This window comes from Ralstonia sp. 22086, assembly GCF_052045975.1.
GTDB classification, from domain to species: Bacteria; Pseudomonadota; Gammaproteobacteria; order Burkholderiales; family Burkholderiaceae; genus Ralstonia; species Ralstonia wenshanensis.
Map to the genome: position 1 here is coordinate 574,198 of NZ_JBQEPZ010000002.1, position 113,269 is coordinate 687,466.

Below are 113,269 nucleotides of genomic sequence, written 5' to 3' on the forward strand. Positions count from 1 at the left end.
CGGATAGAAGCCGAAGGCGCCGGCAGAGCTGAACGCACCGTCGCCGCCGGGCTGGTCCTCGATCCAGTAGTTGAGCGCGTAATGCCACGGCAGTGCGGCCGGGGTGCTGACAGCGGTTGAGCACGTGCCCGGCTCGGTGCAAACGGCATGCTGGCCGAGCATCTTGCCGAGCTGGTATTCGCCGCGAATGAGACGACGCAAGAACTGGCCATAAGCCGCCGGTGTGGCGATCATTCCGCCGGCCGGTTCAGGTGCGAGGTAGCGAATGCCGAGTGGCTGGCCGGAATCGCGCGGGCCCGGCGCATTGGCAAGCTGGCGGTCGAGGTCGTTGTTGAGCGCCTCGGCGTCGGCACGGCCCAGACCGAGATCCATCAGCAGCTTCTGATCATGGCCGCCGTTGTAGCTGAAGCGGCCAACGTGCCCAGGCGTGAAGGTCGCGTTACGGCCGCGCGCAAAGCAGCTTTGCACGGTGTCGTTGCGATTGCACAGCAGAGGATTGAGCCCGTCGTAGCCCGAGCGCATGGTGAGCGCATCGATTTCGGCAGGTGTGGGCTTACCTTGCGCACGCTCCACCACGTAGGCACCAAACACCCATTTGGATGCCGATGCCAGCCGCACCGTCTTGTTGGGCCCGATCCGCTGGCCCCGCTGACCGTGCATCAGTTCGCCATGGGCGTCACCGATTTCCCAGTAGTAATCGCCCAAGCGCTGACAACTGCCGGCATTCGCGAGTGTGGATTCCACGGCGGCACGGCGCGTTGCCAGGCTCGGTGCACCCGCGTGCGCCGCGGCCGTTGCCACCAACGCTGCCCATGCCACCAAAGCGGCGCTCACCCCTCGTCCGAACCCTGCGAACGCCCTGTTGTCGTCGGCGCGTCTTACCTGCGTCATGTCGGTGTCCTGCTCGTTTTCTGATGCCTAGCCAGCCCGGCGGCACTGTACCGCAGCGCGCGTGGCATTTCGTTGTTTGACGCAGAGGTGCCTGTTGCTGTGCAGTCTTGCAACATGTCCTCCGCGAACGCGCATGACTGTATCGGCGGCACCTTGCAGGCAGGTTGCGGGCATCCCATCGGTATGCGTTTCAAACGTAAGCGTTTGCGCGCCGATTAATCGTCTCGGCAGGTGATGAATATCACTTCATATTCGGACCCCCAATATGTCCTAAACCTCCCGTTTATGAGCCAAATGGACGATAAGAATCATGCCAAGGGCCGCTAGCGGTCTGCAAAGAGTGTCCTAGAATGCAACCGAAGAATAGTAGATTTAAATAAAAGTAAATACGCGGCAGCGGCGAGCTTTCGGGAGCGGGCCATGGGAACAATCAAACGGGGAACAGCGAGCTTGAGTGCTCGCCTGGGGTGGGAACGTCACCCTGCTAATTGGCAGGTGATCCCTACGCGTCGGCGCCTTTTTCAAACACGCCTTCCGGCGACGCGCGCCTCCACCGTTTTGCTTTGGGTTCTGGCCATCTCGATTACCGTCGGTGTCGGGCTGATGCACCAATTGTGGTAACCAAAAAAACATAAAGGAATTTTGTACGGGGAAGGTCGCAGCGCGAGAGCGAACCCGCAGTCAACCACCGAATTGACAGACCGTATAACGGCACCGAGGGATAGTCCGACCCGCTTCACTGGGTCAATCGCATCCGGACGGATTCAACGTCTGGAGCATCGTCATCCCTCCATTCGGAAACCACGCTCCCGCATGTGATCACTGCGCCGCGAAAGCGGCATGTGGGGCACGCCACTCAACCGGCGGGCCTGATCAATGGGGGGAGCATCATGAACATTTCATTCACCGGCAAGACCTTCAGGTCCGTAGGCGACCTGTTCTTCCAAGCCATCGTCGACGGCAAGGTCGTGAGCTGTTTCGTCACGTCCGAAGCGCTCTCGCTCTGCGATTGCGCGCATCAGAAAATCACGGCCGAAGAGGTCTATCGCAATTACCGCGATTGGATCGAACTGGCTGCGTCGGACTTGATCCGCGCCGGCTCGCTCGCACCGGTCATCGTGCGCGGCCGCGACCTGGCCGCTTCTCGTGCCTCGCTGCCGCACGGTGGCGTGCCGGCCTACGATCTGGATCGCGCGCGTCAACTGCGCCTGGTCCCGCGCTCGTCGCGCTGATAGCGCTGCGCAGCGGAACGTGCGGTCGGGGGGCCGCACGTTCCTAGAGCGCCAAAGCTCAACACGCCATCAATCGGCCGGGAAATCCTCTTCCCAATATTCCTGCAGGTTGCGTACGCCCGCAGCGCTTTCGCTGCGCGTGGCTTCACGCATGCGCAATTCGACGCGCCGGATTTTGCCCGAGATGGTTTTGGGCAGATCGGCAAATTCGATGCGGCGCACTCGCTTGTACGAAGCCAATCGGCTACGGCAAAAGCCGAGGATGTCGCGCGCCAGTTCCGGCCCGGCTTCGTGCCCCGCGCGCAGCACCAGGAAAGCTTTTGGCACGGCCAGACGGAGCGGGTCGGGGCTCGGCACAACGGCGGCTTCGGCGATGGCCGGGTGCTCGATCAGCACGCTCTCCAGCTCGAATGGGCTGACACGGTAATCCGATGCCTTGAACACGTCATCGGCGCGGCCGACGTATGTCAGGTAGCCGCTGTCATCGCGCGCCGCAATGTCGGAGGTGTGATACACGCCGCCGCGCATCGCTTCGGCGGTTTTGTCGACATTGCCGGCGTAGCCTTCCATCAGGCCGGTCGGCCGTGAATTCAATTCGATGCAGATCTCGCCCTCTTCCGCCTCGTGGCCGTCGGGATCGCGCAACGTGATGCGGTAGCCCGGCAACGGCCGCCCCATCGAGCCCGCCTTGACAGGCTGCCCCGGGCTGTTGCCGATCTGACAGGTGGTTTCGGTCTGGCCGTAGCCATCGCGGATGGTGATGCCCCACGCGGCGCGCACCCGTTCGATCACCTCCGGGTTGAGCGGCTCGCCGGCGCCTACGAGTTCGCGCAGCGCGGGCTTCCACGCCGCCAGGTCTTCCTGGATCAGCATGCGCCACACCGTGGGGGGTGCGCACAGCGTCGTCACCTTGGCGCGGCACAGCACATCGAGCGCCGCCTTGGGCTCGAAGCGCGCGTAGTTGTAGATGAAGACGGTGGCGCCGGCATTCCACGGCGCGAAGAAGCAGCTCCACGCGTGCTTGGCCCAGCCCGGCGAGCTGATGTTCCAGTGCACATCACCGGGGCGCAGGCCGATCCAGTACAGCGTCGACAGATGCCCCACCGGATAGCTCGCATGCGTATGCATCACGAGTTTGGGTTTGGACGTGGTGCCGGACGTGAAATACAGCAACAACGGATCGCTGGCCTGCGTCGGTGCGTCGGGCTTGAATTCAGCGGAGGCATCGTAGGCGTCTTCAAAACGGTGCCAGCCGGCCGGCGCCTTGTCCGTACCGACCGCGATGCGTGTGAATGTGCCTGAGACCGCGTCCAGCTTGGCGCAATCTGCCCCGCCGACCACCACGTGGCTCACCTCACCCATGGCAATGCGTTCGCGCAGGTCTTCTGCCGTGAGCAGCGTCGTGGCCGGGATGATCACCGCGCCAATCTTGATGCTGGCGAGCATCACATCCCACAGCCCCGGCACGTTGCCGAGCATGAGCAGGATGCGATCACCGCGCTGCACGCCCAGCGCCCGGAAATGGTTGGCCACGCGCGCCGAGCGCTCCGCCATCTGTGCGAACGACAGCCGCGTCTCGTTTCCCTGATCGTCGACCACCCACAGGGCGATGGCGTCGTTACCGCGCGCCATGGCGTCGAAATAATCCAGCGCCCAGTTGAAACGATCCAACTCGGGCCACGCAAAATCGCGCACGGCGGTGTCGTAATCCTCACGGTGCGCGAGCAGAAAGTCGCGGCACCGCAGGAAAGCGTCCAGCGATGTCATGCCTGTCTCCTTGGGTTCGGAGCGCGGCGTTATGCACGCTCCAACTGCACGCGCCTCGTCCGGGCGCTACGGAAACGCACCTGCAACCAACATCGCCACTTATAGGAGGAATTCCTCCGCCAGACCAGCCCGGACTCTCCCGAGCCATGCGCTCATTGCGAGCGCGGCGGAAAACGCAGCGAGCGGCCGCTGCCCAGGCTCAGCCACGCCCAGGCCGTCGCGGCAACCACGGCACCCAGCACGACGATCCACTGAGCGCTGACCAGCATCAGCTCGATCGTGCCGGCCATGTCGGGCAGTATCTGCGGCCAGGCTGGCGCAAGCCAACCGTCGGCGTCGAACCATGCGCCGCGTCCGGCGCCCGTGGCCAGTTCCACCGCCAACAGCGCCGCATTGATGGCCGCGAATGCCATGCCGCTGTGTGCCAGCAGGCGGCTGAACACCGGCAGTTCATACAGGGGCTTCATATATTGGATGTGCCGTGTGAGCGACCACGCGCACACGATGAGCAACGCTACGCTGATGGCGGCCATAGGCGCCGGAGTGCGCAGGCACACGCCCAGCGCGATCCACGCCAGCGCATTGATCTCGTGGCGCCGATAGATGCGCAGTGCACGCGCCGCGTGCAGCAGGCCGATCGGCGGAACACCTGGGGGAACACCGGCAGACGCCATGATGTGCTCCATGAGCGGAAGGTTGGTGCGGCGCCGCACGTCTGTAGCTGGGCAGCCCGCAACTGCTTGCAGTGTACCGACCGGTTTTCACCGGCGCGAGTTCAAACAACATCCCTCCGCCAAATGACGGACGCCCAACGCACTCAGGCCTCGCGCAAATGCTCGATCAACTGGCGTGCGAAGACAGGCAGATCATCGAAATGGCGCACGCAGATGCGCAGCAGGCGCGTCGCCCAGGCGTCGGTCAGGCGCACACGGCGGATGCCCATGGAGCGCTGCAGCCGGATCGCCGCATGCTCGGGAATGACGCCCACGCCCACGTTGCGTTCCACCATGCGGCAGACGGCGTCGAAGCTGCGCAGCCGCACGCGGTATTTGAGCCGGTGACCGGCACGTGCAGCGTGCCCGGCCAGATAGGCCTGCAATGCGTTGTCGCCCGTCAGGCCGACAAAATCCTCCTGCAAGGTTTCGACGAAGGCCAGTTCGCGGCGCTCGGCCAGCGGGTGGTCGCGCGCGGTCACCAGCACAAGGCGGTCGTGGCGGAACGGAAAGGTCTCCAGCCCGGACAAGTCCACCGCGTCGTTGACGATGCCGATGTCGGCGCGCCCCTGCGCAATCGCTTCGACAATCTCGTGGCTGACCAGCTCTTCCAGATCGACATCGACTTCAGGGTGTGCGGCCAGAAACGCGCTGAGCGTTTCCGGCAAGAACTCGGTCATGGCCGCCGTGTTGGAAAGCAGCCGCACGTAACCCTTGAGACCGCGCGCGTATTCGCCCAGCTCGCCGCGCATGCGATCCATCTGTTGCAGGACGACGCGGGCGTGGTGGACGAGCGTGCGGCCGGCTGCGGTCGTTTCCACACCGCGCCGCTTGCGCGTGAGCAGCGGGACGCCGAGCGTGTCTTCCATCCCGCGGATGCGCGCGCTCGCCGACGCCAATGTCAGGTGCGCACGCTCGGCCCCCGCCGTGATGCTGCCGGCTTCGGCGGTATGGAGGAAGAGTCGGAGGTCGGTCAGGTCAAAGCGCACGATGCATCTCAAAATTGTCGCCAGCCTCAGTCTTGCGCTGAGGCTAGGTCAATGTATCGCACATTGCGGCGGGGTCGCCAGTGTCCGAAACTGAGGCACCTAAAAACAGAACATCCCAGACATCGCCCCCAATGGAATCCACCACGCTGCTGCTTTTTGGCGCGGGCCTGCTCGCCGGCATGATGAATGCACTGGCGGGCGGCGGCTCGTTTGTCACGCTGCCCGCGCTCATGTTCGCGGGTGTGCCATCGGTGTTTGCCAATGCGTCGAGCACGGTGGCGCTGCTGCCCGGCGCGGCCACATCGGCGTGGGCGTATCGCGCGGACTATCGCGGGTTCGGGCAGGTCTCGATGCGGGCCATGGTCGCGATCAGCCTTGTCGGCGGACTGCTCGGCGCGCTGCTGCTGATGAATACGTCGTCCCGCGCGTTCGACTTCATCGTGCCGTGGCTGCTGCTGATCGGCTCGCTCGCATTTACCTTCGGCAAACAGGCCGGTGTGTGGCTGCGCCAGCGCATGCAGATCGGGCGCACGACATTGCTGGTCGCGCAAGGTGCGTTGGCTATCTATGGCGGCTATTTTGGCGGCGCGGTGGGGATCATGATGATGGCGGTCTGGGCACTGTTCGGCCACGACGACATCAAAGCATTGAACGCCTCGCGCACGCTGCTGGTGGGCGCGACCAACCTCGTCGCCGTAGCCTGTTTTGCACTTGCCAGGATGGTGTGGTGGCCACAGACGCTGGTCATGCTGGTAGCAGCCGCGCTGGGCGGTTATCTGGGCGCGCATGTCGGCAAGCGCTTGCCGGTGCCGGTTGTGCGGGCGTTGATTTCCACCTTCGGTTTTTCGATGACGGCGCTGCTGTTCTGGCGCGCCTGGTCGCACGTTTGAGCATGAGGAGAACCGCCATGTCCCACATGCAACCTCATCCCGCACACCGCACGGCCGCGCCACGCGCCTATCGCGATCCGCTGGCCCACCGCGCGACGCGCGGTGCCTGGCACGCCCACATTGCTGAAACCGCCTCTGCCGAGCCGGAAATGGCGGGGGCGCAAGCGGTGTTTTATATCGCGCGTGGTGTTGCGGTCTTGCTGGCCGCCCTATCGGTGGGCCTGGGAGCCGCATCCAACGACGCAGAGCAACCTTCCACGGCATACCCCTCTTCTTCGCAGGCGACAGCGCGCTGACGGCGCGTTATCATCCGCCCCCCGCTGCATAGGCCCGTTCAATACCAATCCAGTATCGAGCGGGCAAAGAAAAAGCCCGCGGGCCGGGGGGCGGGCGGGCTTAACATCTTCAGCCTTTGACGACGAAAGATGGTCGGGTGTGCTTTGTGAACGAGCAATGCGCCGGAATTCACAAAGCGAGGCCATTATAAAAAGTGCGCGCCCCCCGCCATACCCCAACAACGAGGGGGGTCCGTGTCATTTCTGATTAATCCCTGAGCGCCGTGTCCAGCGCCTGTGGTGTCAGCAACCCGCTCGATGCGTGGCGCTTGCCGTCAGGACGCAGGATGATCGTGCGCGGCATCTCGCCCTGCCAGCCGGGATCAAGCGCGGCGCGCAGGCGCTCCGGCATGTCTTCGGCATTGGCGTATTGCGGCACACGTGCAATGCCGATCTTTCCGTCGCGGGCCAGCGGTGCCAGCGCACGGTTCAGCATCTCGGCCTGGTCGGGACCGTCCATCGACACCATCACCACATCCACATCTTGCTTGGCGGTGCGCCGCCATTGCGCGATCCGGGCGATGTTCTCGCGGCAGTAGCCGCACTCCAATGACCAGATTTCGACGATGAGCGGGCGCGCATGCGGCGTCTGCAGCAGTGCCGGCACATCGCGGGCATGCAACGGTTGGAACTGCAACGCACCTGCGGCTTGGGCGGCGGAGGTGGTGGTGAAAGCGGCGGCGGATAATGCCACGCCCACCGCAAACGATTTCCATCGAATCTTCATTCTGATGCCTCCAACGATGGATTGGACGGAGTGACATTGCCGATATCGATCAGCCGATAGCCCTCGGCCTGCGTGCGCCACGACAGGTAGACATGGCCATCGCGCGCCAGCAGTTGCGGGTGATCGCTTCCGCCATCGGTGTTTGCCGCGCTGGCCGGCGCTGTCCAGTGCGCGCCGCCATCTGTGGATTTGCGCAGCAGGATCTGCATGCGGTCGTCGGCAAACTGCTTCCAGACCAGCCACAGCGCGCCGTCCGCGGGGAGCAATGCGGGGTGCGATGCCTGCGCGCCGGCTCGTGGCGAACCGGCAAAACCCCAACCCTCGCCGATCGGTTTGCCGTCGGCCGAAAGCCGGCTGTAGAACAGCCCCGGCTTGTCGTGCAGTACGGAAAACCACGCCGTGTGCCGCACGCCATCGGCCGTCACGGCCAACGCGGGACCATGGTGCGGACACGCATCGACGCGCCACTCCGAGAACGTTGCCCGCGTGACGGCAAGCGGCGTGTTATCGATCGGTAATGTCGCCAATGCGTGGTCACGAATCTGCCCGGCAAACACGTTGCGCCACAGCGCGAGCATGTGGCCGTCGGCATCGGGCGCCAGCGCAATGCGGCAGCATTCGCAGGTCTGGTCGATGATCTTGCGCTCGGGCGCGAAGGTGGCGCCACGGTCGGTCGACACGGTGTAATACACTGCCGCGCCGTCGTACGGCTGTTTGGCTGCCTGCGCGCGCAGCAGGTCACGCTTGTCGATCCACGTGACGAAGATGCGGCCGGCGCCATCGACCGCAATCGAATCGAAGCGGTGCGTAATCGGCTGGCGGTCGTGGTGGACGGTGATCGGCGCGCTCCACGTCTTGCCGCCGTCAAGCGAGCGCGAAAAACGCACGAAACCCGTGTACGGCGCATCGAGCGGGCGCGACCAACTCACATAGAGCGCACCGTCCGGGCTGACGATGATTTTCGGACGGTTCTCGCCGTCGGTATAGATCGGCTCGGGTTGCGGGTTCACGCGCTGCGGCGTGGACAGCGTCTTGCCGAGATCGTTGGACGAGGCGACCACCACATGCGGCCCTTCCGCCCACGTCACCCACAAGCGCCCTGCCTTGTCGAACGCCGCCGACGTGGCGAGCTGCGGTTTGGCGGCAGCCTTGCCTGCCATGGCGCCGTGATCATGACCTTCGTGCGCGAGCGCCAGCGTTGCCGCAAAAGCCAGCAGCGCACCGGCCAGGAATCGAGGAATCGACTGCATTACAGACGCCATTTCAGTTGTCCATAGAAGGTGCGCGACGGATACGGGTGATACACGAAATACCGCCGGTCGGTCAGGTTGTCGACGCCCAGCGCCAGCGTGACGTGCTTGTCGATGCGGTAGCTGGCCTTGAGATCCACGGTGAAGAAGCTGCTGGTGCCACCGTAGACGTTCGGCAGCACATCGGTGTTGTCGAGCGTGCCGTATTGGCGGCCGGAGTACCGCACGCCCGCGCCGACTGTCCAGTCAGGCGTGGCATGCCAGCTCGCAAAGAGATTGGCGCGCACGCGCGGCATGCGCGGCCAGGTCTTGTCGACGTAGGTCGGGTTCGCGGCGTCGGCCAGCGTCTTTGATTGCGTGAAGGCGACGTTGGCTTCAACGTCGACCCCGCGCACGCCCGCTTCCTGCAGAACATCCTGCCCTGAATACGCCAGTTCGATGCCGCGCGTGCGCACGCGGTCCACGTTCTGCACGTTCGTCACGTTGGGCGTGACGGTGATGTTGGTCTGCGTGTAGATGCTGTCGCGCACGTCGCTCTGGAACAGGCTGGTACGCAGCACGCCGTAGGCCACAGCCTGCTCGACGGTGAAGTCGAAATCATTGGCGCGTTCAGGCTTGAGATTCGGGTCGTTGTTGACGATCGTGTTGCCGCTGATCGTGCCCTGGAACAGCTCCGCCACCGTCGGAAAGCGCACCGCACGGCCGTACGACAAGCGCAGCAGCGTGTCTTGCGTCGCCTGCCATTGAATAGCTGCCTTGGGCGAAAAAGCGTCTTCGGTACGGCTGGCGTAGCCCAACGTGCTCGTGCCGTTGCCCAGTTGGCCGTTGTAGGCGCGCCAGCTTTCATAGCGCAGGCCCAGCGTGGCGAGCCAGCGCGGCGCAAACGCCCACGCGTCCTGCAGGAAGACGGCCTGCGTTTGCGTGTCGCCCTGGTAGCTGGATTTGAGCGTGGACAGCGTTTCCGTTGACCAGTTGGTCGCGTTGAAGGTCTGGTTACGCAGGTGGTATTGGTCGTAGTGGTAACCGGTCGCGAAGGTATGACCGGACACCGTGGGCGACGTCGCCTTGATGTCGAAGTTGGACCAGCCCGTGCCGTCGCCGTAGAACACCGTGCCGGGTCCATTGCCGGCCGCTGTGTTCGACGCGCGCAGAATGTCGCGCGAAACGTTGTAGGCCGATGCGTTGGTGTCGATCTTCCAGCCACCGATCTTGCCCTTCACGCCCAGGCCGTAGAGCCAGTTTTCCTGGTCGCCGTTTTGTGGGGCGAAGGTGTTCGGAGCAATTGTGTACGGCGTGCCGTTGATCAGCACATTGCCGCCCGTGACGACGTTGCCCGCGGCATCGCGCAGGAAGCTGAGCGCCTGATCGTTGAAATGGTTTTCCCAATGGCCCAGCGTGAGCGATGCTTCCAGGCTGTCGCTGAACACGTAGCCGAATCGCAGGGTCTCTTGCAGCTGCTGCGTGCGCTCGAGCATCTGCGGCCCGAGAATCATGCGGGGCTGGCCGTTGGGGCCAAGATCCTGCCGCGCACCCGTGACCGGCACGGGCGTGCCGCCCGCAGTGAACCTCGAGTTGGGCGTGGCGTATTGCATCGGCTGGCTGTCGTTCTCCAGCCGGTCGACCGACAGCGCATACCAGAACTTGCCGATGCGGTCGCCCAGCGAGGCGCTCTCGTGGTTGCCGGTGACGTTGCGCGAGAAGCCATATGCATCGTTGTAGTGCTGGCTCATCACCTGCGTCTGCGCGGCGGCCTCGAATTTTTCGGGCCGGCGCAACGTCATCGCGATGGTCGTGCCCATCGAGTTACCTGGCAGCAGCGCCGAGAACGGCCCATACAAGATATCGACGCGCGCCAGGTCATCCGGACCGACCATCGACCAGCGCGGCGGGTAGCTGTAACTGGAGCCCAGCAGGTTCGAGAGCAGGATGCCGTCGGCATACAGCAGGCCCCGTGCGCTTTGAATCTCGTTGAAATCGCGGCCGGCGAAGATGGAGTTGCGATCGCCAATGAAGCGGCGGCGCACCATCACGTTGGGCTGGTATTTGACGGCGTCTTCGGAGGTGACGACGTTGCGGTCGGCCAGTTGATCGGCTGTGACGCTCTGCACGACCGCAGGCGTATTGCGAGCGAACGGCGCGGGGTTGGCGTTGGCCCGCACCACGGTGGGCGCGAGCTCCTGCATGACAGGCACGGGCGCAGATGCCGCGTCCTCGGCGGCAAAAGCAGACAGCGGTACCGCTGCGCCCAGCGCGAGCGCAGCACGGCACACCAGCGTGCGCTTGGGGGCGGCGGCCCCGGCGCGCTTGTGGAATGACATCGGAAGGTCTCCGGATTGCGATGGCGTCGGCCCAGGCAGGGCCGAACGCAAAGGCGCCACGGAGCTACGTCCGCAGGCGCGTCAGATCGACAACGACGCAGACACAGGAGGCGCGCGCGACTCGGCCACGCGCAGCGCACTGCGCGCGTAGACGGGCGCCGGGGTGGCCGGCTGCCGCACGCGATAGACGAAATGGGCGGAAGGAACATCGAGCGCCGGCAACGAGGCCAGCGCCAGCCCGGCAGCAAACCCCGGGCAATACAGACAGTGCGCCACGCTGTGGTGGGCGGCCGAATCGTCGGCGGAGCCATCGCCTTGCACGTCGATGGCGACCTGCACGGTGCTGCCATGCGGTGCCGTTGCGCTGCACAACTCGACGGCCAGCGTGCCCGTGGCTGCCGCTCGTGCGGAAGCGAGCACCGGCGACAGTACGTTCAGTACGATCGCAAGCCAGACGAGGAAGAGCCAGCGGCGATGGAGCATGGATGGACAACGTCAGAATGTGGCGAGTATAGCGCTGCACACGGTTCCCCGAATTGCCTGCGGCACAGTGCCGCGCATAGGCAAAATCGGCGGAAATCGACGGGCGCTTGGATTGGAATTAGCCTTAATTATTGGATCAACTATAATTTATACCGACTCTCATAATCAGGTCTAAAACAGGGCTTTCCATGGATTCCGACACTGATACCAGCCGCTTCAACTTCCACCGCCAGGACCTTGCCAACACGCTGTGCGACAGCCTGGAAGGCAAGGGCTTGGCCGATGCGCGCTCCGGCCTGTTCCTGGCGGCGCCCCGGCGCACCGGCAAAAGCACGTTCCTGCGCGAAGACTTGGTCCCGGAGGTCGAGCGCCGCAAGTGGATCGCCATCTACGTGGACTTATGGGCCGACCGCGCCCGCGACCCCGGATTGCTGATCGCCGACGCCATCAAATCGAAGCTGGCCCAGTTCGACGGGCCGATCGCCAAGCTCGCCAAGCAGGCCGGCATGGAGAAGGTCGACGTGTTACGCACCTTCACGTTCAACCTCGGCAAGATCGGGCTGCCGCCGGGCATCACCCTGGCCGATGCGCTGGATGTGCTTTACAAAGCAGTGCAGCGGCCCGTCGTGCTGATCATCGACGAGGCGCAGCACGCGCTGTCCACCGAGGCCGGCACCAACGCCATGTTCGCGCTCAAGGCCGCGCGGGACCAGATGAACCAGGGGGTGGAAGAACCGCGCCTCTTCCTCGTCTTTACGGGGTCGAACCGCGACAAGCTTGCCAACCTGCTGCTCAATCGCACACAGCCGTTCTTCGGCTCGCGCGTGACCAACTTCCCGCTGCTGGGCCGGCCGTATGTGTCGGCGTACACGGCGTGGGTCAACCAGCACCTGGCGCCGAACAATCAGTTCAAGGAAGACGACATGTTTGCCGCCTTCCAGTTGGTCGGCCACCGGCCGGAGATGCTCAAAGGCATCGTCAGCGAGATCGCCCTGGAGCTGGGCGAAGCCGCCAGCCTGGGCGAGCTGCTCAAGCGCGGCGCGCAGGGGTTTCGCGACCGCATCTGGGGCGAGATCGAGAGCGATTACAGCGCGCTGACCGAAATCCAGCGCGCCGTGCTCGCGGTGCTGATCGAGCGCGGGCAAAGCTACTCGCCGTTTTCGGAAGACTCGATGAAGGCGTATGCGGCCAAGCTCGGCCACAGCGAGTTTTCCACCGCCACGGTGCAAGCCGCGCTGGACGCGCTGCGCGACAAGAACCTGATCTGGAAGGAGTCACGCGGCGCCTACGCGCTGGAAGATGAAAGCCTGGCGCTGTGGTTTCGTGAGACGCGGGGCGCGCATGCCGTGCCGCCGCGGTTGAGCAAGTAGCGCCGCTGATCGTCACGCGGGACGCAATGGCCCGCGCCCGCTAAACTGCACAGACGACCACAACAATATTTCGGGGAGCAGCCAAATGGCACGCAATCGCACCACGTGGCGCGCGCTGGCGGCCGCGTTTTTTCTGCTGACGGGCGTCGGCGCCGCTATCGCGCAAGATGCAACGCCAGCACAGGCACAGGCCCCGGCCACGCACTGTCCGCCCCCGGCCTCCAGCTTCATCCCCAAGGACGGTTGGGCCGCCGCCGCGCAACGCGCGACCGACCACGGCCTGCTCTGGCGTATCGAAAAGAACGGTCACACCTCGTGGCTCTACGGGACGATCCACGTTGCGCGGGCCGACTGGATGCTGCCCGGCCCCGCCGTGCGCAGCGCGCTTCAGCAGGTGGACAGCATCGCGCTCGAACTCGACCTGCTCGACAAGGGCACCGACCGCAAACCGCTCGTCGCACACAACACCGCCGAAGATCGCCGCCTCATGGCGGGCCGGCGCGGTGAACGCTTCAACAAGCTGCTCTCCGCGGCGTGCCTGCCCGACACGGCGCTCACACAGATCCGCAAGTTTCAGCCGACCATGCAACTGGCCTCGCTGGCGGTGCTGGGAGTGCGCACGGACGGGCTCTATCCGGATTTCGGTATCGACCTGTTTCTGACGACTTACGCCAAGAGCGTGCATTTGCCCATCGTGCCGCTCGAAACGCTGGCGCAGCAGGTGCGCGTGCTCAACGAGATCGTGCCGAAGAACGAGGTCGCTCAGCAATTCGATACCGTGCTCGACGCGATTGAATCGGGCGAGGCGCGCACGCAGACGCTCACGCTCGCCAATGCCTGGGCCGACAGCGACATCAGTACGCTGGAGCGCTACCCCCAGTGGTGCGATTGCCTGAAAACGGCGTCGGACAAACGCGCCTTCCAGCGTCTGGTGACGAACCGCAACCGCGCCATGGCCGAAAACATTGCGCGCGTGCATAACAGCGGCCAGCGCGTGTTTGGCGCCGTGGGCGCGTTGCACATGATCGGGCCCAAGGGGATTCCGGCGCTGCTGGCGGCGCGCGGCTACAAGGTCACGCCGGTGTTACCGGCGCCTGCACCGCGTTAGACCATCAGCGCTTTTCCGGCGGCGTGGCGCCGACAGCCGCCGCCAATTCGGCATGCGCGGCCAAGTCTGCGCGACGATGCTTGACCGTCGTGCTGGCCGGGTGCTTGCCCAGGAAGTTGCCGTTCTTCCAATCCTTCGACGGGCGGATCGGCCGTGCCGTAAATCCGCCCCCGCAGTTCGGACAGACATTGCCGAACACGCCGTCTGCACACGTCGCGCAGAACGTGCATTCGAATGAACAGATGCGCGCAGGGGTCGCATCGGGCGGCAGCGCCGTGTTGCAGTGTTCGCAGGTCGGGCGGAGTTCGAGCATTGCGTCGTCGGTGTGGTGGGTTCAGTCCAATGCAGCCAGGATCTGCTGCGCGCAGGCTTCGTCGGTCACAAGGCCGGTCAGCCAGCCGCCTCGCAAGGCCGCCCCGATCGCGCCCGCCTTGGCCATACCGCCAGCAATGGCGATAACGGGGCGAGAGGGCATCGGCCTGAGCGGCAAGCTCGTGATGCGGGTCTGCAGCGGCACCTCCAGCAAACGGCCCTGGGCATCGATCGGCCTGCCGATCAACTCGCCGGCCGCGCCATGGGCGAGCAGATCATCCGCATCCTTCGCGCTGATGAAGCCATCGACCTGCAATGCGCAACCGGGCCCGATCGTGCCGACCCCAATGAACGTGACATCCGCCTGCGCTGCCAGATCGGCCACCACGCCGTAGAGCCGGTGCTGGCACCACTGCCGCGTGTCTTCGGCGCTGTCGGCAACGAGCGGCGCGGGCAGCAGGTAGTAGCGGCTGCGGGTTTTCTCCGCGGCGGCGAGTGCAACGTCGTAGCGGTTGGACGAGCCGTCCGCTGCAATCGCCCCGACCATCGAGACAATGCGGTGCTGCGGCCGGTCAAGGTCCGGCAGTTGGTCGATCGCGGCGCGCAGCGTGCGGCCCGAGCCGACGTTCACCACGCGCGGCGCATCGGCCAGCAGGTGGCGCTCCATGACTTCCGCGGCGGCCACGGCAATCATGCGTTGGGCAGCGTCTGCATCGTCGGCACTGGCCGGCACCACATGGCAGGTCTCCAGCCGGAAACGGCTGCGCAGGCTCTCCGCCAACTCCAGACACGCTGACACCGGATGCGTCACACGCACCTTCACCAGCCCGTGCTCCACCGCATAGGCGATCAGCCGCTGGGCGATCTGGCGCGACACGCCCAGCTGCTCGGCGATGTCGTGTTGCGTGTGGTTGCCCACGTAGTAAAGCCACGCTGCACGCGCAGCCTGGTCTCGTTTTTCCTGCTGCTTGGACACGCAGCGCCTCCTCTAGAACCTCGGCGATATGGGATGCATCGTAGCGTGCTTTTGCTCTTTCAACGAGCATTTGCTTGACAAGCGCAACATCGCATCCGATTATTTGCTCACAACACGGACAATTGCTCAAACCCCGAAGCAAGTCCAGGCGGTGCGCCCGCATCGCCACATTCCAAGAAAGGAGACGACTGCATGTTCCGCACGCTGCTGCGCGGGATGGCCCGCCCATCCCGGCTACTCAAGCTGACCGCCCTCGCTGCCCTCCCGGCTTTCACCGCCATTTCCGCGCATGCCGCGCCCACGACGCTCACGATCGCCACGATCAACAACCCCGACATGATCGTGCTGCAGAAACTGTCGAGCCAGTTCGAGCAGGCGCACCCCGATATCAAACTGCGCTGGGTCACGCTGGAAGAAGGCGTGCTGCGCCAGCGCGTGACCACCGACATCGCCACCGGCAGCGGCCAGTTCGACCTGATGACCATCGGCGGCTATGAAGCCCCGCTGTGGGCCAAGAAAGGCTGGCTCACACCGCTGGACATGCCCGCCAGCTATGACGCGGCCGACCTGCTGCCGACGGTGCGCGATGGCCTCTCGCAGGGCGGCAAGCTGTTCGCCGTGCCGTTCTATGCCGAAAGCTCGATGACGTACTACCGGCGCGATCTGTTCAACGCGGCGGGCCTGAAGATGCCCGAGCAGCCGACGTATGACGACATCGCCAAGTTCGCCGCCAAGCTGCACGACCCGGCCAAGGGGGTGTACGGCATCTGCCTGCGCGGCCGGGCAGGCTGGGGCGAAAACATGGCGCTGGTATCCACCATGGTCAATACGTTCGGCGGCCGCTGGTTCGACGAGAAATGGCAGCCGACCATCGACACGCCGCAATGGAAACAGGCGGTCAACACGTATGTCGACCTGCTGAAGAAATACGGCCCGCCGGGGGCAAGCAGCAACGGCTTCAACGAAAACCTGGTGCTGTTCTCGGGCGGCAAGTGCGGCATGTGGATCGACGCCACGGTCGCGGCCGGCATGGTCAGCAGCGCGAAGGATTCCAAGGTGGCCGACAAGGTGGGCTTTGCGAATGCGCCCATCGCCAGCACACCGAAGGGCTCGCACTGGCTGTGGATCTGGGCGCTCGCGGTGCCGAAGTCGTCGAAATCGCCGGAGGCTGCCAAGACATTTGCGGCGTGGGCGACATCGAAGGAGTACATCCGCGCCGTGGCCAAGGCGCAGGGCTGGGGCGAGGTGCCGCCGGGCACGCGCGCATCGACGTATGACGACCCGGCCTACCAGAAGGCTGCGCCGTTCTCGAGCTTCGTGCGCCACGCCATCGAGACTGCCAACCCGAACGATCCGTCTGCGCAGAAGGTGCCGTACACCGGCGTGCAGTTCGTGACGATTCCGGAGTTCCAGTCGCTGGGCACGGTGGTTGGCCAGGCGATTGCCGGCGCGCTCACAGGCAAGACGACTGTGGACGACGCGCTCCGTGTTTCGCAATCGCAGGCACAGCGGGCAATGCGCCAAGGCGGCTATCTGAAGTGATGCAGCCGCTGCTGCGCCAGGAGGTGTCATGGAACATGTATTGGAGTCGCGGGTGAACGGCATGGGTGGTACGCCGTCACCGGCCCAGCCACAGCGCGCGCGGCGCTGGCTGCCCACGCTGCTGGTGTCGCCATCGGTGCTGGTGCTGCTGTTGTGGATGACGGTGCCGCTGGCGATGACGCTGTATTTCTCCGTCAGCCGCTACAACCTGCTCAACCCGGATCAGACCGGCCTGGCGGGGCTCGACAACTACCGCTTCCTGGTCGAAGACCCCGCCTTCTGGCCGGCCATCGGCAACACGCTGGTGCTGATCGGCTCGGTGCTGCTGATCAGCGTCGTGGCGGGCACGCTGCTGGCCGTGCTGTTCGACCAGCCGTTTGCGGGGCGCGGTGTGGCGCGCATTCTGGTCATCAGCCCGTTCTTTGTCATGCCGACGGTGGCGGCGCTCATCTGGAAAAACATGATGCTGCACCCCGTGTACGGCCTGGCAGCCTGGGTGGCGCGCCTGTTCGGTGCCGAGCCGGTGGATTGGCTCGCGACGCAGCCGATGCTCTCCGTGATCATCATCGTGGCGTGGCAGTGGACGCCGTTTGCCTTCCTGATCCTGCTGACGGCGCTGCAATCGCTCGACCCCGAGCAGAAGGAAGCCGCGCAGCTCGACGGCGCGAGCCCCGTGCGCATCTTCTGGCACATCGTGCTGCCGCACCTGAAGCGCGCGATTGCCGTGGTGGTGATGATCGAAACCATCTTCCTGCTCTCGATCTTTGCGGAGATACACACCACCACCGCCGGCGGCCCCGGCACAGCCACGACCAACCTCGCCTACTTCGTCTACAGCCTCGGCCTACAGCAGTTCGATATCGGCATTGCGTCGGCCGGCGGCATCGTGGCGGTGGTGCTGGCAAACGTGGTGGCGTTCTTCCTCGTTCGCATGCTGGCTCGCAACCTGAAGGGAGTGCACGAGCAATGAGCACCCTCACCGCAACCTGGCGCACGCGGCTGGCCGGAGTGCTGGCGTGGGCGATTGCCCTGGCGCTGTTCTTCCCCATCGCCTGGGCAACGCTGACCGCCTTCAAGACCGAGCAGGACGCCTATACGCCCACGCTCTTGTTCACGCCCACGCTCGACAGCTTCCGCGAGGTGCTGGAGCGCGCGCATTACCCGAGCTTTCTCGGCAACTCGCTGGCGGTGTCGATCATCTCTACGCTGCTGGCGCTGGCGATTGCCATCCCGGCGGGCTATGCGATGGCGTTCTTCCCGAACAAGCGCACGCAGCAGGTGCTGCTGTGGATGCTGTCGACCAAGATGATGCCCGCCGTGGGCGTGCTGCTACCGGTGTACCTGCTCGCCAAGACGGCGGGGCTGCTGGACTCCATCACGGCGCTCGTCATCGTCTACACGCTCGCCAACCTGCCGATTGCCGTGTGGATGGTCTTTACCTACTGCAACGACGTGCCGCGCGAGATTCTGGAGGCCGCGCGCATGGACGGCGCCAACCTTTGGCAGGAACTCGTCTACGTGTTGCTGCCGACGATGCTGCCGGGCCTGGCCTCCACCGCGCTGCTCCTGCTGATCCTGTCGTGGAACGAAGCCTTCTGGAGCCTGAACCTGACCAGCATCGATGCGGCGCCGCTCACCGTCTTCATTGCGTCGTACTCCAACCCGGAGGGGCTGTTCTGGGCGAAGTTGTCGGCGGCGTCGGTCCTGGCGATTGCGCCGATCCTCGTGTTGGGTTGGCTGGCACAACGGCAACTGGTGCGCGGCCTGACGTTCGGGGCCGTGAAATGACGCCACATGCCAACGAATATGCCAACGAGCGCGCCCCCGCCTACCTCATCTGCGATTGCGACGGCGTGCTGATCGACAGCGAGTCGGTGGCGCTGCGCGCGCTGATCCGCACGCTCGGTCCGCACGTGCCGCATCTATCATCCGCCGCGCTGGAAGAGATGCTCGAACCGCGCCTGGGCATGAACACGATGGCGCTCCTGAGCGAGTTGCAGAGCAGCATCGGCTTTCATCTGTCCGACACACAACTGGCCAGCGTGCTGGCCGACGTCGAACACGACTGCGCCACGCAATCGCAGCCCGTGCCCGGCATTGCCAACGTGCTCGCCACGTTGCCGCAGCCCAAGGCGGTCGCCAGCAACAGCAGCCGCCCGCGCATTGAAGTAAGCCTGCGCAGAGCAGGCCTGCTCGACGTGTTTGGCCCGCACATTTATAGCGCCTACGAAACACCGCGGCCCAAGCCGGCACCGGATGTGTATCTCGCCGCCTGCGCGGGCCTGGGCGCCAGCCCCGCGCAATGCTTGGTGATTGAAGACAGCGACACCGGCGTGCGTGCCGCCCGAGCCGCCGGCCTGACCGTATTTGGCTTTGCCGGCGTGGCGCATATGCCGGCAGTCGCCACACAGCGCCTGCTGGCTGCCGGCGCACGCCACGTTTTTACCGACATGCGGGCACTGGCCGATGCGCTGACGTCGACGCTCGCCACGCCCGCCTGATCCGCACACAGAACACGCCCAAGGAGACCTCGCCATGGCCAGCCTGACCCTGCGCAATCTGCAGAAGCGTTACGAGCAGAACACCGTCCTGCACGACATCAACCTCGACATTGCCGATGGCGAATTCGTCGTCTTCGTCGGCCCTTCGGGCTGCGGCAAGTCGACATTGCTGCGCACGATTGCAGGCTTGGAGGGCATCGATGGCGGCGACCTGTTGATCGGCGACACGCGCGTGAACGACGTGGTGCCCGCCAAGCGCGGCATTGCGATGGTGTTCCAGTCGTACGCGCTGTATCCGCACATGAGCGTGTACGACAACATGGCCTTCGGTCTGAAGCTCTCGGGCATGAAGCGCGAGGCCATCGACGCCGCCGTACGCCGCGCCGCCGAAGTCTTGCACATTGATGCGCTGCTCGATCGCAAACCGCGCCAGCTCTCCGGCGGCCAGCGCCAGCGCGTGGCCATCGGCCGCGCCATCACCCGCGAGCCGAAGGTCTTCCTGTTTGACGAGCCGCTCTCCAACCTCGATGCCGCGCTGCGCGTGAAGATGCGCCTCGAGTTTGCCCGCCTGCACGACGCATTGAAGACCACCATGATCTACGTCACGCACGATCAGGTGGAAGCCATGACGCTGGCCGACAAGATCGTCGTGCTGCGTGACGGACGCGTCGAGCAGGTGGGCTCGCCGCACACGCTGTATCACCACCCGGCCAGTCAGTTTGTGGCCGGCTTCATCGGCTCGCCCAAGATGAACTTTCTGCGTGGCGTCGTCGAGCATGCCGATGCGTCGGGCGTGACCGTGGCACTCGCGGGCGGCCAACAGCGCGTGGCCGTATCGCCGGGTGAAGTGCGTGCGGGGGATGCCGTCACGCTCGGCATCCGCCCGGAGCATCTGCATCTGGACGCGGCCGGCGCGCTACGGGGTGCTGTCACGCATATCGAGTCCCTGGGCGACGTGGCCTATCTGCATGCCGATTGCGAAGCCGCACCGGATGGCCTTGTGCTGCGCGTGCCGGAATCTACCAAGCTCGCGCACGGCAGCGCCATCACGTTGGCTGCCGATGCCACGCACTGCCATCTGTTCGACGCCGAAGGCTGCGCGCTGCCGCGCCTGCAAGCGCAACTGGCCGCCTGAGCCTCATACCCCAACGTTGCACACGATCATGCCTTCTCCCACCTCCTCCACCTGGCTGCACCTGGGTGCCGGCTCTTTCCACCGCGCGCACCAGGCGTGGTATCTGCATCGCCTTCGCGAGACCGGCGACACATCGTGGCGCCTGGCGCTTGCCAATATCCGCGACGATGCCGGCACGCTGCTGCATGACCTTGCCGCCCAGCACGGCGCTTACACGCTGGAGACGGTCGACACCGCCGGCCATCGCCAGTACACGCGCATCCAATCGGTCGATGCGGTCGTGCCTTGGGATGCCGAACTGGCGGCACTGTGCGAGATCGGCGCAGCGCCTGATACGCGCGTGATCTCCTTTACCGTGACGGAAGGCGGCTACTACCTCGACCAGCAGCACCAGCTCGACGCGACGCAGCCGGACATTGCTGCTGACCTGCGCGGCAGTGCCGGCACGCTCTACGGTGCACTGGCCCGTCTGCTGCCCCTGCGTTTGCAGCGTGGCGGCGCTCCGCTCACGCTGCTCAATTGCGACAACCTGCGCCACAATGGCGAGCGTTTCCGAGACGGCCTGCGCCAGTTCCTCACGCTGCGGGGCGAGCCCGGCGACAGCGACCTCATCGCTTGGCTCGACGCACACGCCAGCACGCCCAACACGATGGTCGACCGCATCACACCACGCCCCACCGACGCCTTGCGCCAACGCGTGGCCGCACAAACCGGCTGGCCAGACCGCTGCCCCGTGATGGCCGAGACCTTTGCGCAATGGGTGGTGGAAGACGACTTCCGTGCCGGACGGCCCGCGCTCGAACGCGTGGGCGTGGAGTTCGTCGCCTCGGTGCTGCCCTACGAGGAAGCGAAGATCCGCGTGCTCAACGCCAGCCATAGCTGCATCGCCTGGGCCGGCACGCTGCTGGGGCTGCACACCATCGATGAAAGCGTGGCCGTGCCGTCCATCCACCGCATGGCGAGCGACTACGTGACCGACGACGTCATCCCGTGCCTCACGGCCCATCAGCCCAGCCCCATCGACCTGGCCGCCTACCGCGACACGGTGCTCGACCGTTTCGCTAATCCGCACATTCTTGACACCAACCAGCGCGTGGCGGCAGACGGCTTTTCTAAAATTCCCGGGTTCATCACACCCACGCTGGCGGAATGCTTTGCGCGCGGGCATGTGCCCCTTGCCACGGCGATGCTGCCGGCGCTGTTCTTCGTCTTCCTGGAGCGCTGGCACGCGGGCACGCTGCCGTATGCCTACCAGGATGGCCAGTTCGATCCGGTTGCCGCGCACGCCATGCTTGAGGCCGATGACCCGGTTGCCGTGTACTGCCGGAACACCGCGCTGTGGGGCAGCCTCGCGGGCACGGAAGCACTCACCGGCCTTGTTCGCGACGCCATCGAGCGTGTGCGGGCGTGGCTGGCAGTCGAGCAAACCGCCACTGCCGGCTAGTCCAACAAACACATCGGCGGATTCGCGCGACAATCCACGGTTCAAGCAACCGGACCCGGCGGCCTCATGTACCTCGGCATCGATCTCGGAACCTCGGAAGTCAAAGTGCTGTTGCTGAACGCGGCGGGCACCATCGTCGGCACGGCGGGCGAGCCGCTCACCGTATCGCGACTGCATCCGGGCTGGGCCGAGCAAACGCCGGAAGACTGGTGGCAGGCCACCTGTGCCGCCATCGGCAAACTGCGTGATGCGGCGCCAGAAGCCTTTGCCGCCACACGCGCCATCGGCCTGTCGGGCCAGATGCACGGCGCGGTGCTTCTCGACGCGCGCAACCGCGTGTTGCGCCCCGCCATGCTGTGGAACGACACGCGCAGCACCGCCGAATGCCTGGAACTCACCCGCCGCGTGCCAGACCTGCACGCTGTTGCCGGCAATCTGGCGATGCCGGGTTTCACCGCGCCGAAGCTGCTGTGGAGCGCACACCATGAACCTGATGTGTTCAGCGCCATCGATTGCGTGCTGCTGCCCAAGGACTACCTGCGCCTGCGCCTGACGGGCGAGCGGGCATCCGATCCATCGGATGCGGGCGGCACCCTGTGGCTGGATGTTGCGCGGCGCACGTGGTCTGACGAACTGCTCGCCGCGACGGGCTTGTCACGCAGCCAGATGCCGCGCCTGGTGGAAGGCAGCGCGCCCAGTGGCATGCTGCTGCCCGAGGTGGCCGAGGCATGGGGCCTGGCACGTGGCGTCGTGGTTGCCGGCGGCGGTGGCGACGGCGCGGCCAGCGCTGTGGGCATGGGCGCGACCCAGCCGGGCGATGGCTTTTTGTCACTCGGCACATCAGGCGTGATCTTTGTCGTCAATGACCGCTTCCGCCCGAATCCGGCCCAAGCTGTGCACGCGTTCTGCCATGCGCTGCCGGGACGCTGGCACCAGATGAGCGTGATGCTGTCTGCCGCAAGCTGCCTGCGCTGGTTCTGCCGGCTGACGAGCGTGCCCGAAGCCACGCTGCTGCCCGAAATTGCCGCGCTGGCCGAATCCGAACGCCAGTCAGCGCCGTTCTTCCTCCCCTACCTCAGCGGCGAGCGTACGCCGCACAACGATGCGTTTGCGCAAGGGCATTTCCACAACCTCACGCATGCCAGCGACCGCGCCGCGCTTGGTTACGCCGTGCTCGAAGGCGTCGCCTTCGGCATGGCAGATGGCCTGGACGCCTTGCGCGCAGCCGGCACGCAGGTGGCCTCGCTCTCGTTTGTGGGCGGCGGCTCGCGCAGTCCGTTCTGGGCGCAGTTGCTGGCCGACACGCTCAACACCGAACTGACGACGCACGTCGGCAGCGAAGCAGGCGGTGCGCTCGGTGCCGCGCGCCTGGGCTGGATGGCCGACGGGGGCATCGAAACGGCCGTCTGCGCCAAGCCACCCGTGCAAGCCACATATCGGCCCGACGCCGCACGCCACGCGCGCCTTGCCGAACGGCTGTCGACATTCCGTGCGCTGTATCGGCGCGCCTCGCCGCTGCCAGTCGCGCCTTCTGCCCAAACCTCCGATCTCCCCTTGCCTGCATGACCGACGCCCTGCCCTTGCCCCGCCTCGTCGTCTTTGGCGAAGCGCTGACCGATTTCCTGCATCAAGGCAACGGCCAATGGCTCGCCCGGCCAGGCGGCGCATGCTGGAACGTGGCGCGCGTGGCGGCGCGTCTGGGTGTGCCCACGGGTTACGCGGGCGCCATCAGCAACGACGTGTTCGGCGACGCGCTCTTCGCCGATTCCCAGGCCGCCGGGCTCGATCTGCGCTATCTGCAGCGCGTGGATCGCTCGCCGTTGCTGGCGATGGTCACGTCGACCCAGCCGCCGCACTATTTCTTCGTGGGCGACGATAGCGCCGATCTGCATTTCGATGCGCAAGCCCTGCCCGCCGGCTGGCAAACCGCCGTGGAGATCGCCCACTTCGGCTGCATCAGCCTCGCGCGCGAGCCGCTGGGCAGCCGCCTCGTGGCGCTGGCCGAGACGCTGGCCGCGCAAGGCACCCGCATCACCTTCGACCCGAACTGGCGCACGGCCATGGACGCACCGCACTACGCGCCGCTGCTGCTGCGCATGGCCGCCATCGCATCGGTCATCAAGGTGTCGGATGAAGACTTGCACCGCCTGTTCCCCGGGGATGCCGATCCGCTCACAACGCTGCGCACCCTCGCGCCGCAAGCCGACATCCTGCTCACGCTCGGTGCAGAGGGCATGGAATGGCTGGCCGCCGCGCACGGCGGGCAAGACGATGCCCGCATCTCGCAACCGGCCTTTGCCGTGCCGGTGGCGGACACCGTCGGCTGCGGCGATGCCGCCATGGGCAGCTGGCTGGTGAGCCTGCTGCAGTGGCCCGATGCGCCCGTGCAGGCGCATTTGCGCCAAGCCGCAGCGGCAGCGGCCCTCACCGCCACGCGCGCAGGCGCGTATGCGGGCACGCAAGCCGAAATCGATGCACTGCTGCAGGCGCACGCCGCAGCGCGGCCCCACATGCCACAATCTGCGCCGTCTGCGTCTTGATTGCTCCGGGGCCCGCTTTGGAACTGCTTCGCATTGCCGTGCTGTTTGCCGTCACCGCCGTGGCGGAAATCGTCGGTTGCTATCTGCCGTGGCTCGTGCTGCGGCAGGGCAAGCCGGTCTGGCTCTTGCTGCCCGCGGCCGCCTCACTGGCGCTGTTTGCGTGGTTGCTGACGCTGCACCCGACCGCAGCCGGCCGCACCTATGCCGCATACGGCGGCATGTATATCGCCGTGGCGCTGGTGTGGCTGCGCCTGGTCGACGGCGTCGCGCTCACCCGCTGGGACATCGGCGGTGCGGCCATTGCGCTGACGGGCATGGCGGTGATCGCCCTGCAACCGCAGGCCAACTGAGCGAATTGCGCAGATATTTAGGATTTCCTGAGCGAAACGGAACCCTAAGCCACCGCCAGGATCGGAGGGGGGATCATGGCTGCGGCCATCGCGCTGCGCCGGTCGCTTACTCGTCCAACCGTTCTGTTCTGGAGGCCACGATGCCTGCCAATACCCTCAAACGCCTTATCGTGGCCGCCACCCTGATGTCGGCAGCAATGACCGCCTCGGCCCTCACCACGTCAACCTTCACGTTCACCGATCAGGACCTGCAAGGGATGCTCGCGCACAGCCAGCCTCCTCAGCCGATCCAGCCGGCCCAACCTGCCGAATCGGCATCTATGGACGGGCTCCGCGTCGGCCTGAGCGATCCGGGCACGCAGCTCGTGCTGCCCTGGTTCGTGGCGGATCTGGTGGAGGCCTTCAACCGGCGTGCCTCAACGCAAGACTTTGCGAAGACGCTGCGGGACGGGATCTGATCGGCCCTCCCATTCACCGCCCTCACTTTCCGGAAGCAGGTATCACAGTGCTGTATATTCATACAGTTATTTTTTGTGACGCCCTGCCGTGCTTGCCGCCTCCCCTACCCCAGACACCGCCAATGCCCCGGCCAGCCCCGGTTACCTGGCCCAACTGAACGACCAGCAGCGCCAGGCGGTCGAGTTCGGTATTTCCGGGGCGGACGCAGCGGAAACCGGCCCGCTGCTCGTGTTGGCCGGTGCTGGGTCCGGCAAAACGCACACCCTGGGCTGGCGCGTGGCGCACCTGGTGGCCAACGGCGCCGATCCGCAACGCATCCTGCTGCTGACGTTTTCCCGCCGGGCGGCGAGCGAACTGTCCAACCGTGCCGGCCACCTGCTCGCGCGGGCGATGCAGGGCGAGCGATCGAACAACGCGCTCAATTCCGCGGGCACGTCGTACAAAACGACGCTGCCCTGGGCCGGCACCTTTCACGGCATCGGCGCGCGCCTGCTGCGTGAATACGCCGAGCGCGTCGGCCTCGCGCCCGATTTCACCATCCACGACCGCAGCGATTCCGCCGATTTGCTCAACGTCGTGCGCCATGAGCTGAACCTGTCGACCAAGGAGCGCCGCTTCCCGCTCAAGCAGACGTGCATCGCCATCTACTCGCGCGCCATCAACGCCGAGAGCCCGCTGAACGCCGTGCTCAAGCACCACTTTCCGTGGTGCGCGATGTGGGAGACGCAATTGCGCACGCTGTTCGATGCGTATGTCGAAGCCAAGCAGGCGCAGCACGTGCTCGACTACGACGACCTGCTGCTCTACTGGCACGCGATGGTGTCCGACGCGGAACTGGCCGCCGAAATTGGCGCGCGCTTCGACCACATCCTCGTCGACGAATACCAGGACACGAACCGGCTGCAGTCGTCCATCCTGCGCGCAATGCGCCCGGACGGCCGCGGCGTGACCGTGGTGGGCGACGACGCGCAGTCGATCTACGCATTTCGCGCGGCAACGGTGCGCAATATCCTCGATTTCCCGCGCCACTTTTCGCGGCCGGCGCACACGGTGCTGCTGGAGCGCAATTACCGTTCGACGCAGCCGATTCTGGATGCTTCCAACGGCGTGATGCGCTTTGCCACGGAGCGTTTTGCCAAGACGTTGTGGACGGACCGCGCATCGACGCATCGTCCGCGTTTGATTTCGGTGCGCGATGAAGCCGAGCAGGCGCGCTGCGTGGCCGAGCAGGTGCTGCATCACCGGGAAGGCGGGCTGACGCTGAAATCGCAGGCGGTGCTGTTTCGCACCGCAAGTCACAGCGCGCCGCTGGAGATTGAACTCACGCGCCGCAACATCCCGTTCGTGAAATACGGCGGCCTCAAGTTTCTGGAGGCTGCCCATGTGAAGGATGTGCTCTCGGTGCTGCGCTGGGCCGAAAACCCGCGCAACCGCATCGCCGGGTTTCGCGTGATTCAGCTGCTGCCCGGCGCTGGCCCTGCCACGGCAGCACGCGTGCTCGACGCCATGGCGGAAGCGGTGGACCCGGTTGCCGCGCTGCTCGCGTACGAGCCCCCGGCACGCCTGGTCGGCGACTGGTCTGCGCTGATGGCACTCATGCATACCTTGCGCACGCCCAAAGACAGCCTGGAATGGGCCGGTGAACTCGAAGCCGTCGGCGCCTGGTACTCACCTCACATGGAGCGCCTGCACGACGATGCGGCCGTGCGCCAGGGCGATCTGGACCAGCTTGCCCGCATGGCGGCCACGTACGCTACGCGCGAGCGCTTCCTGACCGAGATGACGCTCGACCCGCCCGAGCTGACCAGCGATGAATCGGGCGACCCGTACCGCGATGAGGACTACCTGATCCTCTCGACCATTCATTCGTCGAAAGGCCAGGAGTGGAAGGCGGTGTATGTGCTGAACGCCGTAGACGGCTGCATGCCGGCCGATCTGGGCGCCGGTTCGCATGAAGAACTGGAAGAAGAACGCCGGCTGCTCTACGTGGCGATGACCCGGGCGCGCGAGCACCTCGACATCCTGGTGCCCCAGCGCTTCTACGTCACGCAGCAAACACCCAACGGCGATCGGCACATCTACGCGTCGCGCACGCGGTTCATTCCGCCTGCGCTGCTACCGCTGTTCGAAGCATGCGCATGGCCGACACCCGAGCCCGGTGCGGACCCCGCAGCCGAAGCACGTGCCGCAGCCAAGGTAGACCTGAGCCAGAAGATGCGCGGCTACTGGAAAAAGTAGTCAGTGCGGCAGCCGAAGCACGCCGTCAATGCACTTCCATCTCGGGCCGCTTGACGACGTGCGTTGACTCAAAGCGCGAGAGCTGCGCGAAGATCCACGCGGCCGCACACGTCATGACACCCACGCAGACAAACGTCTTGTGGAATGCAGCCAGCGTGTCGCGCCCCTCCGGCCCGGCGGTGAAGTCGGTAAAGCCCGTCAGCAACGCGCCCGCTGCGGCCACGCCCAGACTCATCGACAACATCATCACCATCGAGAGCATGCTGTTGCCCGCGCTGGCCAGCGGGCCGCTCAGGTCTTTGAGCGTGAGCGTGTTCATGGCCGTGAACTGCATCGAGTTGAAGGTGCCGAAAACCCCCAATTGCACGATCCGCAGCCACACCGGCACGTTGGGCGTCATCACGGCAAAGCTAGCCATCATCAGGCCGACCATGACCGTGTTGACAGAGAGCATGCGCCGATAGCCGTAGTGCTTGATGGCCCAGGTGCCCAACGGCTTGGCGGCCATGCCTGCAGCGGCCACCGGCACCATCATCAGCCCTGCCTGCAGCGGCGTGTAGCCCAGGCTCACCTGCAGCAGCAGCGGAATGAGGAACGGCATCCCGCCGCTGCCGATGCGCGCAAACAGGTTGCCAAGCACACCAATGGAAAAGCTCGGAATGCCGAACAGCGTGCGCGGAAACAGCGGCCCGGGCACGCGCCCCGCGTGCAGCCAGTACGCTGTGAGCGCCGCCAGACCGAAGACCAGCAGCACCAGCACCGTCGCGTGCTGAAAGCCCAGTTCCGACAGCCCATCGAGCGAGAACGACACCGCCGCCATGCCGAAGGCCAGCATCAGATAGCCGGACCAGTCGAAGCGGTTGTCGTCTTCTGCGTGCACGTCGGGCATCACCTTGAGCGTGACCAGCGCGCCAACCACGCCCACGGGAATGTTGATCAGGAAGATCCAGTGCCATGACACCGCCTCCACCAGCCAGCCGCCCAAGGTCGGGCCGATCAGCGGGCCGATCAGCCCCGGAATGGTGACGAAGCTCATGGCGGGCAGAAACTGCTCGCGCGGAACCACGCGCAGCACCGTCAGCCGCCCCACGGGCATCAGCAGCGCGCCTCCCACACCTTGCACCACGCGCGAGGCAATCAACATGTCCAGACTGCGGGATTCCGCGCAGAGCAACGAACCAATGGTGAACAGGAAGATGGCAGCGAAGAACATCTTTCGCGTGCCGAAGCGATCGGCCAACCAGCCTGAGGCCGGCATCAGCATGGCGGTCGTCAACGTGTAGGCGATGATGACCGACTGCATCTTCAGCGGGCTTTCAGACAGGCTGCGCGCCATGGCCGGCAGTGCGGTGTTGACGATGGTCGAATCCAGCGTCTGCATGAACAGACCCATCGCCACCAGCCAGAGCAGCGGTTTCAGCGATTTGTCGACGGAGGCGGAGGGCGTGGTGGGCATGTGGCGGAGGGTCAGAACAGGCAGGGTGTGCGACGCAGCCGTCATTGTGGCGTGCCTCGCCCCAGCCCGCAAACGCTGTACCCGGCCAGGCTGACGTATCCGCCCTACCGCCAACAAGGGCACTGGGCTCTGCCTATACTGGAGCGTTCTTCCCAGTCACCTCGTGCCCGCCCTTCTGCCATGACCACCCGTACTGAACGCGACACCTTTGGCCCCATTGAAGTCCCTGCCGACCACCTGTGGGGTGCACAAACACAACGCTCGCTGCAGAACTTCGACATTGCCGGCGACCGCATGCCCCGCGAGTTGATCGACGCACTCGCCCGCATCAAACGTGCCAGCGCCATCGTCAACCAGCGTCTTGGGCTGTTGTCCGCGGACAAGGCCAACGCCATCGTGGGTGCCGCCGACGAAGTCATCGCGGGCAAGCATCCGAATGAATTTCCGCTGGTGGTCTGGCAGACAGGCTCTGGCACGCAGACCAACATGAACATGAACGAGGTGCTTGCCAACCGCGCCAGCGAACTGCTTGGCGGCGAGCGTGGCGAAGCGCGCCTCGTGCATCCGAACGATGACGTGAACCGCAGCCAGTCGTCCAACGACGTGTTCCCCACGGCGATGCACGTGGCGGCCGTGACGGCCATCACCCAACACTTGCTGCCCTCGCTGCGCACGCTGCGCGAAACGCTCGCCAAGAAAGCCGCGGACTTCAGCGACATCATCAAGATCGGCCGCACGCATCTGCAGGACGCAACGCCGCTCACGCTGGGCCAGGAGTTCTCCGGCTACGTCGCGCAGTTGCAGCACAACGAGACGCACCTGAACGCCGCCCTGCCGCACCTGTGCGAACTGGCACTGGGCGGCACGGCCGTCGGCACAGGCCTGAACGCCCCGGCCGGCTACGCCGAGCAGGTGGCCGCAGAACTGGCGCAACTGACCGGCCTGCCCTTCATCACCTCGCCGAACAAGTTCGAGACCATGGCATCTGCCGATGGCCTCGTGCATGCGCACGGCGCGCTGAAAACGCTGGCGGCCAGCCTCACCAAGATCGCCAACGACATCCGCTGGCTGGCCAGCGGCCCGCGTAGCGGCCTGGGCGAAATCTCCATCCCCGAAAACGAGCCGGGCTCGTCCATCATGCCCGGCAAGGTCAACCCCACGCAAAGCGAAGCCGTGACGATGCTGTGCGCACAGGTCTTCGGCAACGATGTCGCTGTGAACGTGGGTGGCGCGTCGGGCAACTTCGAGCTGAACGTATTCCGCCCGATGATCGCCTACAACTTCCTGCACAGCGTGCGCCTGCTGGCCGACGGCATGCGCAGCTTCAACGACCATTGCGCCGTGGGGATCGAACCGAACCGCGACCGTATCGACGAGTTGGTGCAGCGCTCTCTGATGCTGGTGACGGCGCTCAACCCGCATATCGGCTACGACAAGTCGGCGCAGATCGCCAAGAAGGCCCACAAGGAAGGCACGAGCCTGCGCGAAGCCGCACTGGCGCTGGGCTATGTCACGCCCGAGCAATTTGATGCGTGGGTGCGGCCGGAGAACATGGTCGGCCGCTAAAGTGATGTGTCGCAGGCCCGCGGCTTGCTAAGCTTGGTCTATCCCTCTTCCATTGCCCGTTTCAAGCGCGCCGGCCAGACCGGCGCCTCTTGCGCATGAAACCCGCCCCGATTCCGGATAACGAAGCACAACGTCTGGCCTCCCTCCAGGACATGCTATTGCTGTCCACGCCAGACGAGGAACTGTTCGATCGCGTGACCCGCACCACCAAGCGCGTGTTCGAAGCCCCCATCGTGCTCGTGTCGCTCATCGACGCCCAGCGCCAATGGTTCAAATCGTGCATCGGGCTGAACGTGCGTGAGACCTCGCGGGACATCTCGTTCTGCGGACATGCCGTGGCCGAAGACCAGATGCTGGTCATTCCCGACACCATGGCCGACCCCCGCTTTGCCGATAACCCGCTCGTCACCGGCGCGCCGCACATCCGCTTCTACGCTGGGCGCCCCGTGAGGAACCTCGCGGGCTACGCCGTGGGCACGCTCTGCGTGATCGATCAGAAGCCACGGGCGTTCGACCAGGCCGAGCAAGAACTGCTCAACGACCTGGCGAGTTGGGTGGAATCGGGATTTCGCGAACGCGAACTGAGCGAAACGCAGCGGTCCATCCTGACCGAGCTGCAGGTGGCGCGCCATGAGAGCCTGACCGACCCGATGCTGAGCATCTGGAACCGGCGCGCTGCGATGGAACTGCTCACGCGCGAATGCGGCCACGCGATGCTGCATGGACGCCCGCTTTCGCTGCTGGTGGTTGACGTCGACCACTTCAAGCGCGTGAACGACACCTACGGCCACCCCGTGGGCGATACGGTATTGGTTGAGATCGCTCGCACGCTGCGTGTGAATTCGCGCCCCATCGATGCGGTAGGCCGCTACGGCGGCGAGGAATTTCTGGTGGTGCTGCCCGACACGAACGTCCCCCAGGCCACCAGCATTGCGGAGCGCTTACGCAGCGCGGTGGAGTCCTTGGAGATTTGCACGCCCGAGGCCGACATCCGGTGCACGATCAGCCTGGGCTTGGCGAGTTGTGAGCCAGGGCAGAACCTGTGCACGCCCACCGACCTCATCATGCGCGCCGATGCCGCGCTGCTGGCTGCCAAACGGCTGGGGCGCAATCGCGTGATATTCGACGGCCAGCCGGTGTAGGTCAGTCTGGCGCTGGCACACCGCCGCGGCGGGCGACGCGCACGTCAACACGTTCGGGCGCCAACGCACGTTCGAACACCGCGCGCGCGGCATGCGTCGTGCCAGTGCCGCACATGAACGCGTCGATGGCGGCAAAGCCGTGTTCTGGCCAGGTATGAATGGAAAGGTGCGATTCAGCAAGCAGCAACACGCCGGTCACGCCGCCCTGCTCGCCCGCGGGCAGCCCTGTGCGCACCGAATCGAATCGATGCAGATACGCATGCAGGATGGTGGCGCCCAGCGCGCCAGCAGCATCACGGAGCGCGCTTTCCAATGCAACCGCATCGCGCAGCAGCGCAGGCGCCACGCCGTACAGATCGAGCAGGAGATGCTCGCCCACGGCGGCGGATGCTTCATCCACAGGCAGCGCTGCGTCAGTGCGCGTCACTTGTGGCCCCCGCTGAAGCCGCCGCCATAACCGCTGCCGCCCGATGAGCCACCCCAGTAAGACGAGCCACCCGTGCTGCTGCCGTACGACGGCGTGCGCGGCGCGGCAAAGCCGGCCTTCCAGTCCATATAGGTCGCGCCAATCACCACGGCCACGGCGTAGAGAACGAACCAGTTCTTCATTCACCGCCCCCGATCTTGGCAACCAGCCACGCGGGCACCAGCAACAGAAGCGCCGCAAAGAACGTGATACCAAACACCGAGCCCGGCGCCATGAAGAACGGTACGAGGTTCAGCAAACCGAGCAGCACGCAGGCGACCACCGCCACCGTCATGTAGCTCGACGACGAAGACTTGGTCGGCTCGGCCACGACCTTGCCGAACCACGCCTTGATCTGCGCGGCGCTCACCGGCGTGCTCTTGGACCACGTCAGCTCATGCGCGTCGCTCTCTGCAGCCAGGCTTTCCTCGCCGGCCGTGTATTCGATAACGCGCGTCTGGTCACCCGTTTTAACGCGCCAGTTGAAGGCCCCGGCAGCGTACGTCACGCGTGAGGTGTAGTCCTCGTCGCGGGCGTAGGCCTTGCCGTCGAGCACCGCGGTGCGGCCGTCCTTCTGGGTGGGCCAGCGGTCGAGCACACTCGCGCGGAACCAGCCGTCGTCAGTTTCGACCATCCAGCTGAAACCACGCTTGGGCGTGTACAGCAGGTATTCGAACCATTCGCCACCGCCATCGACCACCGCGCGGCGCATCACGCCGATCACCTGCCACTGCAGGCCGTCGATAAGCGCCTTGTCGCCCAGCTCCAGTGTGGTGACGACCTGCGGCACCGACCGCGCACGCGCAATGATGTCGCTGCGCGGCGTGGCGGCATCGATGGCCGCGCCACAGCCGGGGCACAGCACGTGGCCCGTCACACCGGGGCTGAATGGAATCGACGTGCCGCACTGCGGGCAGTCGAGATTCGTGAGCTTGCGCGGGACGCGGCCGGCGGTTTCCTTGATTTCGGCGTCGGTGCGCAGAAGCTGGCACTTGAGCACGTCGAGCGTGGTGGCCTCGCCCACGTAGAGCGTGGGGGCCGTGCCGTCGGAGTAATCCAGCGTGATGAAGGCGTCTTCGCGGCGGCCATCGGCCACGCGCGCGTGCCAGCCTTCGCCCACGCGGAACGGCAACTCGCCCTGACCGCCTGTGCAATCGGCCTCGCGCACGTCGGACAACACGAACTGCTTGCCATCTGCGTCGTACAGCTGCCCCGGGCGCAGCGCCTCGAACGCGACCGCATTGGCGGGCGTGCCGCGCGCGAACGTCATCGTGACCTGCCCGGACGCTTCTGCGAGCCAGCCATCGGTGCCGTCGTCAAACAACACGTACCACTCGTTCCAGAAGCCCGCGTCGTAGCGCAACTGGATACGGCCAACAACTGTGAACGCCTTGCTCTTGTAGCGCCCGGTGGTGCCGATCTGCACGCGTGCGTAGTCCTCCAGCACGGCAGACATCTTGCCGATGTCGGAAAGCGTTTCGCCGTCGCGCAGCAGCGTGCTTTTGCAGAAGCTGCACACCGCCATCACGGCAGCGGCAGACTTCAGTTCCACCGGCGCGCCACACGCCGGGCAGTTGGCATGAAACATGGTCAGGTCGTTCGATTGCGCGAAAAATTGCGCAGAAAAAACGGGCGGCTTGCGGTGCCGCCCGGTCATCCGATCAGCGGGGCCGAAGCTCAGCCTCCGGTCAGCGCCTTGAGCACGGCAGCCTTGCCGGCGTCAAAGTCAGCTTGCGTGATGAGGCCCTTGTCGAGCAGTTCCTTGAGTTTGGCCAGGCGTGCGGTAGGGTCGTCCGCTGCGGGTGCAGCCGGTGCAGCCGCGGCAGGTTGCGCTGCTGGAGCAGCCGCCCCGCCAGCGTTACCCTGCACCGCCGTGCGCAGGCTGTCGGCCATCGCCTGGCCCATCGCCAAGCCTGCTGCCAGGCCGGCACCCGTACCTGCGATGCCGCCCTCGTTGCGTGCGGCCAGCGGCAGCGATTCGGCCGTCTGGTATTGCGTGAAGCGCTGCATGTCGCCGGTCATGTCCATGCTGATGCGGCGGTCCAGCGCAGCCTGCAGTTCGTCGGGCAGCGTGACGCTGGACACCTGGAAGCTGTCGAGCGCCAAGCCGTACTGCGTGAACTGCGGCAGCAGCGCCTCGCGCACCTTGTTCGACATCAGCATCTGGTTGGCGGCCAGGTCGAGGAACGGCACGCCGGATTCGCCAAACGCCGTGGCCATCGCACCCATGATGACGGGGGCGAGTTGCGCTTCGACTTCATCCACGGTGTAGATGTCGCGCGTGCCGCTCACCTGCTGGTAGAACAGCTTCGGATCGGCCACGTGGTAGGCGTACACGCCAAAGGCGCGCAGGCGGACCATGCCGAAATCCTTGTCGCGCACCGTCACCGGCTGCGGCGTGCCCCAGCGGCGGCCAAGCTGCTGGCGCGTGCTGAAGTAGTAGACGTCGGACTTGAAGGGGGACTCGAACAGCTTGTCCCAGTTCTTCAGGTACGTGAGAACGGGCAGCGTCTGCGTGGTCAGCTTGAAGGTGCCGGCGCCAAACACGTCAGCGATCTGCCCTTCGTTGACGAACATCGCCATCTGCGAGTCGCGCACGACTAGGGTGCCGCCGTTCTGGATTTCCATGTCCTGCATCGGGTAGCGCCAGGCGAGCACGCCGTCTTCGCTTTCCGTCCATTGCAGGATGTCGATGAACTGCTTCTTGATGAAACTGGACAGGCTCACAGCAAACTCCTTCGCGATGATTCGCGGCTCAGGAAGAATCAGGACAGGGTCAGGACAGGCACGCCGCGTTGATCACGCCAACGGCCAGCGCGCTCACGCCAAACAGCATACCGGCGGCAATATTGTTGTGCTCGATCTGCAAGCGGTAGTCCGGCATCAGCCGCGTGAGCACCAGGAAGACGATCAGTTGCACCACCGACGCCATCACCGCCCAGAACAGGAAGGGCACCAGGCCATCGGCGTGCGTGATGCTCGACGCGATGGTGAGCACGAAGCCGAGCAGCGCACCGGCCAGCGACAGCGCCGCTGCGATATTGCCTTCGCGGATCAGCTTGACCTCGTCATACGGCGTCAGGCGCAGGTAGATGAAGAAGAAGCCGGAGAACACCACGGCGCCGGCCAGCAGGTGCGAGGCGTAGGCGATCACGGAAGCGGTCATGTCGGGCATGGGAAGGCCGTGCAGTACATAGGTGGCGCCACTATAGCGGCTGATGCGCCGCTTGCGTACCCCCCGATGCTGCCGTGCACCAGCCTGCTCGCGGGCAGGGAAAAAAGGCGGCACAATCGCGCTCGCCTCCGCATCCACCGTTTGTTAACGCCCCTTCATTTTTCACCTTCGCAGCATGTCGACGCCGCAGCCTGACGCCACATACGAACCCACGCAGCCTGCGGGCCGCGGCAATGCCTTGCTGGTCCTCGCCGTCTTCGTGGTGGCCTCATGCGGGCTGGCGTACGAATTGATTGCCGGGGCACTGGCTTCGTACCTGCTGGGTGATTCCATCCTGCAGTTCTCTTCCATCATCGGCGCCTATCTGTTTGCCATGGGCATCGGCTCGTGGCTCTCGCGCTACGTGGCCGATGACGCGCTGCTCGCCCGCTTTGTCGATCTGGAATTGCTGGTCGGGCTGTTTGGCGGCGTGTCTGCGGCGGCGCTGTTTGCGCTGTTTGCGCTGGAGTCGGCGCCGTTCCGGCTGGTGCTGTATGCGCTGGTCACGGTGATCGGCGTGCTGGTCGGCATGGAGATCCCGCTGGTGATGCGCATGCTGCATCGGCGGCAGGCCAAGTTCTCCGATCTCGTCAGCCGCGTGCTGACGTTCGATTACCTCGGCGCGCTGGCCGTGTCGCTGCTGTTTCCGCTGGTGCTGGCGCCGCGCCTGGGGCTGGTGCGCACCGGCTTCCTGTTCGGCCTGTTCAATACGGCGATTGCGGTCTGGACGCTCTGGCATTTCCGTGCCGAGCTGGCGCTCTCGGCCCGCATGCGCACGGCGATGGCGTGGCGCGCCGGCGCAGTGGCAGCGGCATTGCTCGCGGGCTTTGGCGCGTCGGACAAGCTCACGCACTGGTCTGAACGTGCGCTCTTTGGCGATGAGATCATCCATGCGATTTCCTCGCCGTATCAACGGCTGGTGGTGACACGCTGGAAGGATGACCTGCGCCTGTACATCAACGGCAACCTGCAGTTTTCGTCGCGCGACGAATACCGCTATCACGAGGCGCTCGTGCTTCCTGCGCTGGAATCCGTGCGCGGTGCGCGGCGCGTGCTGGTGCTGGGCGGCGGCGACGGCCTCGCGCTGCGGCAGATCCTGAAGTACCCGCAAATCGAGCACGTCACGCTGGTTGACCTGGACCCGCGCATGACGAACCTGTTCTCGCACGCCGAGGCGCTCGTCGCGCTCAATCAGCATGCGTTCAGCGACCCGCGCGTGACGGTGGTCAACGCTGATGCCGCGCAATGGATGCAGACCGCTACCGACATGTTCGACGTGGCCATCGTGGATTTTCCGGACCCATCCAACTTCAGCATCGGCAAGCTGTATTCGGTGCCGTTCTATCGGCTGCTGTCGCGCCATGTGGCGGATACGGGCCTGGTCGTCATCCAAGCGACGTCTCCGTATTTCGCGCCGCGTTCGTACTGGTGTGTGGATGCGACCCTGAAGGAAGCCGGTTACCGCACGTGGCCGTACCACGCGCTGGTGCCGTCCTTTGGTGAATGGGGTTTCATCCTGGCCGCGCCGGGCCGCGCGGACTTCAAGCCGCCTACGTCGTACCGCGTGCCGACGCGCTTCCTGGATGCCGACACCACGCACCAGATGTTCAGCTTCGCGCCCGACATGCCGCGCCCGCAGGTGGAGCCCAACCGGCTGAACAACCAATCGCTGGTGCGGTATTTCGAAGAAGACTGGCACGGCGTGCTGCGCTGATGACCGGCACATCATGAACAGCAGACGCAGCTTTCTGGTGGGTGCAGCAGCGGCCGGCGTGGCCGTGGCGGGCGCGGCTTCGTGGGCCGGCTTTCGGGCCTTTACGGAAATCACGCCCAACGTGCGCAAGCCCGGCCAGGCGGCCGGCCATCATCTGCGCGATCTGCGCGCGTTGCCTGCACCATCGGAAACGCGCCGCGTGGGCGTGGCCATCTGCGGCAGCGGCATCGGCGGATTGAGCTGCGCTTGGCGGCTGGCAAAAGGCGGCCGGCGCGACGTGGTGGTCGTGGAAGGCCCCGAGCGCTATGGCAATGCCGCTGGCGGCGCCTTCGGCGCGCAACGCTTCCCGACGGGTGCGCATTACCTGCCGCTGCCGTCGATGGAATCGACGCACGTGCGCGAGATGCTGGCCGACTTTGGCGTGATCGAACGCGACCCGTTTTCGCTGCGTCCGACGTACGACGAACGCGTGCTCGTACACGCGCCCGATGAACGCCTGTGGCTCGGCAATCGCTGGCAAGACGGCTTCGTGCCGCACGAGGGCATCACGCCCGACGAGCGCGCCGAGCACACACGGTTCTTTGCCCAAATCGACAGCCTGCGCCAAACCAAGGGCGCCGACGGCCGCCGTATCTTTGCCGTGCCGACAGCGCTTTCGTCCGCAGACCCGGCATGGCGCGCGCTCGATGCACTGACCTTTCGCGACTGGCTGCACCGCGAGGGCTACCGCGCCGCCACGCTGCACTGGTATGCCGACTACTGCTGCCGCGACGATTACGGCGCCACAGCAAATCACGTCTCAGCATGGGCCGGCATTGCGTACTTCGCCAGCCGCGGCGGCATGGCGAGCAATGCCGAGCAGGGCACCGTGCTGACGTGGCCTGAGGGGCTGGACTGGATGGCGGAGCGGCTGTTCGAAGCCGCCGGACTGAATGAGCCAGGCCGCTTGCTACCTGGCAGCGCCGCGCGCATCGGCAGGACGAACGAAGCCGGCGCACGCGTCTTCGCCGATGTGCTGCAGGCAGACGGTCGCGTTGTGCGCCTGCTGGCCGATCACGTGGTCAGCGCAATGCCATTGCACGTTGCCAAGCACATCGTCGAGGGCTTTGATGTGCCCGCCGCCGAGTTGCCCGAAGCCGCGCCGTGGCTGCTTGCCAACCTGCTTATCGACGGCTTTCCGCCCGAACACGACGACACACCACTGGCATGGGACAACGTGGTCTATCGCGGCACCGGCCTGGGCTACGTGGTGGCCAATCACCAGGACATTCGCGTCGGGCCGCCTGCGCAGAGCTTGTTCACGGCCTACGTGGCGCTGTCGGACATGACGCCCAAGGCCGCGCGTGAATGGCTGCTGAAGGCATCGCCGCAAGCGCTGCTCGATCGCGCGCTGGCCGATCTGGATAGGGTGTACGGCATCCGCCTGCGCACGCAGATCCGCCGGGCAGACCTGACACTGCGCGGCCACGCGATGGCGATTCCCACACCGGGCTTTCTCTCGCGGCCAAACATTGCGCGCCTGCGTGAGAGCGCCGGGCCGATCCACTACGCGCATGCGGACCTGTCCGGCTATTCCGTGTTTGAAGAAGCCGCGTGGTGGGGGGATCGCGCGGCGCGGCGCATTCTGGCCGGCTGATTTCCTGGCGCCGCCGCAGGACGTTCAGCGCAACCGCTCAACCTCGGCCATCAGATCCCACGCGGCCGGATCGATATCGCTGCGCTCAAGGGCCAGCGACACGTATGCGCCGATCATGTCGACAAACCCGCGCGCAAACGCGGGCGGATACCCGCTGCCCGTGTACTGCATCAGTTGCTGCCGCAACAGGCGCGGCCGATGCTGCCCGAACTCGCGCACGTAGGCCTGCGTTCGGCAGAGGAAGGTTCGCGCTTCCAGCGCACCGTCAAGGTAGACGCGGCGTTTGCTGAGTGTCATGAGCGGCCCCCGGATCGCAACGGAACGGGACACAGCCAAGGTGGAGAAGGAAAAGACGCGGGGCGACGCCCGCTGAATACAACAGCCATGGAGCCTCCTACGGATTGCAAAAGGCCCGACGTTTCGCTGCGAACGAGGGTGGCGGGCCCGACGACAGGGTTCGCAGACCGGCCCGTAGGACGCCGGCAGACCTTTCGGTCTCCCTGCCCGGCCCGCCAAAGTACATGCGTGCGCGAGCGCGGACGTGAAAAAGCCGCACAAGGCGGCCGTCCGGCCATACGGGAAAAGATAGGCTGCGAAACCCAGCTGCCGTTGGTGCGGCAGCGCCGTGAATTATAGCGGCGGCAACAGCGCAGCCCACATGCAAAATTGCAGCATTTCGTGATCGCGCCGTACCGCCAATCCCGCCGTTCTGTGTGCGCTTACCCCTGACGAGACCAGAGCGTACGGCCGAAGAACGTCAGCGCGCGGTCCCACGCATGTTCGGCCCACACCGGGTCGTACTGCGTGATGGCGATGCGGTTCTCGCCTACGGCCGTTTCATTGGCGAACGCGTGGTGCGCGAGATAGCGGTGGAAGTCCACATCGACGCCGGCATCGACGAGCTTCTTTTCCAGTGCATCAACGCCCTCGATCTTGAAGGCGTTGTCTTGCGTGCCCCAGTGACCCTGCACCGGCACCTTGATCTTCGAGGCGTCGATGTATTCCAGCGGGGGGTAGCCGTACCAGACCACGCCGGCATCCGCTTCCGGCACGTTACACAGCGTCAGCAGTGTCAGCGCACCGCCCATGCAGTAGCCCGTCACGCCCACGCGGTCGCAGGTCTGCTTGAGGTATTGCACTGCACCGCGCACGTCCTGCGTGGCCGCGTCGCCAAAATTCAGGTTGGTCATCAGATGGTGGGCTTCCTCCTCCTCGACCGTCATCTTGCCGCGATAGAGATCGGGCACCAGGGCCACGTAGCCCGCGCGCGCGAGGCGGTCCGCCACGCCGCGAATCTGGTCGTTCAAGCCCCACCACTCCTGGATGACGACGATGCCCGGGGCGCCTTCCGCCTTGGCCGGCTTGGCCAGATAGCCCTGGACGTCCTGCCCGTCTGGGCGCTTGAACGAGATCATGGATCCTTGCGATGCAGTCATGCGATGGCTCCTCTGCCTGGAACGAAAACGCACAGGATAGTCCTGCCAGATGAAATTTGCAGGCGGTGCCTCAGCGGCAATGGGCTGCGTGCGCCTCTGCCCTGCCGATACCCCTCCCTCAGGGTGCCGATACGCGGCGCAAAGTCTCTATCATGGCGGCACGTTCACATCCGGATTGCCACCCATGATCAAAACCCTCGGCCTCATCGCCTACCTGCTCGTATTGCTGATCCACGTCTATATCGTTGTGCTGGAAATGGTGCTCTGGAAAACGCGCGGACCCAAGGTCTTTCGCATGACGCCCGAGAAAGCCGCCGAGACTGCGGCCATGGCATCCAACCAGGGCCTGTACAACGGTTTCCTGGTGGCAGCGCTGGTGATTGGGTTGGTGGCGCCAGACCCGACCGTCAACGCATCTTTCGCGCTGTTCGGGCTGATTTGCGTGGCGGTGGCCGGCATCTGGGGCGCCATCACCGTCAACAAGCGGATTCTTTTCGTCCAGACGGTGCCGGCTGTGGCGGCGTTGGTGCTGGGGTGGTTCGCCTGAAGGCGTTGGGCGTTGGGCGCTGAAGCGACGGCGGCAATGCTTGTCTGCCTCGCCGCTGCGCACTAGCTTGAAGGGAGTCAGGAGCGCGTCAGACGATGCGCTCTCGCCAACCAGGATCTCGCACATGCCGCCCGCAGACTGCCGAACGCTCCGAATGCTGGGCCGGGCGCTACTGCTGGCAACCCTGCTGTGGGGCCCTCCCGTCTCCGCTCAAGTGAGGAACGCCATGACGCTCACCTTGACCTCGCCGGCCTTTGCCGCTGGCGGCGAAATCCCCAGCCGCCTGACATGTGAAGGCGCGGATACATCGCCGCCGCTTGCGTGGACCGGCGCTCCGGCCGGCACACGCAGTCTGGCATTGATCATCGATGACCCCGACGCGCCCGACCCCGCCGCACCAAAGATGACGTGGGTCCACTGGGTGCTCTACAACATCCCGCCCGCCACCACTTCACTGGCGGAAGACGCGTCGCGCAAGGGACTGCCTCCCGGCACACGCCCCGGCAACAACGACTGGAAACGCACCGCATACGGCGGTCCCTGCCCGCCCGTCGGGCGCCATCGTTACTACCACAAGCTCTACGCGCTGAACGTGGAACTGCCCGAGCTTGGCGCACCTACCAAGGCCGAGCTGGAGCGGGCCATGCGTGGCCACGTGCTGGCTGAAGCCGAACTTGTCGGCACTTATCAGAAGCACAATCGCTGAGCCGATACGTCAGAAGGTGAGGCTGATTGGCTCTCAGGGCTTGGCAACCGCGCCCTTGTGGAACAACGCATACGGCACGCCACGCTCCGGGTGTGCCGTTGTCTCGTTGATGAAGCGTTCGACATCGGGCACGTCACGCAGGGCGGTCATGAACGGCGCCAGCGCATAACCCGGCGCCACGCAGCCCTGCACCAGCATCCACCGCTCCCATATCGTCACCCACAGCGTGGTGTTCTGCTTCCATCCGGGCACATGGATGGACATCCATTGCAGGCGCCGCTTTGCAGTCTCGGCAATCTCATCGTCATAGGCGAAGGAGTTGAACTGGCGGCAGCGGCCTTCCAGCCAACAATGGTTGCCGTGCTCGATTCGGTGGTGAGAATCACGCTTCCACTCGGCTTCGGTGATGCGCGGGCCGGCCGGCTCAGGGCAGTTGGCCACGCCCGACGAAATCTGGAAGAACGGGTCGTGACCCCGGTTCTGCAGATCGTCTTCAGCGTGGGTGGCCGGCGCAGCCAGCAGCAGCGCCAGGACAAGACAGCGTGCGGAAATCATCACGGTGGCCTCCTCGCCCGCATGGGGCGTCGGCTTGAGCAATGCTGCGAAGGATAGGCGCAAAGCGGCGGACCATCCAGGCGCCCCGGACGACTCCCCAACTTATCTGGACTGCACGTGTGCCGCGAGCATCGAGGCAAACACAGCATGCAGCTCGGTCTTGCCGAAACGCTGCTCGGATACGCCCTTCTCTACGTCGATCTGCCCAGCGTTGACCGCGTCGTACAGTTCGGTGATGAGCTGTACATGGTTCGGGCTCAGACCGGCGCGTTGCAGCATCGGCGCCCAAGCGGTGCGCGGCAGTGCATCGGCAACAATCTCGCGGCCTACGACGGCGCCAAACGCGCGTGCCACGTCGACCAGGCTCACGCGGCGCGGGCCTTCCACGCTGACGACGCGCAGCGTCTTGCCCGATGGCCCTTCGAGCAGCAGCTCGGCGGCCAGCGCGCCCACGTCTTGCGTGGCGACCGTCGCAAATGCGCGATCCAATGGTTGATGCAGGCTGGGCAGCCGCCCCGTCGCCAGCATGACGGGCAGCATCGCCGCCCAGTTCTGCGCGTGCTCTGCTGAACGCAGCAGCGTCAGATGGGTCGCCAGCGGCTTGAGCCGCTCCTCCAGCAGATGAAACAACCGCGTCAGGCCAGTGCCCCGGTCCAGTTCAGCGCCGTAGTCCGACAGGGCCAGGACAGCCGGGGGCGGGTTGGCGCGCAGCGCATCGGAGGCCACGTCGACCATGCGCTCCATGGTCGACGCTGGGTCCGCATCACGCACTGGCACCGGACACAGCATCTGCACGGCCGTGGCGCCCTTGATGGCCGATGCGACCGAGGCCGGATCTGTCAGGTCGGCAATCGCAATGTCGCAGCCGAGCTTGGCCAGCACCTCGCCTTGCCGGGCATGGCGCACCACCGCGCGCACGGGCCGACCCGCGTTGCGTAGCGCCCTGGCGGTGACGCCGCCGACTTTGCCCGACGCCCCAAAGATGACAAACATGTTCGCGCTCCTCTCAAGTGGGAGGCACGAGCTTAGGGCGGCCCTGCAAACCCGACTTGCAGGAACAGAGGAATCTGGCAGATTTGGAGGATTGCTACACGGCCAGCGTGTCCACCGAAGCGGCCGCAGCCTTGCCCGCGCGAACGACATCACGCGGGCCCACACCAAGCAGCCGCTGCATCCACTGCGTCATATGGCTCTGGTGCGCGAAGCCAACCTCGAGCGCGATCTGCGACGCGCTGCGCCTGCCATCGAGCAGCAGCGCCTTCGCGCGCTCCACGCGGCGCTGCACGACATAGCGATGCACCGGCACGCCCAGCGTTGCACGAAACAGCACGTTGAAATGCGGCACGCTCAAGCCGGCCTGCGCCGCCAGATCGGCCAGCGTCAGGCGCTGGTGCAGATGGGCTTCGATGTAGTCGATCAGGCGAGCAGCCACGCGGGGTGCCAGCATGCTAGTCCGGTGAGTGCCCCCTGCGGCCGCCTCCCGACTGCTGCTCAACAGACGGACGACCAACGCCGTGCACAGGCTTTCCGCATACAGCGCATCGGATGTGTCCTCCGCCTCCAGCTCGGCCCCCAGCGCCGCGGCAAGATGGCGCACGCGCGCATCGCGCCATTGCAGACGGGGCGTGATGTCTGCCGGTGCACGCACCTGTTCGCCGATGCTGCGCACAAACGTATCGGTGATGGCGATGCGCAGAATCCGGCAGTCGGCATCGTCCGTCCACATGCCAGGCAGGCCAGCCGGAATCACGTTCGCATCGCCGGGCGCCTGGATGCCCGAATAACGGCGGCCGTCGCATACGCAGTTCGCCCGCACAGGCGCGCCGACATGCACGGTGACGCGGTGTTGCGCCATGGCGGGCACCCGGTACGTGCCGGGGCGGATGCCGAGCAGTGTGGCGGCAAAGCCGGCCCAGCCGAGCCCCTCGCTGGAGCGCAGGCTGATGGGGGCGTCAAGCAGGACGGCGGGGATGGCGGCGTTCATGGCGGGCGCAGGTTGTCTTCGCTTCGACATTCTGCGCCAACGCCGTTGCATCGGCTGGCGATAACTCGCCAGCCACCGCATACCTCGGCCCGGTTGGGAAATCAGGCGCGCGCCGGATACTGCGCCAGCACCTTGTCGCGAATCGACGGTTTGATGTTCGCCAGCGACATGTTGCCGTTGTAGTGCGCCACCACGCGCGGGTTCATCACGCGAAACCACAGCGGCGGCACATAGGCAATCAGGATCATCGCGGCATAACCGGCGGGCAGTTGCGGCGAATGCTCGAAATGCCGCAGCGCCTGGAATGAGCGCGTCGGGTTGGCGTGGTGATCGGCATGCCGCTGCAGTTGATACAGGAACAGGTTCGTCACCACGTGGTTGCTGTTCCATGAATGCTGCGGCGTGCATCGCTCGTAGCGGCCGCTGGGCAATTGCTGGCGGCACAGGCCGTAGTGCTCCAGGTAGTTCACCACCTCCAGCAACGACGCACCGTAGATGGCCTGGATGATCAGGAACGGCACCGCCTTGAGCCCAACAAACGCGATGCACACACCCCACAGCACCACCGTCATCGCCCAGGCGTTGAGCACATCGTTGCGCCATGACCAGACCGAGTGGCCCTGCTGCTCCAGCCGACGCTTCTCCAATGCCCACGCCGATTTGACGCTGCCCACCACCGTGCGCGGCAGAAACTCCCAGAACGACTCGCCATAGCGCGCGCTTGCCGGATCGGCCGGCGTGGCCACGCGCACGTGGTGGCCGCGGTTGTGCTCCACAAAGAAGTGGCCGTAAGCCACGGGCGCGAGCGTGATCTTGGCCAGCCAGCGCTCGAAGCCGTCGGTCTTGTGACCCAGCTCGTGCGCGGTGTTGATCGAGATGCCCGTCACCACGCCCACCGAAAACGCGAACGCAAGGTAGTCGTACCAGGCAAGGTCATACGTGCGCAGCACCCACATCGCCACCGCAAAGCTCACGTAGAGCACGGTGGTGGCGAGGTAGACGATGCGACGGTAGTAACGCTGTTTTTCCAGCGTGGGGACGACGTCTTCGGGCGGGTTATCGCGATCGTCGCCGATCAGGAAATCGAGCAGCGGGATGATCGTGAACACGATGAACGGCCCCGCCCACCAGAGCGGATGCCAGCCCGTCGCCAGCGCCGAAACGGCCGCGATGATGGGTAGCGTGATAGTCAGCGCGCCGAGCATCCAGAGATAGCGCTTGCCGTCGGTCCATTCCACGGACGCGACCATGCCGGGTGTTGCCATTGTCTTCCTCCTGTTTTGCCCCGCCGGGTAGCTTGGCTTGTGTACGCACATGCGTGCGCCGCCGGGGTCGTGCCCGACGCTTGCGTTATAGGCGCAGCAGGAGGAGAGACCAACGCCAGAAACTAGGCGCAAAACTCCAAACAAAGCGGCCGCCGCGCGGCCCTCTGGAGGCGGGAAAAAAGCAGTCGATTGAAACAGGCGATTTAAAAACGGTCGTTCGATTTTGGTGCGGCGCACCTGAACGCAGACTCACAACAACCGTTTATGCCAGCCGCCGAAGGCACCGGCGCGCAATGCGGATCAGGCCAATGTGGGGAGGAACGCGTTGACCGCATCCAGCACAGCGGCCTCCTGCTCCCGATGCGGCACGTGTCCGCAACGCTGCACGAACTTGAGCGTGGCGGGCGCGCCGGCCAGCGTGACGATGCGCTCGGGTTGCGCAGTCGAGCCGTATTCATCTTCGGTACCGTGCAGCGCCAGCACGGGGCTGCGCACGGCAAGCAGCGCGTCGTCCAGGCACCACTGCGCAAACTCTGGTGACAACCACGTGTTGACCCACGCATCCAGCACCCATTGCGCCTTGCTGCCGTGGTACCGCTCGAGCCGGCCCATCTGGCCGGGCTCGGCAAACTGCGCCTGGGCAACGCGGATGCCCTCGCGCGTTTGCTCCTCCACGAACGACTGCGCCGACTCGGTGATCAACCCCGCGCAGCGGCCCGGATACGCCGCCGCAATCGACACGGCCATGCCGCCGCCGACGCTGTGGCCGAAGACGATGAAGCGGTCCACGCCAAGCTGCTCGGTTAGCGCGGCAAAGCCACCATACGCTTCATGCTGAATGAAGCCCGGATCGAGCGGGCCCGCAAAGGCGTCGGATTGGCCAAAGCCAAGCCGGTCGTAGGCGATGACCGCATGCCCGGTTGACTGCGCCAGGTGCTGCGGAAAATCGCGCCACAGCGCTACGCAGCCGAGCGAATCGTGCAGCAGCACGATGGGCGGTTTGGCGGCATCATCAAGCGGGCCGCCCCATTGCCGGGCATGGAGCCGGCCATCGGGTGTGGTGATCCATGCCTCGATCCCATCCACCGAAAGCGCAGAAAGCGACTCAGCCATCCCGGTCTTAGAACAGGCGGTCGAGCCAGCCGTGCGGGTCCGGTGCGCGGCCGTTCTGCAGATCGACCAATGCCGCCTTCAGCTTGGTCGTCAGCTCGCCTGCCTTGCCATCGCCGATGGTGAAGTTGTGCTTGTGGCCCTTGACCTTGCCGATGGGCGTGACAACCGCTGCGGTGCCGCAGGCAAAGGCTTCGCGCAGGCGGCCGCTTTGCGCGTCGGCCTGCCACTGGTCGATGGAGTACGGCTCTTCGCGCACGGTCAGGCCCATGCCGCGCGCCAGCGTGATCAGCGAATCGCGCGTAATGCCCGGCAGGATCGTGCCGTTGAGCGGCGGCGTCTGCAGCGAACCGTCATCGAAGACGAAGAACACGTTCATGCCGCCCAGCTCTTCAATCCACTTGCGCTCCACCGCGTCGAGGAAGACGACCTGGTCGCAGCCCTCGCGGGTGGCTTCAGCCTGGGCGACCAGGCTGGCAGCGTAGTTGCCGCCGCACTTGGCCTCGCCCGTGCCGCCGGGCGCAGCGCGCGTGTAGTTGTCCGACACCCAGATGGTGACGCCTGACGATGCGTCGCCCTTGAAGTACGCACCCACCGGGCAGGCAATCACGCAGAACAGGTACTCGGCCGACGGCTTCACGCCCAGCACCACTTCGGTGGCGATCATGAAAGGGCGCAGGTACAGCGACGAGCCCTGGCCCGACGGAATCCAGTCGCGATCGAGCTTGACCAGCTCGCGCACGGCCTGCAGGAAGAGATCTTCCGGCAGCGCGGGCATTGCCAGGCGCTTGGCCGAATTCTGAAACCGGCGCGCATTCGCCTCCGGACGGAACAGCGCACCGCCGCCATCCGGCAGGCGGTAGGCCTTCATGCCCTCGAAGATTTCCTGCGCGTAGTGCAGCACCAGCGTGGACGGATCGCACTGGATCGGGCCATGCGCGCCGATTTTGGCGTCGTGCCAGCCCTTGCCCTCGGTGTAGCGGATGGTGGCCATGTGATCCGTGAAGACGCGGCCGAAAGCGGGATTTTCCAGCAGGCGCGCGCGCTCTTCCGCCGGAACAGGGTCCGGGCGCTTCTCGATCGAAATGGCCGATTCGACAACGTTGTTCATACCGTCTCCAAGGGTGCAGGGGGGGCACAAAAATGCCCAAACCGCTATTTTGCGCCAACGGCGATGCAATTTGGTTGCGTATTCACGCACATACGGTATTGCAGGCGGCGGAAAAACAATGCGGTTGGACGAGCGCCCAGGGGCATCAACCGCCGTACCCCCTGGCCGAGACGCCGCCTGGCGCAGGGGGGAATACCGCACCGGAATAGCGCCGGCGCCTGGGCATTCGCGCGCCTGCCGGAACGGGCGCCAGAACGCTTGATGGGCAGGCATCCCCCCTGCGGGACTTGAAACCCTATGGTACGGTTGACGGAATGAATGTCATGACCCGCCATCCCCTGCTGGTGCACGGCGGCACACCGGTGCCGCCAGGGAGCGTTGCGCACCATGAGTGATGCGAAACGCGATTCCCGTCGCCAGATCCACGCCGAGAAAGTTGCCGCCAGCCGAGCATTGCGCCTGAGCGTACCGGCAGAGGCGCGGCCCGCGCCGGTGAGCCGAAAAGACTGGCTCCGGCAACGAAAGGAGCAATTGCAGGCCGCCCGCATTGCCGCCCGGCAGCGACGCGATCAACTCAAGGCAGAGATCCTCTCGGCAGCACAGGAAGTTGCCCGCGAAGAGCGGGTGGCCGCACGGCTGGAAGCCGAACGCGTCAAGGCGGAAACGAAATCCGCCAGCGTGCATGCCAAGGAAGACGCACGCGCTGCGGCCAAGTTCGAGCGCAGCAAGCCAGGCCGGTCAACGTCAAAGCGCAAGACGCTCGGGACTGGAAAGCGCAAATTGGTCTCTTACGCCGATCTTCTGCGCATGCGCGGATGAGGCCCCGCCCAAGCAGCGCCTGCAATCGTTAGCGCGCCTGAACAGCCTTGGCGTCTACGTTCTTGGCACGGAGCGGCGCGGGCTTGGCATCGAGCCTGCGAAAAATCCACGCAGAAAACACGGTCACGACGCCCATGGTGAAGAACGCCAGCCGATAAGCCGGCGCGGCCACACCAAGCTTGACCGAGAAAAGGCTGACAAGCCCGCCCCCGATCGATACGCCCAGGCCGATTGCGAGCATCTGCACCATCGAGAACAAGCTGTTGCCGCTGCCGGCATCCTGATGCGACAAGCCTTTGAGCGTGATGCTGTTCATGGCTGCAAACTGCATCGAGTTCGCCCATCCAAACACCGACAGTTGCACGATCGACAGCGCCAGCGGCCAGCCCGGCGCCATGGCCGCAAACGAGGCAATCGAGACGCCAACGACCCAGGTGTTGACCTGCAGGAACACGTCATATCCGAAGCGGTTCACGAGCGGGACGACCCAACGCTTGGCGAGCATGCCGGCAATGGCAATCGGCAATAGCAGCAACCCCGAATGAAAAGGCGAATAGCCAAGCTGCAACTGGAACAGCAGCGGCAACAGGAATGGCACAGCGCCCGAACCGATGCGGCAAAACAGGTTGCCGACGAGCCCAATGCTGAAGTTCGGTTCGCGAAACAGCGCAAGCTGGAACAGCGGCGCCACACGCCGCCTTGCGTGCGGAATGTAGAGCAGCGCGCTGACCACGCTCACAGCAATCAGCACGGCGCTCCAGGGGCTCTGCGCGCCGTTTTCGAGCGCCAGCGAGAAGGCCACCATGCACAACGACAGCAGCCCGCAGCCAAGCCAATCGAATGGCGCCACGGCGCGCACGGCGTCTTGAGGAAGATAGCGCCGGACCGCAAACAGCCCAACGAAACCCACCGGTACGTTGATCAGGAAAATCCAGTGCCACGAGACATCCTGCACGAGCCAGCCGCCAAGCGCCGGCCCCAGGAGCGGGCCAACCTGCCCCGCCACCGACACGAAGGCCAAGGCGGCGATGTACTGCTCGCCCGGAATATTGCGCAGCACCGCGAGACGGCCAATCGGCAACAGCATCGATCCGCCAATCCCTTGCAGCACGCGCGCGATCACCAACTGCGGCAGCGTGTGCGCCATCGCGCAGAACACTGAACCCAGAACGAAGATCAGGATCGCGCTGAAATAAACGCGCCGCGTACCAAACTTGTCGGCCAGCCATCCTGATGCCGGCGTCAACATCGCCATGGTGAGCGTGTAGGCCACCACCACCGTTTTCAGGTCGAGCGGCTTTTCACCGAGGCTGCGCGCCATCGATGGCAGCGCGGTATTGACGATCGTCGTGTCCAGCGCCTGCATGAAGAAGCCGGCAAAGACAATCCACAGCATGGCCTTTTGAGAGGTGTTCTGCGGGGCGGCGGGAGTTGAAGCGGTCTGCATGTGAATCCTGGAATGCTGCCCGGAAAGCGCCGGACATCACCCGCAATGCTACCGACGGACAGCCAATCGGGAACCCCTCTAGAGACGTTGACTGTTATCGGAAACTCCGATGACAATACCCACATGCTCAATCCTGTCTGGATTCAAACCTTCGCCACCGTGGCCGCTGCCCATAGCTTTACGGAGGCCGGGCGCCAGCTTGACCTCTCGCAATCGTCCGTCAGCGATCACATCCGCCGGCTGGAGCAAAGCGTGAACCGGCGGTTATTGGTGCGCGACACCCATTCGGTGTCGCTCACGCCCGACGGCGAAGCGCTACTCGTTCACGCGAAGTTGATCCTCGAATCCCTGGCGCGCGCCGAGTTGCAGTTCAGTGCGCCCCGGCTGCAGGGCCGTGTCCGGCTGGGCTCATCGGAAGACCTGGCGCAGGGGCCGCTGCCCAATCTGCTGGCCGCATTTCGGGCCACGCATCCGGATGTCGAGCTTGAGATCACGATGGGGATGACGAGCAAGCTGTACGAAGGCATCGAAGACGGCTCGCTGGATCTCATTGTCGGCAAGCGCCGCGAAGGCGGCCGACGCGGTGTCCCACTATTCCGAGGTCAGCTCGAATGGCTGGCGCGGCCCGGTACCGTGGTCGATGTGAGTCAGCCGCTGCCGCTCATCCTCGTCAACGAGCCGAGCGTGACGCGCTCGATCGTGCTGGACACCCTGGCTGCAACGGGCTGGCTGTGGCGCGTGGTCTGCACCAGCAGCAGTCATTCCGGGTGTATTGCGGCGGCGCGCGGCGGGCTGGGGATTACCGTGCGCGCGCAGAACCTCGCGGGCGGCGGGCTGGTACCGCCCGTCAATGGCGATGTCTTGCCGCCGCTGCCGGCCATCGAATTCATCACGTTGTCTGCGCGACGGCTGAGCAAGCCTGCGGAGACGCTCTTGCAGCTCATCCGCAAGAGCGACCTGCGCGCCGGGCGGACGGACTGAACAACGTTCACCGTTACGAGAACACCGTCTCGTCGACTTGCCCGGCAGGCTGCGCGACTTCAAGCCGATTGCCGCCCAGCGATTTGGCACGATAGAGCGCCTTGTCTGCCGCAGCCAGGCCTTCCGCCAGCGAGGGCAGGTCGGCGTCGAACTGGGCCATCCCAATGCTGACTGTCGCCAGAATGCCGGCGCTGTCGCTGCGGCGTTGGACCGCCTCTGCAAAGCACTTGGCCACGGCCTCACCCCGCGTTCTGGCATGGCGGGCGTCATCGCCCGACAGCAGCGCGGCGAATTCTTCGCCGCCAATGCGCGCAAGCATCACGTCGGGGCCGAGCACACCCTGCGCGATTTCCGCAAACACCTTGAGAACGGTGTCGCCGGCCTGGTGCCCGTAGCGGTCGTTGATGGCCTTGAACCGGTCAAGATCGAACACGAGCATGGCGACGGGCCGGTTGCTGCCAATGCGTTCGATCAGGCGTTCGCCCCGTTCGAAGAACCAGCGGCGATTGCCAAGGCGGGTCAGGTAGTCCGTCTGCGATTCGCTCAGAAGCTGGCCGTGGGCCTCGTCCCGAATCAGCTTCAGCAACGTCATCGGCAACACCATCGCGTACAAGACGCCCTCGATCATCGTCAACTTGCTGGCCAACGGCTGCATGGCCGGCCCGAATGCCGACACCAGCCCTGGCAGCGCGATCCCGCGGGCAAGGTAGAGCGCGGCATGCAGCGTCGTCACAACCACCACGAGTTGTCGCGGGCGCAGCGGCTTCATGGCATCGCTACGCCACATTTCGCGAGCCGTCATCGCGCTGACCAACGCAATCGGAATCGCGCTGACGTAGTTCCACAGGATGCCTTGCCACTGCGCGCCCCAGATCGCCCAAACCAAGGCCATGCCGATGAGCACGCCGGCTGCGGCGCCGCGATACTGCCGCCCGTTCAGCGCCGCCACGCCCGACAGCACGAGCAGATAGCCGCACAGCATGATGAGGTTGCAGAGTGCAGCGCCCGTCGCGCCCGGCACTACATGGCGGAACAGCACGGCCGTGCAGCCGAGCGCGAGCGTCGCAAACCCGGCCGCCAGCAGGCGCAACGCCTTGCTGCGGCGAGGATTGGTCCGATGCTCCCAGAACAGCATTCCAGCGCTGGCGAGCAGGATTCCGACGGCAAGGAGATAAAGGGTAAGAAGATCGACGTACATCCGGATATCAAAACAGGGCGCCGAGCATGGCGGCGCGCGCTCCGGATTTTACGTGGGAAAGCCGCTGCGGATGGGCCGGCCTGCCCCCTCTCTACGGGGGTGATGCGCTGTCATGCACAGGGATAAGTACCCGAAATGGGCCGAATCCCTGGGCAAACGCTTTTGACTGTGGCCTGCCGGACTTCGTGCGCTGTGAAGCGCCCCTCGCTTCAGGCGCATTCAAGGTACCGTTCAGGCCGCCTTGGCCTGTTGCGCGGTATCGAGCTGATCGCCCCCCAGACTGTCGACCAGGTCGGTCAGCATCCGCGCCAACTCGCCCGTCATGAGTGTGACATCGGAGTCAAAGCGTTCGTCGTCGTTCTGTGCGGTGGGGTCTTCGGCTTCCTTGATTACGTCGAGCGGCGTCACGCGCTTGATCAGGAGTGACGGCGTGAGCACGAAGGAAACCCGGTCGTCCCACGTCATGGCGAGGCGCATGCACTGTTTGCCGGCTTCGATGTGACGACGCATGTCTTCGGCTTCGAGCGCGTGGCCAACGTATCGGACGGTGGCACCGCCCTCACCCGTCGAGCGCAACTCGGCGTCCTGGTCGACGGTGAAGCCGCCGGGCGCCTCGCCAGACAGCAGCCACTCCGTCATGGCGGCCACCGGCGAATGTGCCACGTGCACATTGGTGAGCGGCAACTGGTCGATCGACTTCACGAGCAGGCCGCGCACGTCGTCGGCCACCGCCTGCGAAGCCGCATCGATCACCAGCCAGCCGTTTGCCGTATCGATCCACACCCGCGTATCGCGCCGAATGCTGAAGGCGCGCGGCAGCAGTTCATCGGTCACCTGTTCCTTGAGTTCGCGCAGTTGCTTTCGGCCGGGCTTGAAACCCTGCTGCTCTTCCAGCTCGAGCGCCCGAGCCTTGGTCACCTGGTTGATGACGGACGCCGGCAGTAGCTTCTTTTCTGCGCGAAAGGTCAGCAGCATCTGCCCGTTGTTTGAATACACGAGCGCGCCATACTCGCGTGGCGACGCCCAGCCGGAGGTCTGTTTCTCTACACTGTTGCCCGGTTGGAACGCGTGGGGTGCCAGCCACTTTTCAAGCTGTTCAGGGGTAACGGCCCAAGGCGCCGGCAGGCGATGAAGCTGAAGGTTTTTGAACCACATGGGAGTACGGGCAAAGTCCGCGATTCTAAAGGATGGCGCGCCCCTCCTCCCATAGGCTGATGCCCGACCCGGCGTGGGCGACGCGCTCGGCTGGCGCCGGTACTAATATGCAGGTCCTGACGCCGGCATCCGTTGATGACCGATCGGGCGTCCAATTGACGCTGGAGACAAACGATGACACGCGTTCGCGTTGCGGGCTTCACCATCTCGATTGACGGATACGGCGCAGGTCCGGATCAGGACATCGACAATCCGCTCGGCATTGGCGGGATGGACCTACACCAGTGGCTTGTCACGACGCGCACGTTCCAGCGAAACCTGTTCGGCAAGGACGGCGGCACCACTGGCGTTGACGATGACTTTGCCGCCCGTAGTTTCCGGAACGTCGGGGCGTGGATTCTCGGGCGCAACATGTTCGGCCCCATTCGCGGGGATTGGCCCGACGACCACTGGAAAGGATGGTGGGGCGACAACCCGCCGTATCACGTTCCCGTTTTCGTGTTGACCCACTACGCGCGTGCGCCCATCGAGATGGAGGGCGGCACGACGTTCCACTTCGTCACAGGCGGCTTTCGAGAAGCGCTCGACCGTGCGCGCGAGGCCGCCGGCGGGAAAGATGTACGAATCGGCGGTGGCGCGAGCACCATTCGGCAGTTCCTGCGTGAGGGCTTGATCGATGAACTGCACATTGCGATCTCGCCAATTCTGCTTGGCCGTGGGGAACCCCTGTTCGAAGGCATCGACTTGCGAGCGCTGGGCTACACGTGCGTTGAATCCGTAGCGTCGGAAAAGGCGACGCACGTTGTCTTGCAGCGCTCATCGCATACGCGCATTTAAACGAACGAGGACAGGACGAACGATGACTGAGCACGATACGAAGCTGCACGGCAGCTGGCGGCTGGTGTCTTTCGAGACCGAGCTTCAGGAGACAAAGGAGCGCACGCAACCCTGGGGCGCCGACCCCCGGGGTTCACTGATCTTCGGCGCTGACGGACGCATGATGGTGCTCCTCACGGCGAAGGTGCGCGAGCCGGGAAACACAGACGAGAAGCTGGCGGCGCTGTTCCGCACGATCGTGGCTTACACCGGGCGGTATCGGGTCGAGGACGATCGGTTCATCACGAAGGTCGACGCGTGCTGGAATGAAGCCTGGAACGGTACGGAGCAGGAACGGTTCTATACGCTGGATGGAGACAGGCTGGAGGTACACACCGCCTGGATGCCGAATCCGCTGGTGTCTGAAAATGCAATGGGCAGAGGTGTGCTCGGATTCAGGCGCGAATAACGTCGCCGACCAACGCGATGGCGAATCCAACACTTTCCTTCATCAACCAGGAAGCCTGGGAAGCCTGGCTGGAAACCCACGGCGAGGCTGCGGCCGGCGTCTGGCTCCGCATCGCAAAGCGGTCGGCTGAGCAATCCACCGTGTCTTATGCAGAGGCCGTTGAAAGCGCTCTTTGCTACGGATGGATCGACGGGCAAAAACAGGCGGAAGACGAGCACCACTGGCTGCAGCGGTTCACGCCCAGAACAGCCAAAAGCATCTGGTCAAAGATCAACACCGCCAAGGCCGAAGCGTTGATCAGCGCCGGGAGGATGCGCCCGCCAGGGCTTCGCGCAGTCGATCTGGCCAAGCAAGACGGGCGTTGGGAGGCAGCCTACTCGTCTGCAAGTACATCAACCGTGCCCGATGACCTGCAGCAGGCCCTGGACGCCAACCCGAAAGCCAAGCAGTTCTTTGCCACCCTGAATGGCCAGAACCGGTACGCGATTCTGTTCAGGATCCAGAACGTGAAGAAGGTTGAGACGCGCGCAAAGAAGATCGCTCAATTCATTGACATGCTGAACAAGGGCGAGACGCTTCATCCTTAGCAGTGTCGGACTGATACAGCCGTGGGCCAGTGCATTCCCTGCCCAAGCTGAGCATGTTGAGCGCGCCCATTACTGAGTCGGGCCCGCCGCATACGCATCACAGCCCATGCCGCGCCCGGTATGCAGCTTCCGCGCCCGCATGGTCCGGGGTTTCGTTGAAGTAATTCGCGCGCTCATCTTCCTCTTGGTGGATCGACTGCAACTCGCTGGCGGTCAATTGGCGAGGCGTCGGGCGCGCCGCACGCCTGAGCCCAACGGCGGCAGGCGCCGGCTGGCGGGCCTCATGGTCTGCGTAGGCCTGCTGATAGTTCGGCATTTCATTGTGATAGCGGGCACGCTCGTCTTCAGCGTGCGCAATCTGGGCGCGCTGCACATGGTCGAGCGTGGGCGGGGCGGCGCGTTGGACGCGCGGTGGTGCGGACTGTGCGCGGCGTTCCGGCGCTGGATTGTGGCGCGCGAGATAGCTGGCGTAGTTCGCACGGGCGCCGCTGTAGTCCGCATGCGCGTAGCCGTGATAAGCGGCCTCGTCCTCCGCTTCCCGCTCAAAGTCGGCCAGCGTCAGCGTCGGGGCGGTGTTCTGACGTGCGGGCGTGGCAGGTGCGCTTGCCGGACGCCGCCGCTGGCTTGCAAACGCCTCCAGGTCCTTGAAGCTCAGCTTGGTCGGTGTGGCAGGCGGGCGGTGCGGTGCTGCCGCAGGCATCCGTGGCGTGGATACGCGCGGTGCCGGCGAAGCACTTCCCCTCGGGGGAGCCGCGTGCACGGTTGCCGGTTTGAGCGAGGCAACGAAGTGATCCAGGTTCAGATTGCGCGTATGGCTGTCCTTGATACTCAGGATGACCTGCATCTGCTGCAGCAGCTTGACGGATTGCGCGGGGGGCAAACCGGCAACGTGTCGATCCAGCGTTTCCATGGCCTCGATCGGTTTGCGCCACGCCTGCTTGCCATGCTCGGTCGGCAGATGCTCGATCTGGCTCAACACCCGCGCGCGATGATGCTGGACCGACGTATTGCCACCAGACACGCCATGACCTGGCGTACGCACCGATCTGGGTGGCCCCGCAACTTCGCGCCGCACGGGGGCGTTGGCCATGGGGGGGTGCTGGACGGATGGCCGCACCTGCACAGCCGGTCGGGCAACCTGTGGTTTGGCCGGTGGCTCCGCGGGCCGATTGATATGCAGCATCCTCTGCAGCGCGCGCCCCGCACGACGCGGGCTCGCGGCTAGCGACGCCAAGACCCCCTGCCGAGACCGAACCTGTTTGCCATTGGGCTGCTGCTGCGGCGCTACGTTTTCCTTGTTCGCCAAGGTACTGTGATGTGGCAGCGTGGTGGATGCCGAGCCAATGCGATGGTTGCCCATGGACTTCATTCCCAAGATTCGGAAGGAGAAAGACGACGATCCGGTGCCCTGCGCAACCGCCTAGCGTCAACGACCATGTTAGAGCGGCACCCGCCGCGTGCTGCCGCCGCCACGAAACGCCAGTGCATCCAGCGAAGTTGCTGGGCCATGCAGGAAGCGGAACCGCTCTTCCCTCCTCAAGCGACCACGCATCGCCCCCTCCAAAAAGACTAATCACCGGTTGGCCCTGTGCAACTACCTGCCCAGGCAACGTGCGCCACTGCGGCAATTCGCCCTCGTGCTGGACTGAGATCGCGCCGGTCCATGACGCTCGCGTTGGCTGCGCCAATTCTCAAAATTGCTCACATAGAGAGGATTACCCCCACTTGGTCGCTACAGCATCAAGTTTCCCTGCCGTTGCAAGTTTCGAGCAGCGCCATCGGGGCCTGCCATCAACAAACGGCGCGGTTAAAAGGCCGAACGGGGAAATCACAATGAGCATCAACAATTTGACGGTGCGCGCCAAGCTCACCGTGGCGTTTGGCTTTCTGGCGGGGCTGGTGTTGCTGGTTTCCGCGCTGGCAGTGCAGGCGCTGAGCGAGTCGAACGCGCGTTTTTCAAAGTACGTGAACGGCGTCAACGCCCGGGCCGTGCTGTCGGAACGTGTGCGCACGGCTGTGGACCGCCGCGCCATTGCGGCACGTAACCTCGTACTCGTCACGAAGCAGTCAGACATCGATCTGGAAAAGGCCGCCGTTACGCAGGCGCATGAAGACGTGCAGAGCCGCCTGGGCAAACTCAAGGAGTTGACCGCGCAAGCCGGAGACACCGATGACCGTGCACGGGCCCTGGTTGCTGACATCGACAGCATTGAGGTCAAGTACGGCCCCGTGGCGCTTGCCATCGTCAACGCGGCGCTGACTGGCAAGCATGAAGAATCCATCACGATGATGAACGAGCAGTGCCGCCCGCTGCTGGCCGCCCTTATCAAGGCAACCAATGCCTACAGTGAACACGCCCGCGAGCGCGCACACGAGATGGAGCAGCAGTCTGCCGAGCGCTACGCCTTCCAGCGCACGCTGCTCATCGGCATCTGCCTTGCCACCGTGCTGGGTGCCTTGGCTGCCGGCATTCTCATCACCCGTGGCCTAACCCGCGCACTGGGCGCCGAACCCGATGCCCTGAGCGACATCACGCGCCGCGTAGCCTCCGGAGACCTGGGCCCCGTGCCAGGCGGCACAACCGCACCGCGCGGCAGCATTCTCGCCTCCATGTCAGAGATGCAGGCCAGCCTTGTCAAACTGATCGACCAGGTTCGGCAAGCCGCGCACGGCATTGCCAGCGATGTGGGCCAGATTGCCAGCGGCAATCAAGACCTCTCGTCGCGCACTGAACAGCAGGCTTCGTCTTTGCAGGAGACCGCTTCCAGCATGGAAGAGCTGACCTCCACCGTGAAGCAGAACGCCGACAACGCCCAGCAAGCCAGCGTGCTCGCATCGGACGCCTCGGAGATTGCCCAGCGCGGCAGTGCCGTGGTCGGCAACGTCGTCGACACCATGAGCGACATCCGCAGCAGCTCGACCAAGGTGGTCGACATCATTGGCCTGATTGAAGGCATTGCGTTCCAGACCAACATCCTCGCGCTCAACGCCGCAGTGGAAGCCGCCCGCGCCGGCGAGCAAGGCCGCGGCTTTGCCGTGGTGGCCAGTGAAGTGCGCAGCCTCGCGCAGCGTTCGTCCAGCGCCGCCAAGGAGATCAAGGAACTCATCAGCACCTCGGTGCAGAAGATCCAGGACGGCTCCACGCTGGTGGAAACCGCCGGCAAGACCATGACCGAAGTCACCCAGGCCGTGGCCCGCGTGACCGACATCATGGGCGAGATTGCCGCCGCCTCTGTCGAGCAGAGCCGCGGCATCGAGCAGATCAACCTGGCGATCACGCAGATGGACGAAGTGACCCAGCAGAACGCCGCGCTGGTCGAACAGGCAGCGGCTGCATCCACATCCTTGGAAGGCCAGGGGCAGCAACTGAGTCATGCGGTGGCGTTCTTCCGGTTGCACGGAGCGAGTTCGGCGGCTTGATGCGGCAGACGAGCCAGAAGCGTAGCCACCCCGATCGCCTCGCACACTGAGAGCGCCGGGGACGGGAATCGTGCGCGTCTGAATTTACAGGCCAGCGAAGTGGATTCTGCCCGCGGCCAGGCGCGGGCTTCGCCCCTCGGTCGCTCGTCGGCCATCAGGTATCACTTGTTCGCTCACTCACTCCGACACAGAAACACCGGCTTTACACGAACGGCAGATCTTCTCTGCGGGAACTATCCTTGTTTTCGAGCCGGCTGGCGTGGAATTCGCCTGTCCGGCAACGATATTTCCGACGATTCGCCCAACGGGATACAAGGAGCGCCAGCCATGTCGGATCAGCAAGAAAGCGCGCTTCGCACGCAGATACTTGGAAACTGGCGCATGCAGTCCTGGACGCGTCGGATAGTGGATACGGGCGAGCGAACGGATGCGCTCGGCCCGCATCCGTTTGGCTACATCAACTACTCCGCGGACGGGCGCGTGATGGTCTTCGTGCTCAGGAGTGGGCGCCTGCGACCCACTTCAAGTCCGCCGAACAATGCGGAAAAGGTCGCGCTCTTCGATTCCATGTTTGCGTACGTCGGAACCTATATCGTGGAATCCGATCGGGTCATTCATACCATCGACGGTAGTTGGAACGAGCTTTGGACGGGCACGCAACAGGTGCGCTTTATTTCACTTGAAGGTGCTAGGCTGGTCTACGGCACGCCGGAAACTGTCGATCCGCTGGATGGCAAGCTCTGCACATACGAGGTCACTTTTTCCCGCGCCTGAGAATGCGCCCGCAAACCACCAGTGGAGCTTTTTTGGGTCTGATCGCCGGGCGAGAGCACGGGCGCCCACGTATTCCGGCCCTCCGTCGCACGACGTCGGTCCGGTCCGTGTCAGCGATTGGAAAGCGCCGTTTCCGCCCAGCGTCGCTGTAAGGCCGCCGTGGCAGGGTCATGGGCTTCGAGTTTGACTCGCAGCGATGAGATGAGTCCGTCGTGAAACTCGAACACGTAGCCACCGACAAGTCGTACGACGCCTCCGTGCCGCTCCTCCTGGAGGATCGTCTCCCCATGCGTGCGCAGCGACTGTCCGTCGAACCGCTGGTCCCGCAAGGGCAAGGGCGTCTGCCCGGCGCTCAGGGACCTGATGTAGCGGTCTCGAATCGCAGCCCTTCCGATGCAGGGCACCGCTGGCGGGCAATCGGGGCCCGCGATCACGACAGCATCGTCAGTGAACTGTTCGGACGCCAGATCGGCGCGGCCCATGCTGACCCAGTGAATGAAATCGTAGTAGGCGCGCACGGGAGAGACATCGTCCGCCACGCAAGGCAGGGCTACCTGCAGAGTTGCGAATCCGAGTGCCGCAGAAATAATCGCTGTCGGTCTGCAGGCGACCCGCAAGAATGGCTTCAAGACAGTCATGAGTCCCTCCTGCTAATCGGTGTCCGAGCTGCTCACGAATTCTTGATATGGCGCACCGGTCGTGGAGCTGGTGTCCGGCCGCGGCGCCGCATCAAACCCATGCCAAAAGGTGAACGAGGCCACCGGGTTACGGGGCATGTGGACTTGGTTGACGGCTGCCTCGCGATCCGGATATCCCAGTGACATGCCGCATACCAGCGCTTCGCCGGCAGCGAATCCGAGGTGCCGCGCAATCAGCCTTTCGTAGCGCAGAAAGGCCACCTGGGGACACGTGGCGAGACCGCGGGCATGAGCCGCGAGCATCAGCGTCTGCAGGAACAGCCCGATGTCGAGCCAGCTATGACGCGTCAAGCGCGCGTCGATCGAAAACATCAGGCCGACGGGTGCATCGAAGAACGTAAAGTTGCGCGCAGTCTGGCGCGCACGGGCGGCAGTGTCATCAGGGGCGATGGACAGCGAGGCGTAGTAGCGGCGACCGAACTCCGCCTGACGCGCCGTGCATTCCGACGGCGGCGTGCTGGGAAACGGCGTGAACGGCGGCTCAGTGTTCTCGGCATGTAAGGCAAGGATCGCATCGACCAATGCCTGGCGCGCTTCGCCGCAGAGAACGTGCACCCTCCAAGGTTGTGTGTTGAAGGTGCTGGGTGAGCGCGTAGCGACATCAAGGATGTCGGCCACAAGCTCACGCGCGACGGGATGCGGCAAGAACGCCCGGATGGTGCGGCGGCAACGAACGACGTTGTCGAATGCCGCGGCCACGTCGGCCTGTCGGGGCATGGGCGCGTGCCGCGCCTTGTCGGCGCGAAGGGGTAAGGACGATACTGGAGCTTTCATGGCTGGGCCCTTGGATCGGCGGCGAGATCATGGCGACCTCGACGCGATGTTGTGCGATAGCCGACAGCAGGTCCTTGGTTCAGGTCCTGAATTCTCTGGAGTTCTCATCGCATGGCCCAGGAAGAATTCGTTCTCGGCGTCTTCCGCCTCGATCCGACCCGGCGCCTGCTGCGTCGCGACAATCAGGCGATCGAGCTCAAGCCCAAGGCGTTCGACATTCTTTGTGTGCTGGCGGGGGCGCGCGGCGCGGTCGTCACGAAGGACGAACTGATGTCACAGGTCTGGCCCGGACTCGTCGTCGAGGACAACAACATCCAGGTCCACGTGTCGGCACTGCGCAAGGTTCTTGCGAAGGACGAGAGCGGTACCGTCCACCTGATGACCGTTCCGGGCCAGGGGTACCGCCTGCTCGGCGTCGGGTCCGATCGGGCGGCCGTGCCGCCTGGGCTCGATTCCACAGCACGCCACGGCCCGACATTGGCGGTGCTGCCCTTCGCTTATCTTGGCGACAACCCTGCGCAGGAGTACTTCGCTGAAGGCGTGGTCGACGACATCATCACAGGGCTGTCACGCGTCAAGTGGCTCGCTGTAGTCGCGCGACACTCGAGCTTCGTGTTCCGCGGATCCGGGGTCGACCTCGAGCGCGCCGCGCGCGAACTCCATGCCGACTATCTCCTGCATGGCAGCTTCCGCCACTGTGGCGATCGGATCCGCATCTCGGCGCACCTGACCGAGACAGTGCGTAGCACGCAGGTCTGGGCCGAGCGTCACGAATGTAGGATCGATAATGTGTTCGATTTGCAGGACGAAATCGCGTACCGCGTGCTCGGCGCGATCGAACCCGGTTTGCGTCGCTCCGAGATCGAGCGCATCCGCCGCAAGCGCCCCGAGGATCTGGATGCTTATGACCTCGTATTGCGCGCGCTGCCCCACATCTACAAGTTGATGCCTGCGGCCTGCGCACCGGCTATCCCGTTGCTGCAACGCGCGCTCGCGCTTGAGCCCGACTACGCGCTCGCCCAGGCGACACTGGCATGGTGCCATCACGTCCGCTTCAGTCGGGGCGGGCTTGAAGCGGCCGAGCGCGAGGCGTCGATCCAGTATGCGCGCGCCGCGGTCGCCCTCGGGGGCGATGACGCGCTGGCGCTCGCGATCGGCGCGTTCGTGCTCTGGTTCGATGCTCACGACATCGCGGCCGCGTTCGACATATTCGACCGCGCGCTGGCGCTCAGTCCGTCCAACGTGGTCGCATTGGCCACAAGTGCGGTCGCGCTTGCCTGGTCGGGGCGCGCAGTATTGGCCGTCGAGCGGGCGCGGCGGGCCCTGCAGCTCAGCCCGTTCGATGCTTTGCGCTATCTGGCGTACCAGGCACTCTCCGGTGCGAACTTCCAATTGCGCAACTATGAGCAGGCCCAAGTTGACGCTCGCCGGGCGGTCGAATCGAACCCAAGCTTCAGCGTGCCATATGCCTATCTGTGCGCTGCACAGGTTCGGCTAGGAACGCTCGATGACGCCCGAGACACGGCCCGTCGCATGCTGGGCATTGATCCGGGATTCCGCATCTCCCGCTTTCGTGTAACAGTGGGCGTCAACGAAGCGGTGTTCGATGACTTCGCGCAGGCCTGGCGTGAAGCCGGAATTCCCGACTGAGGGAAGTCGTCCCAGGCTTGACGAAATGCCTGCGGGCAGGCCCTGGCCCGAGGAAGCTGTCCTGCCTGCGCCAACCGCAAGGGCACTTCCGCGCGGTAGCCGAAGAAGCCCCCGGGCGCTACGATCCATGCTCGCCATCCGTTTCTTCGCTGCCGAAGGCTTCTTCAATGCCACGTCACCATCACCACGTCTACGTCGTCGAGCTGTCGCGGCAAGTGCTGGGCGAAGCGCGCTTCGTGAAAGCCAATCCCGATTACCTCGGCGACAAGCCATGCGTCTATGTCGGCATGACAGGACAGTCGCCGGACGTGCGTTTTGATAAGCACAAGGCGGGGCTGAAATCGAACCGGTTTGTGCGCGAGTACGGCCTGCGTCTGATGCCCGAGCTGTACGAATGTTTCAATCCGATGCCTTACGAGGCGGCGCGGGAGATGGAAGTTGAGCTGGCGATCGGATTGCGTGAGGAAGGGTATGCCGTGTGGCAGGCGTGAACCGGTGATGGACGCGGCAGCGGTACGCGTGGGAGAGTTCGGGCGATAAGATAGCTTCCGTGCTTCATCAGCCGCCGATCAACCTCTGCCACGCAAAAGATGCGTATTCCTCCAATGAAGGCGATCATCGCGTTCGAGTCCGTCGCGCGGACCAAGAGCGTGAATCGTGCCTCCGAAGAGTTGGGGCTGACGGCCTCTGCCGTCAGCCATCAGATCAGCAACCTGGAAGCGGCGATCGGGCAGCCGCTCTTTTTCCGGCAAGGCCGCGGTCTGGTCCTGACGCCCGTTGGTGAGCAATACCTGCGCGACGTGACAGGGGCGCTGGCCGAGCTCAACCGCGCCACCGAACGTGCCTCCAGCCGTACCGACGTCGAGATCCTTCGCGTGCACTCCAGCCCCAGCTTTGGCCTGATGTGGCTGTTGCCCCGGCTCGCCGCATTCCAGGAGGATCACAGCGACATTCGGTTGAACGTGTCGTGTTCGTATGAAGACGTGTCGTTCACCAGCGGCTTCTACGACCTCGACATCCGCTACGGCCACGCGCATTGGCGCGACGTGCAGATCAGGACCTTGCGCACCGAGCACATCGCTCCCCTGGCTTCACCGGCATACCTTGAGCGGCACCCCGTGCAGTCGCCGCAAGACTTACTCGCGCATCGGCTCATTCGGTCGGAGACGCCGATCGTGCAGTGGCAGCAGTGGTTTGCACGCGTTGGCGTCGAGCACATGCACGTGTCGTTCGACTTCGCCTTCGACCGTTCGTACATGTCGCTCGAGACTGCGGCGCTCGGCCTGGGCGTCGCACTGGAGAGCACGTTGCTCGCATCTGTCCTGATCGACCACGGCCGGCTCGTGCCGGTATTTGGCAAGGACCACGCGCTGGAGGTGGCGGGCCACCATATCGTGTTCCCGCCCCAGAATGCCGAACTGCCGCGCGTGGCGCGCTTTCTCGCCTGGGTCGACCGGCAGCTCAAAGCCGCGCCCGCCTAACGTGCAGGGGCGGCATGGTGCGCCGCACCAGTGGCGTGCCCAGCGTCATCTGAAAATTTCTCAGCCATAGTTGAATCCAACTGCGTTGATCGAATCGTCTGCTGGAACAACACTGCAGCCAACAAGATTCCAACAGCCAGGAGACAACGATGTTGCTTGAGAACAGGGTCGTGATCGTGACCGGTGCCGCCTCGCCGCGCGGTATTGGGCGAGCCACCGCAAAGGCACTTGCCGCACAAGGCGCGCATGTGGTCGTACTCGACCTGCGGCGTGAAGATGCCGAACAGGCGGCGCGCGAACTCGGTGAAGGCCATCTGGGCCTGGCCTGTAATGTGGCCGATCGGGCTGCGTGCGATGCGGCTGTGCAGGCCACGCTGGCCAAATACGACCGCATTGATGGTCTCATTAACAACGCAGGCATCACCCAGCCTCTGCGCACGCTCGACATCCAGGCGGGCAATTTCGATGCGGTGGTCGACGTCAACCTGCGCGGCACGCTGTACATGTCGCAGGCCGTCCTGCCGCATATGAAAGCACGCAAGCGCGGCAGCATTGTCTGCATGTCGTCGGTGTCTGCGCAACGCGGTGGCGGCATCTTCGGCGGCCCCCACTACAGCGCTGCCAAGGCAGGCGTGCTTGGCCTTGCCAAGGCCATGGCCCGCGAATTCGGCGGCGACAATGTCCGCGTCAACTCCATCACGCCAGGACTCATCCAGACCGACATCACCGGCGACAAGCTCACGCCCGACATGCGCGCCGAGATCATCAAGGGCATCCCCCTTGGCCGGCTCGGCGATGCGGCCGACGTTGCCAACGCGTGCCTGTTCCTGGTGAGCGATCTGTCTGCCTACCTGACCGGCATCACGCTCGACGTGAACGGCGGCATGCTGATTCACTGAACGATCCAACCTACATCGCCACGGCGCGTACACCGGCCGTGGACTTCTTCGAGACACACGCACCCGGGCCCACCCGGGGCACATGGTAGGAGACACCATGACCACGAAGTTTGCATCGCCCTTGCCGGGCGACGAGTCGGCGCGCGCCGATGCGGCCACGTTCGAGTCCCGCACCTACGCCAAGGTTGCGCGTCGGCTCATTCCCTTCCTGATGATCTGCTACCTGGGCGCCTATCTGGACCGCGTCAACGTGGGTTTCGCCAAGCTGCAGATGCTCAACGACCTGCGTTTCAGCGAGACGGTGTACGGCCTTGGTGCCGGCATCTTCTTTCTCGGCTACTTCCTGTTTGAAGTGCCGAGCAATGTGATCCTGCACAAGGTCGGCGCGCGCAACTGGCTCGCACGCATCATGTTGACGTGGGCAGTCATCTCAGCAGCTTTTGCCTTCGTCAACACACCGACGTCGTTCTACGTGCTGCGCTTTCTGCTCGGGGTGGCCGAAGCCGGCTTCGCGCCAGGCGTCATCCTGTACATGACGTACTGGTTTCCGTCGCAGCGCCGGGCCAAGGCATTGTCGATGTTCTTCATGGCGATTCCGCTTGCGGGCATCGTCGGGGGGCCACTGTCGGGCTACATCCTGCACACCTTTCACGATGTGGCGGGGCTGGCTGGGTGGAAGTGGCTGTTCCTGATCGAAGCTTTGCCGTCGCTGCTGCTGGGCGTCGCCATCCTGTTCTATCTCGACAATGGCATCGCACAGGCCAAGTGGCTGACCGACGCAGAGAAGGCCCTGCTTGAGCGCAACGTCGCCGGAGACAACGCGCAGAAGACCGCGCATGGCTCCGTGGGTGCATTCCTCGCAGACCGCCGCCTGTGGCTGCTGGCCGCCATCTACTTCTGCGTGGTGCTCGGGCAATACGGCCTGACATTCTGGCTGCCGACCCTCATCCGCAAAGCCGGTGTGGCCGATCCATTGTGGGTGGGCGTGTTCACTGCGGTGCCGTATATCTGCGCCATCGTCGCGCTGCCGCTGATTGGCATGAGCGCGGACCGCCGCCGCGAGCGCCGTCTGCACCTTGCCGTGCCGATGCTGGTGGCCGCCGGCGGATTCGCCGCACTGCCGCTGATTGGCAACGTGGGCGCTGCGCTGGTGTGCCTGAGCATTGCTGCCGCCGGAATCCTGTCTTCTTCATCGCAATTCTGGTCGTTGCCCACCGCCATGCTGGGCGGTATGTCGGCCGCTGCGGGCATCGCTGCGGTCAACTGCTTCGCCAACCTTGCCGGGTTCTTCTCGCCGGCCATCGTCGGGTGGCTCAACGACCTGACGGGCAAATCAACGGCTGGCCTGATCTTCATCTCCTCAGCCATCGTGCTTGGCGCCGTGCTGGTGTTCTTCGTGCCCGCAAAGACCGTCAACCGTTGAGGCGCTGACTGTCTCTGCCCCCCCCGTGCTTCCAGCTTCATCACAGGAACCATCATGACTTCCACATCATTGCCCCCAACCGACGCCCTGCCCCTGGCCGAGCGCGCTTACCGGATCCGCCGCAACGCCCTGCTGATGGGCGAAGTGCAGGGCCAGGGCTATATCGGGCAAGCGCTCGACATTGCCGACGTGCTGGCCGTCACCTACTTCGGCGCCATGCGCTATCGACCCGAAGACCCCGACTGGGAAGGCCGCGACCGCTTCCTGCTCTCCAACGGCCACTATGCGATCGCGCTCTACGCCGCCTTGCTCGAAGCCGGCATCCTGCCCGCCGAAGAGCTGGAGACATACGGCAGTGACGACAGCCGCCTGCCGATGTCTGGCATGGCCAGCTATACGCCCGGCATGGAGATGTCCGGCGGCTCGCTCGGTCAGGGGCTCACGATTGCTGTCGGCCGCTGCCTCGGGCTCAAACGCAAGGGCTCCGACGCGTTCGTCTACACGCTGTTCTCAGACGGCGAGCTGGATGAAGGTGCCGTGTGGGAGGGTCTGCTGTCCGCCGCGCACTGGAAGCTGGACAACCTCATCGCCGTGGTGGACGTGAACAACCAGCAGGCCGACGGCCCGTCGACGCAGATCATGGCGTTCGAGCCGTTGCTGCCGAAGCTTGAAGCGTTCGGCTGGTTCACCCAGCGCGTGGATGGCAACAACATCGACGCGGTGAAGGCCGCGTTTGACGCAGCGCGCGCACACAAGGGTGCGCAGCCGCGCATGATCATCTGCGATACCCGCATGGGTTGCGGTGTTCCGTTCCTGGAGCAGCGCGAAAAGAATCACTTCATCCGCGTTGACGCGCACGAATGGCAGCTCGCGCTGCAAGCACTGGAAGCCGGGAGGACCGCATGAGCAACACCGTCATCAACAAGCCCAAGCTGAAGACCTCCGCAATGATTGCCTCCATTGCGGGTGAGGGGCAGGCGACACGCCCGGCGCCGTTCGGCCACGCGCTTGCCGAGCTGGCGCGCATGAAGCCGAACGTCGTCGGCATGACGGCAGACCTTGGCAAGTACACCGATCTGCACATCTTCGCCAAGGAATTCCCCGACCGCTACTACCAGATGGGCATGGCCGAGCAACTGCTCATGGGCGCTGCTGCCGGCCTGGCCAACGAAGGTGCGCAACCGTTCGTGACCACCTATGCCGTCTTCGCCACCCGTCGTGCCTACGACTTCATGCACCAGACGATTGCCGAAGACAACCTCGATGTGAAGATCGTCTGCGCGCTGCCCGGCCTGACCACCGGCTATGGGCCGAGCCACCAAGCCGCCGAAGACCTGGCACTGATGCGCGCCATGCCCAACATGACCGTCATCGACCCATGCGACGCGCTGGAGATCGCGCAGATGGTGCCGGCCATTTCGGCGCATGAAGGGCCTGTCTATGCGCGTCTGCTGCGCGGCAACGTGCCCGTGGTGCTCGACGAATACGGCTATCAGTTCGAACTGGGCAAGGCCAAGCTGCTGCGCGACGGCGCCGAAGTGCTCGTCATCTCGTCGGGCATCATGACGATGCGCGCTCTGGAAGTTGCCAAGGCGTTGCAGGGTGACGGCATTGGTGTGGGCGTGCTGCACGTGCCGACGATCAAGCCGCTCGACACCGAGACGATCCTGCGCGAGGCACGGCGCTCGGGCCGGCTCGTGGTGGTGGCCGAGAACCACACCGTGATCGGCGGCTTGGGCGAGGCGGTTGCCGGCACCCTGATGCGCGCCGGCGTGAGCGTGCCGTTCCGCCAGGTTGGGCTGCCGGACGCGTTTCTGGATGCAGGGGCTCTCCCGACGCTGCACGACCGCTACGGCATTTCCACCAATGTCATGGCATCCACGATTCGGAGCTGGTTGGACTGACAGAGTGAGCCTCCGCCCGCGGTGGCGGAGGCAGAGATTTCGCCGCCCAAGGCAGTTAGCGCTGGGCTTGATTGGCTGCCCGTTCAATGAAATCGGCCACCGCTGACGGGTGTGAAACCCGCGACATATGGCTGGATTTGAGCGACATCGTGCGCGCGCCAAGCACGCCTAGCCGGCACGTAGGCGCTAGTTGATCAGATCCTTTGCCGCCTTGCTGCCCTCTTCCATCAGCTTGGCCTGCGCGTTGGCGCGGTTCAGCACGTTCTGCATCTCCGCGCTGCGGATCATGGTGTCGGCCTGCATCTGCATGATGCGCTCCATGCGCGAGTCGGCGTCCCCCTGTGCGCGGGGAAGTTCCGAGCGGCGGTGCTTGGCTTGAGGTTTTGCAGCGGCACCATCACCGCCGGATGCATGTGCGCGCTTGTTGCCGCGCGCGGACAACGCCCCTAGTTGCCCTTGCGATGTACGCGCGGTGCGCTGCGGCCCCTGCGGTTGCGGCGGCTTTATCGGCGACGAGCCCGGCGCGTCGTTGCTACTGATGTGTGTCTGGACGCTCGGTCCGCTGATCTTCGATGGAATCGGCATGGCGGGCAGCTATGGTCAATAACGCTTGCATGCTAGGCGGCCGATTGCAGCGTCCAGCACGATCATGCGAAAGTGCGATCGCATATGCGAAGCCTGCACATACGTCATGGCATATCTCACCATCGCTCGCAACCACTCACACAATCCACTACGCGCTCGGAGGCGTTGATGCAGGTGCTGGACCACGAACCGCAGAGCTGGTTTTTATTTGAAGCGGATGGCGAGCTGTATTTGGATGCCAATTGCAACCATGGCGCTTTTGGCTACAGCTTCATGATTCGGCTGACCACGGCGGAAGTTCAACGGTATCGCGATGCGGGTCGGGATTACCTGAGCTGGCTCGCTCAGGACATACATAACGGCGCGCCGATTTTGTCTGCCAGTTTGTCGCCCTATAAAACCCGGAAGGCGACCAAGGAAGAAGAAGCCGAAGCGAGCACTGCGTTGGCGGCATGGCAGGCGGAGCGGATTCGAGCAATTCGCAGCGCAGTCCAAAACGGCCGATAGCCAGAGGGAGACTGACGGAGTAGTGCCGTTGGCTTTATGGGCGCAAATGGAGTGCGGCCGGGGTAGACAAGAAGAGGGAGAGCTTTCCTGATGGCGAACCGGGAAAATATACGAAGGTATTTCAAAGATTACGTGAACAGTTAGGCTGTACACGTCTGCTTTTTCCCACAGCACTACGCCTGTCCGCCCACACAGCGCATTCCTTCTGCCATATACCTGCGCCTCTGCAAGGCCCGTTTCGCCAATCGACATCCGTCACGTCCATGTCCATTACCCATGCTTCGAGGAAGCTGTCGCCCATTCGCCGTTTGGTTGCCTCGCTGGAGACGAACGCATGCAAACAGCCCATCGTGACCAAAGCCATTCTGATGGCTTGCTTTTTTGCCACCCTGATTGGGCATAGCGTGTTCTTGAGCGTTCCGGCAGAAGCCGCAGAAGCCCTCGCACAAGCCACTGCACCGATCTCGGGTTCTATCGAACCGGAGATCGTCTCCATTACGGTTCCCGATGCAGGCACTTTTGGCGGTGATATCGATATGCGCGCCGAAGTCTACAAACCAGCGGGTATCGGTCCGTTCCCGACATTGATCTTTTCTCATGGCCGCACGGCAGACCGTTTGGATCGCGCCAATTTGAAGCACCCCATCCCGAAAGGGCATGTCCGATATTGGCTTGCAAAGGGCATCGCCGTCGTTGCTCCGATTCGTGTCGGGTATGGCGCGACGGGAGGCCCTGACCTGGAAGCCTCTGGCGCCTTCATCAATGCCACGGGAGTCTGTACCAGCAAACCCGACTTCCCGCATCTTGCGAAGGTCACGCGAGATATCACCCTGACTGCATTGGCATGGACACGTGCGCAGCCTTGGGTCGATAAAGACCGGATTCTTCTTGAGGGTCAATCCGTAGGCGGTTTTGCCGCGATCGCGACAGTCGCGGCCCAACCGCCAGGCGTTATCGGGTACATCAACTTTGCTGGAGGTGCGGCTGGTTGGCCGGACCGCGCACCCGGTCACAGTTGCGACCAGGAACAACTACGCGAAGTCATAGGCGAACTGGGCAAGACTGCGAAGATTCCCGGCTTGTGGCTCTACGCCAAGAACGATCAGTACTGGGGTCCTGACGCTCCCGGTGACTGGTACCGTGCCTTCGCCGCCGGAGGAAGTCCGACAGAATTCGTCCATGCCGCTGAACTGCCAGGGCACGATGGCCATCTTCTGATGTACTACGGCGGCAAGCTCTGGTCGGTTCACGTCGACCGGTTTGTCAAGGCGCTCGGGCTTTAGCAAGTACAAGCGACGTGCCACGCCTCAGTCAGATGCCTGCATTTCACAAATATCCCGGGTGAGCCTGATTAACCATTAACTGGGACGACCGCCCCGGATGGTTAAAGTGTCGACAGACGATTTGGCGGGGTTCGACGTTAAGACAGTCAAGCCATGCGGGTCGCTTGTTTCACGCATATGAAATATGCGAGACGGCAACCTAACCAAACGGTTATCCCACGATGTAGGGATAGATTCCCCCCAGGTTTTTTCTTAGCATCCGCTTGCGCCAGCGCATTCGCCCGCGCGCATACAGAGGTTGCCGCATAACGCTCTTCTATTTATCGAGAACGGTTATGTGCGCAACGTCTTGAAAAACAAAACAGGGGGGTTTTGATGAAAGCACGGTACGCCAAGAGTATCTGGCAAATGAGTTCGGCCGCGACGGCCATTGCATTGGCCGCAGTCACGCTGGTTGCTGGTTGCGGCGGCGGCTCGGATGGCGCCGCTTCGGGCGGCACAAGCACCGCCACGCCCGCAGCCGCCACGCTCACCGGCACCGCTGCCACCGGTAGCGCGCTTGCCAACGCCAACGTTGTCGTGACCGATAGCACCGGCAATTCGCCGTGCGTTGAAACGGCCATCACCACCAGCGCTCTGGGCACGTACACCTGCACGCTCAAATCCGGCGAGACGGCACCGTTCTTCGTGGTCGTGACCGACCCGACCGGCAATACCGCGCCGCTGGTCAGCGTGACGACGACCACGCCGCCCGCAGGCACGCCGCTCACGCTCAATGCCACCCCGCTGACGACTGCCATCCTGGCGCAACTGGCGTCGGACGGAAATCCGCTCACGCTCGTCAATGCCAAGACGGTCGATGCGAACGCCCTCAAGGCCGTCACTGCGAATGTCGTGGCGCAACTGTCGTCGGTGCTGAGCGCCATCGGTGCGCCGGCCAACTACGACCCGTTTGCCACCAGCATTTCCGCCGCCACGGCGTCTGGCGTCGGCAACACGGCCGACCAGATCCTGGACGTGGTGACCGTGTCGAAGGACCCGGCTACCGGCCAACTGCGACTGGGTACGGTGGACGGCACGCCCGTGCCGCTGGCCACCGCCACCAGCGGCGGCTCGGCGCTGCCCGCGCCCGCTGCGAACGTTTCGAGCCTGCCGCAAGGCGCGCAAGCGCTGGCAAATGCGCTGACCGCCTGCTTTGCACTGCCGGCCTCGCAGCGCGTGCTCGGGACAGACTTCACCGTGCCCGCTACGCAAGGCGGCCCGAAGGTGACGTCGATGGCGCCGGCCTGCCAGAACATTGCATCGGACACCAGCAACGCTGGCGGCATCGCCTTCCTGCACAACGGCTACGCGTTCGGGCAGTTGTTCCTCGGCTACCTGATGAGCGATAGCATGACCGGCGCCAAGTTCAGCGTGCCGGAAGTCATGGCGTTCTATCCGGCTGGCTCGCCGTCGTCCCCCACCTACGACACGGCCATCCTGAACACCAAGTTCGTGGATGCCAGCGGCAACCCTGGCAACATCATCGTACTGGTGCGCTACATCGCGTCGGGCACGTCGGCTGCTCACCCGTCCAACTGGTGGGTCGTGGGCAATCAGCAACCGGTGGAAGTCAGCGACCGTCTGCAGGTTCGCCGTGTCGAGCAGGTCAACCCGAACTTTGCGGGCACCAGCGCCAACAGCAACAGCTACAGCCACTTCCAGACGGGCATCCAGTTCTGGATCAACGCCAAGGGCCCGGGCAGCGTCAACGGCAACGGCAGCCTGAGCTTTGCGCGCGTGACTGGGCCGGGCCTGCCGACCAGTGGTCTCGTCTACATCGCCCCCACGGGCGACAGCAACGAGCCGACGCAGGTGTACATGGATGTGAGCAACAAGTTCGGTACGGTTCCGGCCACCACCCGTTGCAGCAACGGCGGTACGGCCACCTATAACTGCCCGAACTTCTGGTTCGCGCGTACGGTCGGCCTGACTGGCTCGGCAGCGACCACACTGGCAGCGCCGCGTAGCGACTTCAGCAATCCGGTCTGGGCGCAGGCGTCGGACAGCCTCGATCCGAACCCCGTCGTGAAGAACGCGCGGTATCAGATCGAACTGTTCTACGGCTCGCAAACCACGCCCGACCGCGTCTATCACAAGACACTGCTGACCGATCTGGTGCAGGCGACGCAAGCCGTGAACCTGCCGTGGAATACCGCAGGCAGCCAGACGCTGGCGGATCTGAACCCGTCCAACAGTGCCACCAACGGTGCGCTGTCTTCGTTGACAGTGGATTGGGCACAGAACCCGTCGGCCCAGCAGATTGGCAGCGCTGCTGTCACGGTGGATACGAAGGGCACCTACAGTGCATCAACCAACGTGGCCCGGGGTGCAACGTCGGCGGTCATCAGCCTGCCGAACTCGCAGCAAGTGCCGGCGCTGACCAGCTCGGGCACGCGCTCGGTACTGTTCAACTACCGCATGCTCGACAACAGCCTGAAGAGCATGGTGTACACGTACAACTAAGCGCGAACGCGAAGCGCAATCCGGCCGGTCCGCATGCTGCCAAGACGGCGCGCGGAAACCGGCGGATCGGTCACGATGGGCGTGCCAGACGGCGCGCCTTTTTTTGCTCATTGGGGCTTAATCCCCCGCTCGCCGCCCTCCAAGCCCCACCCGTGGGGCTTTTTGCCCCGCCGCTGCTGCTTTTTGCAGCAACAGATCGGACCTTTGACCTCGACGCACCACGCTCCGAACCCCACGCATGGGGTTCTGAACTCGACGCGTGACTCTTTTTGCCTCGCCTTTGCTGCTTTTTTCAGCAACACATGCTGCTTTTTTGAGCACGGTCGAGGGTCTGATATCGGCGATTGAGGTTCTGAACTCGGCCATTGGTGTTCTGGACTTGACGGTTGAGGCTCGGAACCAGGCGTGTCAGGCTTTTTGCTCGGCATTTGAGGTTCGGAACTCGGCAATTCGAGTTCGGAACCCGACGCACGGCGTTCTGGACTCCACGAATGCGCTCTGATTTGGCCGCCGAGACAAACCGCAACTTGCCGCCGCTGCTCGCCACCCCTAAACTCTGTCCCGCTCGCGCAAACCAAGCGCAGCCGGGACTGCAATCCCGAAACAGAAATACCCGTGAGTGCCGTTATAGCCCTCGCGTGCCGTCGTTCGTCCCTATGGGCGGGCCCGGCAGGGAGGGCTTCGGCCCTGCCGGTTCTTTGGTATTTCTGATCGGTATTGCAGACCTTGTCGTGTGCCCGCCCACCCTCACCGGTGGGTGGCTCCTCACTCAACCAGAGGCAAGACAATGGATCAACCGACCCAAGCCGTACCCATCCCATGCGGGCATCGCCCCGCAAATTCCTGCTCCACCTGCATCGCGCAACGTCCTCCGTCCGGAGGTGCCCGATGAGCATCGACAACCCGATCCTGTATGCACAAGGCGCCCTGAGCGCGCAGGATTATCTGCGGCAGGCGCAGATGCACATGAAGATGCACCGGCAGTTCGAGCCCCATACGCTGCGTTTTCAATATCAGTTCCACGTCAAGGACAAGGCCCTCGATTACCAGGCCGGGTTCATGGACGCGATTGGGGCCTACATGCTGACCACGCTCGATGGCGTGACAGTTGACCTGTACCGGTGGGAAGTGCTGCAAGTGCTGGACCGCGTGAACCGCAAGAAGAAATAACTAAAACAGCAGTACAAGCGAACCCGCGACGGGCGGGGGCGCTAGCGGAGACCGAATTTTTTCGCAGGGAACAGTAGCCCGTTATGCAGGTAACGACGGACTCCAACAAGCCATCAGTGCAGCGGGAAATCCGGATGCCAATGATGCAGTTTCAATTCCACCCCTCCACCCCCGGCACCCGCATCCCCTCCACCTCCGGCAAGTCAATCCCAAAGTACTCAGCCAAGAGCCCACGCAATGCGCGCCGGTCTTCCAGTTCAAACCTGTGCGGCGTATTCCCGCGCCAGATCGTGGCATCCCGATTCATCACCGTCACGCGCCCTTCGTCGGTCAACGAGCGCATCAGGATGCGGTTCATGAACGGCGACGTCGGATACGTGCTCGTGTAGTGGTTCGCCATTTCAAAATCGATGGGGTAGTCCTGCTCTAGCGTGGTGACCCAGGCATCGACGGGTGTGTCACTGCGCACCTGGGCGCGGAGTGTCCAATGGTCTTTGTCGCGCACCATCCAGTGCAACTCGCCATCGACGTTGGCTTGCGTGCCATCCAGGGGCACAGGCACACGCGGGGCCAGCGAGCCAAAGCCGGGATCGACGACGAAGGTGCCTTCGGGCAGCGGCACCGTCAGAAACATGTGCGTGCGCGGTGCCTCCGTGCGCGGGAAAAGCAGGACCACGCGCGACGAGTGGCGGGTCGGCTGAAAGCCAAGCTGCTCCAGCACGGCTGCAAACAAGGTGGCGTGTTCAAAGCAGTAGCCACCGCGGCGTGCGTGAACAAGCTTGTTCTGCAGGCTTTCCAGGTCGATGCGGATGCCGCGCCCGAGCAGCACGTCGAGGTTTTCAAACGGAATGTGCCGCATGTGCGCGTGCACCAACTGCGCGAGCGTGTCGTAGTTGGGCCGGGTGCTGCCGCCCCATTGGATGCGGTTGAAGTAGGCGTCCAGGTTGAGTTGCGATGTCACGTGTTGTCTCCTTGTGCACCCGGGGGTGACGCTACGTCAGCCCGGTTTGCGGCGGCGGAATTGCTGTTCGGTTACGGTGCTGCCCCACTGCGTGCCGGCCTCTTCCTGCGTGAGTTGAAAGCCGAACGATTCGTACAGGTGGCGGGCTGCGTCCAAGCCTTTGAAGGTATTGAGGTAGGTCTCGTCAAAGCGCTCGTCGACAAAGCGCATGGCTTGCGACATGAGCTTACGGCCAATGCCGGTGCCCCGCAGTGAATCATCCACGATGAACCAGCGCAGGTGTGCAACGCGCGTGTCCGCGTTTCCGTCAATGGCGAGGGATGCAAGGCTGCGGCCGTTTTCCACGCACAGCCAAAGTGCCTTGTTGGCGTCAGGCAAGGTTTGCGCAAAGTCGGCCAGTTCCTTGGCGACGCGGCGCTCGAAGAACACGCCAAAGCCCCAGTGCTGCGCATAGAACCGGCCATGCAGGCTGGCGATGTCCCCAATGCAGCCGGGCACGTAGCCTTGCACGATCCGGGGGCCGGCATCGGCGGCGGCTTGCTCGGGCTTGTGGTCGTTGTCATCGGCCAGCGCGCTGACGTATTGCGACAGCGATGCAACCAGCCGTTGCTGATCTGCCGGGGTCAGGTGGCGCAGCGCATTGGAAACCTGCCCGGAGGCAAAGGTGTCGATCTTGCGCCGCAGTTGCTGGCCGTCTTTGGTGAGGTGCAGCTCGGAAGATCGGGCGTCGTCTGCGCAGGTGCGGCGTTCGACCAGCCCGGCGGATTCGAGCCGGGTGACCTGGCGGCTGGTGCTGGATTTGTCCAGCCGCAGGCGTTCGGCCAGGTCGCGTGCCTGGATGCCGGGCGTGCCGGCAATCTCAAGAATCGCGTGCACGGCAGACGGCGGCAGGTCGCTCTCAGCCAGCGTGTTGCGCATGAAGCCGAGTTCGCGAACGAGCTTGCGCGAAATCTCCCGCAGCTCGCGGATGGTCTGCTCGCGTGATTGCGTGGGCGCTTCAATGAAGTCCATACCGGCCTCGATTAGTTGTTTCGCGCAACCAATATAGTTGCACGAAACAACCTTTTCAAGGCGCGGCGGTGCTGCGGCGGGCAGCGCCTAAAGGGCTTGTCGCCAGTGCTCAGGCAAACGCGGGCCGGCTGGCTCCATCTGACAGACGGAATACCGACACCGCGCGGCGCAGCGTCGTCGCCTGCTCTTCCAGCGATTGCGCTGCTGCGGCGGCCTGCTCGACCAACGCGGCGTTCTGCTGTGTGACTTCGTCCATCTGCGTGACGGCCTGGTTGACCTGCTCGATACCCCGGCTTTGCTCGGCAGAGGCGGCGGCAATCTCGGCCACGATCTCCGACACGCGGCGGATGGCATCCTTCACTTCGCTCATGGTCTCGCCCACCGCAGCCGCCTGTTGCGAGCCCGCCTGCACCACGGCAACGGAGTCGCCAATCAATCCCTTGATTTCCTTGGCGGCGGAGGCCGAGCGTTGCGCAAGCGTGCGCACCTCGCTAGCGACGACGGCAAAGCCCCTGCCCTGCTCGCCGGCGCGCGCGGCTTCCACAGCGGCATTCAACGCGAGGATGTTGGTCTGGAAGGCGATGCCCTCGATCAACCCCGTGATCTCGGAAATCTTGCCCGAGCTGGTGCTGATCTGGTCAATCGTGCCGACCATGGCCTGCACGGCCTCGTAGCCTGCCTGCGCGATGGTGCTGGCGCTGGAGGCAAGGCTGTCGGCCTGAGCGGCGTTCTCGGCGTTCTGTTTCACGGTCTCGGTCAACTGCGTCATGCTCGACGCGGTTTCCTCCAGCGATGCGGCCTGCTGTTCTGTGCGGGCAGACAAATCAATGTTGCCGGCCGCAATCTCCTTGGACGCCACTGTCACGGATTCGGCCGATACCTTGATGCCACGCACCGTCTCGGTCAACTGCCGATCCATTGTGCGCAGTGCGGCGAGCAGCTCACCAAACTCGCCTTGCGTGTCGATCACGATGTTGTTTTCCAATTGCCCACCGGCAATGTGGTTGGCAACGTCCACGGCGCGGCTGAGCGGGCGAGAGATTGCGCGCAGCAGATACCAGCACATGCCCACACCCACCGCAAACCCTGCGCACACCAGCACAACGGCCATGCTGAAGATGGAGTGGTAGGTGGCTTCGCTATCGTCGACGGACAGTTTGGCCTGCTCCAGGTTGATGGCAATGTCCTTCGCGAGCAAATCGCTCACCGCTTGGCCAGAACGGGCGTGGCGGTTGATGATCTGCGCGGCCACGTCGTGCTGGCCCGCCTGCAGCGCTTCAATCGCTTCGTTCGTGGCTGTGTTGAATTGCGGCAGGGCATCGTTGACCTTGCTGGCGACATCACGTTCCTGTTCGCTCGTCACGCTGGCGGGGTAGTACTGCTTCCATGCGCCGTTGATCTGGTCCAGATCCGTGCGGATGGTGCGCACGGCCGCTGCAACTTGCGCGGCATCGTCGGTAAAGACCTGCGCGCGACGCAGTTGCAGGCGTATATCCAACTGGGCCGTCCGAAGCTCCGCAAGCTGCGCGATGGGCAGCGTGTTGCTGGTATATGCAGCGTTGATGTTGGCGTTCAGGCGCATCAGGCCCCGCACCCCAAACACACCGGTGGCGAGCAGCAGCGCCAGACACAGACCAAACGCCCCGAGCAACTTGAAGCGCACCGAATGCACGATAGACGGCATGATTTCCCCCCGACTTGTTTATCCGGAGGCACGTGCCCCGGATTTATGGATGTTCTACATCTGCATATCGGTAGGCCGCGAAATACCTTAAGTGCGTGAGGCAAAGCGCCCACATCGCGCCCTGCACCGGTGCATGCATTGCCGAGTCGAGTGCGTGAGGGGAGACATCCGAGGGCCGGCCCGCCCGAGCGACGGGCCGACTTCGAGCAGGAAGAATGCGTGCGCCTAGTTGAACGGTGGCACGGCGTGCGACTGCATGAGCATGGCCGAGGCAGGCGTGTCCTTGGCCGGTTCGTTTGACCGCTGCGCCGGCCTGTGCGGGCTGGACGGCGGCAATGACGCCCCCCGTTGCACGCGGCCCAGGAAACGCTGCATGAGGCAGAACACGCACAGCAACACCCCGATGGCAATGCGTGCCCACCAAGAGCTGAGTGTGCCGTCAAAGGTGATCAACGACTGGATGACGCCCAGCAACAGCACGCCCACCACACTGCCGCTGATGAGCCCCACACCGCCGGTGAGCAACGTGCCGCCGACCACGGTGGCGGCAATGGCATCCAGCTCCATGCCCTGCGCGTGCAGGCCGTAGCCGGAGAGCATGTAGAACGTGACCAGCACGCCGCCCAATGCCGAGCAGAAACCGCTGAGCACATAGACGAGGATGCGCGTGCGCGCCACCGGCAAGCCCATCAGCAAGGCAGAGCGTTCATTGCCGCCCAGCGCATAGACCGTGCGCCCGAAGCGGCTGCAATGTGCGAGCCACGCCGCAGCGGCAAACACCACCAGCGCAATCACCACGCTGGGCGACACGTAGTTGCCCCCGCCCACCTGGATCTTGTATTGCGACAGCGTGGTGTAGATCGGGTCGGTAATGCTGATCGAATCAATGCTGATGAGGTAGCACAGCCCCCGCGCGAGGAACATGCCGCCCAGCGTGACGATGAACGGCTGGATGCGGAACACCTGGATCAGTACGCCCATCATCAAGCCGAACAGGCACCCGACAGCCAGCACGAGCGGCACCACCACGCCAATCGACCAGCCGTGATGTTCGACCAGCGCGGCGGAGATCATGGTGGTCAGCGCCACCACCGCCCCCACTGACAGATCGATGCCGCCCGACAGAATGACGAACGTCATGCCAATGGCAACAACCATCAGGAACGCGTTGTCGATCAGCAGATTGAGAAACACCTGCACGCTGAAGAAGCCCGTGTAAGTCACGGACCCGAAGCCGAACAACAGCGCAAACAGGAACAACGTGACGTAGAACGGCAAGCGCCGTGGATTGATTCTCATGACTGCGCCCCTGCACGGCTTTGGCGTTGAAAGAACATGCCGCGAAACGCTTCCGATTGCGCCAGGCACACGGCAAACACCACCACGGCTTTCACCACGAGGTTGATCTCGGGTGGCACGCCCATGGAGTAGATCGCATAGGTGAGCGTCTGGATGATGAGCGCGCCGATCACGCTGCCCCACAGGCTGAACTTGCCGCCTGCCAGCGAGGTGCCGCCCAGCGTGACGGCCAGGATGGCGTCAAGCTCCAGCAGCAGCCCGGCGTTGTTGCCGTCCGCGCTCTTGACGTTGGAGCAGATGATGAGCCCTGCAACACCGGCCATGGCCCCGCAGAACGCGTAGATGCCAAACAGCAGTGCCTTGGTGTTCAGCCCGGCAAGCCGCGCGGCCACGGGGTTGATGCCGACGGCCTCGATAAACAGGCCCAGCGCCGTGCGATGCATCAACAGCAACAGCAGGCCCAGCACAGCGGCCGCGATGTACAGCCCGAACGGCAGCCCGAACAGATAGCCATTGCCCACGAAGAAGAACGGCTCGTAGTAGACGGTGATGATCTGCCCGCCGGTGATGAGCTGCGCCACGCCGCGACCGGCCACCATCAGGATCAGCGTGGCAATGATGGGTTGCATGCCCGCGCCCGCCACCAGCAGGCCATTCCATAGGCCGCACACCAGCGCTGCGCCCACGGCGGCCAGCAGCGCCAGCAGCAGCGGCACCTTGGTCACGTAGACGGGCAGGCCGTTCTGCACGACCAGCGTGCCGCCGATGAGCGATGCCGCAATGGCGCCGGAAATGGCCACCACCGCGCCCACCGAAATATCGATGCCACCCACGGCGATCACCAGCGTCATGCCAAGCGATACGAGCATCAGCGGCGCTGCGCGGTTGAGGATGTCGATCAGGCTGCCGTACAGGTGCCCATTACGAACGTCGAGGTGAAAGAAATGCGGGTTGAACCACGCGTTGAGCAGGCACAGCAGGAGTAGCGTCACGCACGGCCAGAACAATCGGTGGCTGGTGAGTGCGCGCAGGCGAGCGGAGTTCATGCGGCGCCTCCGGTGGTGGTGGGCTGGGTGTTGGACTGGGTGTTGGATTGGCTCGCGGGCACGTCGCCGCCTGCAATCACGTGGCACAGGTTGTCTTCCGTCACATCGGCGCCGGCCAGCTCGCCCACTTTCTTGCGATCGCGCAGGATGGCCAGCCGATGGCTTACGCGCAGCACCTCCGGTAGCTCGCTGGAGATGAACAGGATGGCCATGCCCTTGCGGCACTGCGCGGTCACCAGGTCCATGATGTCGAGCTTGGCGGCAATGTCGATGCCGCGCGTGGGCTCATCCAGGATCAGCATGGCGGGGTCGGTCGCCAGCCAGCGCGCGAGCACGGCCTTCTGCTGGTTGCCGCCCGAGAGTTGGCCGATGGGCTTTTCAGCGTCGGGCGTCTTGATGCCGAGCTGGGCGATGTACTGGTCGGCAATCTCGCGCTGGCGCTTCTTGGGCAGATAGCGGAACAGCCCACGCTTGGCCTGCAGCGCGAGGATGATGTTTTCGCGAATCGACAGCTCGGCAATGATGCCCTCGGTCTTGCGGTCTTCCGGGCAGAAGCCGATGCCCTGGCGGATGGCGTCACGCGGCGAGCTGAACTGGTGCGACTGGCCCTGCACGTTGATCGAGCCTGCGTCGTTGCGGTCTACGCCGAACAGCAGCCGCGCGGTCTCGGTGCGGCCTGAGCCCAGCAGGCCGCCAAGCCCTAGCACCTGCCCGGGGCGGACATCCAGATCGAGCGGCTGCACGACGCCGCGACGGCCCATGCCGCGCGCACTGAGGAATGCCGGCGCGGTATCGTCCACGGCCGGCACCTCGGTGCGCTCGAAGCGGCTCGCATCAATGTCGCGCCCGACCATCTTGTTGATCAGTTGCAGTTGCGGCAGATCGCGCGCGGCGTATTCGCCTTCCAACCGGCCGTTGCGCAGCACGGTAATGCGGTCGGCAATCGCGTACGTCTGCTCCAGAAAATGCGTGACGAACAACACGGCCATGCCGCGTGCCTTGAGTGTGCGGATGGCGGCAAACAGCCTGGCCACTTCGTCGTCGTCCAGGCTCGAGGTGGGCTCGTCCAGGATCAGGATGCGGGCTTCGGTCGATAGCGCGCGCGCAATCGCCACCATCTGCTGAATGGCCACCGGATACAGCGACAACGGCAGCGTCACGTCGATGTGAATGTTCAGATCAGCCAGCAATGCCTGCGCCGCCCGATTGGTGGCGCGCCAGTCGATGCTGCCCAGCCGCATCGGAAAGCGGCCGATGTGGATGTTCTCCGCCACGGTCAGGTTCGGGCAGAGGTTGACCTCCTGATACACCGTGCTGATACCGAGCTTTTGCGCTTCCAGCGGAGAACCTGGAGCGATGGGCTGACCGCCGAGGACGATCTCGCCGGCATCGGGCGCTTCAACACCAGTCAGCACCTTGATGAGCGTCGACTTGCCGGCGCCGTTCTGCCCCATCAGGGCATGCACCTCACCGGGCAACAAGCGGAAATCGACTTCGGCCAGCGCCTGCACGCCGGGAAAATTCTTGCAGATGCCGCGCATGTGCAGCAGCGCGCCGCGTGCATCTGTCGCGGCGGGTTGATCAACGTGATCCGACATGGGTGTCACCTGTTAACGTGGCGCAGCCGGCAGGGCGAGTCACCGTAACTCGCCCTGCCGGCATGCTCCACTTCAGCTAAGGGCTTGCGAACGCAATTGAGTACGCAATACGCAGTACTCAGTACTTACGGTTCGGAAACTCCTTGGCCGCCACGTCCATCGGGAAGATGCCTTCCTTGGTGACGATGCGCTTGGGCACGGTCTTGCCCGCCAGCACGGCGCGCGCGGTATCCATCAGCTGCGGCCCGAGGAGCGGGCTGCATTCCACCGTCACGTTCAGCTTGCCGGCCATCATGGCTTCAAACGCGCCCTTCACGCCGTCGATGGAAATGATGGTGATGTCCTTGCCCGGCTTCAGCCCGGCTTCTTCAATGGCCTGGATGGCGCCGATCGCCATGTCGTCGTTATGCGCGAACAGCACGTTGATCTTCTTGCCCTCGGCCTTGAGGAAGGCTTCCATCACTTCCTTGCCCTTGGCGCGCGTGAAGTCGCCCGTTTGCGAGCGGATGATCTTGTAGTGCGGGTCGGCCTTGATGATTTCTTCAAACCCGCGCTTGCGGTCGATGGCGGGCGCGGAGCCCACGGTGCCTTGCAGCTCGACGATGTTCACGTCGCCGCCCTTGGGCTTGACGTTTTCCAGCAGCCAGCGGCCCGCCTTGCGGCCTTCCTCGACGAAATCCGAACCGATGAACGTGGTGTAGAGCGAGGGGTCCTTGCTGTCGATACCGCGGTCGGTGAGGATGACCGGAATCTTGGCGGCCTTGGCCTCTTGCAGCACGGTGTCCCAACCAGATTCCACCACCGGCGAGAACGCAATGATGTCGACCTTCTGCGCGATGTACGAGCGGATCGCCTTGATCTGGTTTTCCTGCTTCTGCTGCGCGTCGGAGAACTTGAGGTTCACGCCCTGCGCCTTGGCCGTCGATTTGATGGATTCCGAATTGGCGGTGCGCCATTCGCTCTCTGCACCTACCTGGGCAAAGCCCATGGTGAACGACTTGTCAGCCGCGTGAGCCGCTGTGGTCAAGCCCGTGGCCAGCAGCACACCGGCTGCGGCCAGGAAGGTCAACACGGTCCGTCTGGCGCTCGCAGCGCTCGTTTTTTCCATCGTTTGTCTCCGTTATGGTGGAACGCAGCCGGAAACTGCCCCCGGGGCTGCGCACGTCGTCTTTGCAACGCGGTACACGAGTCAAACCCGGCATGTGGCGCCCGTCTTCCCTTGCCGGTGATTCGTGGTGAGCCATGGTATTGACAGCCTGACATGACCGTCTAATGTTTTTTTGGGGGTCAAGTGATATCCGTTTTGATATCAGAGACACGTTTGCGCATCGTGCAGCGCACCAAAATCGCGCAAGGTGACGGCACCCGTGCGGCCCATTCAGCCAGAACTGTGGCGGTGGCGCATGCCAAAAACCGAGCATGCATATCGAAAAAGCTTCGTTCCTCTGAATGCGGCTGCTTCTTAGACTGGGCGCACTTGTTATGACGAGTTCCGCGCCCGATGACGACTCTCAATCTGCACCGCCAACCGGCTCCGCCGCTCTATGAGCGCATCAAGGGCACGCTGCGCGAGGGCATTCTCAGCGGCCACTACGCGCCGGCCTCGCTGCTGCCTTCGGAAGCGGCGCTGGGCGAGCAGTTCAACGCCAGCCGCATCACCGTGCGTCAGGCACTGGCCGATCTGCAGAACGAAGGGCTGATCTTCCGCCGCCACGGAAAAGGCACGTTTGTGAGCCAGCCGAAGGCCTTTCAGAACGTGACGGCGCTGCAGGGCTTTGCCGAGGCGATGTCGGCACAAGGTCACGCCATTCGCAATCGCGTGCTGAAGTTGCGGACCGTCCCCGCACCGACCGATGTGGCGCAGTGGCGCAGGCATTGCAACTGGCGCCCGGTACGGCCGTCACGGAACTGCATCGCGTGCGGTTGCTGGACCAGTTGCCAGTTTCCCTTGAAGTGACGTGGCTGCCCGAAGCGCTGGGCAGCATCGTTGGCCGGGCGGACCTCGTCACGCGCGATGTGTTTCTTGTGCTGGAGCAGGACGCGGGCGTGGCGCTGGGCCATGCGACGCTGGCCATCGATGCGGCATTGGCTGACCACGCCACGGCCGCCGCGCTCGACACAGGCGCAGGCGCGGCACTGCTGCGCGTGGAACGCCTGACGCATGACGCACGAGGCGCGCCCATCGACTTTGAGCGCCTCTATTTTCGCGGCGACGCCTTCCAGTACCGGCTCCGGCTGGATCGGCAGGTGGCGGCGCGTGCGCAATCCATCCTTCCCCTGCAAGGCACTGTATGAACACGTTGGAACTGGACTACGACCTCGTCGTCGTGGGCGGCGGCACGGCCGGCCCGATGGCGGCCATCAAGGCAAAAGAGCGCAACCCCGCACTGCGTGTGCTGTTGATCGACAAGGCGCATGTGAAGCGCAGCGGCGCCATCTCGATGGGCATGGACGGGCTGAACAATGCGGTCATTCCCGGGCATGCCACGCCGGAGCAATACACGCGCGAGATCACGCTGGCCAACGATGGCATCGTCGATCAATCGGCCGTGTACGCGTATGCACAGCACAGCTTTGCCACCATCGAACAGCTCGACCGCTGGGGCGTGAAGTTCGAGAAGGACGAAACCGGCGACTACGCCGTCAAGAAAGTCCATCACATGGGAAGCTACGTGCTGCCGATGCCCGAGGGGCACGACATCAAGAAGGTGCTGTATCGGCAGCTCAAGCGTGCCCGGGTGGAGATCACGAACCGCATCGTCGTCACGCGTGTGCTGACGGATGCCGATGGCGCGGCCTGCGGCGTGCTCGGCTTCGATTGCCGCACGGCAGATTTCCTCGTGGTGCGCGCAAAGGCCGTGGTGCTGAGCTGCGGCGCCGCCGGGCGGCTTGGCCTGCCGGCTTCCGGCTATCTGATGGGCACGTACGAGAACCCCACCAACGCCGGCGATGGCTATGCGATGGCGTATCACGCGGGCGCGGAGCTTTCCAATCTGGAATGCTTCCAGATCAACCCGCTCATCAAGGATTACAACGGCCCCGCCTGCGCGTATGTGACCGGCCCGCTGGGCGGCTACACAGCCAACGCGCGCGGTGAACGCTTCATCCAGTGCGACTACTGGAGCGGCCAGATGATGTGGGAGTTCTATCAGGAGCTGCAGGGCGGCAAGGGGCCGGTGTTTCTCAAGCTCGACCACCTGGCCGAAGAAACCATCCAGACCATCGAGACCATCCTGCACACCAACGAGCGCCCCAGCCGTGGCCGCTTCCATGCAGGGCGCGACACCGATTACCGCACGCAGATGGTGGAGATGCACATCTCGGAAATCGGCTTCTGCAGCGGGCACAGCGCCTCGGGCGTATACGTGAATGCGCGCGCGGAAACCACCGTGCCAGGCCTTTACGCGGCGGGCGACATGGCCGCCGTGCCGCACAACTACATGCTCGGCGCGTTCACGTATGGCTGGTTTGCGGGGCAGAACGCGGCGGACTACATCGCCGGCCGGCAAGGCAGCGTCCGCCCCGATGGCGGACAGATCAAACGCGAACATGCGCGCATCTTTGCGCCGCTGCAACGCGACCACGGTCTGGCCCCCGCGCAGGTGGAATACAAGCTGCGCCGCATGGTGAACGATTACCTGCAGCCGCCCAAGGTCACGCGCAAGATGGAAATCGGCCTGCGCCGCTTCGACGAGATTGCCGAAGACATCACGCACCTGCACGCGCGCAACCCGCACGAGCTGATGCGCGCAATGGAAGTCAGCTTCATCCGCGATTGCGCTGAGATGGCCGCGCGCGCCTCGCTCTTCCGCACCGAGAGCCGCTGGGGCCTGTATCACCATCGCGTGGACTATCCCGAACGCGACGACGCCAACTGGTTCTGCCACACGCGCTTATACAAGGACGCACATGGCGTCATGGCCAGCCGCAAGCAGGCTGTTGAACCGTACGTCATCCCTGTCGATGCGCTTGGCACCGATTCCTACGCGCAGATGCGCATTCCGAAGGCTGCATGACCATGCAACAGACGACCGTTCAGTTCACCCACACGCCGCACGACATCGCCTCGCGCAGCAGCGCGCCCGTCACCATCGACGAAGCCAAGTGCATTGCCGACAAGGGCTGCACCGTGTGCGTCGACGTCTGCCCGCTCGACCTGCTCGCCATCGACCTGACCAAGGGCAAGGCCTTCATGCAATTCGACGAATGCTGGTACTGCATGCCCTGCGAGCAGGACTGCCCGACCGGCGCGGTGAAGGTCGACATCCCGTATCTGCTGCGTTGAGGTGGCAATGACGACAACCCTCCTGGCGCGCCTGCACGACGCAGACGCCGCCACCCGCCGCATCGCCCTCCTCCAGCTTGCAGATGAAGAGGATGCCGACGCCCTTCCCGATGTGATCACGCTACTTGCGCAGGACCCCTCGCCGGAAGTCCGCCTGGAAGCCGCGCGCATCCTGGCGACGTGGGAACAGCCGGTTACGGTAGCCGCACTCGCCCGCGCGTTGGAAGACGTGGATGGCACCGTGCGTGAGGCCGCGGCAATCGGCATCGCGGATTTGAAATCGCCCGACTCCGCGCCCGCGCTGCTGCCTTACGTGGAACACGCAAGCGCCTTTGTACGCGCCGCTGCGTTGCGCGGGCTGCGTGAGTTGCGCGTGCCTGCAAGCGAAGCGCCCGCACTGCACGCTCTGCAAGACGCCGACGCCGCCGTGCGCCGCGAGGCCGTTGCAGTGCTCGGCTGGCGCAAGCATGTGGGCGCATTGCCTGCGCTGGCGGAACGCGCACGTCATGACGCGGATGTCGACGTGCGCCGTGCCGCAGTCGGCGCGCTCGGCCTTGCGACCGATGCCGCCGTGCTGCCCGCGCTGCTCGATGCGCTGCACGACACCGCCTGGCGCGTGCGTGAGGAGAGCGCCAACACCCTCGGCAAGCTGCGGGCGCTCGCTCCCGATGCGCATGTCACGCAGGCGTTGGTCGAAGTGCTGGCCGATGCGTATTGGCAAGTCCGCCTGCATGCAGCCCGCGCGCTCGGCCGTTGGCGTGCTGCGCATGCTGTTAACGTGCTCGCCGCGTTGCTCACGCACCCGATCAGCAATCTGCGCAAGGAAGCCGCGCTCGCCTTGGGCGAAATCGGCGAAGCCGCTGCCCTGCCCGCCCTGCACAGCGCAGAAACCGACAGCGACCCGGAGGTCGTCAAGGCCGTGCGGATCGCATTGACACAGATCGAGATCGCCCGTGCTGCCGCCTGAGCGCATCGACAACGACATCGCACAAGGCCGGCTGCGGCTGCACTGGGCAGATGCCGTCGTCACACTCGACCACGCGGCGTTGCGCGGGGCGTGCCGCTGCGCGGAGTGCCAGTTCAAACGCCATCACGGCACGCCGATCAACGTGCCGGCCGCCGTGCGCGTTACCGCCGTCGAGCCCGCTGGTTACGGCGTGCAACTGGTGTTCAGCGATGGGCATGCGCGCGGCATCTATCCGTGGGCGTATCTGGCGGAGTTGGCCGCAACTGCAGCGCCGGGCTGACGTTGGCGGCCTCGCATCCATCAGAAGTTGCCGAACCTACCAATCCAGGCGGCGGCGCCTTTGCTGTGCCCCTTGATTGCCGCATCCAGTTCAGCGCGCGTAAGCCCATTGGGCAGCGCGTCCGGCGCCAGATCGGTGGCGATCAGCACAAAGACGTAGTGGTGCATGCCCGTGCCCTTGGGCGGACACGGCCCAAGGTACGCTGGCTTGCCGATGGCGTTCTGGCCCATGCGCAAGGCACCGCCGGTGCCGGCACCTTCCGGCAGGCTCGTCTGCGTAGCGGGAATGCCATAGACCATCCAGTGGTTCACGCCCAGGCCACCGGCGCCCTGCGGGTCGGTTGCGATCAGCACGAGGCTGTTGGTGCCGGCCGGCACGTTGGACCAGTGCAGCGGCGGCGAGACGTTCTCGCCCGTGCAATTGGCGTTAGCCGGGTTCTTCCCGGCGTATTTGCGGTCCATGACGCCGTTGTCGGCAAAGGCAGACGATTCGACGGTGAACGTGGTATCGGCCTGCGCATACACGTGCGGCACGGCAGACAGGCACGCCAGCGACAACAACGCGCGAAACAGGGTTTGCTTCAAGGCAGGTCTCCTGGCAGGAAAGACAGCGAACGGGCATCACAATACGCGAATGCGCCGCCCGCGCGCAGGGGCACAGCCGCACAGAGGGTCGTCAGATTGACGTGCGACAATACCGCGCCCCAGCGCGCCGCGTTCGCCGCGCGCTTTTGCCAGACCTGACCATAGGAGAACCGGACGCATGTTCGGCGATATCACGCGTTTTCTGCTCGACACGATCTTCTCGCTCTTTGGCGCCGCACTGCTGTTGCGCGCCTGGACGCAAGCGGTGCGGCTGTCGCCGCGCAATCCGCTGTCGCAGGCGATCTTCCAGTTGACCGGCTGGCTGGTGCACCCGCTGCGCCGCGTGATTCCGGCCACGGGCTATATCGATTGGTCGTCGCTGGTGGCAGCCTATGCCACGGCACTTGTGTATCTGTTCCTGCTGCTGGCATCGGTGGGCGTGAGCCCGATGGCGCTCGTGCCGATGGGCTTTGTGGCGGCGCTCTTTACGGTGCTCAAGTGGGCGTTCAACGTGCTGGTGTGGGTGACCATTGCTTCGGCCGTCCTGTCGTGGATGGGGCCGGCATCGCCCATGGGCGCGGTGCTCAACACGCTGGTCGACCCGCTGTTGCGCCCGATCCGCCGCGTGGTGCCGCCGCTGGGCGGGCGGCTGGATCTGTCTCCGCTGATCCTGCTGGTGATTGCGCAGGTGATCGTGATCGCGCTGTCGCATCTGTCGCTCTCGCCATTGTTCATGTGAGCGCGGCACGGGGCTTGCTCGACTGAGGGATATGCCGGCCGCTGCATATGGCCGGCGACTCAGGAGGACATCATGAACGCATGGAAAACAGCGCTGGTGTGCGCAATTGCCGTGCTGGCTCCCACGCTCACGGCGTGCACGGCAGGTGGCGCGGTAGCAGGCGGGGTGGCCGGCCACGAACTCACGCATAGCACGGCCGGAACGATCGGGGGTGCCGCAGCAGGCGCCGTCATCGGCCACGAGCTGAGCAAGTAAACAAAACACCACAGCGGCTGACCAGCCGCTTTTTTTTTTAGGCCTGCGCAAACATGGCGCGGTAGGCACTGGGCGATGTGTGATATGTCCGGCTGAAATGCTGCCGCAGCGATACCGCGCTGCCGAATCCCGCCAGTTGCGCAATCGCTTCGACCGGCTGGCGCGTGGTCTCCAGCATGCGCTGCGCATAGGCCAGACGCTGCCCCAGCAACCATTGGCCGACGGTGGTGCCCGTCAGCTCACGAAAGCGCCGCGTGAAATTGCGCCGGCTCATGGCCGCGCGCTCGGCCAGCGAATCGAGCGAATGTGGCTCCGCGAGGTTAGCCACCGTCCAGTTCAACAGATCCGACAGGCGATCGCCGCCGGGCGCGTCGTGCAACGGTTGCTCGATGTACTGCGCCTGGCCGCCCTGCCGGTGCGGCGCCACCACCAGCCGCCGTGCGATGCGGTTGGCCACCTCCGCGCCATGCCAACGGCGGACCAGATGCAGGCAGCAGTCCAGCCCGGCGGCCGTGCCTGCAGATGTCACCAGACGGCCGTCGGCAGCGTCCAGATACAGCACATCGGGCACCAGCTTCACACGCGGGTAGCGCTGCGAAAACGCATCGGCAGCACTCCAATGCGTGGTCGCTTCATGGCCGTCGAGCACGCCAGCTTCGGCCAGCACAAACGCGCCCAGGCACAGGCCGACCACCGTGGCACCGCGCGCGTAGGCGTCGCGCACCGCATTCACCATCGCCGCCGGCGGGCGCTCTTTCGTGTCGCGCCAGGACGGCACGATCAGCACGTCGGCGTGGGCTGCGTCTTCGAGCGTGAGATCGGTCTGCACGGCAAGCCCGGCCGTGGTCCGCAGGCCGCCCTTTCTGGCGGGTTCGCCGGCACAGATCCGCAGGTTGTAGGACGGCAGCCCCGCCCAGATGCGGTCTTCAAACACAAGACATGGAACGGACAGGTGAAACGGGCTGATGTCATTGAAGGCCAGAACGGCGATTTCCCGGGGATGCTGGGGATGCTGGGGATGCTGGGGTTTCATACAGGCTCCGCGCTTTGGCCCGATTCTTTCGATAAACGTCTTCCGGGCCACTATCGGGAAGGATAGCCATCCGCGAAGATGCTGTCCACGGGCTCACGCAAATGCCCGATCCAACCGACCTTGAGGAGTCAGCCATGACCACGAACCACGCCCCGAAGCGCGCCCTGATCGTCATCGATGTGCAGAACGAATATTTCACCGGCGGCCTGCCGATCGAGTATCCGGACCCGCAGCAGACGGTGGCCAACGTTGGTGCCGCCATGGATGCCGCACGCGAGGCGGGCATTCCGGTGATCGTCGTGCAGCAAACGTCTCCGGTCAGCTCGCCGCTGTTTGCCATCGACACCGACGGCTGGCAACTGCACCCGGTGGTGGCATCACGCCCGCATGACCACTATCTGCGCAAACTGCTGCCGAGCGCCTATCCGGAGACGGACCTGGCGCAATGGCTGGAAGCACGCGGCATCGATACGCTTACCGTGGTCGGCTACATGACCCACAACTGCGATGCGTCGACCATCAACCACGCCCTGCACAACGGCACGGCGGTGGAGTTCCTGCACGATGCATCAGGCGCCGTGCCGTATCAGAACCAGGCAGGCTTTGCGAGTGCGGAAGAGATCCACCGCGTGTTCAGCGTGGTGCTGCAGTCGCGCTTTGCGGCGGTGATGTCGACCCAGGAATGGGTGCACAGCGTGAAGACCGGCGCGGTGCCCGTGCGCGACAACATCTATAAGTCGAATCAGCGGGCGCGGGGGTTGCTCAAGGATGACGTGGCGCAACGGGCAGCCTGAACGATCAGCCGGCCACGCCCTCTTCGGCCGGCAGAAACCCGCGAAACGACACTTCCACCTGTTCCACCATCGACGCCGATGTGGCTTCGCGCAGCGCCGCCAGCAATGCATCGAACGCGCTTTCCACGGAAGCGCGGTCGGTGGCCTGGACCAGGCGCTGGCGGACCGGATGTTCGGCCGAACTGAATGTGCGCGCCGCAATGTCCATCAGATACATGCGCGCTGCCGCCAGCGAACGCTTGCGCGCCGGAGCGGCAGAGGCAGCGGGCCTGGGCGTCTCGGGCCGCGGCACGTCCACTTGAACGAAGAGCTGCTCGCCGGCAGCCTCGGTTGCACGCTGAATGAACCCTGCCTGCATCAGCTCGAACACGGCCTTCGCCTCCAGGCCGAGCTGGCCGGCTCGCACGGCAAGGTCCTCACCGGTGACTTGCCCATCCACCATGATGAGCAACGCGCGGCTTGAACGACCGAGCGCGCCGCTGCGCGTGGCGATTTCCCGCCGCCCCGCATCTGTCTTTTCGAATCGTGCAGATAACCCCTGCATGGCAGCCCCCTATCCTCCCCCGAAGATCGGCACAACATAGGGCGGGTTGTTTGCAGAATCGTGAAACCGGGGCGGCTTTCCCTCGGCGGCAAACGGCAAACGCTTGCACTCAGATGGATGTCGGCAAATCCAGACACCCTCCCCGGAAGTGGGGCTGACAACGCGCACGCATCATTGATATGGCACGCCTGAGCGTGGCCCGACACTGCTTCGGGAGCCCGCTCTTGCCTGCATCCGCTTCCGCCTCTACCATGCGTTGTTATCGGTAACAAAATTGACGCGCAAACCGTCGATAACCACCACGCCGATTCCCCGCAGAGGGAACCCTGCTCCACATAACAACCGAGACACCATGCCCGCCCAACCTCCACGCAGACTGCGCAGCCAGCTTTGGTTCGACGATCCGAACCACGCAGACATGACTGCCCTCTATGTCGAACGCTTCATGAACTACGGCCTGACACGCGAAGAGCTGCAGTCGGGCCGGCCGATCATCGGCATTGCACAAACGGGTAGCGACCTCGCGCCGTGCAACCGGCACCACCTTGAGCTGGCACAGCGTGTGAAGGCCGGCATACGCGACGCGGGCGGCATCCCGATGGAATTTCCCGTTCACCCGCTGGCAGAGCAAAGCCGCCGCCCAACTGCCGCGCTCGACCGCAATCTCGCCTATCTCGGTCTGGTCGAGATCCTGCACGGCTTCCCGCTTGACGGCGTTGTGCTGACCACCGGTTGCGACAAGACCACGCCCGCCTGCCTGATGGCCGCCGCCACGGTCGACCTGCCAGCCATCGTCCTGTCTGGCGGGCCGATGCTGGATGGTTGGCACGAGGGCAAACGGGTCGGCTCCGGCACCGTCATCTGGCATGCACGCAACCGACTGGCTGCCGGCGACATCGACTACGAAGGCTTCATGGAGCTGACCACCGCGTCGTCGCCATCAATCGGCCACTGCAACACGATGGGCACCGCGCTGTCGATGAACAGCCTGGCCGAAGCGCTGGGCATGTCGCTGCCCGGGTGCGCCAGCATTCCGGCGGCGTATCGGGAGCGTGGGCAGATGGCCTATACCACCGGCAAGCGCATCGTCGACCTCGTGCGCGAAGACATCCGCCCCTCGAAGATCATGACGCGCGCGGCGTTTGAGAACGCCATCATGGTGGCCTCGGCGCTTGGCGCGTCGACCAACTGCCCGCCTCACCTCATCGCCATTGCACGCCACATGGGCCTGGAACTGAGCCTCGAAGACTGGCAGCGCCACGGAGAATCGGTGCCGCTGCTGGTGAACTGCATGCCGGCGGGCGAATACCTGGGTGAGAGCTTCCACCGCTCGGGCGGCGTGCCCGCCGTGTTGCGCCAGCTGGACGCGGGCGGATTGCTGCGGCGCGATTGCGCCACCGTGTCTGGCCGTACGATCGGCGCGATTGCCGATGCCGCCCCCGACGCCGACCGCGATGTGATTTTTCCTGTGGACGCGCCGCTCAAGCATCGCGCCGGCTTCATCGTGCTGTCGGGCAACTTCTTTGACAGCGCCATCATGAAGATGTCGGTAGTGGGCGAGGCGTTCCGGCAGACCTACCTGAGCGAACCCGGCGCGGAAAATGTTTTCGAGACGCGCGCGATCGTCTTCGATGGCCCAGAGGACTATCACGCCCGCATCAACGATCCGGCGCTCGAGATTGACGAGCGCTGCATCCTCGTCATCCGTGGCTGCGGAACGGTCGGCTATCCAGGCAGTGCGGAGGTCGTCAACATGGCGCCGCCGGCGGCGCTCGTTAAGCAAGGGATCGAATCGCTGCCGTGCATGGGCGATGGCCGGCAGAGCGGCACCTCGGCAAGCCCGTCCATTTTGAACATGTCGCCGGAGGCGGCCGCGGGTGGGGGCTTGGCGCTGCTGCGCACGGGCGATCGCATCCGCGTGGACCTCAACGCGCGCAAGGTCGATGTACTGCTCGACGCGGAAGAGCTTGAGCGCCGCCGCGAAACCGCAACGTTCAGCGTGCCGCAGTCGCAAACGCCTTGGCAGGAACTCTATCGGCAGTTCGTCGGGCAGCTTTCAACGGGCGGATGTTTGGAACCGGCGACGCTGTACTTGAATGTGATCGAGACACGCGGCAATCCGCGGCACTCGCATTGACGCTGCACACTGAGCAGCCGGCTATGCGCTCTCGCGCTCGACCACGCTGAAGTCGATGCGCGAGAGTTTGCGCGTGGCCGTAGCCTCGCCAACGCCCAGCGCGTTGAGCAAGACCTCGCCCGTGCGCAGGCCGATGCCATAGGCATCGACGGAGATCGTCGTGATGGTCGGGTGGCAGCACCACGCCACTTCAAAATTGCCGAAGCCCGCAACAGCGATGTCGCCGGGCACGGACAGGCCGCGGCGGTGGCATTCCATGATGGCGCCGAATGCGGACATGTCGCTCACGCACATCACGGCATCGGTATCCGGCCAGGCTTCCAGCAACGCGGCCATGGCAGGCCCGCCGTGGCTCATGGTGATGGGCGATTCGCCCAGGCGGATCACGCGCGGCTCGCCGAGGCCGAGCGCCCTAATTCCGCTTAGGTATCCACGCATGCGGTCGGTGCCGCGCCGGTCCAGTTCGCTTGCGCCGCACAGGAAACCGATTCGCCGGTAACCCCGCTTGTGCAGGTGATGCACCATCGCGAGCGACGCCTTGGCGTTCGAGAACCCAACCGCCATGTCGATCGGGCGGTCGGGCAGATCCCACATCTCGACAATCGGGATGCCGGCGCGCTCCAGCAGCGCGCGCGTGCCTGCACTGTGGTGGCGCCCTGTCAATGCGATAGCACGCGGCTGATGGCGCAGCAGCGACTTCACCAGCGCCTCTTCTTGGTCGAGGTGGTAGTCGGTATCACCCAGCAGCAATTGCAGGCCATGCGGCGCAAGCGCATCCGTCAAGCCGCGCACGGTGTCGGCAAAGTTGGAACTGGCCAGTGAAGGCACCAAGGCGGCGACAAACTCCGATCGTCCGCTGGACAGCATCCCGGCGGCGGCCGTTGCAACGTAGCCGAGTGCGTCGATGGCCTGTTGCACGCGTGCACGGGTCTCGGGCGACACGCTGCCGCCTGCCAGCACCCGCGACACCGTCATCTTCGAGACGCCGGCAACGCGCGCAACATCGGCCATGCGAGGAGGAGTGGTGCCGGTGGTCATGAGAAACGCCTACGCGCCAAGGGAAAAGAGGAAAGAAAAATGAGGAGTGGCGATCATAGCGGAACCGCCCACAAAGCAGCCCGTCGCTATGCCTGCGCGAGCGCGCGGCCGATGCGATCCGCCATGCCTGCAACGCCGACGACAAGGCGCTTCTCCCTGCGGGCGTCCAGCCGGCTGACGGGCACGCTGGAACTCACCGCAACGCGCTTGCCCAGCGGCGTGATGCCCACAAACGCCGCAAAACAGGCGAGCCCCGCCACCACCTCCTCGCGCTCAGTCGCCAGACCCCGCTCGCGAATGCTCTCAAGCTCATGGAGCAGATCGGCACGGCGCGTGGTGGTGCGCTCCGTCATGGCGGCAAGACGGGCCGGCAGGAGCGCGCACACCGCTTCGTCATCGAGGCTCGCAAGCAGCGCCTTGCCCAGCGCACAGCAATGGGCCGGCAAGCGCAGGCCGACATCCGATACCAGGCGAACCGGCCGCGGTGCATCCTCCCGCGCGATATAGACGACCTCCGTGCCGTCGAGCACGGCAAGCTGCACCACTTCGTTGTGTGCGGACACGAAGGCAGCGGATTCGCGCCGGAACGCTGCCAACAAGCTGTCGTGGCGGAAATAGGCGTTGCCCAGCTCAAACAACGTCAAGCCGATCAGGTAGCCGTCTGCCCGCTTTTCGATCCAGCGGCGCTTTTCCAGCGACTCCAGCAGCAGGTACAACGTGCTTCTGGACATGCCCGTCGCCTGCGCCAACGCGGCGGGTCGCACAGGTGATGTCGCCGCGCACAGTATCTCCAGCACTTCGTGAATGCGCTTGAGTGCTGGCACCTCATAGCCTGTCTTCACTGGAAACGTACCCGGCTCATTGATTGCCTATTGTCCAATAGGTTGGAAATTACGTCACCGTGTTGGACACCCTGCATCGCCATCTCTACGATCACGCGGGTTCCCTGACAACAAGGGTGTCCAATTGACGGAGCGCAGCGCACATGACCGACATCGCCAACTACTTGCCGCACGATCTGGAGCAGTCAACGCTCGTCGGTCGGATCTGGCGCACGACCGCCAACGGCGAGGGGCCGTCTGTCGTGGTGGTACGCAACGGTGTCGTATTCGACATCACAGAAGCCGTGCCAACCGTGGCGGACCTGTTCGAGCATCCTGACGCACTGGCCGTTGCCCGGCAGGCGCCTGGGGAAAACCTGGGCCGCGTCGAGGCGCTTGTCGAACGCTCCATGTCTGCCGATCGCGCGGGCACCTTGCCAACCCTGCTTGCGCCGAACGACCTCCAGGCCATCAAGGCCTGCGGCGTGACGTTTGCCGTCAGCCTGATCGAGCGTGTGATCGAAGAACAGGCTGGTGGCGACCCGGCCAAGGCCCGTGACGTGCGCGAGTCGATTGTCGGCGTGGTGGGCTCCGATCTTTCGAAGATCAAGCCCGGCTCCGATGCGGCCATGCGGCTCAAGGACGAACTGCAGCGCCGGGGCGCCTGGTCGCAATACATGGAAGTCGGCATCGGGCCCGATGCGGAAGTGTTCTCCAAATCGCAGCCGATGTCGGCAGTCGGGTTCGGGGCCGATGTGGGCCTGCATCCGGCCTCACGCTGGAACAACCCGGAGCCGGAGATCGTGCTGGCGGTCAGCAGCACGGGGCATGTCGTGGGGGCGGCGCTGGGCAACGACGTGAATCTGCGGGACATCGAAGGCCGCTCCGCGCTGCTGCTGGGCAAATGCAAGGACAACAACGGCTCCTGCGCCATCGGGCCGTTCGTGCGCCTGTTTGACGAGCACTTCACCATCGACACGATTCGCGCCACGCAGGTCTCGCTGCGCGTTGAGGGCACCGACGACGGCTTCGTGCTCGACGGCGTGAGCCACATGAGCGAGATCAGCCGCGACCCGCTCGACCTCGTCGCCCAGACCTGCGGGCCGCATCATCAGTATCCGGACGGCTTCATGCTGTTTCTCGGCACGATGTTCTCGCCGATCAAGGACCGTGACGCGCCGGGTGCCGGCTTTACGCACCACCTCGGCGACCGCGTGACGATCAGCGCGCCGCCCCTCGGCGCGCTGGTCAACACGGTGCGCCTGTCGACGGAGATCGCACCGTGGACGTTCGGTGTGCGCGCCCTTTATCGCAACCTGGCCGCACGAGGTCTCATCCGTCAGGCCTGATCGGTCTTCGCTGCGGAAAAGTCCACGGCACATTCCGTGGACGGGAGCCCCTTGACCGGCGCGCGAAACGCGAACAAGCCGCCGGCAAGCGGCTCCTTCTGCAACGCCTCGTCCGTCAGGCCCTTTCGGGCGGTGGTTGCATAGACGGTCTGCAAATCATTGCCGCCAAATGCGAGCTTGGTGATGTTGGAACACGGAAACTCGACGCGCCCGATGCATCGGCCGTCGGGCGAGAACCGCTCGATCCGGCCTCCGCCAAACAGCGCGACCCACACGCACCCTTCTTCATCGACGGCCATGCCGTCGGGGTAGCCGGTGCCCTCAATCGAGGTAAAGACGCGCTTGCGCTCCAGCCTGCCGTCGTCGTCAAGGTCGAAGGCATAGACCGCGCGCTGCAAGGTATCTGTGTGATACAGCGTGCGGCCGTCGGGGCTCGCGGTCGGGCCATTCGTGATGACGTAGCCCGAATCGCGCACGCTCAGCCGGCCATCCCGACCGACGCGGTAGAGCTGCCCGCTCGCCTCGTGCTCTGCATCGTCCATCGAGCCAAACCACAGCGCCCCGGTGCGGTCGACATAGCCGTCGTTCAGGCGGTTTCCCGGCCGATCGGTTTCGACGGGCAGCATGCGGCTGAAGGTACCGCTTGCGAAATCGAACCGGTAGAGACCACCCTGCACGCCGCAGACCAAGCTGCCTTCAACGCTGGGCAGCGCAAAGCCGATCTGGCCGGGCGCGACCCAACTGCGGCGCACATCGGTATCCGGGTCATAGCGGTAGAGTCGCCTGCCTTTGATATCGACAAAGACCACGCAGCGCGACGCGGCATGCCACACCGCGCCTTCCCCAAGCGTTGCGTCAACGCGCCAGACGCATTCCGGAACGATGGACGCCATCATCCGCCGTACCACCCGGCATCGACAAAGTACTCGCGCGCCGTGCAGCGCGCGGCATCGTCCGACGCAAGAAACAGCGCCATGCGCGCCACGTGTTCCGGCTCGACACGCTCATGCAGGCACTGCTCGGCCAGCAGCTTGGCTTCACTCTCGGGCGATTGCCAGAGCGCCATCTGCCGCGGCGTGCGCACCGCGCCGGGCACAATGCAATTGACGCGAATGCCGAACCCGCCAAGATCGCGCGCCAGACCGCGCGTCAGGCCTTCAATGCCGGCCTTGGCCGTCATGTAGATGGCGAGGTCCGGCTGGGCAAGGTGCCATGAGATGGACCCAAGGTTCAGGATCACGCCGCGCCCCTGCTTTTTCATGCTGGGCAGCACGGCTTGCGCGCAGAAGAACTGATGGCGCAGGTTGACCTCGATGCGGTTGTCCCAATAGGCCGGCGTTACGGTTGCGATCTGATGACGGTCATCGTTCGCGGCGTTGTTGATCAGGACGTCGATGGGGCCGGCTTCGGCTTCAATGTCTGAGAACGTGGTGTTCAGCGCGTCGATGTCGCGCAGATCGCAGTAGCGGAATACCGGCGGATGCACGCACTCACCCAGCGACGCAGCCAGCGCTTCTGAGTCCGCACGCGCAATATCCAGAAACGTGACACGCGCGCCCTGTTTCGCGAAGCCTTCAACGATGGCGGCGCCAATGCCGCTACCGCCGCCGGTAATCACAACGTTCTTGTTAACAAGGCTCGGATAAATCGCATAAGACATAGGAGATTCCAGTTACAGCAAAAGGGATAAAGCCCGAAACGCAAACTCAGCGGCGGCCGGAGCGCGAGATGACATCCACCCAGACGGCCAGCACGAGGATGCCGCCCTTGACGATCATCTGCCAGTAGGCGTCGACATCGAGCATCGACATGCCGTTGTCGAGGCTGGCCATGACGAGCGCACCGACCAGCGCACCGTAGACCGTGCCCGCCCCGCCGCGCATGGACGTGCCGCCGATAAAGCAGGCCGCAATGGCATCCAGTTCGCCCATGGTTCCGGCAGACGGCGAACCTGCAGCAAGACGCGCCGTATTGACGATGCCGGCAAACGCACACATGAGGCCCATGAGCCCGAAGATGGCGAGCTTCACGCGATCGGTGTTGATGCCCGACAGGCGCGTGGCCTCAAGGTTTGAACCCACCGAGTAGATACGGCGGCCGAACACCGTCTGGCTGGCGATCCAAGAAAAAATGCCGAGCAACGCCAGTACGAGCAGAACCGGCACCGGGATGCCGCCATAGCTGTTGAGCGTGGCGACAAATGCGACGATGACCAGGCCCGCCACAATCAGCTTGGCGACGTCTTGCCAGAGCGGCGCAACGTCGAGTTCATAACGGCGGTGCTCGCGCCGCTGCCGGACAACGACGAAGATCAACAGGCAGAAAATCAGCACCGCCATCAGGTCGCCCACTCGGCGCGGCAGGTAGCCCTGGCCAATCAGAACGAAGCTGTCCGACACCGGCGCAATCGTTGAGCCATGTGTGAGGCCGAGCAGGATGCCGCGATACGCGAGCATGCCGCCCAGGCCAACGATGAAAGACGGAACGCCCCGGTAGGTTGACCACCATCCGTTGAACAGGCCCATGGCCACGCCGAGCAGCAACACCACGGGCACCGTCGCCGTGATCGGCCAACCCAGTCCCTGGTCCAGGATGGCAGCTACGCCACCCAACAGGCCAAGCAGCGATCCGACCGAGAGATCGATCTCGCCAGCGATGATCACGAACACCATCCCGCAGGCCAGCATCCCCGTGATCGACATCTGCCGCAGCAGATTGGAGAGATTGCGGGCCGACGTAAACGCACCGTCGGTCAGTATCGAAAAAAACAGCCAGATCGCCGCCACGGCAATCAGCAACGCCAGGATCTTGTAGCGTGCGAACAGTTGCCTCAGGCGCTGGCTTGCCTTGAACGTGTTGCGCGAATCGCCCACCCCGCCGGCGGCTTGTGGGCTCGTTTGAGAAGTCATACGTGACCTACCTGATGGAAAGTGGGTGCGTGCCTGGGTGTGTGCCGGACTGGCTGAATGGCGGCGGTCAGAATGTGTTCCTGCGTCAGTCCGTCGTTCACGAAGTCGCCGCGCAGTTCCCCCTCGCCGATCACGAGCACGCGGTCCGAAATGCCAAGCACTTCGGGCAACTCCGACGAGATCACGATGATGGCCATGCCGCGCTTGGCGAGATCGCCGATCAGCTTGTAGATCTCGTACTTGGCGCCGACATCCACGCCGCGCGTGGGCTCATCCAGAATCAGGACGCGCGGCTCGGTGAGCAGCATCCGGGTGAGGACGGCCTTTTGCTGATTGCCGCCAGACAGGCTGGCAATCGGCAGCATCGGATGCGCGGCACGCACGGCAAGCCGCCGCATCTCTTTGCGGATCGTGTCGAGTTCGGCCGCGCCATCGATGCGCCCGAGACGCGAAAAACGCTGGAGGACGGCAAGCGTGATGTTGTGTCCGACGCTCATCAGCGAGACGATGCCGTGACGTTTTCGGTCTTCCGGCACCATCGCGATACCCGCACGAATGGCATCAAGTGGCGCGCGGACTTTCAACGGTTTGCCGTCAAGTACAAGCTCGACTTCGCTGGCGCCTTCATACGCGCCAAACACTGCCTGCATCAGCTCTGTGCGCCCTGCACCGACCAGCCCAGCCACGCCAAGAATTTCGCCACGCCGCACCGAAAAGGACACATCGTCGACCCGCTTGCGAGTCGGGTTGTTCGCGTCATAGCACGTCACATTGCGCGCCTCGAAAACAACCTCCCCGATGGGATGGGGTTCGCGCGGGAACAGTTGCGTGATCTCGCGCCCGACCATCTGGGCGATGATGAGGTCGGTGGTCAGGTCTTGCATCGGCGCGGTCGACACATGGCGGCCGTCGCGGATGACGGTGACCGTATCGCACACTGCTTCCACCTCGTCGAGCTTGTGCGAGATATAGACACACGCAATGCCGCGCGCCTTCAGATCACGCACGATATCGAGCAGGATGCGCGTTTCAGCCGCCGTAAGCGACGACGATGGCTCGTCCAGAATCAGCAGCTTGGCGCGCTTGTTGAGCGCCTTGGCGATCTCAATCAATTGCTGATGGCCGCCGCCGTAGTGCATCACGGGCAACGCCACGTTGATGCCCTGGATGTTCAGGTCGCGCAGCAGCTTGTCCGCGCCCTGGTACATCGCCGCGTAGTTCATGCGGCCGCCAGGCAGCGTGATCTCGTTGCCGAGATAGATGTTCTCAGCCACCGACAATTCCGGCACCAGCATCAGTTCCTGGTGGATGATGACGATGCCCGCCCGCTCGGTGTCGCGAATACCGCTCGCGCGGAGCGGCTGCCCCTCCCAGAGGATTTCGCCATCCCAGGTGCCGCTCGGGTACACACCCGAAAGCACCTTCATGAGCGTCGATTTTCCGGCGCCGTTCTCGCCGCACAGGCCAACACACTCGCCTGGCCTCACGACCAGGTTGATACCGTCGAGCGCCTTCACACCGTCAAACGTCTTGACGATGCCGCGCATCTGCAACAGAGGTTCAGACATGCCTCGTCCTTGAGGTACGAACGCGGCCGGCGACAAAGCGTTGGCTCGTCGCCGGCACAAAGTGGCCCTGGCTGCGCGACCTTACTGGCCGCCGCCGATCTGAGCCTGCGTGTAGAAGCCGTCTTTCACCACCAGGTTGACGTTGTCCTTCGTGAGTTGGGTGGGTTGCAGCAACACCGTGTCGACCTTCTTCTTGCCGTTGTCGTACTGTGCGTTGTACTTGGGCTTATCACCCTTGGCGAGTGCCACGGAAAGCTGCGCGGCTTCAGTGGCAATCAGCTTGAGCGGCTTGTAGACCGTCATAGTCTGCGTGCCCGCAATCACGCGCTTGACGGCAGCAAGGTCTGCATCCTGCCCCGACACCGGCACTTTGCCGGCGAGCTTCTGTGCAGCCAGTGCCTGGATCGCGCCACCTGCCGTGCCGTCGTTGGACGCAACCACGGCATCGATCTTGTTGTTGTTCGCTGTCAGCGCGTTTTCAACAATACCCAGCGCAGCAGACGCGCTCCACTCGGGCACCCATTGCGAGCCGACGACCTTGATGTCGCCGCGGTCGATGGCAGGTTGCAGCACCTTCAGCTGACCCTGCCGCAGCATCTTCGCGTTGTTGTCCGTCGGCGCGCCGCCCAGCAGGAAGTAGTTGCCCTTCGGGCGCACGTTGAACACGCCCTGCGCTTGCAGCTCGCCCACCTTCTCGTTGTCGAAGGAGATATAGGCGTCAACATCTGCATCGAGAATCAGGCGGTCGTACGACACCACCTTGATGCCGGCCTTCTTGGCTTCGGCCACCACATTGGTCAGCGCCTTGGAGTTGAACGGCACGATGACGATCACGTCGACGCCGCGCGAGATCAGGTTCTCGATCTGGGAGATCTGGCGTTGCTCGCTGGCATCCGCCGATTGCACCGACACCTTGGCACCCAGCTTTTCTGCGGCGGCGACGAAGTAGTCGCGGTCGCGCGACCAGCGCTCCACGCGCAGGTCGTCGATACAAAAGCCGATTTCCGGATGCGCCTTGCTGGCGTGCGCCAGCGGCGCTGCAATCGACAGGCTGGCGAGCATTGCACCGCAAAAGGCGGCCCTCAGAACACTACGGCGTTGGTTCGATTTCATGTCTCACTCCATCTTCTATTGTTGGTGGATACCCCTAGGCCGACGGTGCGCGTGGTGCGCCGCAATAGTGATCTCGCCCGGCTCGACGGCCATCGCATGGTGATGCGGCCGCTCAGCACGGGCAATTACGAAATTGCCCAACCGCCCTAACATTTCTTGCCACCCCGCTGCGATCGTCTGACAGCGCCCCACGTAGCCAATAGAATGTGCAAGCGCGCAGCACGCCCCAGCGCTGCAGCCGTTTGGCAACCACTGCCATCGCGAGCGGCCCGAGCCACCATGCAACGTCAACCGTCCGATCCATCGCAGCACGCGCGCATTCATCGCATTGCGCTGCTGTTCAATGCCAACAAGGTGTATGACCGCGAGATCATCGCGGGCATTGGCGACTACATGCGCTCCACCCGCGTGACGTGGGACTTGTTTCTGGAAGAGGATTTCCGCTGCCGCCTACCCGGCATCGAGCGCTTTGACGGCGACGGCATCATTGCGGATTTCGACGACCCCGCCGTCGCCGAAGCGCTGCGCGGTTGCCCGCTACCGGTGGTGGCCGTCGGCTCATCGTATGAAGATGCAACGCAATACCCGGCAAAAGAGCCTTACGTCGCAACGGACAACGGCAAGCTGGTCTCGCTGGCCTACCGGCACCTGATCGAAGCCGGCCTGCAGCACTTTGCGCTGTACAGCCTGCCCCAGGCGCCAGAGAACCGCTGGGCACAGCAGCGCGAACTCGCCTTTACACGCTTGCGCCGGCAGGACAATCCCACCGCCCCGATTGAGCAGGAGATTTACCGGGGCCTCTCGACCAGCGCGCCGACCTGGCATCAGGCGATCGGTCAGTTGATTGAATGGCTGCGCGCCTTGCCCAAGCCCATCGGCATCATCGCCGTGACGGATGCGCGAGCCCGGCACCTGCTGCAGGCCTGCATGACGGCAGGCTTGGCCGTGCCGGAGGAAGTCGCCATCATCGGCATCGACAACGATCCGCTCACACGCACCTTGAGCCGCATCCCGCTGTCGTCCGTCATTCAGGGCACCGTGGAGATGGGGCGCACGGCCGCACACCTGCTGCATCAGATGCTAGGCGGTGCCCGCCTGGCAGGCCGGCAGATTCTCGTGCCGCCGGTGGGCATCAATGTGCTGGCGTCATCCCGGCACCAGCCGCTTGCCAGCCCGTATGTCATGCGCGCGCGCCACTTCATCCGGCAGTACGCCTGCCAGGGAATCAAGACCGAGCAGGTCGCGGACTACGTCGGTATCTCGCGGTCATCGCTCGAAGAACACTTTCGTCGTGAATTGAATTGCACCGTGCACCAGGAAATCCTTCGCCATAAGCTCGACGCCGCCAAGCACATGCTGGCCAGCCGTGATGTCGCCACCGCCGAGGTGGCGGTGCGCTGCGGCTTTACCTCCCCGCAATACATGCACGCCGTATTCCGACGCGAGCTGGATTGCACGCCACGCGAATACCAGGAACGCACCATCACAGAGGGCCAATCATGAGCATCGCGTCAGCGCTGTCCGCACACGCGCCGCTCGACGGCGCCATCTCATCAGCAATATGGGGACAACTGCCGGGCGGTGAACCGGTTCGGCTGTTCACGCTGCGCAATGCCTTGGGCATGCGCGTTTCGATCAGCGACCTGGGGGCGACGCTCGTCTCCTGGCAAGCGCCTGACCGCGGCGGGCGTCTGGGCGAGATTCTCCTGAACCATGCGACACCTGCCGCCTACCTTGAATCACCAGGCTATCTGGGCGGATTGATCGGACGCTGGGCGAACCGGATCGCGGGCGCGCGGTTCACGCTCGACGGCATCGACTACGCCCTCGATCGCAATGAAGGCGGCAATCTGCTCCATGGGGGGGCGAGCGGGTTTCATCGGGCGCTATGGCACGCCGAGGATCACGACGGCGCATTGGTCATGCGGCTCAACTCCCCGGAAGGCGATGCGGGATTCCCCGGCAACGTCGCCGTCCAGGTTCGCTATGCGCTTGACGACGATGGCACGCTGTCGATCGACTACGAAGCCCGGACCGATGCGCCCACGCCGATCAACCTGACAAGCCACGGGTATTTCAACCTGAGCGGCAAGCCCGGCACCGACATCAAGGGCCACATCCTGTCGATCGATGCCGACGCGTATCTGGAAGTCGATGCCAAGCTGATCCCGACACGAACAGCCAGCGTTGCGGGCACGGCGTTCGATTTTCGTCAGGGCGCGCCCATCGGGGTACGGCTGGACTGGCCTAACGCGCAACTCGCGCAGGCCGGCGGGTTCGACCACTGCTTTGTGCTGCGCAATACGGCGCCGGAGGAGCGCTCGCAGGTGCGCCCTGTCGCCCGGCTGTATGACCCCGGCAGCGGGCGCGAATTGACGGTACTCACCGATCAGCGCGGGCTGCAGTTCTATTCGGGCCACAAGCTGGCTGGCACGCACGCGCTACGCAGCGGCTTATGCCTGGAAGCGAGTGCGTTCCCGAACCAGGTCAACATGCCCGATGCGGAATCGGTCATGTTCCGCCCGGGCCAGGTCTACCGGCAGCACACCGCATACCGCGTGTCGGTTGCTGAAGAAGCCTGAGCGAGACCTGATCCGCAGACCTAAGCCGAGCTGAGGCACGCGGCCTGGATGTTCAATGCGCAGCTGCGGCCGCGCCGTGCATGACTTCGTGCGAACCGCGAATGCCGTTGAACCATGCGTTGAGCACCACGGCCACCAGCGTGCCCATCACGATGCCGCTGTGGGTGATGGGGTGCGTCCAGTCCGGAAAGTGGTGGAAGAACGCCGGCGCCAGCGTCGGCATCATGCCAAAGCCGACCGATACGGCGATGATCAACAGGTTGTGGCGCTGCTGCTGGAAGTCGACCATGCCCAACATGCGGATGCCGGCTGCGGCCACCATCCCGAACATCACGATGCCTGCGCCGCCCAGCACGTATTGCGGCACGGAAGCCACCACGTAAGACAGCTTCGGAAACAGCCCCAGCACGATCAGCAGCAACCCGCCGGCGGCCGCCACATAGCGCGAACGCACGCCCGTGATCGACACCAGCCCGATGTTCTGCGAAAACGACGTATGCGGAAACGTGTTGAACACCCCCGCCACCACCGTCGCCAGACCGTCGGCACGCAGGCCGTTGGTGAGTTCGTTGCGCGAGATGGGCTTGCCCACCACGTGCGACAACGCGAGGAACATGCCGGTTGATTCCACCAGCGTGATCACGATCACGATGCACATCGAGATGATGGCCGACAGCTCGAACTTCGGCATGCCAAAGTGGAACGGCGTCACCAGCGTCATCAGCGGCGCGGCGCTTGCGTCGGCCAGCGACACCTTGCCAAACGCCGCCGCCACCAGCGTGCCCGTCACGATGCCAAGCAGCACCGCGATATTGCATAGCAGTGCGTTACCGAACTTGGTGAGCAGCAGGATCGTCACTAGCACGAGCGCTGCAATGGCCAGACCGAATGGATCGCCGAACGCCGGGTTCGGCACCATGTGCTTCACGCCGTCGACCACCTGCGGAATCATCTGCTGACCGCCCGCGGCCCAGTTGATGCCTACGCTCAGCAGCGAAAAGCCGATCAGCATGATGACCGTGCCCGTCACCACGCGCGGGAACAGGCCCAGCAACCGGCCCATCAGCGGCGCAATGGCAATGCCGAACACACCAGAAACGATGGACGCCCCAAAAATGCCGGGCAGCCCCATGCCGGGCTCCACGCCAATGGCGATCATCGGTGCCACCGCAGCAAATGTGACACCCATCATCACCGGCAGGCGGATCCCGAAGATCAGGAAACCGAGCGATTGGATGAGCGTGCCGATCCCAGCCGCAAACAGGTCGCAATTGACGAGGTACGAGAGATCGCTCTTCGACAGGCCAAGCGCATTGCCGACAATCAGCGGCACGGCAATCGCCCCGGCGTACATCACCAACAGGTGTTGCAGGCCAAGTGCGAACAGACGGGGCAGCGGCAGAAGCTCGTTGACGGGATCGGCAACGGTGTCGGCGATTGTCGACGAAGAAGGCGAGGGTTGGCCGGGGGATTGGCGCATTGTCTGTCTCCTGGGGCCGCTCTCGTGTCAATGCCGGGAGCGTGCTTTAGGCGGATGGGGCGGATTGCATCCGCCGGCATTCATGCGGCGTGATGCCGCGTATTTGCCGGAATCTTGGAGGGGCGCCATTTTTCTGTCAACAATTCAATACGTTTTTTGTGTACATATTTTGCGTTCTTAAACGTATGTGCGTCGTCATCCACCTCTTCACACCACGCGTGCCCGCGTGAACGACGCGCCAAAGAAAAAGCGCGGCCGCGACATGAGTCGCTGGCCGCGCAGTAGAAATACCTGGCAGGTAAAGCTGAACCGGGAGCCGCCAACAAACCCAGCAAAGCAAAAAGGTTTTGTCAGTGGCGCTCAGCAGACCTCAGTTCAGGTCGGCGTCGGCAGCCATGCGCGATCACGCAGGCGCGAGCGGATGCGGGCGATGGCCTGGCTGTGGATCTGGCACACGCGCGATTCCGACACGCCCATCACGGCGCCGATTTCACGCAGGTTCAGATCCTGCTCGTAGTAGAGGCTCATCATGAGCTTTTCGCGCTCGGGCAGTGCCTCGATGGCGGCAACAACCGATTCGCGCAGGTCGTGGTCCAGCAGTTGGTCCAGCGGCGTGGCGTCGTTCTCGGGCGCGCGGTTCTCGATGAAGGCGTCGGCGTCTTCGCGGTCGAAATCTTCGTAATACAGCAGCTGGCTGCCTTGCAGGTCGACCAGTTGCTTCTGGTATTCGGCCAGCGACATGCCCAGCGCCGCGGCAATCTCGGTTTCCGTGGGCGCGCGGCCCTTCTGCTGCTGCAGCTTCTGGATCGCCTGCTCGATCGTGCGTGCGTTGCGGCGCAGGCCGCGCGGCAGCCAGTCCGAGCCGCGCAGTTCGTCCAGGATCGCGCCGCGAATACGCTGGGCCGCGTAGAACTCGAACTGCACGCCCTGCGTTTCCTCATAGCGCGACAGCGCATCGAGCAAGCCCATCATGCCAGCCTGGATCAGGTCGTCCAGCTCAACGCTGGCCGGCAACTTGACCATCATCTGGTTGGCAATGCGGCGCACCAGTGGTGCGTACGTGGCCATCTCGTCGGACTTGGTCTTGCGACCGGTTGCGGTGTACATATCCATGCCTGCCTTTGACGCTTCGTTCATGCTGCGCCTCAATAAACCAATTCGGCCGCGCGTGCGGTGGCGCCAAGCGTCGGAGTCGCTGTCGACATTGACGTTGCTTGCGCCGATTCATCTGCCGGCTGTGCCGGTGCCCGCGCCGACATGACCACCCGCGACGGCGCATTGCCATCACCGGCTTGGGCCTCGGCGCTGGCCCAGCTCAACATTTCTTCGGCAAGCTGGCGGAAGGCCATGGCCGAAGGCGATGCGGGAAACGCGCTCGCCACGGGCTTGCCGAGCGAGAGCGCAAGTTCTACGTGCCGGTCCTCCGGGAGGTAGCCGGCGAAATCGATACGGGTGTTCAGGTACTGGCCCACGGTGTTGGCCAGGTTGCCGAACACGCGCACGGCGGAATCCACCGAATGCGCGCCGCACACCACGGTGCGGATGCCAGCGCTGCCTTGCAGCACGGCGGTTTTCTTGAGCAGCGTGTACGCGCTCTTGATGCCTTCCGGACCATCGGAGAAGGTCAGCAGCACGTCGTCGCAGGCTTCGGCCACGGTGCTCAGCGCCCGGGTGCCGAAATGCGCGGCCACGAGCGTCACATCCGCCGTCTCGTCGTACTGCTCGAGCACGCCGGGCATGGCGAGCATGGTCTGGGCGTTCACCACGGCCGTGTCGCGGCCCATGGCGGACAGCGCGATGCGCAGGTTGTCGACAAAGTCATCGACCTGCTCTTCCGCACCGATCACCAGCACACGGCGGGCAGCAGCATGACCGAGCATGCGCCGCAGCCCTGCGGCTTGATCCTTGGCGAATGGCGTCGTCATGGTCGCCCCCTTGTCAGGCGAAATCGAAAGCGGCCAGGCCAGGTTCGCGGTTACCTGAGTTACGCAACACCGCGCCCTGCGCCACCAGCAACGATTCATCCGAATCCAGCGTGAACGACGACTGCTCCGCACCGGCCCGGAACGAGCGATGGATCAGCAGCTTCTTGTTCGGCACCGCAATGTCTTCCGGCACACGCTGACCGTACGACACGTAGTGCAGCGGCAGGCGGCGGCGGATCATCACGTCCATCGCGTGGCCAACCGAGGCAGCCTCGTCGATCTTGGTCAGGATGCAGCCGGCGAGGTTGGCGTCACGGTAGGCGCCCACCACTTCGTCGAGCGTCTTGCCGTTGCTGGCAGCGTTGAGCAGCAGCAGGCGCTTGATCGACGGGCCCACGGCATGCAGCATCGCCATCTGTTCGGACACGGCGCGGTCGCGCTGGCTCATGCCGATGGTGTCGATCAGCACGACGTGCTTCTCGCGCAGGTCGTTCAGCGCCAGGCTCAGGTCTTGCGCGTCTTTCACGGCATGCACCGAGACGCCCAGGATCTTGCCGTAGATGCGCAGTTGTTCATGGCCGCCGATCCGGTAGCTGTCGGTCGAGAGCAGCGCCACGCGCGATGCGCCATGGCGCAGCACGAAGCGCGCGGCCAGCTTGGCGGTCGTGGTGGTCTTGCCCACGCCGGTCGGGCCCATCAGGGCAAACACGCCACCCTGGTCGAGCAGGCTGTTTTCATCCGACACGGTGCTCAGGTTCTTTTCAATCGCGCGCTGCACGAAGTCCAGCGCCCCCTCATACGAGTCGTGCTGCGGCATGTTCTCCAGCACGTAGCGCGTGAGCTGTGCCGAGAACCCTGCGTTGAGCATGGTCTGGAACAGGCGCGTACGCACCGGGTCGCCCAGCTTCACGCCCAGCGAGGCCAAGCTCGACATGGCGTCGTTCAGGGTGCTCTTGAGCGTTTCGATCTCGCCGACCATGCGGCGGGTCATCACGTCGGTCTCGGCACGGATGCTTTCCTTCACGTCGGCCTGGATGGCCGAACGCTGCAGGCTCACGTCATCACGCGGTGCTTCGGCCTTGGCCATCGTGTCCTCCACGCGGACGAAAATGTCGGACGCCTTGTCTGCGTCGGCTTGCGCCTCGATGCGCGCCTTCACGGGCGCTTCGGCCTTCTGTTGTTCGGCGCGAAGGTTACGGGCCTGGGCTTCCACGCGCTCGGCAAAGCTGCGCAGCGAAACCGGGCGGTCATCCTGCTCGCGTGCCTGTTCACGTGCCTGCTCGCGACGTGCGGCAAAGCGGGCGGTCGATTCCACCTCCGGCTCGTCGTCTTCCATCGTGGTGCGGCGCGCGATGAACTGGGCGGTGCTGGCCATGGCCTGCGCTGCGGATTGGGCAACCTCGGCATTGGCACGGTCCAGCGACAGGCCAGCCAGCATGCGGGTCGACGCAGCCAGCGCATCTTCTTCGCCGAACGCCACGTCGTCGTCAACACGCGTTTGCAGCGTACGGCCGGCAGGCTTGGCTGCCGGAGCGACTTGAGCGACCGGCGCTGCCGGTGCGTCTTCCTGTGCGGGGGCGCGGCGCGAAGCAATGAAGCGGTTGCGCAGACGGGCCAGCGCGTTCGGTGCCGGTGCCTCGGCCTGCGGAGCTTCTTCAGCAGGTGCCTGGGCGGCAACGACGGCTGCGGTTGCAGCGGCAATCGGGGCGGGCTCGGGAATCGGGGCCGGCGCCATCGGACGGCGCTGCGCCGTCTTGGGTGCCGACGATTGCGTGTCGACCAGCGCATCCACGTGCGAGTCGCATGCCGCGATGATCTCGATGCCACCCGGAATGGCGCGGTTCGACAGGATCAGAGCGCCATCGCCCAGTTGGTCGCGGACTTTGCGCAAGACGTCACGCGACGTCAGTCCGGTAAATCGATGCATTTTCATGCGCGGCCTCCAAGCATGGCGACAACCTTAATCGTTCGGTGATCTGGAATTTCTGCGTGCGACAGCACGCGCAGGCTCGGTGCGGCACGCTTGAACAGGCGTGCAAGCATCGGGCGCAGTGCGGGCGGTACGAGCAGGACGCCCGTCTGACCCATCTGTTCGTGTTGCCGCGACGAGTCCGCAGCCGCTTGCATGAGCGAGTCAGCCAGTTGCGGTTCGATCGGGCCGGCGTTAGAGCCAACGACGCTTTGCAGCAAGATGTTCTCCAGATTCGGGTCAAGCGTGACGACCTGCATTTCGGTCTTGTTCGGGAAGAGCTGCTGGGCAATCGCCCGGCCCAGCGCCACACGCACGGCGGCGGTGAGTTCGGCGGGGTCTTGCGTCCTGCCTCCGTGTTCCGCCAGCGTCTCGACGATGGTGCGGATGTCGCGGATATGCAGGCCTTCGTCCAGCAGGTTCTGCAGCACCTTCTGCACGGTCGCGACGGGCAACAGCTTCGGCACAACGTCTTCGACCAGCTTCGGTGCTTCCTTGCCCAAATGATCGAGCAATTGCTGGACTTCCAAACGGCCGAGAAGCTCGGTGCTATGGGTGTAAATCAACTGATTGACGTGGGTGGCGATGACCGTGCTGCAATCGACCACGGTGTAGCCCTCGGCCTGCGCGCGATCGCGCACATCGGCGGTGATCCACATGGCCGGCAGGCCAAAGGTCGGGTCCACGGTGGGCGTGCCGGGCAGTTGCGTGCCCAGGCGACCGCCCATGCCGCCATGACCACCCATGCCGTCCTGGCCACCCGGGTTGATGGCGAGGAACTTGCCCTGCTGCACTTCGCCGTGGCCGATCTCCACGCCCTTGAGCGTGATGCGGTACGACGACGGGCCCAGTTCCAGGTTGTCGCGGATATGCACCACCGGCGCCAGGAAGCCCATGTCCTGCGTGAACTTCTTGCGGATGCCCTTGATGCGGCGCAGCAGCTCGCCGTCCTGGCTCTTGTCGACCAGCGGGATCAGGCGGTAACCGATTTCCAGGCCCAGCACGTCGACCCACGACACGTCGTCCCAGCTCGCCTCGGGCGTATCCACCGGGGCAATGGCCTGCAGCACGGGCTCCACCTCGGGCACTTCGCGCTTCTTCTTGAGGTACCAGCCCAGGTAGCCCAGGCCGCCGCCAAACAGCACGAACGGGATGTGCGGCATGCCCGGCACCAGGCCCAGCAGGCCCAGCACGCCGGCGGTGGTCATCAGCACCATCGGCATGGCAAACAGCTCGCTCGACAGTTGCTGGCCGACGTCCTTGTCGGTGGAGACGCGGCTGACCATGATGCCCGCCGCGGTGGAGATCACCAGAGCGGGAATCTGCGCGACCAGGCCGTCACCGATGGTCAGCAGCGTGTAGTTGGTGGCGGCGTGGCCCACGTCCATGCCGTGCTGGAGCACGCCCACGGCCAGGCCGCCGACGATGTTGATCAGCAGGATGGCGATACCCGCCACCGAATCGCCCCGCACGAACTTGCTGGCACCGTCCATGGAGCCGAAGAATTCGGCTTCCTGGGCGATCTCCGTGCGGCGCCTGCGGGCTTCGTCTTCGCGGATCAGGCCGGCGTTCAGGTCGGCGTCGATCGCCATCTGCTTGCCGGGCATTGCATCCAGCGTGAAGCGCGCGCTGACCTCGGCAATACGGCCCGCGCCCTTGCTGATCACCATGAAGTTGATGATCACCAGGATGATGAATAGCACGATGCCGACGGTGTAGTTGCCGCCCACCAGGAAGTGGCCGAAGGCTTCGATCACCTTGCCGGCGGCGTCGGGGCCGGTGTGGCCTTCCATCAGCACCACGCGCGTGGACGCCACGTTCAGCGACAGCCGCATCAGCGTGGTGATCAGCAGGATGCTCGGAAACGACGAGAAATCCAGCGGCTTGAGCGTGTGCATGCTGATCAGCAGCACGATGATCGACAGCGCGATGTTGAACGTGAACAGCAGGTCGAGGATGAATGGCGGCAATGGCAGCACCATCATCGCCAGGATCAGGATGATGAGCACCGGGCCCGCGGCGGAGCGGTAGTCGCCCTTGCGCAGGATGTCGGTGACTCGGAGCAGTGCGGCGTTCATTGGCGGGGCGTGCAGCGGGGGGCTTTTCGATGGATGCCATCTTGCCCGGTGAGCCGCCAAATCGAAGACGTGAGAAAGCCGCCCAAAAGGCGGCTTTTCTTTGAAATACCCTCCCACCGGGGGGTGCGGAAGCGGCCATTGGCGCCGATTGGCCGGCATTGCATGCCAAGCGCCCCATGCGCGAGCCTCAAACGGCCGTTCGCGGAGCTAAAAGTGTCGAGCACGAGGCTTTTTGCTCGGCAGCCCGAGTTCTGAACTCGATGCTTGGAGCTTTTTGCTCGGCGAGCCGAGCTCGGAGCTCGACGCGTGAGGCTTTTTGCTCGGCCGTCCGAGCTCGGAGCTCGGCGCGTGGAGCTTTTTGCTCGGCCATCCGAGCTCGGAGCTCGACGTGTGGAGCTTTTTGCTCGGCCGTCCGAGCTCGGAGCTCGACGCGTGACGCTTTTTGCTCGGCCGTCCGAGCTCGGAGCTCGACGCGTGAGGCTTTTTGCTCGGCGGTCCGAGCTCAGAGCTCGACGCGTGAGGCTTTTTGCTCGGCCGGCGGCGGTTTAAGCGTCTTCGGGCTCGTCGTCCGGGCCGGGCTGTGGCCCCGGGTCCATATCGGCGGGCACCGGCAGGTCGGTCGGGCGCACCGGCACACGGCCGCCCACCTGGTGCAGGCGGCGCAGCTGGTAGACATACGCGAGCACTTCGGCCACGGCGGCGTACAGCGCTTCGGGAATCTGGTGGCCGATCTCGGTATGGCGGTACAGCGCACGGGCCAGCGGGGGCGCTTCCAGAATGGGAATCTTGTGCTCCGTCCCCAGCTCGCGAATCTTGGCCGCCACCATGTCAGCGCCCTTGGCCAGCACGCGCGGCGCTCCGCCTTCCTTTTCGGAATAGCGCAGCGCCACGGCGTAGTGCGTCGGGTTGGTGACGATCACGTCGGCCTTGGGCACATCGGCCATCATGCGGCGCTGGGCCGCCTGGCGCTGGAGGTTGCGGATGCGGCCCTTGACGTGCGGATCGCCTTCGGACTCGCGGTGCTCCTTGCGCACTTCTTCCTTGGTCATGCGGTGTTTGCGCGCGTATTGCCACAACGACAGCGGCACATCCACGGCCGCCACCAGCATCATCACCGCCGCCATGCAGAGGAAGGCCACGCCGGCCACGTGCAGGGTGTCGCGCATGGCCACGCCCAGGTCCTGCTGCGGCAGTTCG

General features: G+C 64.5%; 104 protein-coding genes and 2 pseudogenes (2 of these 106 running past the window's edge). 52 read left to right on the plus strand and 54 right to left on the minus strand.

From position 1 onward, the window contains the following. A protein-coding gene (locus tag ACTJK6_RS11590; protein WP_440839083.1) for a hypothetical protein crosses the window boundary here: on the minus strand, positions 1-891 show its 5' portion. It extends 168 nt beyond the left edge of the window; the window shows 891 of its 1,059 coding nt (coding positions 1-891); it begins with the start codon at positions 889-891; the stop codon falls past the left edge of the window. An 890-nt stretch (positions 892-1,781) separates the two neighbouring features. On the opposite strand from ACTJK6_RS11590, the gene ACTJK6_RS11595 reads away from it, so the two are divergent. Further along, entirely contained in the window at positions 1,782-2,123 is a 342-nt protein-coding gene (locus tag ACTJK6_RS11595) for a DUF1488 family protein (protein ID WP_004627574.1), read from the plus strand. Positions 2,124-2,192: 69 nt separating this feature from the next. Here the strand turns inward: ACTJK6_RS11595 and ACTJK6_RS11600 are convergent, their stop codons facing one another. From ACTJK6_RS11600 to ACTJK6_RS11610, 3 genes are all read right to left on the minus strand, one after another. Beyond that, a complete protein-coding gene (locus ACTJK6_RS11600) occupies positions 2,193-3,890 on the minus strand; it encodes an AMP-binding protein (protein WP_440839084.1) in 1,698 nt (565 codons plus the stop codon). 152 nt (positions 3,891-4,042) lie between these two features. Then, positions 4,043-4,564 (minus strand): hypothetical protein, encoded by a 522-nt coding sequence (locus ACTJK6_RS11605; RefSeq protein ID WP_440839085.1) that lies wholly within the window; start codon positions 4,562-4,564, stop codon positions 4,043-4,045. Between the two features lie 143 nt (positions 4,565-4,707). Next, positions 4,708-5,592 carry a LysR substrate-binding domain-containing protein gene (locus ACTJK6_RS11610; protein ID WP_440839086.1) on the minus strand — a complete coding sequence of 295 codons (885 nt, stop codon included), beginning with the start codon at positions 5,590-5,592 and terminating at the stop codon, positions 4,708-4,710. Between the two features lie 131 nt (positions 5,593-5,723). On the opposite strand from ACTJK6_RS11610, the gene ACTJK6_RS11615 reads away from it, so the two are divergent. Together ACTJK6_RS11615 and ACTJK6_RS11620 are read left to right on the plus strand one after the other, a co-directional pair. Further along, positions 5,724-6,482, plus strand: coding sequence for a sulfite exporter TauE/SafE family protein (locus tag ACTJK6_RS11615; RefSeq protein ID WP_440476781.1), 759 nt, complete (start codon positions 5,724-5,726; stop codon positions 6,480-6,482). A gap of 17 nt (positions 6,483-6,499) precedes the next feature. Beyond that, a complete protein-coding gene (locus ACTJK6_RS11620) occupies positions 6,500-6,778 on the plus strand; it encodes a hypothetical protein (RefSeq protein ID WP_232039843.1) in 279 nt (92 codons plus the stop codon). Between the two features lie 247 nt (positions 6,779-7,025). Here the strand turns inward: ACTJK6_RS11620 and ACTJK6_RS11625 are convergent, their stop codons facing one another. The 4 genes from ACTJK6_RS11625 to ACTJK6_RS11640 form a co-directional block, all read right to left on the minus strand. After that, a complete protein-coding gene (locus ACTJK6_RS11625; protein WP_440839087.1) occupies positions 7,026-7,544 on the minus strand; it encodes a hypothetical protein in 519 nt (172 codons plus the stop codon). Then, positions 7,541-8,794 carry a sialidase family protein gene (locus ACTJK6_RS11630; protein WP_440839321.1) on the minus strand — a complete coding sequence of 418 codons (1,254 nt, stop codon included), beginning with the start codon at positions 8,792-8,794 and terminating at the stop codon, positions 7,541-7,543. Before ACTJK6_RS11630 ends, ACTJK6_RS11625 begins: the two co-directional genes overlap by 4 nt. Next, positions 8,794-11,112, minus strand: coding sequence for a TonB-dependent receptor (locus ACTJK6_RS11635; protein WP_440839088.1), 2,319 nt, complete (start codon positions 11,110-11,112; stop codon positions 8,794-8,796). Before ACTJK6_RS11635 ends, ACTJK6_RS11630 begins: the two co-directional genes overlap by 1 nt. 81 nt (positions 11,113-11,193) lie before the next feature. Then, a complete protein-coding gene (locus ACTJK6_RS11640; RefSeq protein WP_232039846.1) occupies positions 11,194-11,595 on the minus strand; it encodes a DUF2946 domain-containing protein in 402 nt (133 codons plus the stop codon). Between the two features lie 188 nt (positions 11,596-11,783). Between ACTJK6_RS11640 and ACTJK6_RS11645 the strand changes: the two genes are divergently transcribed. Both ACTJK6_RS11645 and ACTJK6_RS11650 read left to right on the plus strand, forming a co-directional pair. Then, positions 11,784-12,965, plus strand: a complete 1,182-nt coding sequence (locus ACTJK6_RS11645; protein ID WP_440839089.1) for a hypothetical protein — start codon at positions 11,784-11,786, stop codon at positions 12,963-12,965. Between the two features lie 85 nt (positions 12,966-13,050). Next, positions 13,051-14,073, plus strand: a complete 1,023-nt coding sequence (locus ACTJK6_RS11650; protein ID WP_440839090.1) for a TraB/GumN family protein — start codon at positions 13,051-13,053, stop codon at positions 14,071-14,073. A gap of 4 nt (positions 14,074-14,077) precedes the next feature. Here ACTJK6_RS11650 and ACTJK6_RS11655 read toward each other — a convergent pair whose 3' ends face one another. Further along, positions 14,078-14,386 (minus strand): DUF1272 domain-containing protein, encoded by a 309-nt coding sequence (locus ACTJK6_RS11655; RefSeq protein WP_440839091.1) that lies wholly within the window; start codon positions 14,384-14,386, stop codon positions 14,078-14,080. Positions 14,387-14,407: 21 nt separating this feature from the next. Further along, positions 14,408-15,361 carry a sugar-binding transcriptional regulator gene (locus ACTJK6_RS11660; protein ID WP_440839092.1) on the minus strand — a complete coding sequence of 318 codons (954 nt, stop codon included), beginning with the start codon at positions 15,359-15,361 and terminating at the stop codon, positions 14,408-14,410. 216 nt (positions 15,362-15,577) lie between these two features. On the opposite strand from ACTJK6_RS11660, the gene ACTJK6_RS11665 reads away from it, so the two are divergent. The 11 genes from ACTJK6_RS11665 (at position 15,578) to ACTJK6_RS11715 (ending at position 27,570) form a co-directional block, all read left to right on the plus strand. Beyond that, positions 15,578-16,903, plus strand: coding sequence for an ABC transporter substrate-binding protein (locus ACTJK6_RS11665; protein ID WP_373407719.1), 1,326 nt, complete (start codon positions 15,578-15,580; stop codon positions 16,901-16,903). A gap of 61 nt (positions 16,904-16,964) precedes the next feature. Next, positions 16,965-17,873 (plus strand): carbohydrate ABC transporter permease, encoded by a 909-nt coding sequence (locus ACTJK6_RS11670; RefSeq protein ID WP_252694766.1) that lies wholly within the window; start codon positions 16,965-16,967, stop codon positions 17,871-17,873. Further along, positions 17,870-18,691, plus strand: a complete 822-nt coding sequence (locus ACTJK6_RS11675; protein WP_440839093.1) for a carbohydrate ABC transporter permease — start codon at positions 17,870-17,872, stop codon at positions 18,689-18,691. The genes ACTJK6_RS11670 and ACTJK6_RS11675 overlap by 4 nt, the downstream gene beginning before the upstream one ends. After that, on the plus strand, positions 18,688-19,404 hold the full coding sequence (locus tag ACTJK6_RS11680; RefSeq protein ID WP_440839094.1) for an HAD family hydrolase: 717 nt from the start codon (positions 18,688-18,690) through the stop codon (positions 19,402-19,404). Before ACTJK6_RS11675 ends, ACTJK6_RS11680 begins: the two co-directional genes overlap by 4 nt. 34 nt (positions 19,405-19,438) lie before the next feature. Beyond that, positions 19,439-20,539, plus strand: coding sequence for an ABC transporter ATP-binding protein (locus ACTJK6_RS11685; protein ID WP_440839095.1), 1,101 nt, complete (start codon positions 19,439-19,441; stop codon positions 20,537-20,539). A 28-nt stretch (positions 20,540-20,567) separates the two neighbouring features. Further along, on the plus strand, positions 20,568-21,983 hold the full coding sequence (gene dalD / locus ACTJK6_RS11690; RefSeq protein WP_440839096.1) for a D-arabinitol 4-dehydrogenase: 1,416 nt from the start codon (positions 20,568-20,570) through the stop codon (positions 21,981-21,983). Between the two features lie 66 nt (positions 21,984-22,049). Continuing rightward, positions 22,050-23,549 (plus strand): xylulokinase, encoded by a 1,500-nt coding sequence (gene xylB / locus ACTJK6_RS11695; RefSeq protein WP_440839097.1) that lies wholly within the window; start codon positions 22,050-22,052, stop codon positions 23,547-23,549. Further along, positions 23,546-24,523 (plus strand): carbohydrate kinase family protein, encoded by a 978-nt coding sequence (locus ACTJK6_RS11700; protein WP_440839098.1) that lies wholly within the window; start codon positions 23,546-23,548, stop codon positions 24,521-24,523. Before xylB ends, ACTJK6_RS11700 begins: the two co-directional genes overlap by 4 nt. A gap of 17 nt (positions 24,524-24,540) precedes the next feature. Continuing rightward, positions 24,541-24,873: a YnfA family protein gene (locus ACTJK6_RS11705; protein ID WP_316870738.1), complete on the plus strand. Its 333-nt coding sequence runs from the start codon at positions 24,541-24,543 to the stop codon at positions 24,871-24,873. A gap of 140 nt (positions 24,874-25,013) precedes the next feature. Then, entirely contained in the window at positions 25,014-25,331 is a 318-nt protein-coding gene (locus ACTJK6_RS11710; RefSeq protein WP_316870737.1) for a hypothetical protein, read from the plus strand. An 88-nt stretch (positions 25,332-25,419) separates the two neighbouring features. After that, positions 25,420-27,570 (plus strand): ATP-dependent helicase, encoded by a 2,151-nt coding sequence (locus ACTJK6_RS11715; protein ID WP_440839099.1) that lies wholly within the window; start codon positions 25,420-25,422, stop codon positions 27,568-27,570. A gap of 25 nt (positions 27,571-27,595) precedes the next feature. Here the strand turns inward: ACTJK6_RS11715 and mdtD (ACTJK6_RS11720) are convergent, their stop codons facing one another. Next, on the minus strand, positions 27,596-29,071 hold the full coding sequence (gene mdtD, locus ACTJK6_RS11720; protein WP_440839100.1) for a multidrug transporter subunit MdtD: 1,476 nt from the start codon (positions 29,069-29,071) through the stop codon (positions 27,596-27,598). 135 nt (positions 29,072-29,206) lie between these two features. Between mdtD (ACTJK6_RS11720) and fumC the strand changes: the two genes are divergently transcribed. Together fumC and ACTJK6_RS11730 are read left to right on the plus strand one after the other, a co-directional pair. Then, on the plus strand, positions 29,207-30,592 hold the full coding sequence (gene fumC / locus ACTJK6_RS11725; protein WP_232039862.1) for a class II fumarate hydratase: 1,386 nt from the start codon (positions 29,207-29,209) through the stop codon (positions 30,590-30,592). 95 nt (positions 30,593-30,687) lie between these two features. Next, positions 30,688-31,734 (plus strand): sensor domain-containing diguanylate cyclase, encoded by a 1,047-nt coding sequence (locus tag ACTJK6_RS11730; protein WP_322018474.1) that lies wholly within the window; start codon positions 30,688-30,690, stop codon positions 31,732-31,734. 1 nt (position 31,735) lies between these two features. Here the strand turns inward: ACTJK6_RS11730 and speD are convergent, their stop codons facing one another. From speD to ACTJK6_RS11755, 5 genes are all read right to left on the minus strand, one after another. Then, positions 31,736-32,161, minus strand: a complete 426-nt coding sequence (gene speD / locus ACTJK6_RS11735) for an adenosylmethionine decarboxylase (RefSeq protein WP_316879328.1) — start codon at positions 32,159-32,161, stop codon at positions 31,736-31,738. After that, positions 32,158-32,343, minus strand: coding sequence for a hypothetical protein (locus ACTJK6_RS11740; RefSeq protein WP_039375299.1), 186 nt, complete (start codon positions 32,341-32,343; stop codon positions 32,158-32,160). Before ACTJK6_RS11740 ends, speD begins: the two co-directional genes overlap by 4 nt. After that, complete coding sequence (locus ACTJK6_RS11745; protein WP_440839101.1) at positions 32,340-33,788, minus strand: DUF4178 domain-containing protein; 1,449 nt, start codon at positions 33,786-33,788, stop codon at positions 32,340-32,342. Before ACTJK6_RS11745 ends, ACTJK6_RS11740 begins: the two co-directional genes overlap by 4 nt. A gap of 89 nt (positions 33,789-33,877) precedes the next feature. Then, on the minus strand, positions 33,878-34,927 hold the full coding sequence (locus ACTJK6_RS11750; protein WP_316879325.1) for an SPFH domain-containing protein: 1,050 nt from the start codon (positions 34,925-34,927) through the stop codon (positions 33,878-33,880). A 49-nt stretch (positions 34,928-34,976) separates the two neighbouring features. Further along, the gene (locus tag ACTJK6_RS11755; protein WP_232039867.1) at positions 34,977-35,375 is read right to left on the minus strand and encodes a DUF350 domain-containing protein; all 399 of its coding nucleotides are present in this window, start codon (positions 35,373-35,375) and stop codon (positions 34,977-34,979) included. Between the two features lie 175 nt (positions 35,376-35,550). Here ACTJK6_RS11755 and ACTJK6_RS11760 point away from each other — a divergent pair, with 175 nt between their 5' ends. Then, positions 35,551-37,128, plus strand: a complete 1,578-nt coding sequence (locus ACTJK6_RS11760; protein ID WP_343619267.1) for a polyamine aminopropyltransferase — start codon at positions 35,551-35,553, stop codon at positions 37,126-37,128. A 13-nt stretch (positions 37,129-37,141) separates the two neighbouring features. After that, on the plus strand, positions 37,142-38,764 hold the full coding sequence (locus tag ACTJK6_RS11765) for an FAD-dependent oxidoreductase (RefSeq protein WP_440839102.1): 1,623 nt from the start codon (positions 37,142-37,144) through the stop codon (positions 38,762-38,764). A 24-nt stretch (positions 38,765-38,788) separates the two neighbouring features. On the opposite strand, the gene ACTJK6_RS11770 is transcribed toward ACTJK6_RS11765, so the two are convergent. Both ACTJK6_RS11770 and ACTJK6_RS11775 read right to left on the minus strand, forming a co-directional pair. Further along, positions 38,789-39,061, minus strand: coding sequence for a hypothetical protein (locus ACTJK6_RS11770; protein WP_414561825.1), 273 nt, complete (start codon positions 39,059-39,061; stop codon positions 38,789-38,791). A 422-nt stretch (positions 39,062-39,483) separates the two neighbouring features. Then, positions 39,484-40,200 (minus strand): dienelactone hydrolase family protein, encoded by a 717-nt coding sequence (locus ACTJK6_RS11775; RefSeq protein ID WP_316869695.1) that lies wholly within the window; start codon positions 40,198-40,200, stop codon positions 39,484-39,486. A gap of 184 nt (positions 40,201-40,384) precedes the next feature. Between ACTJK6_RS11775 and ACTJK6_RS11780 the strand changes: the two genes are divergently transcribed. Further along, a complete protein-coding gene (locus tag ACTJK6_RS11780; RefSeq protein WP_232039872.1) occupies positions 40,385-40,747 on the plus strand; it encodes a DUF1304 domain-containing protein in 363 nt (120 codons plus the stop codon). A 226-nt stretch (positions 40,748-40,973) separates the two neighbouring features. Next, entirely contained in the window at positions 40,974-41,453 is a 480-nt protein-coding gene (locus ACTJK6_RS11785; RefSeq protein WP_440839103.1) for a YbhB/YbcL family Raf kinase inhibitor-like protein, read from the plus strand. 33 nt (positions 41,454-41,486) lie between these two features. Here ACTJK6_RS11785 and ACTJK6_RS11790 read toward each other — a convergent pair whose 3' ends face one another. The 6 genes from ACTJK6_RS11790 to ACTJK6_RS11815 all read right to left on the minus strand — a co-directional run bounded on the left by ACTJK6_RS11790 (position 41,487) and on the right by ACTJK6_RS11815 (position 47,478). Continuing rightward, positions 41,487-42,008: a BON domain-containing protein gene (locus ACTJK6_RS11790; protein WP_316879317.1), complete on the minus strand. Its 522-nt coding sequence runs from the start codon at positions 42,006-42,008 to the stop codon at positions 41,487-41,489. A 102-nt stretch (positions 42,009-42,110) separates the two neighbouring features. Next, complete coding sequence (locus ACTJK6_RS11795) at positions 42,111-43,001, minus strand: NmrA family NAD(P)-binding protein (protein ID WP_440839104.1); 891 nt, start codon at positions 42,999-43,001, stop codon at positions 42,111-42,113. Positions 43,002-43,095: 94 nt separating this feature from the next. Then, entirely contained in the window at positions 43,096-43,992 is an 897-nt protein-coding gene (locus tag ACTJK6_RS11800) for a helix-turn-helix domain-containing protein (protein WP_440839105.1), read from the minus strand. Positions 43,993-44,093: 101 nt separating this feature from the next. Then, a complete protein-coding gene (locus tag ACTJK6_RS11805; protein WP_232039878.1) occupies positions 44,094-45,257 on the minus strand; it encodes an alkane 1-monooxygenase in 1,164 nt (387 codons plus the stop codon). Positions 45,258-45,557: 300 nt separating this feature from the next. After that, the gene (locus ACTJK6_RS11810; protein ID WP_440839106.1) at positions 45,558-46,370 is read right to left on the minus strand and encodes an alpha/beta fold hydrolase; all 813 of its coding nucleotides are present in this window, start codon (positions 46,368-46,370) and stop codon (positions 45,558-45,560) included. Between the two features lie 7 nt (positions 46,371-46,377). After that, positions 46,378-47,478, minus strand: coding sequence for a branched-chain amino acid aminotransferase (locus ACTJK6_RS11815; RefSeq protein ID WP_440839107.1), 1,101 nt, complete (start codon positions 47,476-47,478; stop codon positions 46,378-46,380). A 387-nt stretch (positions 47,479-47,865) separates the two neighbouring features. Between ACTJK6_RS11815 and ACTJK6_RS11820 the strand changes: the two genes are divergently transcribed. Next, positions 47,866-48,297, plus strand: coding sequence for a hypothetical protein (locus ACTJK6_RS11820; RefSeq protein WP_232039881.1), 432 nt, complete (start codon positions 47,866-47,868; stop codon positions 48,295-48,297). A gap of 28 nt (positions 48,298-48,325) precedes the next feature. On the opposite strand, the gene mdtD (ACTJK6_RS11825) is transcribed toward ACTJK6_RS11820, so the two are convergent. Further along, positions 48,326-49,744, minus strand: coding sequence for a multidrug transporter subunit MdtD (gene mdtD / locus ACTJK6_RS11825; protein ID WP_440839108.1), 1,419 nt, complete (start codon positions 49,742-49,744; stop codon positions 48,326-48,328). Positions 49,745-49,867: 123 nt separating this feature from the next. On the opposite strand from mdtD (ACTJK6_RS11825), the gene ACTJK6_RS11830 reads away from it, so the two are divergent. Next, positions 49,868-50,725, plus strand: coding sequence for a LysR family transcriptional regulator (locus tag ACTJK6_RS11830; protein WP_414561812.1), 858 nt, complete (start codon positions 49,868-49,870; stop codon positions 50,723-50,725). Between the two features lie 13 nt (positions 50,726-50,738). Here ACTJK6_RS11830 and ACTJK6_RS11835 read toward each other — a convergent pair whose 3' ends face one another. Further along, positions 50,739-51,923: a GGDEF domain-containing protein gene (locus ACTJK6_RS11835; RefSeq protein WP_316869683.1), complete on the minus strand. Its 1,185-nt coding sequence runs from the start codon at positions 51,921-51,923 to the stop codon at positions 50,739-50,741. Positions 51,924-52,154: 231 nt separating this feature from the next. Beyond that, complete coding sequence (locus tag ACTJK6_RS11840) at positions 52,155-53,078, minus strand: recombination-associated protein RdgC (protein WP_440839109.1); 924 nt, start codon at positions 53,076-53,078, stop codon at positions 52,155-52,157. Between the two features lie 174 nt (positions 53,079-53,252). On the opposite strand from ACTJK6_RS11840, the gene ACTJK6_RS11845 reads away from it, so the two are divergent. From ACTJK6_RS11845 to ACTJK6_RS11855, 3 genes are read left to right on the plus strand one after another with little or no spacing between them, the layout of a single operon-like run. After that, a complete protein-coding gene (locus ACTJK6_RS11845) occupies positions 53,253-53,915 on the plus strand; it encodes a dihydrofolate reductase family protein (RefSeq protein ID WP_440839110.1) in 663 nt (220 codons plus the stop codon). A 22-nt stretch (positions 53,916-53,937) separates the two neighbouring features. After that, positions 53,938-54,363, plus strand: coding sequence for a lipocalin-like domain-containing protein (locus tag ACTJK6_RS11850; RefSeq protein ID WP_440839111.1), 426 nt, complete (start codon positions 53,938-53,940; stop codon positions 54,361-54,363). A gap of 17 nt (positions 54,364-54,380) precedes the next feature. Further along, positions 54,381-54,950 (plus strand): YdeI/OmpD-associated family protein, encoded by a 570-nt coding sequence (locus ACTJK6_RS11855; RefSeq protein WP_433867841.1) that lies wholly within the window; start codon positions 54,381-54,383, stop codon positions 54,948-54,950. A 97-nt stretch (positions 54,951-55,047) separates the two neighbouring features. Here ACTJK6_RS11855 and ACTJK6_RS11860 read toward each other — a convergent pair whose 3' ends face one another. Next, positions 55,048-56,040 (minus strand): hypothetical protein, encoded by a 993-nt coding sequence (locus ACTJK6_RS11860; protein WP_440839112.1) that lies wholly within the window; start codon positions 56,038-56,040, stop codon positions 55,048-55,050. 743 nt (positions 56,041-56,783) lie between these two features. Here ACTJK6_RS11860 and ACTJK6_RS11865 point away from each other — a divergent pair. Together ACTJK6_RS11865 and ACTJK6_RS11870 are read left to right on the plus strand one after the other, a co-directional pair. Beyond that, positions 56,784-58,364: pseudogene (locus ACTJK6_RS11865) on the plus strand (methyl-accepting chemotaxis protein); the annotation flags it as partial. Positions 58,365-58,697: 333 nt separating this feature from the next. Further along, positions 58,698-59,144, plus strand: coding sequence for a lipocalin-like domain-containing protein (locus ACTJK6_RS11870; protein ID WP_440839113.1), 447 nt, complete (start codon positions 58,698-58,700; stop codon positions 59,142-59,144). 110 nt (positions 59,145-59,254) lie between these two features. On the opposite strand, the gene ACTJK6_RS11875 is transcribed toward ACTJK6_RS11870, so the two are convergent. Continuing rightward, positions 59,255-59,782: a hypothetical protein gene (locus tag ACTJK6_RS11875; RefSeq protein ID WP_440839114.1), complete on the minus strand. Its 528-nt coding sequence runs from the start codon at positions 59,780-59,782 to the stop codon at positions 59,255-59,257. Between the two features lie 12 nt (positions 59,783-59,794). Further along, a complete protein-coding gene (locus tag ACTJK6_RS11880) occupies positions 59,795-60,541 on the minus strand; it encodes a nitroreductase (protein WP_440839115.1) in 747 nt (248 codons plus the stop codon). A gap of 186 nt (positions 60,542-60,727) precedes the next feature. On the opposite strand from ACTJK6_RS11880, the gene ACTJK6_RS11885 reads away from it, so the two are divergent. The 7 genes from ACTJK6_RS11885 (at position 60,728) to ACTJK6_RS11915 (ending at position 67,973) form a co-directional block, all read left to right on the plus strand. Next, on the plus strand, positions 60,728-62,266 hold the full coding sequence (locus ACTJK6_RS11885) for a winged helix-turn-helix domain-containing tetratricopeptide repeat protein (protein ID WP_440839116.1): 1,539 nt from the start codon (positions 60,728-60,730) through the stop codon (positions 62,264-62,266). Between the two features lie 167 nt (positions 62,267-62,433). Further along, positions 62,434-62,757 carry a hypothetical protein gene (locus ACTJK6_RS11890; protein ID WP_260801444.1) on the plus strand — a complete coding sequence of 108 codons (324 nt, stop codon included), beginning with the start codon at positions 62,434-62,436 and terminating at the stop codon, positions 62,755-62,757. Positions 62,758-62,856: 99 nt separating this feature from the next. After that, entirely contained in the window at positions 62,857-63,747 is an 891-nt protein-coding gene (locus ACTJK6_RS11895; protein WP_343619143.1) for a LysR substrate-binding domain-containing protein, read from the plus strand. A gap of 149 nt (positions 63,748-63,896) precedes the next feature. Continuing rightward, a complete protein-coding gene (locus ACTJK6_RS11900; protein ID WP_440839117.1) occupies positions 63,897-64,646 on the plus strand; it encodes an SDR family NAD(P)-dependent oxidoreductase in 750 nt (249 codons plus the stop codon). Positions 64,647-64,743: 97 nt separating this feature from the next. After that, positions 64,744-66,069 carry an MFS transporter gene (locus ACTJK6_RS11905; protein ID WP_433867837.1) on the plus strand — a complete coding sequence of 442 codons (1,326 nt, stop codon included), beginning with the start codon at positions 64,744-64,746 and terminating at the stop codon, positions 66,067-66,069. 54 nt (positions 66,070-66,123) lie between these two features. Continuing rightward, positions 66,124-66,975, plus strand: coding sequence for a transketolase (locus ACTJK6_RS11910; RefSeq protein WP_440839118.1), 852 nt, complete (start codon positions 66,124-66,126; stop codon positions 66,973-66,975). Then, on the plus strand, positions 66,972-67,973 hold the full coding sequence (locus tag ACTJK6_RS11915; RefSeq protein ID WP_440839119.1) for a transketolase family protein: 1,002 nt from the start codon (positions 66,972-66,974) through the stop codon (positions 67,971-67,973). Before ACTJK6_RS11910 ends, ACTJK6_RS11915 begins: the two co-directional genes overlap by 4 nt. A 186-nt stretch (positions 67,974-68,159) precedes the next feature. Here the strand turns inward: ACTJK6_RS11915 and ACTJK6_RS11920 are convergent, their stop codons facing one another. Then, positions 68,160-68,558 (minus strand): hypothetical protein, encoded by a 399-nt coding sequence (locus ACTJK6_RS11920; protein WP_440839120.1) that lies wholly within the window; start codon positions 68,556-68,558, stop codon positions 68,160-68,162. 168 nt (positions 68,559-68,726) lie between these two features. On the opposite strand from ACTJK6_RS11920, the gene ACTJK6_RS11925 reads away from it, so the two are divergent. The 4 genes from ACTJK6_RS11925 to ACTJK6_RS11940 all read left to right on the plus strand — a co-directional run bounded on the left by ACTJK6_RS11925 (position 68,727) and on the right by ACTJK6_RS11940 (position 74,023). Further along, positions 68,727-69,065: a hypothetical protein gene (locus ACTJK6_RS11925; protein ID WP_433867836.1), complete on the plus strand. Its 339-nt coding sequence runs from the start codon at positions 68,727-68,729 to the stop codon at positions 69,063-69,065. A gap of 263 nt (positions 69,066-69,328) precedes the next feature. Then, positions 69,329-70,348 carry a dienelactone hydrolase family protein gene (locus tag ACTJK6_RS11930; RefSeq protein ID WP_440839121.1) on the plus strand — a complete coding sequence of 340 codons (1,020 nt, stop codon included), beginning with the start codon at positions 69,329-69,331 and terminating at the stop codon, positions 70,346-70,348. 375 nt (positions 70,349-70,723) lie between these two features. Continuing rightward, a complete protein-coding gene (locus ACTJK6_RS11935) occupies positions 70,724-72,853 on the plus strand; it encodes a hypothetical protein (protein WP_440839123.1) in 2,130 nt (709 codons plus the stop codon). An 888-nt stretch (positions 72,854-73,741) separates the two neighbouring features. Further along, on the plus strand, positions 73,742-74,023 hold the full coding sequence (locus ACTJK6_RS11940) for a hypothetical protein (protein ID WP_322019040.1): 282 nt from the start codon (positions 73,742-73,744) through the stop codon (positions 74,021-74,023). Between the two features lie 151 nt (positions 74,024-74,174). Here ACTJK6_RS11940 and ACTJK6_RS11945 read toward each other — a convergent pair whose 3' ends face one another. The 7 genes from ACTJK6_RS11945 to ACTJK6_RS11975 all read right to left on the minus strand — a co-directional run bounded on the left by ACTJK6_RS11945 (position 74,175) and on the right by ACTJK6_RS11975 (position 82,730). Beyond that, the gene (locus tag ACTJK6_RS11945) at positions 74,175-74,984 is read right to left on the minus strand and encodes an arylamine N-acetyltransferase family protein (protein ID WP_414561797.1); all 810 of its coding nucleotides are present in this window, start codon (positions 74,982-74,984) and stop codon (positions 74,175-74,177) included. 36 nt (positions 74,985-75,020) lie between these two features. After that, a complete protein-coding gene (locus ACTJK6_RS11950; protein ID WP_440839124.1) occupies positions 75,021-75,995 on the minus strand; it encodes a helix-turn-helix domain-containing GNAT family N-acetyltransferase in 975 nt (324 codons plus the stop codon). A 109-nt stretch (positions 75,996-76,104) separates the two neighbouring features. Next, the gene (locus ACTJK6_RS11955; protein ID WP_440839125.1) at positions 76,105-77,679 is read right to left on the minus strand and encodes a methyl-accepting chemotaxis protein; all 1,575 of its coding nucleotides are present in this window, start codon (positions 77,677-77,679) and stop codon (positions 76,105-76,107) included. Between the two features lie 225 nt (positions 77,680-77,904). Beyond that, positions 77,905-78,978 (minus strand): galactofuranose ABC transporter, permease protein YjfF, encoded by a 1,074-nt coding sequence (yjfF, locus tag ACTJK6_RS11960; RefSeq protein WP_232039898.1) that lies wholly within the window; start codon positions 78,976-78,978, stop codon positions 77,905-77,907. Next, the gene (locus tag ACTJK6_RS11965; RefSeq protein ID WP_322019045.1) at positions 78,975-80,024 is read right to left on the minus strand and encodes an ABC transporter permease; all 1,050 of its coding nucleotides are present in this window, start codon (positions 80,022-80,024) and stop codon (positions 78,975-78,977) included. The genes yjfF and ACTJK6_RS11965 overlap by 4 nt, the downstream gene beginning before the upstream one ends. Next, on the minus strand, positions 80,021-81,622 hold the full coding sequence (locus ACTJK6_RS11970) for a sugar ABC transporter ATP-binding protein (protein WP_440839127.1): 1,602 nt from the start codon (positions 81,620-81,622) through the stop codon (positions 80,021-80,023). Before ACTJK6_RS11970 ends, ACTJK6_RS11965 begins: the two co-directional genes overlap by 4 nt. Before the next feature lie 118 nt (positions 81,623-81,740). Beyond that, positions 81,741-82,730: an ABC transporter substrate-binding protein gene (locus ACTJK6_RS11975; RefSeq protein ID WP_232039901.1), complete on the minus strand. Its 990-nt coding sequence runs from the start codon at positions 82,728-82,730 to the stop codon at positions 81,741-81,743. 393 nt (positions 82,731-83,123) lie between these two features. Between ACTJK6_RS11975 and ACTJK6_RS11980 the strand changes: the two are divergent. From ACTJK6_RS11980 to ACTJK6_RS12000, 5 genes and pseudogenes are all read left to right on the plus strand, one after another. Continuing rightward, positions 83,124-83,917: pseudogene (locus ACTJK6_RS11980) on the plus strand (GntR family transcriptional regulator). After that, a complete protein-coding gene (locus tag ACTJK6_RS11985; protein ID WP_440839128.1) occupies positions 83,914-85,638 on the plus strand; it encodes a fumarate reductase/succinate dehydrogenase flavoprotein subunit in 1,725 nt (574 codons plus the stop codon). The pseudogene ACTJK6_RS11980 and the gene ACTJK6_RS11985 overlap by 4 nt, the downstream one beginning before the upstream one ends. A gap of 2 nt (positions 85,639-85,640) precedes the next feature. Continuing rightward, a complete protein-coding gene (locus tag ACTJK6_RS11990) occupies positions 85,641-85,907 on the plus strand; it encodes a 4Fe-4S dicluster domain-containing protein (protein ID WP_316869736.1) in 267 nt (88 codons plus the stop codon). Positions 85,908-85,914: 7 nt separating this feature from the next. Beyond that, positions 85,915-86,874: a HEAT repeat domain-containing protein gene (locus ACTJK6_RS11995; protein WP_440839129.1), complete on the plus strand. Its 960-nt coding sequence runs from the start codon at positions 85,915-85,917 to the stop codon at positions 86,872-86,874. Next, positions 86,861-87,154 (plus strand): DUF971 domain-containing protein, encoded by a 294-nt coding sequence (locus ACTJK6_RS12000; RefSeq protein WP_232039905.1) that lies wholly within the window; start codon positions 86,861-86,863, stop codon positions 87,152-87,154. Before ACTJK6_RS11995 ends, ACTJK6_RS12000 begins: the two co-directional genes overlap by 14 nt. A gap of 20 nt (positions 87,155-87,174) precedes the next feature. On the opposite strand, the gene ACTJK6_RS12005 is transcribed toward ACTJK6_RS12000, so the two are convergent. Further along, positions 87,175-87,738: a YbhB/YbcL family Raf kinase inhibitor-like protein gene (locus ACTJK6_RS12005; protein ID WP_260801434.1), complete on the minus strand. Its 564-nt coding sequence runs from the start codon at positions 87,736-87,738 to the stop codon at positions 87,175-87,177. A gap of 178 nt (positions 87,739-87,916) precedes the next feature. Here ACTJK6_RS12005 and ACTJK6_RS12010 point away from each other — a divergent pair, with 178 nt between their 5' ends. Together ACTJK6_RS12010 and ACTJK6_RS12015 are read left to right on the plus strand one after the other, a co-directional pair. Then, positions 87,917-88,477 carry a YggT family protein gene (locus ACTJK6_RS12010; RefSeq protein ID WP_024978452.1) on the plus strand — a complete coding sequence of 187 codons (561 nt, stop codon included), beginning with the start codon at positions 87,917-87,919 and terminating at the stop codon, positions 88,475-88,477. 72 nt (positions 88,478-88,549) lie between these two features. Continuing rightward, a complete protein-coding gene (locus ACTJK6_RS12015) occupies positions 88,550-88,732 on the plus strand; it encodes a glycine zipper 2TM domain-containing protein (RefSeq protein ID WP_092972145.1) in 183 nt (60 codons plus the stop codon). Positions 88,733-88,769: 37 nt separating this feature from the next. Here ACTJK6_RS12015 and ACTJK6_RS12020 read toward each other — a convergent pair whose 3' ends face one another. Beyond that, positions 88,770-89,765, minus strand: a complete 996-nt coding sequence (locus ACTJK6_RS12020) for a GlxA family transcriptional regulator (RefSeq protein WP_440839130.1) — start codon at positions 89,763-89,765, stop codon at positions 88,770-88,772. Between the two features lie 134 nt (positions 89,766-89,899). Here ACTJK6_RS12020 and ACTJK6_RS12025 point away from each other — a divergent pair, with 134 nt between their 5' ends. Further along, positions 89,900-90,559, plus strand: a complete 660-nt coding sequence (locus ACTJK6_RS12025) for a cysteine hydrolase family protein (protein WP_343619124.1) — start codon at positions 89,900-89,902, stop codon at positions 90,557-90,559. A 4-nt stretch (positions 90,560-90,563) separates the two neighbouring features. Here ACTJK6_RS12025 and ACTJK6_RS12030 read toward each other — a convergent pair whose 3' ends face one another. Further along, positions 90,564-91,103, minus strand: coding sequence for a hypothetical protein (locus tag ACTJK6_RS12030; RefSeq protein ID WP_440839131.1), 540 nt, complete (start codon positions 91,101-91,103; stop codon positions 90,564-90,566). Positions 91,104-91,455: 352 nt separating this feature from the next. Here ACTJK6_RS12030 and ACTJK6_RS12035 point away from each other — a divergent pair, with 352 nt between their 5' ends. Beyond that, positions 91,456-93,240, plus strand: a complete 1,785-nt coding sequence (locus ACTJK6_RS12035) for an IlvD/Edd family dehydratase (protein WP_440477226.1) — start codon at positions 91,456-91,458, stop codon at positions 93,238-93,240. A gap of 21 nt (positions 93,241-93,261) precedes the next feature. Here ACTJK6_RS12035 and ACTJK6_RS12040 read toward each other — a convergent pair whose 3' ends face one another. Together ACTJK6_RS12040 and ACTJK6_RS12045 are read right to left on the minus strand one after the other, a co-directional pair. Beyond that, positions 93,262-94,278: a LacI family DNA-binding transcriptional regulator gene (locus ACTJK6_RS12040; RefSeq protein WP_440839132.1), complete on the minus strand. Its 1,017-nt coding sequence runs from the start codon at positions 94,276-94,278 to the stop codon at positions 93,262-93,264. 86 nt (positions 94,279-94,364) lie between these two features. Next, a complete protein-coding gene (locus tag ACTJK6_RS12045; protein ID WP_440839133.1) occupies positions 94,365-95,120 on the minus strand; it encodes an IclR family transcriptional regulator in 756 nt (251 codons plus the stop codon). A gap of 143 nt (positions 95,121-95,263) precedes the next feature. Between ACTJK6_RS12045 and ACTJK6_RS12050 the strand changes: the two genes are divergently transcribed. Beyond that, positions 95,264-96,448 carry a fumarylacetoacetate hydrolase family protein gene (locus ACTJK6_RS12050; RefSeq protein ID WP_440839134.1) on the plus strand — a complete coding sequence of 395 codons (1,185 nt, stop codon included), beginning with the start codon at positions 95,264-95,266 and terminating at the stop codon, positions 96,446-96,448. Here ACTJK6_RS12050 and ACTJK6_RS12055 read toward each other — a convergent pair. The 5 genes from ACTJK6_RS12055 to xylF form a co-directional block, all read right to left on the minus strand. Then, positions 96,439-97,344, minus strand: a complete 906-nt coding sequence (locus ACTJK6_RS12055; protein ID WP_440839135.1) for an SMP-30/gluconolactonase/LRE family protein — start codon at positions 97,342-97,344, stop codon at positions 96,439-96,441. The two genes, ACTJK6_RS12050 and ACTJK6_RS12055, sit on opposite strands and share 10 nt — an antisense overlap. Beyond that, a complete protein-coding gene (locus tag ACTJK6_RS12060) occupies positions 97,341-98,108 on the minus strand; it encodes an SDR family NAD(P)-dependent oxidoreductase (RefSeq protein ID WP_440839136.1) in 768 nt (255 codons plus the stop codon). Before ACTJK6_RS12060 ends, ACTJK6_RS12055 begins: the two co-directional genes overlap by 4 nt. A gap of 46 nt (positions 98,109-98,154) precedes the next feature. After that, positions 98,155-99,357, minus strand: coding sequence for a sugar ABC transporter permease (locus ACTJK6_RS12065; RefSeq protein WP_440839137.1), 1,203 nt, complete (start codon positions 99,355-99,357; stop codon positions 98,155-98,157). Continuing rightward, positions 99,354-100,925 (minus strand): D-xylose ABC transporter ATP-binding protein, encoded by a 1,572-nt coding sequence (xylG, locus tag ACTJK6_RS12070; protein ID WP_440839138.1) that lies wholly within the window; start codon positions 100,923-100,925, stop codon positions 99,354-99,356. The genes ACTJK6_RS12065 and xylG overlap by 4 nt, the downstream gene beginning before the upstream one ends. An 81-nt stretch (positions 100,926-101,006) precedes the next feature. Next, complete coding sequence (gene xylF, locus ACTJK6_RS12075; protein WP_252694420.1) at positions 101,007-102,038, minus strand: D-xylose ABC transporter substrate-binding protein; 1,032 nt, start codon at positions 102,036-102,038, stop codon at positions 101,007-101,009. A 279-nt stretch (positions 102,039-102,317) separates the two neighbouring features. Between xylF and ACTJK6_RS12080 the strand changes: the two genes are divergently transcribed. Further along, positions 102,318-103,541: a XylR family transcriptional regulator gene (locus ACTJK6_RS12080; protein ID WP_440839139.1), complete on the plus strand. Its 1,224-nt coding sequence runs from the start codon at positions 102,318-102,320 to the stop codon at positions 103,539-103,541. Beyond that, entirely contained in the window at positions 103,538-104,620 is a 1,083-nt protein-coding gene (locus ACTJK6_RS12085; protein ID WP_440839140.1) for an aldose epimerase family protein, read from the plus strand. Before ACTJK6_RS12080 ends, ACTJK6_RS12085 begins: the two co-directional genes overlap by 4 nt. A 52-nt stretch (positions 104,621-104,672) precedes the next feature. On the opposite strand, the gene ACTJK6_RS12090 is transcribed toward ACTJK6_RS12085, so the two are convergent. From ACTJK6_RS12090 to flhB, 6 genes are all read right to left on the minus strand, one after another. Further along, entirely contained in the window at positions 104,673-106,100 is a 1,428-nt protein-coding gene (locus ACTJK6_RS12090) for a nucleobase:cation symporter-2 family protein (protein ID WP_260801420.1), read from the minus strand. 375 nt (positions 106,101-106,475) lie between these two features. Continuing rightward, entirely contained in the window at positions 106,476-107,237 is a 762-nt protein-coding gene (locus ACTJK6_RS12095) for an RNA polymerase sigma factor FliA (protein ID WP_027679301.1), read from the minus strand. 8 nt (positions 107,238-107,245) lie between these two features. Beyond that, positions 107,246-108,025, minus strand: a complete 780-nt coding sequence (locus ACTJK6_RS12100) for a MinD/ParA family ATP-binding protein (protein WP_232039922.1) — start codon at positions 108,023-108,025, stop codon at positions 107,246-107,248. A gap of 13 nt (positions 108,026-108,038) precedes the next feature. Continuing rightward, entirely contained in the window at positions 108,039-109,958 is a 1,920-nt protein-coding gene (flhF, locus tag ACTJK6_RS12105) for a flagellar biosynthesis protein FlhF (RefSeq protein WP_440839141.1), read from the minus strand. Beyond that, on the minus strand, positions 109,955-112,072 hold the full coding sequence (gene flhA, locus ACTJK6_RS12110; RefSeq protein WP_232039924.1) for a flagellar biosynthesis protein FlhA: 2,118 nt from the start codon (positions 112,070-112,072) through the stop codon (positions 109,955-109,957). Before flhA ends, flhF begins: the two co-directional genes overlap by 4 nt. Positions 112,073-112,617: 545 nt before the next feature. Beyond that, positions 112,618-113,269 carry the 3' portion of a flagellar biosynthesis protein FlhB gene (gene flhB / locus ACTJK6_RS12115; RefSeq protein ID WP_232039925.1) on the minus strand. 512 nt of this gene lie beyond the right edge of the window, so only the last 652 of its 1,164 coding nucleotides appear in the window; its start codon lies off the right edge, out of view; its stop codon occupies positions 112,618-112,620.

Excerpts from the sequence above, each read along its gene's own strand:
- ACTJK6_RS11595 (WP_004627574.1), top strand. The coding sequence starts at position 1,782 with ATGAACATTTCATTCACCGGCAAGACCTTCAGGTCCGTAGGCGACCTG.
- ACTJK6_RS11600 (WP_440839084.1), bottom strand. The coding sequence starts at position 3,890 with ATGACATCGCTGGACGCTTTCCTGCGGTGCCGCGACTTTCTGCTCGCG.
- ACTJK6_RS11605 (WP_440839085.1), bottom strand. The coding sequence starts at position 4,564 with ATGGCGTCTGCCGGTGTTCCCCCAGGTGTTCCGCCGATCGGCCTGCTG.
- ACTJK6_RS11615 (WP_440476781.1), top strand. The coding sequence starts at position 5,724 with ATGGAATCCACCACGCTGCTGCTTTTTGGCGCGGGCCTGCTCGCCGGC.
- ACTJK6_RS11620 (WP_232039843.1), top strand. The coding sequence starts at position 6,500 with ATGTCCCACATGCAACCTCATCCCGCACACCGCACGGCCGCGCCACGC.
- ACTJK6_RS11625 (WP_440839087.1), bottom strand. The coding sequence starts at position 7,544 with ATGAAGATTCGATGGAAATCGTTTGCGGTGGGCGTGGCATTATCCGCC.
- ACTJK6_RS11630 (WP_440839321.1), bottom strand. The coding sequence starts at position 8,794 with ATGCAGTCGATTCCTCGATTCCTGGCCGGTGCGCTGCTGGCTTTTGCG.
- ACTJK6_RS11635 (WP_440839088.1), bottom strand. The coding sequence starts at position 11,112 with ATGTCATTCCACAAGCGCGCCGGGGCCGCCGCCCCCAAGCGCACGCTG.
- ACTJK6_RS11640 (WP_232039846.1), bottom strand. The coding sequence starts at position 11,595 with ATGCTCCATCGCCGCTGGCTCTTCCTCGTCTGGCTTGCGATCGTACTG.
- ACTJK6_RS11645 (WP_440839089.1), top strand. The coding sequence starts at position 11,784 with ATGGATTCCGACACTGATACCAGCCGCTTCAACTTCCACCGCCAGGAC.
- ACTJK6_RS11650 (WP_440839090.1), top strand. The coding sequence starts at position 13,051 with ATGGCACGCAATCGCACCACGTGGCGCGCGCTGGCGGCCGCGTTTTTT.
- ACTJK6_RS11655 (WP_440839091.1), bottom strand. The coding sequence starts at position 14,386 with ATGCTCGAACTCCGCCCGACCTGCGAACACTGCAACACGGCGCTGCCG.
- ACTJK6_RS11665 (WP_373407719.1), top strand. The coding sequence starts at position 15,578 with ATGGCCCGCCCATCCCGGCTACTCAAGCTGACCGCCCTCGCTGCCCTC.
- ACTJK6_RS11670 (WP_252694766.1), top strand. The coding sequence starts at position 16,965 with ATGGGTGGTACGCCGTCACCGGCCCAGCCACAGCGCGCGCGGCGCTGG.
- ACTJK6_RS11675 (WP_440839093.1), top strand. The coding sequence starts at position 17,870 with ATGAGCACCCTCACCGCAACCTGGCGCACGCGGCTGGCCGGAGTGCTG.
- ACTJK6_RS11680 (WP_440839094.1), top strand. The coding sequence starts at position 18,688 with ATGACGCCACATGCCAACGAATATGCCAACGAGCGCGCCCCCGCCTAC.
- ACTJK6_RS11685 (WP_440839095.1), top strand. The coding sequence starts at position 19,439 with ATGGCCAGCCTGACCCTGCGCAATCTGCAGAAGCGTTACGAGCAGAAC.
- dalD (WP_440839096.1), top strand. The coding sequence starts at position 20,568 with ATGCCTTCTCCCACCTCCTCCACCTGGCTGCACCTGGGTGCCGGCTCT.
- xylB (WP_440839097.1), top strand. The coding sequence starts at position 22,050 with ATGTACCTCGGCATCGATCTCGGAACCTCGGAAGTCAAAGTGCTGTTG.
- ACTJK6_RS11700 (WP_440839098.1), top strand. The coding sequence starts at position 23,546 with ATGACCGACGCCCTGCCCTTGCCCCGCCTCGTCGTCTTTGGCGAAGCG.
- ACTJK6_RS11710 (WP_316870737.1), top strand. The coding sequence starts at position 25,014 with ATGCCTGCCAATACCCTCAAACGCCTTATCGTGGCCGCCACCCTGATG.
- mdtD (WP_440839100.1), bottom strand. The coding sequence starts at position 29,071 with ATGACGGCTGCGTCGCACACCCTGCCTGTTCTGACCCTCCGCCACATG.
- fumC (WP_232039862.1), top strand. The coding sequence starts at position 29,207 with ATGACCACCCGTACTGAACGCGACACCTTTGGCCCCATTGAAGTCCCT.
- ACTJK6_RS11730 (WP_322018474.1), top strand. The coding sequence starts at position 30,688 with ATGAAACCCGCCCCGATTCCGGATAACGAAGCACAACGTCTGGCCTCC.
- ACTJK6_RS11740 (WP_039375299.1), bottom strand. The coding sequence starts at position 32,343 with ATGAAGAACTGGTTCGTTCTCTACGCCGTGGCCGTGGTGATTGGCGCG.
- ACTJK6_RS11745 (WP_440839101.1), bottom strand. The coding sequence starts at position 33,788 with ATGTTTCATGCCAACTGCCCGGCGTGTGGCGCGCCGGTGGAACTGAAG.
- ACTJK6_RS11755 (WP_232039867.1), bottom strand. The coding sequence starts at position 35,375 with ATGCCCGACATGACCGCTTCCGTGATCGCCTACGCCTCGCACCTGCTG.
- ACTJK6_RS11760 (WP_343619267.1), top strand. The coding sequence starts at position 35,551 with ATGTCGACGCCGCAGCCTGACGCCACATACGAACCCACGCAGCCTGCG.
- ACTJK6_RS11765 (WP_440839102.1), top strand. The coding sequence starts at position 37,142 with ATGAACAGCAGACGCAGCTTTCTGGTGGGTGCAGCAGCGGCCGGCGTG.
- ACTJK6_RS11770 (WP_414561825.1), bottom strand. The coding sequence starts at position 39,061 with ATGACACTCAGCAAACGCCGCGTCTACCTTGACGGTGCGCTGGAAGCG.
- ACTJK6_RS11775 (WP_316869695.1), bottom strand. The coding sequence starts at position 40,200 with ATGACTGCATCGCAAGGATCCATGATCTCGTTCAAGCGCCCAGACGGG.
- ACTJK6_RS11780 (WP_232039872.1), top strand. The coding sequence starts at position 40,385 with ATGATCAAAACCCTCGGCCTCATCGCCTACCTGCTCGTATTGCTGATC.
- ACTJK6_RS11785 (WP_440839103.1), top strand. The coding sequence starts at position 40,974 with ATGACGCTCACCTTGACCTCGCCGGCCTTTGCCGCTGGCGGCGAAATC.
- ACTJK6_RS11790 (WP_316879317.1), bottom strand. The coding sequence starts at position 42,008 with ATGATTTCCGCACGCTGTCTTGTCCTGGCGCTGCTGCTGGCTGCGCCG.
- ACTJK6_RS11795 (WP_440839104.1), bottom strand. The coding sequence starts at position 43,001 with ATGTTTGTCATCTTTGGGGCGTCGGGCAAAGTCGGCGGCGTCACCGCC.
- ACTJK6_RS11800 (WP_440839105.1), bottom strand. The coding sequence starts at position 43,992 with ATGAACGCCGCCATCCCCGCCGTCCTGCTTGACGCCCCCATCAGCCTG.
- ACTJK6_RS11805 (WP_232039878.1), bottom strand. The coding sequence starts at position 45,257 with ATGGCAACACCCGGCATGGTCGCGTCCGTGGAATGGACCGACGGCAAG.
- ACTJK6_RS11810 (WP_440839106.1), bottom strand. The coding sequence starts at position 46,370 with ATGGCTGAGTCGCTTTCTGCGCTTTCGGTGGATGGGATCGAGGCATGG.
- ACTJK6_RS11815 (WP_440839107.1), bottom strand. The coding sequence starts at position 47,478 with ATGAACAACGTTGTCGAATCGGCCATTTCGATCGAGAAGCGCCCGGAC.
- ACTJK6_RS11820 (WP_232039881.1), top strand. The coding sequence starts at position 47,866 with ATGAGTGATGCGAAACGCGATTCCCGTCGCCAGATCCACGCCGAGAAA.
- mdtD (WP_440839108.1), bottom strand. The coding sequence starts at position 49,744 with ATGCAGACCGCTTCAACTCCCGCCGCCCCGCAGAACACCTCTCAAAAG.
- ACTJK6_RS11830 (WP_414561812.1), top strand. The coding sequence starts at position 49,868 with ATGCTCAATCCTGTCTGGATTCAAACCTTCGCCACCGTGGCCGCTGCC.
- ACTJK6_RS11835 (WP_316869683.1), bottom strand. The coding sequence starts at position 51,923 with ATGTACGTCGATCTTCTTACCCTTTATCTCCTTGCCGTCGGAATCCTG.
- ACTJK6_RS11840 (WP_440839109.1), bottom strand. The coding sequence starts at position 53,078 with ATGTGGTTCAAAAACCTTCAGCTTCATCGCCTGCCGGCGCCTTGGGCC.
- ACTJK6_RS11845 (WP_440839110.1), top strand. The coding sequence starts at position 53,253 with ATGACACGCGTTCGCGTTGCGGGCTTCACCATCTCGATTGACGGATAC.
- ACTJK6_RS11850 (WP_440839111.1), top strand. The coding sequence starts at position 53,938 with ATGACTGAGCACGATACGAAGCTGCACGGCAGCTGGCGGCTGGTGTCT.
- ACTJK6_RS11855 (WP_433867841.1), top strand. The coding sequence starts at position 54,381 with ATGGCGAATCCAACACTTTCCTTCATCAACCAGGAAGCCTGGGAAGCC.
- ACTJK6_RS11860 (WP_440839112.1), bottom strand. The coding sequence starts at position 56,040 with ATGGCCAACGCCCCCGTGCGGCGCGAAGTTGCGGGGCCACCCAGATCG.
- ACTJK6_RS11870 (WP_440839113.1), top strand. The coding sequence starts at position 58,698 with ATGTCGGATCAGCAAGAAAGCGCGCTTCGCACGCAGATACTTGGAAAC.
- ACTJK6_RS11875 (WP_440839114.1), bottom strand. The coding sequence starts at position 59,782 with ATGACTGTCTTGAAGCCATTCTTGCGGGTCGCCTGCAGACCGACAGCG.
- ACTJK6_RS11885 (WP_440839116.1), top strand. The coding sequence starts at position 60,728 with ATGGCCCAGGAAGAATTCGTTCTCGGCGTCTTCCGCCTCGATCCGACC.
- ACTJK6_RS11890 (WP_260801444.1), top strand. The coding sequence starts at position 62,434 with ATGCCACGTCACCATCACCACGTCTACGTCGTCGAGCTGTCGCGGCAA.
- ACTJK6_RS11895 (WP_343619143.1), top strand. The coding sequence starts at position 62,857 with ATGCGTATTCCTCCAATGAAGGCGATCATCGCGTTCGAGTCCGTCGCG.
- ACTJK6_RS11900 (WP_440839117.1), top strand. The coding sequence starts at position 63,897 with ATGTTGCTTGAGAACAGGGTCGTGATCGTGACCGGTGCCGCCTCGCCG.
- ACTJK6_RS11905 (WP_433867837.1), top strand. The coding sequence starts at position 64,744 with ATGACCACGAAGTTTGCATCGCCCTTGCCGGGCGACGAGTCGGCGCGC.
- ACTJK6_RS11910 (WP_440839118.1), top strand. The coding sequence starts at position 66,124 with ATGACTTCCACATCATTGCCCCCAACCGACGCCCTGCCCCTGGCCGAG.
- ACTJK6_RS11915 (WP_440839119.1), top strand. The coding sequence starts at position 66,972 with ATGAGCAACACCGTCATCAACAAGCCCAAGCTGAAGACCTCCGCAATG.
- ACTJK6_RS11920 (WP_440839120.1), bottom strand. The coding sequence starts at position 68,558 with ATGCCGATTCCATCGAAGATCAGCGGACCGAGCGTCCAGACACACATC.
- ACTJK6_RS11925 (WP_433867836.1), top strand. The coding sequence starts at position 68,727 with ATGCAGGTGCTGGACCACGAACCGCAGAGCTGGTTTTTATTTGAAGCG.
- ACTJK6_RS11930 (WP_440839121.1), top strand. The coding sequence starts at position 69,329 with ATGTCCATTACCCATGCTTCGAGGAAGCTGTCGCCCATTCGCCGTTTG.
- ACTJK6_RS11935 (WP_440839123.1), top strand. The coding sequence starts at position 70,724 with ATGAAAGCACGGTACGCCAAGAGTATCTGGCAAATGAGTTCGGCCGCG.
- ACTJK6_RS11940 (WP_322019040.1), top strand. The coding sequence starts at position 73,742 with ATGAGCATCGACAACCCGATCCTGTATGCACAAGGCGCCCTGAGCGCG.
- ACTJK6_RS11950 (WP_440839124.1), bottom strand. The coding sequence starts at position 75,995 with ATGGACTTCATTGAAGCGCCCACGCAATCACGCGAGCAGACCATCCGC.
- ACTJK6_RS11955 (WP_440839125.1), bottom strand. The coding sequence starts at position 77,679 with ATGCCGTCTATCGTGCATTCGGTGCGCTTCAAGTTGCTCGGGGCGTTT.
- yjfF (WP_232039898.1), bottom strand. The coding sequence starts at position 78,978 with ATGAGAATCAATCCACGGCGCTTGCCGTTCTACGTCACGTTGTTCCTG.
- ACTJK6_RS11965 (WP_322019045.1), bottom strand. The coding sequence starts at position 80,024 with ATGAACTCCGCTCGCCTGCGCGCACTCACCAGCCACCGATTGTTCTGG.
- ACTJK6_RS11970 (WP_440839127.1), bottom strand. The coding sequence starts at position 81,622 with ATGTCGGATCACGTTGATCAACCCGCCGCGACAGATGCACGCGGCGCG.
- ACTJK6_RS11975 (WP_232039901.1), bottom strand. The coding sequence starts at position 82,730 with ATGGAAAAAACGAGCGCTGCGAGCGCCAGACGGACCGTGTTGACCTTC.
- ACTJK6_RS11985 (WP_440839128.1), top strand. The coding sequence starts at position 83,914 with ATGAACACGTTGGAACTGGACTACGACCTCGTCGTCGTGGGCGGCGGC.
- ACTJK6_RS11990 (WP_316869736.1), top strand. The coding sequence starts at position 85,641 with ATGCAACAGACGACCGTTCAGTTCACCCACACGCCGCACGACATCGCC.
- ACTJK6_RS11995 (WP_440839129.1), top strand. The coding sequence starts at position 85,915 with ATGACGACAACCCTCCTGGCGCGCCTGCACGACGCAGACGCCGCCACC.
- ACTJK6_RS12010 (WP_024978452.1), top strand. The coding sequence starts at position 87,917 with ATGTTCGGCGATATCACGCGTTTTCTGCTCGACACGATCTTCTCGCTC.
- ACTJK6_RS12015 (WP_092972145.1), top strand. The coding sequence starts at position 88,550 with ATGAACGCATGGAAAACAGCGCTGGTGTGCGCAATTGCCGTGCTGGCT.
- ACTJK6_RS12020 (WP_440839130.1), bottom strand. The coding sequence starts at position 89,765 with ATGAAACCCCAGCATCCCCAGCATCCCCAGCATCCCCGGGAAATCGCC.
- ACTJK6_RS12025 (WP_343619124.1), top strand. The coding sequence starts at position 89,900 with ATGACCACGAACCACGCCCCGAAGCGCGCCCTGATCGTCATCGATGTG.
- ACTJK6_RS12030 (WP_440839131.1), bottom strand. The coding sequence starts at position 91,103 with ATGCAGGGGTTATCTGCACGATTCGAAAAGACAGATGCGGGGCGGCGG.
- ACTJK6_RS12035 (WP_440477226.1), top strand. The coding sequence starts at position 91,456 with ATGCCCGCCCAACCTCCACGCAGACTGCGCAGCCAGCTTTGGTTCGAC.
- ACTJK6_RS12040 (WP_440839132.1), bottom strand. The coding sequence starts at position 94,278 with ATGACCACCGGCACCACTCCTCCTCGCATGGCCGATGTTGCGCGCGTT.
- ACTJK6_RS12050 (WP_440839134.1), top strand. The coding sequence starts at position 95,264 with ATGACCGACATCGCCAACTACTTGCCGCACGATCTGGAGCAGTCAACG.
- ACTJK6_RS12055 (WP_440839135.1), bottom strand. The coding sequence starts at position 97,344 with ATGATGGCGTCCATCGTTCCGGAATGCGTCTGGCGCGTTGACGCAACG.
- ACTJK6_RS12060 (WP_440839136.1), bottom strand. The coding sequence starts at position 98,108 with ATGTCTTATGCGATTTATCCGAGCCTTGTTAACAAGAACGTTGTGATT.
- ACTJK6_RS12065 (WP_440839137.1), bottom strand. The coding sequence starts at position 99,357 with ATGACTTCTCAAACGAGCCCACAAGCCGCCGGCGGGGTGGGCGATTCG.
- xylG (WP_440839138.1), bottom strand. The coding sequence starts at position 100,925 with ATGTCTGAACCTCTGTTGCAGATGCGCGGCATCGTCAAGACGTTTGAC.
- xylF (WP_252694420.1), bottom strand. The coding sequence starts at position 102,038 with ATGAAATCGAACCAACGCCGTAGTGTTCTGAGGGCCGCCTTTTGCGGT.
- ACTJK6_RS12080 (WP_440839139.1), top strand. The coding sequence starts at position 102,318 with ATGCAACGTCAACCGTCCGATCCATCGCAGCACGCGCGCATTCATCGC.
- ACTJK6_RS12085 (WP_440839140.1), top strand. The coding sequence starts at position 103,538 with ATGAGCATCGCGTCAGCGCTGTCCGCACACGCGCCGCTCGACGGCGCC.
- ACTJK6_RS12090 (WP_260801420.1), bottom strand. The coding sequence starts at position 106,100 with ATGCGCCAATCCCCCGGCCAACCCTCGCCTTCTTCGTCGACAATCGCC.
- ACTJK6_RS12095 (WP_027679301.1), bottom strand. The coding sequence starts at position 107,237 with ATGAACGAAGCGTCAAAGGCAGGCATGGATATGTACACCGCAACCGGT.
- ACTJK6_RS12100 (WP_232039922.1), bottom strand. The coding sequence starts at position 108,025 with ATGACGACGCCATTCGCCAAGGATCAAGCCGCAGGGCTGCGGCGCATG.
- flhF (WP_440839141.1), bottom strand. The coding sequence starts at position 109,958 with ATGAAAATGCATCGATTTACCGGACTGACGTCGCGTGACGTCTTGCGC.
- flhA (WP_232039924.1), bottom strand. The coding sequence starts at position 112,072 with ATGAACGCCGCACTGCTCCGAGTCACCGACATCCTGCGCAAGGGCGAC.